The organism is Parasphingorhabdus sp., assembly GCF_036568145.1.
Lineage (GTDB): Bacteria > Pseudomonadota > Alphaproteobacteria > Sphingomonadales > Sphingomonadaceae > Parasphingorhabdus.
In genome coordinates this window covers 1-114,512 of sequence record NZ_DATCTC010000027.1, presented here as the reverse complement: position 1 = coordinate 114,512, position 114,512 = coordinate 1, and the positions used below count along the sequence as shown (strand labels likewise).

111 protein-coding genes, 2 tRNA genes and 1 rRNA gene (1 of these 114 running past the window's edge) are annotated in these 114,512 nt (G+C 52.9%); 67 read left to right on the top strand and 47 right to left on the bottom strand.

Annotation, left to right across the window (positions count from 1 at the left end; genetic code table 11):
- Together VIN76_RS09810 and VIN76_RS09805 are read right to left on the bottom strand one after the other, a co-directional pair.
- Positions 1-1,048 carry the 5' portion of an ATP-dependent DNA helicase gene (locus VIN76_RS09810; RefSeq protein ID WP_332041662.1) on the bottom strand. Its footprint begins 1,742 nt before the window's first position, so 1,048 of the gene's 2,790 nt are visible here — the first part of the coding sequence; the start codon lies at positions 1,046-1,048; its stop codon lies beyond the left edge, outside the window.
- A gap of 24 nt (positions 1,049-1,072) precedes the next feature.
- Positions 1,073-1,642, bottom strand: coding sequence for an NnrU family protein (locus VIN76_RS09805; protein ID WP_332041661.1), 570 nt, complete (start codon positions 1,640-1,642; stop codon positions 1,073-1,075).
- 135 nt (positions 1,643-1,777) lie between these two features.
- On the opposite strand from VIN76_RS09805, the gene VIN76_RS09800 reads away from it, so the two are divergent.
- The 3 genes from VIN76_RS09800 (at position 1,778) to VIN76_RS09790 (ending at position 4,482) form a co-directional block, all read left to right on the top strand.
- Positions 1,778-3,370, top strand: a complete 1,593-nt coding sequence (locus tag VIN76_RS09800) for a lysine--tRNA ligase (RefSeq protein ID WP_414696333.1) — start codon at positions 1,778-1,780, stop codon at positions 3,368-3,370.
- Positions 3,367-3,846 carry an asparaginase domain-containing protein gene (locus tag VIN76_RS09795; protein ID WP_332041660.1) on the top strand — a complete coding sequence of 160 codons (480 nt, stop codon included), beginning with the start codon at positions 3,367-3,369 and terminating at the stop codon, positions 3,844-3,846. Before VIN76_RS09800 ends, VIN76_RS09795 begins: the two co-directional genes overlap by 4 nt.
- A gap of 87 nt (positions 3,847-3,933) precedes the next feature.
- Complete coding sequence (locus VIN76_RS09790) at positions 3,934-4,482, top strand: DUF1003 domain-containing protein (RefSeq protein WP_414696332.1); 549 nt, start codon at positions 3,934-3,936, stop codon at positions 4,480-4,482.
- A gap of 48 nt (positions 4,483-4,530) precedes the next feature.
- Here the strand turns inward: VIN76_RS09790 and VIN76_RS09785 are convergent, their stop codons facing one another.
- Positions 4,531-5,580, bottom strand: coding sequence for a fatty acid desaturase family protein (locus VIN76_RS09785; RefSeq protein WP_332041659.1), 1,050 nt, complete (start codon positions 5,578-5,580; stop codon positions 4,531-4,533).
- 131 nt (positions 5,581-5,711) lie between these two features.
- On the opposite strand from VIN76_RS09785, the gene VIN76_RS09780 reads away from it, so the two are divergent.
- Positions 5,712-5,960: a hypothetical protein gene (locus tag VIN76_RS09780; protein ID WP_332041658.1), complete on the top strand. Its 249-nt coding sequence runs from the start codon at positions 5,712-5,714 to the stop codon at positions 5,958-5,960.
- Here the strand turns inward: VIN76_RS09780 and argE are convergent.
- Complete coding sequence (argE, locus tag VIN76_RS09775) at positions 5,946-7,109, bottom strand: acetylornithine deacetylase (RefSeq protein WP_332041657.1); 1,164 nt, start codon at positions 7,107-7,109, stop codon at positions 5,946-5,948. The genes VIN76_RS09780 and argE overlap by 15 nt on opposite strands.
- Before the next feature lie 196 nt (positions 7,110-7,305).
- Between argE and VIN76_RS09770 the strand changes: the two genes are divergently transcribed.
- Positions 7,306-7,755, top strand: a complete 450-nt coding sequence (locus VIN76_RS09770) for a GAF domain-containing protein (protein ID WP_332041656.1) — start codon at positions 7,306-7,308, stop codon at positions 7,753-7,755.
- Between the two features lie 22 nt (positions 7,756-7,777).
- Here VIN76_RS09770 and VIN76_RS09765 read toward each other — a convergent pair whose 3' ends face one another.
- The 8 genes from VIN76_RS09765 to aroQ all read right to left on the bottom strand — a co-directional run bounded on the left by VIN76_RS09765 (position 7,778) and on the right by aroQ (position 15,976).
- Positions 7,778-8,071: a hypothetical protein gene (locus VIN76_RS09765; RefSeq protein ID WP_332041655.1), complete on the bottom strand. Its 294-nt coding sequence runs from the start codon at positions 8,069-8,071 to the stop codon at positions 7,778-7,780.
- Positions 8,072-8,388: 317 nt separating this feature from the next.
- A complete protein-coding gene (locus tag VIN76_RS09760) occupies positions 8,389-10,239 on the bottom strand; it encodes a DUF885 domain-containing protein (protein WP_332041654.1) in 1,851 nt (616 codons plus the stop codon).
- A gap of 159 nt (positions 10,240-10,398) precedes the next feature.
- Positions 10,399-11,097 carry a 2OG-Fe(II) oxygenase gene (locus VIN76_RS09755; RefSeq protein WP_332041653.1) on the bottom strand — a complete coding sequence of 233 codons (699 nt, stop codon included), beginning with the start codon at positions 11,095-11,097 and terminating at the stop codon, positions 10,399-10,401.
- A gap of 8 nt (positions 11,098-11,105) precedes the next feature.
- Positions 11,106-12,398 (bottom strand): amidohydrolase family protein, encoded by a 1,293-nt coding sequence (locus VIN76_RS09750; protein ID WP_332041652.1) that lies wholly within the window; start codon positions 12,396-12,398, stop codon positions 11,106-11,108.
- A gap of 160 nt (positions 12,399-12,558) precedes the next feature.
- The gene (locus VIN76_RS09745) at positions 12,559-13,479 is read right to left on the bottom strand and encodes an RcnB family protein (RefSeq protein ID WP_332041651.1); all 921 of its coding nucleotides are present in this window, start codon (positions 13,477-13,479) and stop codon (positions 12,559-12,561) included.
- Between the two features lie 169 nt (positions 13,480-13,648).
- Positions 13,649-15,001 carry an acetyl-CoA carboxylase biotin carboxylase subunit gene (gene accC, locus VIN76_RS09740; protein ID WP_332041650.1) on the bottom strand — a complete coding sequence of 451 codons (1,353 nt, stop codon included), beginning with the start codon at positions 14,999-15,001 and terminating at the stop codon, positions 13,649-13,651.
- A 14-nt stretch (positions 15,002-15,015) separates the two neighbouring features.
- Entirely contained in the window at positions 15,016-15,489 is a 474-nt protein-coding gene (accB, locus tag VIN76_RS09735) for an acetyl-CoA carboxylase biotin carboxyl carrier protein (protein ID WP_332041649.1), read from the bottom strand.
- Positions 15,490-15,523: 34 nt separating this feature from the next.
- Complete coding sequence (gene aroQ / locus VIN76_RS09730; protein WP_332041648.1) at positions 15,524-15,976, bottom strand: type II 3-dehydroquinate dehydratase; 453 nt, start codon at positions 15,974-15,976, stop codon at positions 15,524-15,526.
- A 113-nt stretch (positions 15,977-16,089) separates the two neighbouring features.
- On the opposite strand from aroQ, the gene thiS reads away from it, so the two are divergent.
- The 5 genes from thiS (at position 16,090) to hmpA (ending at position 21,246) form a co-directional block, all read left to right on the top strand.
- Positions 16,090-17,106, top strand: coding sequence for a sulfur carrier protein ThiS (gene thiS, locus VIN76_RS09725; RefSeq protein WP_332041647.1), 1,017 nt, complete (start codon positions 16,090-16,092; stop codon positions 17,104-17,106).
- Positions 17,107-17,490: 384 nt separating this feature from the next.
- Complete coding sequence (locus VIN76_RS09720) at positions 17,491-17,847, top strand: UrcA family protein (protein WP_332041646.1); 357 nt, start codon at positions 17,491-17,493, stop codon at positions 17,845-17,847.
- A gap of 330 nt (positions 17,848-18,177) precedes the next feature.
- Complete coding sequence (locus VIN76_RS09715) at positions 18,178-18,642, top strand: hypothetical protein (protein ID WP_332041645.1); 465 nt, start codon at positions 18,178-18,180, stop codon at positions 18,640-18,642.
- Positions 18,642-19,862 carry an NnrS family protein gene (locus tag VIN76_RS09710; protein ID WP_332041644.1) on the top strand — a complete coding sequence of 407 codons (1,221 nt, stop codon included), beginning with the start codon at positions 18,642-18,644 and terminating at the stop codon, positions 19,860-19,862. Before VIN76_RS09715 ends, VIN76_RS09710 begins: the two co-directional genes overlap by 1 nt.
- 151 nt (positions 19,863-20,013) lie before the next feature.
- The gene (gene hmpA, locus VIN76_RS09705; RefSeq protein ID WP_332041643.1) at positions 20,014-21,246 is read left to right on the top strand and encodes an NO-inducible flavohemoprotein; all 1,233 of its coding nucleotides are present in this window, start codon (positions 20,014-20,016) and stop codon (positions 21,244-21,246) included.
- Between the two features lie 92 nt (positions 21,247-21,338).
- Here hmpA and VIN76_RS09700 read toward each other — a convergent pair whose 3' ends face one another.
- Positions 21,339-21,599, bottom strand: coding sequence for a hypothetical protein (locus VIN76_RS09700; protein ID WP_332041642.1), 261 nt, complete (start codon positions 21,597-21,599; stop codon positions 21,339-21,341).
- A 136-nt stretch (positions 21,600-21,735) separates the two neighbouring features.
- Between VIN76_RS09700 and VIN76_RS09695 the strand changes: the two genes are divergently transcribed.
- From VIN76_RS09695 to VIN76_RS09675, 5 genes are all read left to right on the top strand, one after another.
- Positions 21,736-22,158, top strand: a complete 423-nt coding sequence (locus VIN76_RS09695) for a hypothetical protein (protein ID WP_332041641.1) — start codon at positions 21,736-21,738, stop codon at positions 22,156-22,158.
- On the top strand, positions 22,155-23,099 hold the full coding sequence (locus tag VIN76_RS09690) for a cation diffusion facilitator family transporter (protein WP_332041640.1): 945 nt from the start codon (positions 22,155-22,157) through the stop codon (positions 23,097-23,099). Before VIN76_RS09695 ends, VIN76_RS09690 begins: the two co-directional genes overlap by 4 nt.
- Before the next feature lie 147 nt (positions 23,100-23,246).
- A complete protein-coding gene (locus VIN76_RS09685) occupies positions 23,247-23,981 on the top strand; it encodes a TorF family putative porin (RefSeq protein WP_332041639.1) in 735 nt (244 codons plus the stop codon).
- Positions 23,982-24,012: 31 nt separating this feature from the next.
- Positions 24,013-24,834 carry a hypothetical protein gene (locus tag VIN76_RS09680; RefSeq protein ID WP_332041638.1) on the top strand — a complete coding sequence of 274 codons (822 nt, stop codon included), beginning with the start codon at positions 24,013-24,015 and terminating at the stop codon, positions 24,832-24,834.
- 494 nt (positions 24,835-25,328) lie between these two features.
- The gene (locus tag VIN76_RS09675; RefSeq protein WP_332041637.1) at positions 25,329-25,490 is read left to right on the top strand and encodes a DUF1328 domain-containing protein; all 162 of its coding nucleotides are present in this window, start codon (positions 25,329-25,331) and stop codon (positions 25,488-25,490) included.
- 222 nt (positions 25,491-25,712) lie between these two features.
- On the opposite strand, the gene VIN76_RS09670 is transcribed toward VIN76_RS09675, so the two are convergent.
- Positions 25,713-27,371, bottom strand: coding sequence for a PP2C family protein-serine/threonine phosphatase (locus tag VIN76_RS09670; RefSeq protein ID WP_332041636.1), 1,659 nt, complete (start codon positions 27,369-27,371; stop codon positions 25,713-25,715).
- A gap of 166 nt (positions 27,372-27,537) precedes the next feature.
- Here VIN76_RS09670 and VIN76_RS09665 point away from each other — a divergent pair, with 166 nt between their 5' ends.
- The 4 genes from VIN76_RS09665 to VIN76_RS09650 are packed head-to-tail and all read left to right on the top strand — an operon-like array spanning position 27,538 to position 33,002.
- Positions 27,538-30,102 (top strand): MFS transporter, encoded by a 2,565-nt coding sequence (locus VIN76_RS09665; RefSeq protein ID WP_332041635.1) that lies wholly within the window; start codon positions 27,538-27,540, stop codon positions 30,100-30,102.
- Positions 30,103-30,121: 19 nt separating this feature from the next.
- Complete coding sequence (locus VIN76_RS09660) at positions 30,122-31,414, top strand: histidine kinase (protein WP_332041634.1); 1,293 nt, start codon at positions 30,122-30,124, stop codon at positions 31,412-31,414.
- A complete protein-coding gene (locus VIN76_RS09655; RefSeq protein ID WP_332041633.1) occupies positions 31,411-31,818 on the top strand; it encodes a hypothetical protein in 408 nt (135 codons plus the stop codon). Before VIN76_RS09660 ends, VIN76_RS09655 begins: the two co-directional genes overlap by 4 nt.
- Complete coding sequence (locus VIN76_RS09650; protein ID WP_332041632.1) at positions 31,815-33,002, top strand: hypothetical protein; 1,188 nt, start codon at positions 31,815-31,817, stop codon at positions 33,000-33,002. The genes VIN76_RS09655 and VIN76_RS09650 overlap by 4 nt, the downstream gene beginning before the upstream one ends.
- On the opposite strand, the gene VIN76_RS09645 is transcribed toward VIN76_RS09650, so the two are convergent.
- Positions 32,989-33,321, bottom strand: coding sequence for an STAS domain-containing protein (locus VIN76_RS09645; protein WP_332041631.1), 333 nt, complete (start codon positions 33,319-33,321; stop codon positions 32,989-32,991). The two genes, VIN76_RS09650 and VIN76_RS09645, sit on opposite strands and share 14 nt — an antisense overlap.
- Before the next feature lie 141 nt (positions 33,322-33,462).
- Between VIN76_RS09645 and VIN76_RS09640 the strand changes: the two genes are divergently transcribed.
- From VIN76_RS09640 to VIN76_RS09630, 3 genes are read left to right on the top strand one after another with little or no spacing between them, the layout of a single operon-like run.
- On the top strand, positions 33,463-33,882 hold the full coding sequence (locus VIN76_RS09640) for an ATP-binding protein (protein ID WP_332041630.1): 420 nt from the start codon (positions 33,463-33,465) through the stop codon (positions 33,880-33,882).
- A gap of 53 nt (positions 33,883-33,935) precedes the next feature.
- Positions 33,936-34,427, top strand: coding sequence for an SET domain-containing protein-lysine N-methyltransferase (locus VIN76_RS09635; protein WP_332041629.1), 492 nt, complete (start codon positions 33,936-33,938; stop codon positions 34,425-34,427).
- Positions 34,424-35,638: a diaminopimelate decarboxylase gene (locus tag VIN76_RS09630; RefSeq protein WP_332041628.1), complete on the top strand. Its 1,215-nt coding sequence runs from the start codon at positions 34,424-34,426 to the stop codon at positions 35,636-35,638. Before VIN76_RS09635 ends, VIN76_RS09630 begins: the two co-directional genes overlap by 4 nt.
- A gap of 134 nt (positions 35,639-35,772) precedes the next feature.
- On the opposite strand, the gene VIN76_RS09625 is transcribed toward VIN76_RS09630, so the two are convergent.
- Positions 35,773-38,262, bottom strand: coding sequence for a TonB-dependent receptor (locus VIN76_RS09625; RefSeq protein ID WP_332041627.1), 2,490 nt, complete (start codon positions 38,260-38,262; stop codon positions 35,773-35,775).
- A 368-nt stretch (positions 38,263-38,630) separates the two neighbouring features.
- The gene (locus tag VIN76_RS09620; RefSeq protein WP_332041626.1) at positions 38,631-39,635 is read right to left on the bottom strand and encodes a sensor histidine kinase; all 1,005 of its coding nucleotides are present in this window, start codon (positions 39,633-39,635) and stop codon (positions 38,631-38,633) included.
- A 452-nt stretch (positions 39,636-40,087) separates the two neighbouring features.
- Between VIN76_RS09620 and VIN76_RS09615 the strand changes: the two genes are divergently transcribed.
- The 5 genes from VIN76_RS09615 to VIN76_RS09595 all read left to right on the top strand — a co-directional run bounded on the left by VIN76_RS09615 (position 40,088) and on the right by VIN76_RS09595 (position 48,365).
- A complete protein-coding gene (locus VIN76_RS09615; protein WP_332041625.1) occupies positions 40,088-41,317 on the top strand; it encodes a ferredoxin reductase family protein in 1,230 nt (409 codons plus the stop codon).
- 421 nt (positions 41,318-41,738) lie between these two features.
- Positions 41,739-42,776: an N-acetyltransferase DgcN gene (dgcN, locus tag VIN76_RS09610; protein ID WP_332041624.1), complete on the top strand. Its 1,038-nt coding sequence runs from the start codon at positions 41,739-41,741 to the stop codon at positions 42,774-42,776.
- Positions 42,734-43,717 (top strand): N-acetyl-D-Glu racemase DgcA, encoded by a 984-nt coding sequence (gene dgcA / locus VIN76_RS09605; protein WP_332041623.1) that lies wholly within the window; start codon positions 42,734-42,736, stop codon positions 43,715-43,717. The genes dgcN and dgcA overlap by 43 nt, the downstream gene beginning before the upstream one ends.
- 98 nt (positions 43,718-43,815) lie before the next feature.
- The gene (locus VIN76_RS09600; RefSeq protein ID WP_332041622.1) at positions 43,816-45,417 is read left to right on the top strand and encodes an N-acyl-D-amino-acid deacylase family protein; all 1,602 of its coding nucleotides are present in this window, start codon (positions 43,816-43,818) and stop codon (positions 45,415-45,417) included.
- 113 nt (positions 45,418-45,530) lie between these two features.
- Positions 45,531-48,365, top strand: coding sequence for a TonB-dependent receptor domain-containing protein (locus VIN76_RS09595; RefSeq protein ID WP_332041621.1), 2,835 nt, complete (start codon positions 45,531-45,533; stop codon positions 48,363-48,365).
- Between the two features lie 54 nt (positions 48,366-48,419).
- On the opposite strand, the gene VIN76_RS09590 is transcribed toward VIN76_RS09595, so the two are convergent.
- Complete coding sequence (locus VIN76_RS09590; protein WP_332041620.1) at positions 48,420-49,301, bottom strand: LysR family transcriptional regulator; 882 nt, start codon at positions 49,299-49,301, stop codon at positions 48,420-48,422.
- Between the two features lie 217 nt (positions 49,302-49,518).
- Here VIN76_RS09590 and VIN76_RS09585 point away from each other — a divergent pair, with 217 nt between their 5' ends.
- Entirely contained in the window at positions 49,519-50,757 is a 1,239-nt protein-coding gene (locus VIN76_RS09585; RefSeq protein ID WP_332041619.1) for a dicarboxylate/amino acid:cation symporter, read from the top strand.
- Positions 50,758-50,805: 48 nt separating this feature from the next.
- Here VIN76_RS09585 and VIN76_RS09580 read toward each other — a convergent pair whose 3' ends face one another.
- Positions 50,806-51,681: an alpha/beta hydrolase gene (locus tag VIN76_RS09580; RefSeq protein ID WP_332041721.1), complete on the bottom strand. Its 876-nt coding sequence runs from the start codon at positions 51,679-51,681 to the stop codon at positions 50,806-50,808.
- A 73-nt stretch (positions 51,682-51,754) separates the two neighbouring features.
- Between VIN76_RS09580 and VIN76_RS09575 the strand changes: the two genes are divergently transcribed.
- Positions 51,755-51,898, top strand: coding sequence for a hypothetical protein (locus tag VIN76_RS09575; protein WP_332041728.1), 144 nt, complete (start codon positions 51,755-51,757; stop codon positions 51,896-51,898).
- Positions 51,899-52,123: 225 nt separating this feature from the next.
- Here VIN76_RS09575 and VIN76_RS09570 read toward each other — a convergent pair whose 3' ends face one another.
- Together VIN76_RS09570 and VIN76_RS09565 are read right to left on the bottom strand one after the other, a co-directional pair.
- Positions 52,124-53,158 (bottom strand): aldo/keto reductase, encoded by a 1,035-nt coding sequence (locus VIN76_RS09570; protein ID WP_332041618.1) that lies wholly within the window; start codon positions 53,156-53,158, stop codon positions 52,124-52,126.
- Positions 53,159-53,174: 16 nt separating this feature from the next.
- Entirely contained in the window at positions 53,175-54,362 is a 1,188-nt protein-coding gene (locus VIN76_RS09565; protein WP_332041617.1) for an MFS transporter, read from the bottom strand.
- 146 nt (positions 54,363-54,508) lie between these two features.
- Between VIN76_RS09565 and VIN76_RS09560 the strand changes: the two genes are divergently transcribed.
- The 10 genes from VIN76_RS09560 (at position 54,509) to VIN76_RS09515 (ending at position 64,070) form a co-directional block, all read left to right on the top strand.
- Positions 54,509-55,369 carry a LysR family transcriptional regulator gene (locus VIN76_RS09560; protein ID WP_332041616.1) on the top strand — a complete coding sequence of 287 codons (861 nt, stop codon included), beginning with the start codon at positions 54,509-54,511 and terminating at the stop codon, positions 55,367-55,369.
- 339 nt (positions 55,370-55,708) lie between these two features.
- Positions 55,709-56,869: a tyrosine-type recombinase/integrase gene (locus VIN76_RS09555; protein WP_332041615.1), complete on the top strand. Its 1,161-nt coding sequence runs from the start codon at positions 55,709-55,711 to the stop codon at positions 56,867-56,869.
- A gap of 68 nt (positions 56,870-56,937) precedes the next feature.
- A complete protein-coding gene (locus tag VIN76_RS09550) occupies positions 56,938-57,414 on the top strand; it encodes a hypothetical protein (RefSeq protein WP_332041614.1) in 477 nt (158 codons plus the stop codon).
- A 119-nt stretch (positions 57,415-57,533) separates the two neighbouring features.
- Entirely contained in the window at positions 57,534-57,743 is a 210-nt protein-coding gene (locus VIN76_RS09545) for a helix-turn-helix domain-containing protein (RefSeq protein WP_332041613.1), read from the top strand.
- 132 nt (positions 57,744-57,875) lie between these two features.
- On the top strand, positions 57,876-58,004 hold the full coding sequence (locus VIN76_RS09540) for a hypothetical protein (protein WP_332041612.1): 129 nt from the start codon (positions 57,876-57,878) through the stop codon (positions 58,002-58,004).
- Positions 58,001-58,558 carry a hypothetical protein gene (locus VIN76_RS09535; protein ID WP_332041611.1) on the top strand — a complete coding sequence of 186 codons (558 nt, stop codon included), beginning with the start codon at positions 58,001-58,003 and terminating at the stop codon, positions 58,556-58,558. The genes VIN76_RS09540 and VIN76_RS09535 overlap by 4 nt, the downstream gene beginning before the upstream one ends.
- Positions 58,548-59,807, top strand: a complete 1,260-nt coding sequence (locus VIN76_RS09530) for an AAA family ATPase (RefSeq protein ID WP_332041610.1) — start codon at positions 58,548-58,550, stop codon at positions 59,805-59,807. The genes VIN76_RS09535 and VIN76_RS09530 overlap by 11 nt, the downstream gene beginning before the upstream one ends.
- 252 nt (positions 59,808-60,059) lie before the next feature.
- Positions 60,060-61,937, top strand: coding sequence for a ribonuclease H-like domain-containing protein (locus tag VIN76_RS09525; protein ID WP_332041609.1), 1,878 nt, complete (start codon positions 60,060-60,062; stop codon positions 61,935-61,937).
- Positions 61,937-62,995 carry an adenylosuccinate synthetase gene (locus VIN76_RS09520; RefSeq protein WP_332041608.1) on the top strand — a complete coding sequence of 353 codons (1,059 nt, stop codon included), beginning with the start codon at positions 61,937-61,939 and terminating at the stop codon, positions 62,993-62,995. The genes VIN76_RS09525 and VIN76_RS09520 overlap by 1 nt, the downstream gene beginning before the upstream one ends.
- Positions 62,988-64,070 carry a hypothetical protein gene (locus VIN76_RS09515; protein ID WP_332041607.1) on the top strand — a complete coding sequence of 361 codons (1,083 nt, stop codon included), beginning with the start codon at positions 62,988-62,990 and terminating at the stop codon, positions 64,068-64,070. Before VIN76_RS09520 ends, VIN76_RS09515 begins: the two co-directional genes overlap by 8 nt.
- 472 nt (positions 64,071-64,542) lie before the next feature.
- Here VIN76_RS09515 and VIN76_RS09510 read toward each other — a convergent pair whose 3' ends face one another.
- The 5 genes from VIN76_RS09510 to VIN76_RS09490 all read right to left on the bottom strand — a co-directional run bounded on the left by VIN76_RS09510 (position 64,543) and on the right by VIN76_RS09490 (position 72,543).
- Positions 64,543-67,776, bottom strand: coding sequence for a type I restriction endonuclease subunit R (locus VIN76_RS09510; protein ID WP_332041606.1), 3,234 nt, complete (start codon positions 67,774-67,776; stop codon positions 64,543-64,545).
- Positions 67,776-69,062: a restriction endonuclease subunit S gene (locus tag VIN76_RS09505; RefSeq protein WP_332041605.1), complete on the bottom strand. Its 1,287-nt coding sequence runs from the start codon at positions 69,060-69,062 to the stop codon at positions 67,776-67,778. The genes VIN76_RS09510 and VIN76_RS09505 overlap by 1 nt, the downstream gene beginning before the upstream one ends.
- 77 nt (positions 69,063-69,139) lie before the next feature.
- On the bottom strand, positions 69,140-70,228 hold the full coding sequence (locus tag VIN76_RS09500) for a Fic family protein (RefSeq protein ID WP_332041604.1): 1,089 nt from the start codon (positions 70,226-70,228) through the stop codon (positions 69,140-69,142).
- 112 nt (positions 70,229-70,340) lie between these two features.
- A complete protein-coding gene (locus VIN76_RS09495; protein WP_332041603.1) occupies positions 70,341-71,909 on the bottom strand; it encodes a class I SAM-dependent DNA methyltransferase in 1,569 nt (522 codons plus the stop codon).
- A 250-nt stretch (positions 71,910-72,159) separates the two neighbouring features.
- Positions 72,160-72,543 carry a hypothetical protein gene (locus tag VIN76_RS09490; RefSeq protein WP_332041602.1) on the bottom strand — a complete coding sequence of 128 codons (384 nt, stop codon included), beginning with the start codon at positions 72,541-72,543 and terminating at the stop codon, positions 72,160-72,162.
- A 68-nt stretch (positions 72,544-72,611) separates the two neighbouring features.
- Between VIN76_RS09490 and VIN76_RS09485 the strand changes: the two genes are divergently transcribed.
- The 3 genes from VIN76_RS09485 to VIN76_RS09475 are packed head-to-tail and all read left to right on the top strand — an operon-like array spanning position 72,612 to position 75,966.
- Entirely contained in the window at positions 72,612-74,183 is a 1,572-nt protein-coding gene (locus VIN76_RS09485) for a recombinase family protein (RefSeq protein WP_332041601.1), read from the top strand.
- Between the two features lie 2 nt (positions 74,184-74,185).
- Positions 74,186-75,079 carry a plasmid partitioning protein RepB C-terminal domain-containing protein gene (locus tag VIN76_RS09480; protein WP_332041600.1) on the top strand — a complete coding sequence of 298 codons (894 nt, stop codon included), beginning with the start codon at positions 74,186-74,188 and terminating at the stop codon, positions 75,077-75,079.
- Positions 75,076-75,966 carry a plasmid partitioning protein RepB C-terminal domain-containing protein gene (locus tag VIN76_RS09475; RefSeq protein ID WP_332041599.1) on the top strand — a complete coding sequence of 297 codons (891 nt, stop codon included), beginning with the start codon at positions 75,076-75,078 and terminating at the stop codon, positions 75,964-75,966. Before VIN76_RS09480 ends, VIN76_RS09475 begins: the two co-directional genes overlap by 4 nt.
- A 48-nt stretch (positions 75,967-76,014) precedes the next feature.
- Here VIN76_RS09475 and VIN76_RS09470 read toward each other — a convergent pair whose 3' ends face one another.
- Positions 76,015-76,221 (bottom strand): helix-turn-helix transcriptional regulator, encoded by a 207-nt coding sequence (locus VIN76_RS09470; RefSeq protein WP_332041720.1) that lies wholly within the window; start codon positions 76,219-76,221, stop codon positions 76,015-76,017.
- Positions 76,222-76,302: 81 nt separating this feature from the next.
- Here VIN76_RS09470 and VIN76_RS09465 point away from each other — a divergent pair, with 81 nt between their 5' ends.
- On the top strand, positions 76,303-77,091 hold the full coding sequence (locus VIN76_RS09465; protein WP_332041598.1) for a hypothetical protein: 789 nt from the start codon (positions 76,303-76,305) through the stop codon (positions 77,089-77,091).
- Positions 77,092-77,274: 183 nt separating this feature from the next.
- Here the strand turns inward: VIN76_RS09465 and VIN76_RS09460 are convergent, their stop codons facing one another.
- Positions 77,275-77,592, bottom strand: a complete 318-nt coding sequence (locus VIN76_RS09460; protein ID WP_332041597.1) for a hypothetical protein — start codon at positions 77,590-77,592, stop codon at positions 77,275-77,277.
- Between the two features lie 318 nt (positions 77,593-77,910).
- Between VIN76_RS09460 and VIN76_RS09455 the strand changes: the two genes are divergently transcribed.
- Positions 77,911-78,408 (top strand): DUF2280 domain-containing protein, encoded by a 498-nt coding sequence (locus tag VIN76_RS09455; RefSeq protein WP_332041596.1) that lies wholly within the window; start codon positions 77,911-77,913, stop codon positions 78,406-78,408.
- Between the two features lie 7 nt (positions 78,409-78,415).
- Here VIN76_RS09455 and VIN76_RS09450 read toward each other — a convergent pair whose 3' ends face one another.
- Positions 78,416-78,661 (bottom strand): helix-turn-helix transcriptional regulator, encoded by a 246-nt coding sequence (locus VIN76_RS09450; protein ID WP_332041595.1) that lies wholly within the window; start codon positions 78,659-78,661, stop codon positions 78,416-78,418.
- A gap of 98 nt (positions 78,662-78,759) precedes the next feature.
- Between VIN76_RS09450 and VIN76_RS09445 the strand changes: the two genes are divergently transcribed.
- A complete protein-coding gene (locus VIN76_RS09445) occupies positions 78,760-79,650 on the top strand; it encodes a hypothetical protein (RefSeq protein WP_332041594.1) in 891 nt (296 codons plus the stop codon).
- Entirely contained in the window at positions 79,628-80,071 is a 444-nt protein-coding gene (locus VIN76_RS09440) for a hypothetical protein (RefSeq protein WP_332041593.1), read from the top strand. Before VIN76_RS09445 ends, VIN76_RS09440 begins: the two co-directional genes overlap by 23 nt.
- A gap of 1 nt (position 80,072) precedes the next feature.
- Here VIN76_RS09440 and VIN76_RS09435 read toward each other — a convergent pair whose 3' ends face one another.
- From VIN76_RS09435 to dapB, 4 genes are all read right to left on the bottom strand, one after another.
- Positions 80,073-80,504, bottom strand: a complete 432-nt coding sequence (locus tag VIN76_RS09435; protein ID WP_332041592.1) for a DUF1810 domain-containing protein — start codon at positions 80,502-80,504, stop codon at positions 80,073-80,075.
- A 307-nt stretch (positions 80,505-80,811) separates the two neighbouring features.
- Positions 80,812-80,888 (bottom strand) — tRNA-Arg (locus VIN76_RS09430).
- Positions 80,889-81,121: 233 nt separating this feature from the next.
- Positions 81,122-81,760, bottom strand: coding sequence for an endonuclease III (gene nth, locus VIN76_RS09425; RefSeq protein WP_332041591.1), 639 nt, complete (start codon positions 81,758-81,760; stop codon positions 81,122-81,124).
- A gap of 6 nt (positions 81,761-81,766) precedes the next feature.
- Complete coding sequence (dapB, locus tag VIN76_RS09420) at positions 81,767-82,501, bottom strand: 4-hydroxy-tetrahydrodipicolinate reductase (protein WP_332041590.1); 735 nt, start codon at positions 82,499-82,501, stop codon at positions 81,767-81,769.
- 52 nt (positions 82,502-82,553) lie between these two features.
- On the opposite strand from dapB, the gene VIN76_RS09415 reads away from it, so the two are divergent.
- Positions 82,554-83,255 (top strand): NAD-dependent deacylase, encoded by a 702-nt coding sequence (locus tag VIN76_RS09415; RefSeq protein ID WP_332041589.1) that lies wholly within the window; start codon positions 82,554-82,556, stop codon positions 83,253-83,255.
- 21 nt (positions 83,256-83,276) lie between these two features.
- Here the strand turns inward: VIN76_RS09415 and VIN76_RS09410 are convergent, their stop codons facing one another.
- Genes VIN76_RS09410 through VIN76_RS09390 form a run of 5 tightly spaced genes read right to left on the bottom strand, consistent with a single transcriptional unit; the run spans position 83,277 to position 88,103 of the window.
- Positions 83,277-84,059 carry a HesA/MoeB/ThiF family protein gene (locus VIN76_RS09410; RefSeq protein WP_332041588.1) on the bottom strand — a complete coding sequence of 261 codons (783 nt, stop codon included), beginning with the start codon at positions 84,057-84,059 and terminating at the stop codon, positions 83,277-83,279.
- 24 nt (positions 84,060-84,083) lie between these two features.
- Complete coding sequence (dut, locus tag VIN76_RS09405) at positions 84,084-84,530, bottom strand: dUTP diphosphatase (protein WP_332041587.1); 447 nt, start codon at positions 84,528-84,530, stop codon at positions 84,084-84,086.
- 7 nt (positions 84,531-84,537) lie between these two features.
- Positions 84,538-85,779 (bottom strand): bifunctional phosphopantothenoylcysteine decarboxylase/phosphopantothenate--cysteine ligase CoaBC, encoded by a 1,242-nt coding sequence (coaBC, locus tag VIN76_RS09400; protein ID WP_332041586.1) that lies wholly within the window; start codon positions 85,777-85,779, stop codon positions 84,538-84,540.
- A gap of 16 nt (positions 85,780-85,795) precedes the next feature.
- Positions 85,796-87,352 carry a 2-polyprenylphenol 6-hydroxylase gene (ubiB, locus tag VIN76_RS09395; protein ID WP_332041585.1) on the bottom strand — a complete coding sequence of 519 codons (1,557 nt, stop codon included), beginning with the start codon at positions 87,350-87,352 and terminating at the stop codon, positions 85,796-85,798.
- A 13-nt stretch (positions 87,353-87,365) separates the two neighbouring features.
- The gene (locus VIN76_RS09390) at positions 87,366-88,103 is read right to left on the bottom strand and encodes a class I SAM-dependent methyltransferase (RefSeq protein ID WP_332041584.1); all 738 of its coding nucleotides are present in this window, start codon (positions 88,101-88,103) and stop codon (positions 87,366-87,368) included.
- A gap of 160 nt (positions 88,104-88,263) precedes the next feature.
- On the opposite strand from VIN76_RS09390, the gene mutM reads away from it, so the two are divergent.
- A complete protein-coding gene (mutM, locus tag VIN76_RS09385; RefSeq protein WP_332041583.1) occupies positions 88,264-89,076 on the top strand; it encodes a bifunctional DNA-formamidopyrimidine glycosylase/DNA-(apurinic or apyrimidinic site) lyase in 813 nt (270 codons plus the stop codon).
- A 143-nt stretch (positions 89,077-89,219) separates the two neighbouring features.
- Positions 89,220-89,483 (top strand): 30S ribosomal protein S20, encoded by a 264-nt coding sequence (rpsT, locus tag VIN76_RS09380; RefSeq protein WP_332041582.1) that lies wholly within the window; start codon positions 89,220-89,222, stop codon positions 89,481-89,483.
- A 100-nt stretch (positions 89,484-89,583) separates the two neighbouring features.
- Here the strand turns inward: rpsT and VIN76_RS09375 are convergent, their stop codons facing one another.
- On the bottom strand, positions 89,584-90,657 hold the full coding sequence (locus tag VIN76_RS09375) for a hypothetical protein (RefSeq protein WP_332041581.1): 1,074 nt from the start codon (positions 90,655-90,657) through the stop codon (positions 89,584-89,586).
- Between the two features lie 349 nt (positions 90,658-91,006).
- On the opposite strand from VIN76_RS09375, the gene VIN76_RS09370 reads away from it, so the two are divergent.
- Positions 91,007-91,669 carry a DUF4136 domain-containing protein gene (locus tag VIN76_RS09370; protein ID WP_332041580.1) on the top strand — a complete coding sequence of 221 codons (663 nt, stop codon included), beginning with the start codon at positions 91,007-91,009 and terminating at the stop codon, positions 91,667-91,669.
- A gap of 195 nt (positions 91,670-91,864) precedes the next feature.
- Here VIN76_RS09370 and dnaA read toward each other — a convergent pair whose 3' ends face one another.
- On the bottom strand, positions 91,865-93,331 hold the full coding sequence (dnaA, locus tag VIN76_RS09365) for a chromosomal replication initiator protein DnaA (RefSeq protein WP_414696330.1): 1,467 nt from the start codon (positions 93,329-93,331) through the stop codon (positions 91,865-91,867).
- Positions 93,332-93,893: 562 nt separating this feature from the next.
- Between dnaA and VIN76_RS09360 the strand changes: the two genes are divergently transcribed.
- Both VIN76_RS09360 and VIN76_RS09355 read left to right on the top strand, forming a co-directional pair.
- Positions 93,894-93,969: transfer RNA gene (locus VIN76_RS09360), tRNA-Val, on the top strand.
- A 199-nt stretch (positions 93,970-94,168) separates the two neighbouring features.
- A complete protein-coding gene (locus tag VIN76_RS09355) occupies positions 94,169-94,693 on the top strand; it encodes a nuclear transport factor 2 family protein (RefSeq protein WP_332041579.1) in 525 nt (174 codons plus the stop codon).
- Between the two features lie 34 nt (positions 94,694-94,727).
- On the opposite strand, the gene VIN76_RS09350 is transcribed toward VIN76_RS09355, so the two are convergent.
- Together VIN76_RS09350 and VIN76_RS09345 are read right to left on the bottom strand one after the other, a co-directional pair.
- Positions 94,728-96,098 (bottom strand): aromatic ring-hydroxylating dioxygenase subunit alpha, encoded by a 1,371-nt coding sequence (locus VIN76_RS09350; RefSeq protein WP_332041578.1) that lies wholly within the window; start codon positions 96,096-96,098, stop codon positions 94,728-94,730.
- Between the two features lie 9 nt (positions 96,099-96,107).
- Positions 96,108-96,638, bottom strand: a complete 531-nt coding sequence (locus VIN76_RS09345; RefSeq protein WP_332041577.1) for a nuclear transport factor 2 family protein — start codon at positions 96,636-96,638, stop codon at positions 96,108-96,110.
- 393 nt (positions 96,639-97,031) lie between these two features.
- Here VIN76_RS09345 and VIN76_RS09340 point away from each other — a divergent pair, with 393 nt between their 5' ends.
- Both VIN76_RS09340 and VIN76_RS09335 read left to right on the top strand, forming a co-directional pair.
- Positions 97,032-97,562, top strand: coding sequence for a nuclear transport factor 2 family protein (locus VIN76_RS09340; protein ID WP_332041576.1), 531 nt, complete (start codon positions 97,032-97,034; stop codon positions 97,560-97,562).
- Positions 97,563-97,598: 36 nt separating this feature from the next.
- A complete protein-coding gene (locus tag VIN76_RS09335) occupies positions 97,599-98,939 on the top strand; it encodes an aromatic ring-hydroxylating dioxygenase subunit alpha (protein ID WP_332041575.1) in 1,341 nt (446 codons plus the stop codon).
- A 108-nt stretch (positions 98,940-99,047) separates the two neighbouring features.
- On the opposite strand, the gene VIN76_RS09330 is transcribed toward VIN76_RS09335, so the two are convergent.
- Positions 99,048-99,653, bottom strand: a complete 606-nt coding sequence (locus VIN76_RS09330; RefSeq protein ID WP_332041574.1) for a TlpA disulfide reductase family protein — start codon at positions 99,651-99,653, stop codon at positions 99,048-99,050.
- A 28-nt stretch (positions 99,654-99,681) separates the two neighbouring features.
- On the opposite strand from VIN76_RS09330, the gene argH reads away from it, so the two are divergent.
- From argH to VIN76_RS09310, 4 genes are read left to right on the top strand one after another with little or no spacing between them, the layout of a single operon-like run.
- Positions 99,682-101,052, top strand: coding sequence for an argininosuccinate lyase (gene argH, locus VIN76_RS09325; RefSeq protein WP_332041573.1), 1,371 nt, complete (start codon positions 99,682-99,684; stop codon positions 101,050-101,052).
- Complete coding sequence (locus VIN76_RS09320; protein ID WP_332041572.1) at positions 101,049-101,297, top strand: lipoprotein; 249 nt, start codon at positions 101,049-101,051, stop codon at positions 101,295-101,297. Before argH ends, VIN76_RS09320 begins: the two co-directional genes overlap by 4 nt.
- 52 nt (positions 101,298-101,349) lie before the next feature.
- The gene (gene lysA / locus VIN76_RS09315; RefSeq protein WP_332041571.1) at positions 101,350-102,609 is read left to right on the top strand and encodes a diaminopimelate decarboxylase; all 1,260 of its coding nucleotides are present in this window, start codon (positions 101,350-101,352) and stop codon (positions 102,607-102,609) included.
- A gap of 6 nt (positions 102,610-102,615) precedes the next feature.
- A complete protein-coding gene (locus tag VIN76_RS09310; protein WP_332041570.1) occupies positions 102,616-103,386 on the top strand; it encodes a precorrin-2 dehydrogenase/sirohydrochlorin ferrochelatase family protein in 771 nt (256 codons plus the stop codon).
- 368 nt (positions 103,387-103,754) lie between these two features.
- On the opposite strand, the gene VIN76_RS09305 is transcribed toward VIN76_RS09310, so the two are convergent.
- A complete protein-coding gene (locus VIN76_RS09305; protein WP_332041569.1) occupies positions 103,755-104,216 on the bottom strand; it encodes a hypothetical protein in 462 nt (153 codons plus the stop codon).
- Positions 104,217-104,320: 104 nt separating this feature from the next.
- Here VIN76_RS09305 and VIN76_RS09300 point away from each other — a divergent pair, with 104 nt between their 5' ends.
- From VIN76_RS09300 to VIN76_RS09275, 6 genes are all read left to right on the top strand, one after another.
- Positions 104,321-105,103 carry a TlyA family RNA methyltransferase gene (locus VIN76_RS09300; RefSeq protein WP_332041568.1) on the top strand — a complete coding sequence of 261 codons (783 nt, stop codon included), beginning with the start codon at positions 104,321-104,323 and terminating at the stop codon, positions 105,101-105,103.
- 60 nt (positions 105,104-105,163) lie between these two features.
- Positions 105,164-106,315: a mechanosensitive ion channel family protein gene (locus VIN76_RS09295; protein ID WP_332041567.1), complete on the top strand. Its 1,152-nt coding sequence runs from the start codon at positions 105,164-105,166 to the stop codon at positions 106,313-106,315.
- A 139-nt stretch (positions 106,316-106,454) separates the two neighbouring features.
- A complete protein-coding gene (locus VIN76_RS09290) occupies positions 106,455-107,633 on the top strand; it encodes an acetyl-CoA C-acyltransferase (protein WP_332041566.1) in 1,179 nt (392 codons plus the stop codon).
- A gap of 31 nt (positions 107,634-107,664) precedes the next feature.
- A complete protein-coding gene (locus VIN76_RS09285; RefSeq protein WP_332041565.1) occupies positions 107,665-107,955 on the top strand; it encodes a putative quinol monooxygenase in 291 nt (96 codons plus the stop codon).
- 159 nt (positions 107,956-108,114) lie between these two features.
- The gene (locus VIN76_RS09280; protein WP_332041564.1) at positions 108,115-109,494 is read left to right on the top strand and encodes a DUF4139 domain-containing protein; all 1,380 of its coding nucleotides are present in this window, start codon (positions 108,115-108,117) and stop codon (positions 109,492-109,494) included.
- A 3-nt stretch (positions 109,495-109,497) separates the two neighbouring features.
- On the top strand, positions 109,498-111,066 hold the full coding sequence (locus VIN76_RS09275) for a hypothetical protein (protein ID WP_332041563.1): 1,569 nt from the start codon (positions 109,498-109,500) through the stop codon (positions 111,064-111,066).
- 84 nt (positions 111,067-111,150) lie between these two features.
- Here the strand turns inward: VIN76_RS09275 and VIN76_RS09270 are convergent, their stop codons facing one another.
- Together VIN76_RS09270 and VIN76_RS09265 are read right to left on the bottom strand one after the other, a co-directional pair.
- Positions 111,151-111,567: an acyl-CoA thioesterase gene (locus tag VIN76_RS09270; protein ID WP_332041562.1), complete on the bottom strand. Its 417-nt coding sequence runs from the start codon at positions 111,565-111,567 to the stop codon at positions 111,151-111,153.
- Complete coding sequence (locus VIN76_RS09265) at positions 111,560-111,859, bottom strand: hypothetical protein (RefSeq protein ID WP_332041561.1); 300 nt, start codon at positions 111,857-111,859, stop codon at positions 111,560-111,562. Before VIN76_RS09265 ends, VIN76_RS09270 begins: the two co-directional genes overlap by 8 nt.
- 151 nt (positions 111,860-112,010) lie before the next feature.
- Between VIN76_RS09265 and VIN76_RS09260 the strand changes: the two genes are divergently transcribed.
- Positions 112,011-112,439 (top strand): CBS domain-containing protein, encoded by a 429-nt coding sequence (locus VIN76_RS09260; protein WP_332041560.1) that lies wholly within the window; start codon positions 112,011-112,013, stop codon positions 112,437-112,439.
- 3 nt (positions 112,440-112,442) lie between these two features.
- Here the strand turns inward: VIN76_RS09260 and VIN76_RS09255 are convergent, their stop codons facing one another.
- A complete protein-coding gene (locus tag VIN76_RS09255; protein WP_332041559.1) occupies positions 112,443-113,246 on the bottom strand; it encodes a sugar phosphate isomerase/epimerase in 804 nt (267 codons plus the stop codon).
- Positions 113,247-113,513: 267 nt separating this feature from the next.
- On the opposite strand from VIN76_RS09255, the gene VIN76_RS09250 reads away from it, so the two are divergent.
- Together VIN76_RS09250 and VIN76_RS09245 are read left to right on the top strand one after the other, a co-directional pair.
- Positions 113,514-113,693 (top strand): hypothetical protein, encoded by a 180-nt coding sequence (locus VIN76_RS09250; protein WP_332041558.1) that lies wholly within the window; start codon positions 113,514-113,516, stop codon positions 113,691-113,693.
- 425 nt (positions 113,694-114,118) lie between these two features.
- Positions 114,119-114,512, top strand: a 16S ribosomal RNA gene (locus tag VIN76_RS09245); the annotation flags it as partial.

Here is a 114,512-nt window from a genome sequence, read left to right as displayed (position 1 = left end):
CACCATTGCGGCGGAATAGTGTCGGCAGCCAGCCGGGCAGGTCGCCGCCAACCATATCGCCGTCTTTTGAATAGGCCGCCCATCGCGCGACCAGATGCGCGAGAATCGCGGCGCGGCCGGTAAAGCCGCCCTGTAATGCGTCTTCCAGATTGAGCAGGCAGAGATAATTCTCCCGCCCCTTGCGCACCACTACCTTTTTACGGAAAGTCTCTTCGTCGGGGTAAATGCGCCGGGTTTCGCGGTCGAGTTGCCGCTGCAAAGCCTTGGTAAAGGTGGAAATCCAGACCGCGCCGCCCGCTTTTTCAGACCAAAGCGACGCGGGCGCAAGATAGCCCAGCGTCTTGCCAATACCTGTGCCCGCTTCGGCGAGTAGCATATTGGGCGCGCCTTTGACGCGGCGCGGGTTGAATATGTTTGCTACAGCGGCGGCATAGCTTTTCTGTCCGGCGCGTTCCTCGGCCCCGGCGCCGGTCAGTGCGCTTAGCTGGTCCAGGGTTTCGCATTCGTCCATCGTCACCGTGCGGGGGGCGGGGCGCGGTGTTTCCTCTTCCCATTCGGTCAGTTTGGAGAATAGCCAGCGTTCGGTTTCCTCCGGTTTGGCAAGGCGCTTTGATATTTCCCCCGCCCATGGCCAGCGCAGCCGGTAGAGCGCCTGCGCGCTGCTCCACGCGCCTTCGCGCTGCGGCCAGTGCCCGGCTTGCAATCCGGCCAGTAAATGGGCGGCGGCGGTGCGGTAAAAGCACGCGATGTCCGATTCCTGCGTGGCCGGTTCCAGCCCCAATATCTTGGCCAGGCCAGACGGGGTGGGGACAACAAATTGCGCGGGATGGATGAAGGCAAAAAGCTCCAGCAGGTCAAGCCCTGACAGGTCTGGATAGCCCAGCCGCTGCCCCATAAGCGGCGCATTGAGCAGGATATGCGGCGTTTCGGCCACAGTGCCAATCGCCTCACCCTTGCCGATTTCGCGGCTCACTCCATCCGTGCCGCAAAGCCAGATACCGCTATGGCTGACATGCAGCGCGGGATAGGGGAGGAGGGATTGGGTCAAGGGGTTAACTTATACTCAAAAATATTACGCACCCACAAGCGGGATACCTGTATAATATCGGTGCGTCATGAACAGGACGCCATACAGGACCAGCGCGATAACCAAGCCCAATATCTCCCGGCCTACACTCGCGGTTTCGGTCGGCTTTACCCAGCCGCCTTCGTTACGTGATACGGTGAAAATCGAGATCAGCGCCCAAAGGCCAAGCCCGCCGAACAATATCAGGGACCGGCTGTCGCCATTGGCCAGCAAATGACCGATAGCCCAAACCAAAAGGCCGGTCAGCATGGGATGGCGCACCCATTGCCTGATCTGCGATTTGCCGTGCGAAGCCCCGAAGAGCAGGATTACAAAGACCATCAGCAACATATTGAGATGCCGGCCCCAGCTTGGGGGATCATAAACGAACGCAGGTTCCGCCGTGCGCCAGCCATAGATCATCAGTGCCACAGAGACGATGATGAGCAATGCGGCCAAGCCCCTGTGCGGACCCTTGCCCAGCTTGTCCTGAAGTGTTTTTTGAAAATCCGGAGCAACGGATTTATTCAAATGAACAATGCTCCAGAGTAATACTCCTGCAATCAATGCACCCATTTAAAATCTCCCGCTTTTGTGCTGTGTTAGCTTGCTATAGATGCTAATGCTACTATTAGCGCAGGTTCAGGCAATATTATCGCCCTGAAATTACGCAACCATCAAACAATCATCATTTATCAGGACTATCAAATCGTGACCGATTATCGTGAAGCAGCAGAGCAATCCAAAGCATGGCCTTTTGAAGAAGCCCGCAAATTGCTCAAACGCTATCGCGGAGAGCGCGGTGCCGCTGCGCCCAAGACCGGGCCTGATGGTGAAATTCTGCCCATGTTGTTTGAAACCGGCTATGGTCCTTCCGGACTGCCGCATATCGGCACGTTTAACGAAGTGCTGCGCACCACCATGGTCCGCCATGCTTATGAGACGCTGACCGGCTATCCGACCCGTTTGATCGCCTTTTCCGATGATATGGACGGGTTCCGCAAAGTGCCGACCAATGTTCCGCATCAGGATATGTTGGCAGAGCACCTGAACAAGCCGCTGACCCAAGTGCCGGACCCGTTCGGTAAATATGAAAGTTTCGCGGCGCATAACAATGCGATGCTGCGCGAATTTCTGGACCGGTTCGGTTTCGATTATGAATTCATGTCTTCAACCGACCAATATACGTCCGGCAGGTTTGACCCGACATTGAAGCTGGTGCTTCAGTGCTATGACCAGATCATGGACATCATGTTGCCGACATTGGGCAAGGAACGGCAAGCGACCTATTCACCGGTGCTGCCGATCAGCCCGAAAAGCGGGCATGTCCTGCAAGTTCCGGTCGAGGTGATCGACGCGGAAGCTGGCATAGTGCGGTTTGAAGATGACGGCGACATGATCGAGCAAAATATATTGTCCGGCAGAGCCAAGCTGCAATGGAAAGTGGACTGGGCGATGCGCTGGACCGCTTTGGGCGTCGATTATGAAATGTATGGCAAGGATTTGACCGATAGCGGCATTGTCTCCGGGAAAATCGCCAAAACACTGGGCGCACGTAAACCGGAAGGTCTGATTTACGAACTGTTCCTCGACGCCAAGGGAGAGAAAATCTCTAAATCCAAAGGCAATGGCCTGAGCATCGAGGAATGGCTTCGCTATGGCTCGGAAAACAGCCTGGCTTTCTATATTTACCGCGAACCCAAATCCGCGAAACAGCTTCACATGGGCGTGATCCCGAAAGCCGTGGATGAATATTTCCAGTTTCGCGCCAACTGGCATGAGCAGACACCGGACAAGCGGCTCGGCAATGCAGTGCACCATGTCCATAATGGCGATGTGCCCACCGACACGATTCCGGTGACATTCGGATTGCTGCTAAACCTTGTCGGGGTGATGGGCGATGCCGACCGGGATCAGATCTGGGGCTATTTGCGCCAATATGCACCCGATGCAACGCCAGAGAAATACCCTGATCTGGATGAGTTGATCGGCAACGCGATGGCCTATCACAAGGATTTTGTCGCGCCCACACTGCACCGTCGTAAACCCGAAGGAGTGGAAGTTGCGGCGCTGGAACGGCTCGACAGCGAACTCGCCGCTTTGCCGGATGGCGCAGAAGCGGAAGATATCCAGACGATTGTCTATACGATCGGCAAGGAAGGCGGCTTTGACAATCTGCGTGACTGGTTCAAGGCGCTTTACGAGACGTTGCTGGGCAGCCACCAAGGACCGCGCATGGGTAGCTTTATCGCGCTTTACGGCATTGAAAACACCCGCAAGCTGATTGCGGAGGCGCTGGCTTGATTGAAATTTTCACCACGGGCGGCACGATCGACAAGGTCTATTTCGACGCATTGTCGGAATATCAGATCGGGCCGACGGCGCTGCCCGACATACTGGCGGAAAATAATGTCCACGTCCCGCACCGGGTGCGGCAGTTGATGCGTAAGGACAGTCTGGACCTTACCGATGCTGACCGGCAGGTAATCCATGACGCTGTGGCCGGGTGCGATGCAAGCAAGGTGCTGGTAACGCACGGCACGGATACGATGGTGGAGACAGCGCAGAAACTTTGCGATATTCCCGGAAAAACGATCGTGCTGACCGGGTCGATGCAACCGGCGACGCTGCGCAATAGCGATGCCGAATTTAACATCGGCTTTGCCTTGGCAGCGACACAGACCCTGCCGCCCGGCGTATATATTGCGATGAACGGCGAGGTGTTTGATCCGGCAACGGCAAAAAAAGACCGCATGGCCCATCGCTTCATTCACGGATAGGCACATACTCGTTTAACAGCATCCTGCTCTAACATCTTTTCAAGACGGCCATAAACTGCTCAACCGGACATAGGTTATGTGGAGGCCATGATGAAAGAGCGGAGAAATGTTGGCGAGCTTGCGGGAGACCTTTTGGGCAAATCGCTGAATGAACTGAGCGCGGACGAGCTTAATGTATTGGAAAGTATCCACCAGCGAACCATTGTAAGTGAAGATCTTGTAGAGCGGGCGGATAAGGAAGAGAGCTTTGGCGACCGCCTGTCTGACCGTGTTGCGGAAATAGGGGGGTCTTGGGGGTTTATCACCATATTCATTCTGGTGCTGCTGGGCTGGATGGTTTTAAACACCGAAATTCTTGGGAAGTTCAACCAGGTATTTGACCCTTACCCGTTTATTTTTCTTAATCTACTGCTCTCCACGCTGGCGGCAATTCAGGCGCCGATTATAATGATGAGCCAGAACCGGGCATCGGGTAAAGACCGTATGGCCGCCGCTCATGATTACGAAGTGAACCTGCGCGCGGAAATTGACATTATCCGCCTCCATGAAAAAATGGACTTTCTATTGATGGAGAAAGTCACGAGATTGGAAGCTGCTCTGGATGAGATCAAGTCGGGTATGAAGCCGGTGCACTAAAGGGCCCGGCCATTGGATCAGGCGGATAGCCAGGTATCAATCCGCGTATCAGGCGCTAACTGTGGCAGGCAGGCTGGTTACTTGTTTCAGCACGGACCAATATCCGCCCGCTATCGTCATCCGCTGGTCCATTCCCTTTGCAACCAGAAGCGCGTTTGCTTTGGGTAGGTTATAGCACGGAATGCCCATGAACAGGTGATGCTCGCTATGGTAATTGACCCAATAGGGCGCCACCGTGGCGCGTTCCAGCCAGTTTGCATAGGTCGTGCGCGCGTGCGTGAACGGATCTTCGCTGCCCGTGGTGGTGCAGGCATGTTCCGCAATATTGCGGATGCGCAGGAATAGCTGGAATGTCGTCGCCAGTGCGATGAACCAGATCAGGAAGGGCAGGGCGCCAAAACCGCTAAGATAAGAGAGCGCCAGCAAGAGAAGCTGGGCCAGAATGAACTGCGCGGTGACTTTGCCGATGAATAATGTTTGCGCCACGCTCTGTTTTGCCGGATCGACCGTTTCACCCGCCAGCCCCGCTTCCGGTCGGCCAGCCTTGCTGTCATAACCGGAAAGGACTTTGCCGCCGCTCATGATGATAAGTCGCGCAGCCGACAGCATCGTAACCAGTTGCGCGCCGCGCTGTTTCAGAAAGGTCAGACCGGTCAGGTCGCGCAATATTTTGCGTGCCATGCTCGCCTTGCTGGTCGGGAAGGGCTTTGACAGCCTGAGGTCCGGGTCTTCTGGTTGCTGCGTATAGCGGTGATGGATCAGGTGATAGGCGCGATAGGATTGCAAGTCGCTGCCGACAAAAATGCCGCTCGCCCATTGGGCAAGGAAATTGTTCACCTTGCGCCGCGGGTGGAGCAGGCCATGCGCGCCGTCATGCATCAGGATGGCAAGGCCAAGCTGCCTGCTGCCGACCAGAATGATGGCCGCGATCCACGCCAGCGGATGGGCCGTCCATACTGCCACACCGATAGAGGCTATAATAACGATCCACGCATGGGCGATCATCAGCGGACCGCGCCACTTGGAAACAGCGGTCAACCGCGCCCAATTATCGGGCGTAAAAATATCTGTAGGACGGGCGGCTTTAACGGCTGGCATACTTGCTATAATAGCCTAATTCCCGCCAAAAAGCCAGTTTTCTGCACCTCTTCCGGAAGTTCGCTTATTCCGTAACGTAAATGAAGCGGCTTGTCTTCAACCTGTAACGCGAAGCCATCATCTATGGCGGAATGGCACCAGCTCAAAACCGATTCGCTGCACCGAAACGTGCCTTGCTTGCGCCTGATATCAGGAGCAGCCTCCATGTCATGCTTGTCGCCAAGCATGTCTTTTCGGAGGAAGGATTGCATGAGGAAGATGGCAATCACGCCATCTATCATCGGGAAATCCGTTCGATACTGGAGAATATGGGGATCAGGCTGTCGCTGGCGGACAGCTATGAAGCTTTGTTTGAGCATCCCGGCTTAGGGCTGCTTTAATTCCTCGGCCAGTCGCAGCATGAAATCAGCGCCGCGGGAAAATTGGTCCAGGCTGAGATATTCGTCCGGCTGGTGCGCTTGTTCAATCGATCCGGGGCCGCAGATGATGGTGGGGAAACCCGCTTGCCGGAATTGACCCGCTTCGGCCGCGTAGGATACGACCCCGGCTGGCACGTTGTCTCCCGTCAGCTTGCGGACAAACGCCTCCGCCTCGGCGGAACCGGACTGGCCGAGCGGCGGAGCGTTGGAAAGCTGCTCCACGCGGACTCCCGTATCTGGAAAAGCATCTTTAAGCTGCGCGTCAATCGCTGCCGCTTTTTCCTTGAACGGTTTCAGGATGACATCCGGATCCACATCAGGCGGGCAACGCAAATCGAAAATGAACCAGGCGCGCCGCGCCAATATATTCGCCGCCGTGCCGCCTTCCATCTTGCCAATGGTCAGCGTTGCATGGGGCGGTATGAACGGGGAGCCAGGATCGGCCTTGTCCCACAGGTCACGCGCCAGTTCGGCAAGATCATGCATCAGTTCAATCGCAATCATATTGGCGGAAATGCCAAGATGCGTCAGGCTGCTATGCGCTTCGTGGCCCAGCACTTCGACCTCGTGCACACTAATGCCCTTATGCCCATTCACGGGTTTCATCATGGTTGGCTCACCGACAATCGCCAATGCCGGTTTCGGGAGCGTGGCGGCAATTTCCTCGATCATCGCAGGTGCGCCCAGACAGCCAATTTCCTCGTCATAGCTGATCGCCAGATGGACCGGGCGCTTGCCGTCTTTCAGCATGGGGACCGCAGCGAGGGCAAGGGCGATAAAGCCCTTCATATCGCACGTCCCGCGCCCGTGCAGCAGGCCATCACGTTCTGTCACCGTGAACGGATCGCTGGACCAGTTTTGCCCGTCCACAGGCACGACATCGCTATGGCCCGACAGGATGATGCCGCCCGGTATATTCGGGCCGATGGTGGCATAAAGATTGGCCTTGGACCCGTCCGCATTGCTAACGCGCGCGGCGCTGATCCCGTATTGGGACAGATAATCCTCAACCCAGCTAATAAGCTCCAGATTGCTGTTGCGGGAGGTGGTATCAAAAGAGATCAGCGAATCGAGTATCACCAAAGCCGGTTTAAGTAACTGATTGATCATAAATCTAGCATATAGGTTGTACCGGCAGAATGGAATGGGAAGCAAAAATACTTAGATTTCATATAGTTTACGCGAAGATACATTTACTTATTGCGGGACTCAAATAGTTTTCGCTAAAGATGCGTTCATCTATGGTTAATAATTTGTTTAGATTTCAGCCCTAAGCCAATTTGGAAACAAAGGCACTCATCCGCGCATGAACAAAGTTATTTCAGTTGAACAGGATTTGGAACTGCTCGCTCGACTGGCGGCGGGGCTGCTTGCGACTCCCGTGGTTATGATCACCGTGTATAACAGAGACAATGATGATGCAGGTTCCAGTGCCCTTGCCGATCGACATTCGGTTGTCTCATGCGATCCGGAATGGGCCGCAAATCACCCGGATATTGATATAACGCAACTGGGTTGCCCGCGCCGTGCGATGACACAATCGCTTGGACTTTACGCATCAATGCCGCTTCGCAGCGGCGATGGCGCAATCATTGGTACGGTTGCTTGCGCCGCCGATGAAGCCAGGGAATTGGGCGACAGTGAAATGGCTGTGTTGAGACATGTAACCGGATTGGCAGCTGCGGTTGTCGCCGCCGTTACTGACTCCGCTTCGGAAAGCGTTGTTAAACAGAAAGCTGTTAACTTTTCCGCTTAATCTTTGTCACTTGTCCAAACCGTCAGGCGCCGACATCCGCTTCGTTCAGCGCAGCTTTCCCGCGAGCCGTTATCACCATATCCAGAAAACGGGGGCCAGAGGACTGTCCGGTCAGAAATGCCTCATACAGGACCATGCCATTGTCGCTTAATGTTTGAATGACATCAACAAAATGCGCAGGTTCGCCGCCATTACCGTTTGATACGACCGTAGAGGGGGTCATGGTAACAGGTGAGGGCCAAACATCATTGAGCGATCTCAATACAGAGAATTCTATCTCAGACAGAGTTGCTTCGGGGGAATAAGCATATGTCATATTATATTATGAACCAGTCAAATTAAGTTTGCCCCACTCAGTTTGATACCGTTAACCTTTATTAAACTAAAAAGTTAAAAAAGTGTTAACGGCAAGGGAGCGCCCAAGGAAAACACCTGTTTCGCTTTTTGGTTCCATATCCATCCATAAATATGCCTGACAGTCAGCTTTTAATAGCTATTCCGCCCCGAAAAGCGAACGAGTTGAGGTAATTGGCCATCTGACGATATATTCCAGTCACCAACAAGAATTACCCCTGATCCGGGTTACTACCCCAAAACCATGGGTAATTCTCGCAGGATAAAAAACAGGCAGTCTTAAGCCTGTGTGGCGATCCAATCGTCGATTTTCTTTTCCAGCACCGTCATCGGCAACGCGCCAGTGCCGAGTATCTGGTGATGAAATTCGCGCGGATCGAACTTGTCGCCGAGGCTTTTCTGCGCTTTATCCTTTAACCGCTGGATGGTTAAGGCACCTATTTTATAGGCCAGCGCCTGTGAAGGGATGGCGATATAGCGCTCCACCTCGGCGGTGGCATCGGTTTCGCCCATGCTGGAATTGTCGAGCATATACTGGATCGATTGCTCACGGGTCCAACCCTTGCTGTGCAGACCGGTATCCACCACCAGCCGCATGGCGCGGAGCATTTCGTCATCCAGATGACCGAAGCGCTGATAGGGATCGTCGAACAGGCCCATCGGGAAGCCCAGTTTTTCAGCATATAGCGCCCAGCCCTCGACAAAGGCGGTGTTACCGCCAAAACGCATGAAACTGGGCAGGTCTTCATTTTCCTGTGCCAGTGAAATCTGGAAATGGTGGCCCGGTGCGCCTTCGTGCAGATAGAGTGTGGTTATGCCATAGGTGTTGCGTGAGGGCAGGTCATAGGCGTTGAAATAGAACACCCCGGGGCGCGAACCGTCGGGCGTCCCGCTTTCATAGGAACCACCAGCCTGAAACTTTTCGATCGCTTCGGGATAGGGACGGATTTCCAGCGGGGATTTCGGCAGTATCTTGAACTGCGTGGCGATGACCTTGTCGACCTCTTTACCCAGATCATAATAGCTTTGGGTCAGCGCTTCACGCGATTCCGGGTCAAATTGGGGATCGGTGCGTAAATGGGTGAAAAACTCTGACAAGGTGCCCGTGAAGCCCACTTCGTTCTTGATCGCCTCCATCTCGGTCTTGATCCGTGCGACTTCGCTAAGGCCAAGCTCGTGGATATAATCTGCCTCCAAGGGCAGCGTCGTCGTATCCTCGATCAGATGCTTGTACAGCACGTCGCCGCCCTTCATGGAGGACAGGCCGACACCGTCCCGTGTCACAAGCAGATATTCGTTTTTCAGAAAATCGTGGAGCGTCTGATAGGTTGCGAAAATCTTTTTCGTCATGTCCGCATATTCTGCGGTCAGGCGGGTTTTATCGGCATCGCTGAAATCGTCCGGAAACGCCTTTGTCGGTGCCATGAAGGGGCTATTTTCAAGGCCAAGCCCGATTTGCGTGGCAAGCTGTTCAATCACATTGCCGATAGTGAGTTTTGTCTCGACGACACCGCTGTCCATGCCCTGACGGAACCGGCCCACCGAGCGGTCTATGAGCGTGATATACTCGTCGTGGCGCTTTAGATTGTCTTCATAATGCTTGACCGTCTTGAACGGGGCCGCGCCCTTGCCCGATGCAAAGGACGGATAAAATACATGAAAGCCACTGAAATGGTTGAGAGGGCGAACAATGGTCAGGGCCAAAATCTCGTCGGACAGACCCGAGATCGTCTGCGCCTTGTCGCGCATGAACACGTCATAGGCAATCTGGTCGGTCACGCCGAGCTTGCTGCGGTCAATATTCTTTAAGGCTGCAAGCTCACTTTCGGCGGCGATGCGCTCGGCGGCAAAATATTCATCGGTTATGAAGTCGCCCAATTGATCGGCATAACGCTCATCCCCGCGAAATAGCGCGCTGATCGGATTGCGCTTCAGGCTGTCTTCGTCGCTTTGCGCGAACAGTGCCTTTAATCTCTCGCTTTCCGTCATCGCGGGCTTGCTTGCCGCTGTCTGCGTGGCGTCCTGCTGAGTGGCCGCAGAACTGGCTATGGTCAGGCTTTGGGCATTTGCGGCCGAAGCGGCGGCAAGAAGGCTGGTGGCCGCGAGTAAGGTGAAAGTCTTGTTGTTCATGGAGGTTCCCTGTTTTATATTGTCAACAGAGCTAACACGACTTGGTTTCGCCTGCAACGAGCTGAGATGTCGTTGGTCGAATATTTCAACTGGTCTATATGTTCTTAAGGCAAATAGCATAGCGTTAGTGCTGGGCCTGTCGCCGGACAGAAGCACTGATCACTGAACCCGACAGCCCTTCCACCGGTTAAGCCGGAACCATTTGGTAATGATATATTTCGTGCCTTTTACCACCGGCGTTCCGGCGTGCAGCGTGTTCAGGTTAGGGCGCCCGTCCAGCCCCATATTGTTCCAGGTCAGCAACATCCCCTTGCGCGGTTCGACCTGATATTCCAGTTGGGGAAAAGCGGTTGCGCCGCCTTCCTCCGGCTCGTTGAGATAGACCATGGCCGTCCAGCTGCGCTGCCCACCGTTATTCTCCTCACCCTTTGTCCAATATTCTTCGCTTTCGTGGAAAAAGTCATGGTGATCCTTGAACTGCTGCCCCACTTCATAGCGTTGCCCTTGCATGACTTCGCTATGGGAGTTCTCCAGCCCCATCAGGTCGCAGATTGATTGCTCGATGCGCTGGATATCCTTGTCATGCGGATCGACATTGCAGCTGTAGCTGGTCCGATAGCCCTCCCGCTCGGTACCGGTATAAAGGCTGGATGGTACCGCCTTGTCATTAATCATGTTGATAAGCAGGTCGCAATCTTTGGTACCAAGAAAATTCTGGCATACAAAAATCTGCGCGTGCGGACTTTCCAGCCACTGCACATTCGGATGGGCGTTCAGCCTGTCCGTAACGGACCGGCCAATCTCGGCCAGGCGTTTCGGGCTGTTGTTACGGGTAGTTTTCGCAGCACGAACGTTCATTGGCAAACTCAATCAATCACCCGCCCGCGCACCATTACCCAGTCGATCTCTTCCAGCACCGTGACATCCTCAAGCGGATTTCCGTCAAAGGCAATCAGGTCGGCGGAATAGCCATTGGCGATGCGTCCGATTTGCCCTTCCATTCCCAACACTTCAGCAGCAACGGTCGTGGCACTGGCGACCGCTTCCCGCGGGGTCATGCCGTGGCTGACCATCAGTGCAAATTCCTCTGCATTGCGGCCATGGTCAAAGACACCGGCATCAGTACCAAATGCGATCCGCACTCCCATTTTTTTTGCCATGGTGACCGCTTTGCCGACTGTGTCCAAAGTTGCACGGATCTTGTTTTCGACCACGGGTGTATAGACGCCTTTGCCCAGCCCATCGCTAACGCCCTGAAACGCCATCAGGGTAGGGACCAGCGCAGAACCGTTGTCCTTCATCGCTTTCAGCGCCGCCTCATCTGCAAATGTGCCATGGTCAATCGTATCAATACCGGCCCGCGCGGCTGCTTCGATCCCGCGTGCACCGTGGGCATGGGCCATGACTTTCAGGCCAAGGGAATGGGCGGTATCCGCAATCGCGGTCATTTCGGCATCAGTGAAATGCGCTTCGAGACCGCGTCCCTGCTGTGACAATACGCCGCCGGTTGCCGTAATCTTGATAATGTCTGAACCCGCGCGAGACGCCTTTCGCACTTTCGCCGCGCATTCGTTCGCGCCTGTGCAAGTGTACCCGCTGGCGAGGGCCGCATTGATGTCTTCGGTAAAGCCGGTCGTGTCGCCATGGCCGCCAATAATCGCCAGCGCTGGCCCCGCCGCGATAATCCGCGGGCCGGGGACAAGGCCTTCGGCCGTGCCCCTGCGAAGCGAGAATGCCGAATATTGCGAAGAGCCTGCTTCCCGCACGGTCGTAAATCCGGCCTTTGCCGTCAGCAGCGCATTTTTTGCGCCAACGACAACGCCCCATTCGTCAGGCTCGGTGGTCTGTTTCCAGAAATCGCCTCCAGGATCACCGGTCAGGTGGACGTGAAGGTCAATCAGGCCGGGCATCACGGTTTTATCAGACATATCGATAATGGTGACATGATCTTCCGGCGCAGAGGGGACGTTGGTCCCCGTGCTCACGTCGATAATCATGCCATTCTGGACGATTATTGTCGCCGGTCCAGTCGCGCCCTGCGCCGGATCAGCGATAAGATTGCCCACTTTAATCATCGTGATTGGCGGAGGCGTTTCGGCCGCCGCAAGGGCGGGGACTGCAAATCCCAGCGCAATAATTGCCATCAAATGCCGGATCATATCAACTCTTCCCCCATAAACCATTCCTGTCTTGTGACATGTTTGGAACGAGCGGAAAACGGTTTCAAGGGAAATATAGCCGGTAAAATAACTAAAGGCCCGCAATCATCGCTGATTACGGGCCTTCATCGACGAAGCGGGTTTTTGAGGAACGGCTTGTCTAGTAAAAAAAGTCGTAGATCACATCGACCACACGGCCATTATAGGTGTCGATCAACAGCACATCGTCATAATAGCGGATCCAGCGATAGCTGCCGTAAGCGGGCGGCAGGCGGTAACGCCACGGATCGTTTATCCAGTAGCGCGACCCGTAAAAGGCCGATCCCAGAGAAATCCCGATGCTCCAGCGCCGGTAATTATGGCTCCGAACGGGCGCGTAGTAACGGCCTGGACGATAATAGTGCCGGTTCGAGCTGCGATATGACCGCCAGTTATAGCGGTTGTCATTGCGCCATCCCCGGTTCCATTGTCGAGTGTTGCGGTTTCTGTCACGATAATTATCGCGGCGGTCATTGGCCCAGCGGCGGTCGTTGTCTCTGCGGCGGTCGTTACGGACAGTGCGATTGCGGTCTGTCCATGCGTTTTCACGGTCCCAACGGCGGTTATCGCGCCGATCTACCCGGCGGTCCTGGTTACGGTCACGGCGGACGTCGGTGCGGCGTTCCACGCGGCGTTCGTTACGCTGGGCCATATCCCGGCGGGTTTGCCGGTCGGAACGGCTGGCCTCTGCACGGCTGCGGGAAATGTTTCTGTCTGCATAGCGGCGGCTCTGCCTGTCGGCTGAACGGCGCTCTTGCCAAGAGGTGGTGCGGTCGCGGTTCCTCTGCACGGTGGCGCGGCCTCTATTATTGCGGTCTTCGGATCGTGCTGCGCGCCGTGCATCGCGGTTACCGGAACCACGATTGCCGCGATCAGCCCGGCGTTCGGAACGGCCATCGCGTTGCAGCGCGGCATTGCCTGTCAAATCCGCTGCTATCACAGAACCGGTCTGGTTCACATTGGGCGTGACATTAGCGGCCGAAGCTGCGGCCGGGGTCATAATTGTGGCTGCCATCAGGCTGGATATAAAAAATAGTCGCATAGCTTTGCTCCTCACCATAGCGACTCTCTTCGCCGCGTCTAGGGAACAAGTTATAGACCGCTTACTCTGACAGATAGCTGAACCGTGCTGTAATATTCAGGAAAGGTTCCGCTTATATGAACGGGCAGCTATATCCCGGCCCCTCAAAAACCGTCATCCCCACCTGAATCTAGTCTTCGTCAGCCTTCTCCAGCCATTCTTCCAGCCATTTGATCGTATATTCACCCGACTGGAAGCCCTCGTCATAAACCAGCTTTTGATGGAGCGGGATGGTGGTCTCCACGCCTTCGATGACAAATTCATCCAGCGCGCGGGCCAGCCGCATCATGCATCCATCCCTTGTCCGGCCATATACAATGAGCTTCGCGATCATGCTGTCATAATAAGGCGGGATCGTATATCCGGCATAAAGCCCGCTGTCGACGCGGACATGCATACCGCCCGGTGCGTGATAGCTGACAACCTTGCCGGGGGAAGGAGCAAAGGTTTTCGGATTTTCAGCATTGATCCGGCATTCAATCGCGTGGCCCTTGAACTCCAGGTCTTCCTGTTTGACAGAAAGGTCGCGGCCATCGGCAATGCGGATTTGCTCGCGCACCAGATCAAAGCCGGTAATCATTTCGGTTACCGGATGCTCGACCTGAAGGCGTGTGTTCATTTCGATGAAGTAAAATTCGCCATTCTCGTAAAGAAACTCGATCGTGCCCGCCCCGCGATATTGCATGCCTTTCATGGCATCGACGCAGACTTTACCCATTCTGGCGCGTTGTTCTGCGCTGATGACCGGTGACGGCGCTTCTTCCAGCACTTTCTGGTGCCGGCGTTGCAATGAACAATCGCGCTCGCCAAGGTGAATGGCATTGCCGCGTCCGTCGCCAAAAACCTGAAACTCGATATGGCGCGGATCGCCGAGATATTTTTCGATATAGACGGTCGCGTCGCCGAAAGCGGCTTTGGCTTCGGTGCCGGCTTGCTGCATCTGGGTTTCCAGCTCGGCCTCGCTGTTCACGACTTTCATCCCGCGCCCGCCGCCGCCCGATGCGGCCTTGATGATGACCGGATAGCCCACCTCTGCCGCAACCTGTTTGGCAACTTCTATATCGCTGACCGCGCCATCAGAGCCGGGGACAAGCGGAATGCCGAGGTCGCCAGCGGTTTTTTTGGCCGCAACCTTGTCGCCCATGATTTTGATATGTTCGGGCTTGGGACCAATCCATTTAATGCCGTGCGCTTCGACCACTTCGGCAAAATTGGCATTTTCGGACAGGAAGCCATAGCCGGGGTGAATGGCATCCGCCCCGCTGATTTCCGCCGCAGAAATAATCGCCGGTATGCTGAGATAACTGTCAGCAGCGGCAGGCGGGCCGATACAGATGGCCTCATGCGCCAGCCGCACATGCATTGCATCTTCGTCCGCGGTGCTGTGAACGGCAACGGTATCGATACCAAGTTCACGGGCGGCGCGCAGGATACGAAGTGCGATTTCGCCGCGATTGGCGATCAGGATTTTATTGATGGTCATGCGCTAAGCCCCATCTACGCAATCACAACCAGCGGTTGGTCATATTCGACCGGCTGGCCGTTTTCGACCAATATTGCTTTTATTGTGCCACTGCTTTCAGCGGCGATAGGGTTCATCACTTTCATCGCTTCCACGATCAACAAAGTGTCACCCGCAGTAACCTTGTCGCCCACGCTTACAAAATTGGCGGCATCCGGATCGGGGGCAAGGTAAACGGTTCCAACCATTGGTGATTTCTGCGCGCCGGCATGATCGTCAGCGGGGGGAGCTGCGGCTTCGGCAGGTAATGCGGCTGGTGCGGGCGCGGGTGCTGCAACAGCCTGAACCGCTGCATATCCGCCACCAATATTACGAGAGACGCGGATTCTGCGGTCGTCATCCTCGACTTCAATTTCGCTTAAACCGGCGTCATTCAATATCCCGGCAAGCTCCCGAACAATGTCTAGGTCGACATTCATGCTATCATCTTTGTCTTTTTTTGCGGCCATTACTGGTTCCCATTATTGAAATTTAGATATTGTTTTATAATTTTCGGGTGGCGTGAAGCGCCAATTCGTAGCTGAGCGCACCAAAGCCGCAAATCGTGCCTTTTGCAACCGGGGCAATCAAACTTTTGTGCCGAAATTCTTCCCGCGCCGCTGGATTGGATAAATGCACTTCTATAACCGGCACGTCTATGGCCAGTATAGCGTCATAAAGTGCGATGGAACTATGGGTAAACGCCCCGGCATTCAGGATGACCGCTAGCGCCTCCTCGGCAGCCGCTTCATGCAGCCAGTCGACCAGATGGCCTTCATGGTTGCTTTGGCGGATATCAACTTCCAGACCCATTTCCTGCGCCTGATCTTCCAGCCGCCCGGCTATATCATCCAGCGTGTCGGACCCATAGATTTCCGGTTCCCGCATCCCCAGTAAATTGAGGTTCGGGCCATTAAGGACAAAAACGGTCTTTCGTGCGCTCTTTCCCTGTGACAATATAATGTCCCCCATCTCGTGCTTTTGGTTGCGGCACCGCGTACCTGTTTATATGGCCTCTTTAAAGGGCTCGATTCCGAAAAGCGAGATCAAACAGTATGGAAACATTGGTTATGCCGGAAATTTCAATTCAGTTAAATGGTGATCAAAAGCGGATTGCAGGCGGAATGTCTGTTGCCGACCTTGTCCGCTCGCTGGATCTTGACCCGGGGAAAGTGGCCGTAGAGCGGAACCGGGAGATCGTGACGCGCTCGACCCTGGCCGATGTTACGGTGGAAGACGGTGATGAACTGGAAATCGTCCATTTCGTCGGCGGCGGCGATCATGCCGATAATAAGGGCGGTGCAGATGACGGTCCGGCGACTGATGGCTGGAGCGTTGCGGGGCTGAATTTCAAATCGCGTCTGATTGTTGGCACCGGCAAATACAAGAATTTTGAAGAAAATGCCGCAGCCGTGGAAGCTGCGGGTGCAGAGATTGTGACCGTCGCCGTGCGGCGCGTAAATGTCATGGATCGTAACCAGCCCATGCTGACAGACTATATTGATCCAAAGAAAATCACTTATCTCCCCAATACCGCAGGCTGTTTTAATGCCGATGACGCCATTCGCACGTTGCGGCTGGCACGCGAAGCGGGCGGATGGGAACTTGTGAAGCTGGAAGTGCTGGGCGAGGCGAAGACGCTTTACCCCAATATGCGTGAAACTCTGGCCGCGACCGAAGTGCTGGCCAACGAAGGTTTCAAGCCGATGGTCTATTGCGTCGATGATCCGATTGCCGCGAAACAGTTGGAAGATGCCGGTGCCGTCGCGGTCATGCCGCTGGGTGCGCCGATCGGATCGGGGCTGGGGATACAAAACCGGGTAACGATCCGTTTGATTGTAGAGGGCGCCAATGTGCCGGTACTGGTCGATGCCGGTGTCGGAACCGCCAGCGATGCCGCCGTTGCCATGGAGCTGGGCTGCGACGGTGTTCTGATGAACACCGCCATTGCCGAAGCCAAGCAGCCGGTGCGAATGGCCCGTGCGATGAAGCTGGCGGTTGAGGCCGGACGCGAAGCCTATCTGTCGGGCCGTATGGGACGGCGCATGTATGCCGACCCGTCAAGTCCCCTGTCCGGACTGATTTAACGCTTTTTGACATATACTCACTGCGGTTGATCGTGTTTCGCCGTGTTTCATCGTGATTCGGTGTCATTGGTAACATATTGAATAGTAACAAAAGTTACGTTTTGTTACGTTGATCGACGCCCCGTTGTCGTTGGTCGAAGCCTTTCGCTGCCCGTCGATAATAATCGCCGTTTATAGAAGTTCGAATGCTCTCCGCCCCGCCTTGTCGTATCCAAGAATACGAGGCGGGAGCAACAGCATAAGCCACCAGGTCCTTCCCCGATCTGGCTGAAACAAACTGCTCCCGTTCTCATAACCCGGTCCCTCTTTCAGCAGGGATATACGGGCAGGTCAGACCCCGATTTTCTGGCCTGCCTCAAGAATTATAAATGAGGAGTGAAATCAATGAAAAATTCCATATTGAACAAGAGCCTGTTCGCCGCCGCAGCCATCGCCGTATCCGTGACCGGCTTCTCTGTTGGCGCAAGCGCACAGAACCGTATCACCAAGTCCGTTGAAGTAAGCTATGGCGACCTTGATCTGGCCAGTGCCGAAGGACAGCAGATTTTCGATGGCCGTATCAAAGGCGCGGTCCGGAAAGTGTGCGGCAGTTACGGGCGTATGAATCTTCGCGAAATGACCGATCACGGCAACTGCGTCAAAGAAGCCAGCGTGTCCGCCAAGCAGGCAAAAGTCTCTCTGATCGCACAGGCCAAAGCGGGCAAGCTTAAAGAAACCGCTATGGTCGTTAGCTCCAAGTAACAGCAGAGCCGCAAACCCCAATCAAGCGGCCCCTTTTACCAACCTACTGATACCCCGGTGCCCCTTACACCGGGGTTTATTTTTGGGAACTTCCCGGGATATCATGTTCCCCCGTTAATCCTGAGCTTGTCGAAGGATGATTCAGGTCTTGATACTATGCTTTTTTCAGAGGCGTCCTTCGTCAGGCTGAGTGCTAACGGAAATAGGGCGCAATGGAGTGCAATGCTTGCACCCGGAAACTTAAAAGATGTATTTGATATATATCAAATCAACCTTGACTATTCTGGGCTATCCCCCTCTCATGCCGCATCTGGTATAGAAGAGAGCGATATGGATGACTACACGATAGCGCGGGTAATTCACGTCGCCAGCATAGTGCTGTGGATGGGCGGGGTAGCGTTCGTGACTATGGTTGCCATGCCTGCGATCCGGCGGCAATCGGAGGGGGAAGATCGTTTGTCCGTATTTCACGGGCTGGAAAACGGTTTTGCGTGGCAAGCCAAAATATGGGTTTTGCTGGCCGGGGCGAGCGGATTCTGGATGACCTGGCGGGTTGATCTGTGGGACCGCTTTCTGGATATCCGTTACTGGTGGATGCACGCGATGGTTATCCTCTGGCTCATCTTCATGGTCATGCTGTTCATTGCGGAGCCATTGTTCCTGCACCGCCGGATGAAGGAATCGACCAAACCGGGCCGTGATTTTGCCAGGATGGAGATGTTGCACCGGGTTCTGACGCTGTTCGGGATCATAACGATCATGGGCGCTGTGGCGGGCAGTCACGGGCTTATCTGATGCGCGGATTTCTGGCGATCATCTTTGCAGCGGCCCATCGTCTCTTGTTCCTGACCGGCGTGCTGAATTTCGCGTTCCTGATGCTATGGTGGACCGCAGCGCTTATTAATCTTTATATCTTACCTTTTGGCATGGTTTCCGGCGCGGTTCCGGCGACATTTCTTCATGCGCCGGTGATGCTTTATCTGATGTTACCCGCTTTCTTTTTCGGCTTTCTGCTAACCGTATTTCCCCGTTGGAGCGGCTTTGCCGATTTGCAGCGGAGGCAATATGCGCCGATCGGCAGTGCGTTTTTCCTTGCCACCATCATCGCCTGGGGTGCGCTTATCGGCGACAATGCCCTGTGGCTTGTGGCAGCGCTTGCCATTGCCGGGTTGGGCTGGCTGATCGCATTGTGGCATCTGGCTGTCATATTGGCCGCCGAAACGCGCAGCGATAAGGGGCCAACATGGCATGCCTGGTCGGCCTTTACCGCTCTTTGCTTAGGGCTGTCGGGGCTCTGTTTTTCCGCATATTTTCTGCTGACGCTGGACGGTCGCGCCTATTTGCTGGCAAATAGCATCGGCACATTCGGCTTTATGCTGCCGGTATTTCTGACCGTCGTACACAGGATGATCCCGTTTTTTGCCGGTAATGTGGTGGCCGGTTATGTGCGCTGGCGGCCCTATTGGGTGCTGGCACTGGTATGGGTTTTCCTGATCCCGCTGATGCTTGCGCCGATCATTGATAGCGCGCAGTTGCAATTTATCGGGGCGCTCGCCCTGTGCATGCTCACGGCCATCATGCTTTGGCGCTGGTGGCCAAGAGGCGATGCGCCGGGACTTCTCATGGTACTGATATGGGGCTTTGCATGGGCGCCGGTCGGATTTGGGTTGATCGCACTCGGCCATTATGCCGGACTTTCAGGTTTTGATTTCAGTCCTGGCAAGGCGCCTGTTCATGCAATTTATATCGGCATGGCGGGGAGCTTGATAATCGCCATGGTCACGCGCGTGACCCAAGGCCATTCGGGAAGACCGCTCACCATGAACCGGGCGGCGTGGATTGCCTTTTGGGGGATAGAATTATCCGCGCTGGCAAGGATCGTCGCCGGGCTTCGCGGGGAGCATGGCCACTGGCTTGTCCTGGCCGGTATCATCTGGATTCTGCTCGTCACGCCATGGGCTTTGAAACAGGCGCGAATCTATCTCGCCAGGCGCGCGGACGGGAAACCCGGATAGCCGGAACCTGGCCGTTAATAGCACCGATATATGGCGGAAAACTAAGCTAAAACAGGTATCCGAAATTTTCTGCAATTTACGCTTGCCAGAGCTCCCTTATAGCCCTATCAAAAAGAAGTAATTAATATACATCTTTAAAGAGGATAGACATTTGTTAAGCCAGAACACCATTGCCATCGTGAAATCCACCGCCCCCATTTTGCAGGAACATGGCGAAACGCTGACCAGGCATTTTTACCAGCGCATGTTCTCCCACAACCCGGAAGTGGGTCCGTTTTTCAACCCCGCAAACCAGACCAAGGGAACGCAGCAACGCGCTCTTGCCGGTGCGATATGTGCCTATGCGGCCAATATTGATAATCTTGAGGTTCTGGGCGACGCGGTTGAGTTGATCGCCAACAAGCATGTCTCCTTGATGATTAAGCCGGAACATTATCCGATTGTTGGCGAAAACCTGCTCGCTTCGATCAAGGAAGTGCTGGGCGACGGGGCTACCGATGATGTCATTAACGCCTGGGCAGAGGCTTATGGCTTTCTGACCGATATTCTGGTTGGCCGCGAAAAACAGATATACAGCGATAGCGCGACCAAGGACGGCGGCTGGGAAGGTTTCCGCAAGTTCAAGGTGGACAGAAAAGACAAGGAAAGCAGCAATATTGCGTCTTTCTATCTGAAGCCGGAAGATGGCGGTCCCTTGCCGGACTTTATGCCGGGCCAGTATATCACGATCCGGGTGCCAACCCCCGATGGCTCGACCACCATGCGCAATTACAGCCTGTCAAACAAACCGGGCCGCGACTATTTCCGTATCAGCGTGAAGCGCGAGCTTGCCCTCGTCGACGGAGCGCCGGACGGCTTTGTTTCGAACATGCTGCATGATAATATAGAGCAGGGTGACACGCTGGAAATCGGCCCGCCCTGCGGCGAGTTTTTCCTGAACGTCAAGGACCGGCATGAACGTCCGCTTGTCCTCTTGGCTGCGGGAATTGGCATCACCCCGATCATGAGCATATTGAAAACGACGCTGGAGGCGATGCCGGATCGAGAAATAATCCTGATCCACGGCTGTCTGACCGACGAGGTCCAGCCGTTCAAATCCGTGATTGACGAATTTTCGGCCAAGCATCCCAATCTCAAGGTCCATTATCGTTATAGCGATCTCGCGCCGGATGCCGATTTGCCGGACGAAAATTGCTCGACCGGCTTTGTTGATGCGGAGTTGATTGAATCAATGGTTCCGGACCGCCATGCAGATTATTATTTCTGTGGTCCCAAGCCTTTCATGATCAATATTTATCAGGATTTGCTGCTCTGGGGTATTCCCTCATCACAGGTGCATTTCGAATTTTTCGGCCCTCGTGAAGAGCTGGAAAAGGCGGCGTAACAAAGCGCCAAGAATAAAGCGCCACAGATTTTGGCCCGATTATATATGGGGCTGGCCCAGCACCTGACAGGGCGCTGGGCCAGCCCCTTTTGTTAGTGTTCAGCTTTATCCAGCAATGTTTCTAGTGCCTTGCTGACTTGCTGTGCTTCCTCGGCAAGGCTGGATTCGCGCTCGGCGCTCATCGGGTCTTCTGCGCCCATGCCTTCGGATTCTGATTCCAGCATATGATCGACATCGGATTGCCAGCTTTGCAGCAATTCAAGTTTTGTGTCATGGTCAAGACTGTTATCGTTAAGGATTTCGGAAGGATTCCCGTATTTTCCTCTGGGATTAGCGTCATTTGATTGGGTCATATATTTGCTCCATAGATTGAATATAAACGCGGTTACCGTGCAAAAGTTGCATAAAATCAGGTCCGAAAACCGGAGGCACCGAAACCGCATCCTGATGGCCGGGAACCGTTCGCGCAGTTCTGGGTTTATTCCCACCATGCGCGCCGCTTTCCTTTTGATGTTTCCCCTCTTCTTGCCCGGCTGCGATGCTGTGCCCGCTGATCCGGAACAGACGCTGGCCCGCGTGAAGGAGAGCGGGCAGCTGCGTGTCGGCATTGTTGAGGGCACACATCCCGAAGCAATTGAGGGATTTGTGCAAATCATGGAAAGCAAGACAGGTGCCTCTGCCGAACCCGGTCGCGGAGACGCGGAACATTTGTTGAAAAAGCTTAAAAACGGGCAGCTTGACATTGTTATCGGACCCTTTGCCAGAAAAAGCCCCTGGAGGCGGCAGGTCTGGCTAAGCAAAGCTTTGGATGGCGGCGATCCGGCGGATGACGAGCCGGTATTGCGTGCGGCGGCCCGCAATGGTGAAAATCGCTGGATCATGGCGATTGCCGAAACGGTCAAACAGCAATGAGCAGCGACAGCGGAGTTCCCCCAGTCACTCCTCCAGCCATCCCCGAAGCTATTGCCCAAGATATTGCCAAGGCGCGGCGGCTGGAAATCTGGACCTTGCTATGGACTGGCTCAATCGTCCTTGTCATGGGGCTGGTGATGGGATCGAGCCAGGCGATGAAGTCCGCATGGATCGAGGATGTGTTAAGCCTGGTGCCAGCGATCGTCTTCCTGATCGCCCTGCATTTCGAAAAACGGGAACCAAACCAAAAATTCCGCTTCGGCTATCGGCGGGTTAACAGTCTCGCCTTTTTGATTGCAGCAGTGACCCTGACCGGCGTTGGCGGATTCCTTTTGTTTGAAGCTGCAAAAACCCTGTTGATGCAAGAGCATCCGACGATTGGACCGATTACGATATTTGGCCATACAATCTGGCTCGGCTGGCTGATGATCGCGGCGTTACTCTATTCGGTCATTCCGCCGGTCATATTGGGTTATATGAAGCATCCGATAGCAGAGAAAATACAGGACAAGGTTCTGCATACGGATGCCCTGATGCAAAAAGCGGACTGGATGACCGGGCTGGCGGGCATTGTCGGCGTTATGGGCGTCGGTCTGGGATATTGGTGGGCCGACGCGGTCGCAGCGGGCTTTATTTCTTTCGAGATATTGCGCGATGGTATTAAAAACCTCCGCATCGCGACGGCAGAGCTGATTGACGGGATGCCCCGCGAATTGGAAAATGATGATATCGCGGACGATGCGCTTGAACTTGAACAAGCATTGCTGCGGCAATATCCGGATGCCAAAATCCAGATGCGTGAAAGCGGGCGCTATATTCTGGTCCAGATCGGAAATATCTCTGTGGATGAATGGCGCGGAATCGATTCCAATGTACTTCCCGAACGGCAATGGCGCGTGGACCAGATAAGTTTGAAATGCCCTACAGAGGCAGAGCGTTAAGCCGCGCTGTAATTAGACAGAAGGTCAACGGCGCGCGAAAAGTAAGGGCGCGTTTGCCCAAAGCAAAAACCATAAACTGATATTTACGTATATTTATCCCAATGTCATTATGTTAGCGAGATCGTTTATAGAAATGGGGCAATATTAATGACGGCACGAGCGACAGGAAAAATCTGTAAATTGATGATGTGTAGCGGATTGGTTCTTTCCTCGATATGTTGGTCAAATGCTGCCAGTGCACAAGGCTCCGGCTCGGACCTTTCCCCTCCTCCGGCGCTTGACCTGTCGTTTAATGTCGGCGTTGTCAGCGATTACCGTTTCCGCGGGGTCAGCTTCTCTGATCGTGATCCTGCCTTGCAGGGCGGGGTCGATCTTTACCATCAATCCGGCTTTTTTGCAGGCGCGTGGGCGACAACAATCGAGGAATATGCCGGGTCTGATGTAGAGCTTGATCTCTATGGCGGCTATGCGGGCGAAGCAGGCGGGCTGGAATATTCGGCGAGCCTGTATTATTATGCCTATCCCGGCGGCAATGACGTAAATTACCTGGAACTTCAGGGTATTGTGGGAAAAACCATCGGTCCGGCACAGGTCGAGATGGTGATGGCTTTTACCCCCGATCAGGATAATGCGGTCGATAATCTCTATCTTGGCGCGGGGGCCAGTGTCGGCATTCCGAACACGCCCTATACGGTCAATCTGCGCGGCGGCCGTGAAAACGGGGCTTATGACAATAAATGGGATTGGGAAGCCGGCATTTCCTATTCGCGCGACTGGCTGACCATATCGGCGAGCTATGTCGATACCAACTATTCGGGGATCAATGAAGCGGGCCGCAATGGCCGGGCAGGTTTCCTGGCATCGGCAATAGCCAGTTTCTAAGAGTAAGGCAGGGCAGGGGGGATCAGCGAAAATGGCTGGAAAAACAGCAACAGGCCAATCCGCACCGCGGCTGTTTCTTTCGGTCGACATGGTCGGGTCTACGCAGTTCAAGGCACGCTTCACCGGCAAGGACAGCGCCGACTGGCTCGACACATTCCGCACATTTTTTACCAACTTCCCGTTGATGCTGGCGGGTCAGGTCGGCTTTGAATTTCTGGATGATGAAGGTTCGACACCGGCGGTCGATGTCTGGAAAGTCATGGGTGATGAACTGATTTTCGTGGCGCAGCCCTCCAGCCCCGAAGAAATGACGGCCATCCTCTGTGCCTTGCTGCGCACCATGCAGCTATACGAGGATCGCCATTACCAGACTTTGCCCTTGCGCCTGAAAGGCACGGCCTGGCTTGCCGATTTCAATGGCCAGAATATCGAAATAGATATTCCCGAATTGTCGAGCGATGACGGGGGGCAGCATATCGATTTTATCGGTCCGGATATTGACCTTGGTTTCCGCCTGTCAAAATATTCACGGCCATCCTCGCTGGTGCTGTCGATCGAGCTGGTCGATATATTGCTGACCGCGAAAAACAGGGAGATGGCCGCGCTCTATCATGTCGGTAGCGAGGAATTGAAGGGCGTGATGTTCGGACGCCCCTATCCGATATTCTGGATGCACCTTGCCGATGCGGAATTTGTGTTCTTCCCGTGGGAAACCGAAGCCTGTTCCTTGATGGCCAAAGCGAAGACCATGACGCCAACACCGGAATCTGGATTGCAGCAGGTCATCGGCGATATGCGCCATTACCTCAAAAAGATGCAGGGGATCGAACAGCCCCGGATGGTGCTGGGTTAGGGGGTTAAGTGTTGGAGAATCCTAATCATCCCAACACCGTCATTCCCGCGTAGGCGGGAATCCAGCTAGGCCGCGTGGACAAATTCGATAGGTCGTTTCAACGTCTGCTATGACGCGGGTTTCAACGCTGGCACCTGCTTGTCCGGTATCGCCCCGAAGGCGGTCGTTTAGCGCGAAACTTCTATTACCTGAAACCTGCCATTAAATCGGACAGAACATGAAGGCTCGTAATGGGCCGGGAGCGGAATGCCCCGCTGCCCCCGCCGATGCCTACTTTGGCAGAGCCGAAACCATCATCAAACAAAGAGAAAGGATCATCGCCTACCCTAATGGGGCAGGCCAAACGGTATTGCTGTCGAGTCGACCCTGTCGTTTGTTGTCCGACAGACTATCTCTCTTTGTAGTTTAACTGGCAAGGCGATAGATCATACCTGTGCAACCTATATGACCGATCGGAGTTCTATCTACATCGTCAATGGTCATGGAGATTTTTAATGTTACGCTATGCAATCATATTCCTAGTCATCGCTATCATTGCGGCATTACTTGGTTTGGGCGGGGTCGCTGGTTTTGCGATGTATCTGGCGTATGGAGCTGCCGTGATTTTTGTAATTTTGCTGGTTCTGCATTTGCTAGGCGTCAGCACGAAGCTCTAGGCGTTGAGCTATGTTTGAGTGGTCGTATCGAGATAAAAGCTGTCAGTCAGCAAACCACCCACAAACTGTCGCTTTGGAGCCGCAGAAAACATCCTGAACGCCGACGGTAATTTATCTCCGGAATTTGTCCACGCGGCCTAGGACAAAGCCGCAATCTACTGAATTAGAAAGCTGGATTCCCGCCTGCGCGGGGACGAGTGGGGGTTATGGGGTGACGATGCTTTAGGAAATTTCAGGTCCACCCACCTTCGCCGCGCCTTCAAAGCAAATCACCAATATCGCAATATCATCGGATTGCGGCACACCGCCGGCAAAGCTGTGGACGCTGCCGACCAGACCTTCAGCCACGAATCTGGCGGATGGTTTGGACTTTGCCTGGGCCAGCGCGCTATCAATCCTGTCGGTGGTGAAAAGCGCCTGATCGGCGTTCTCGGCCTCTGACACGCCGTCGGTAAACATGACCAGCGCGTCGCCCGGCTGCATCGTGAAGCGGTCCGTCATGTAAGGCACATCGTCAAATACGCCCAGCGCCATGCCGGGCTGTTTCGCCATCCGTTCAACCGATCCGTCCGCATGCACGATAAAGGGCGCTTCATGGCCGCCGTCACTATATTCCACTTCGCCGGTTCTGAGGTCGAGTATGCCGCAAAATGCGGTCACGAACATTTCGGCTGCATTATCGCGGGAAAGCTCTGCATTGACCCGTTCCATAATTTCGCCGGTGCTCTTGGCATTGAGCGCAGTGGCTTTGAACAATGTCGTCGTCATGGCCATGAACAAAGCGGCGGGAACGCCCTTGCCAGACACGTCTCCAACCACGAAAAACAGCCGGTTTTCGTCAATCAAAGTATAATCATATAAATCGCCGCCCACTTCCTTTGCCGATTCCAGCAAGGCATAAACATCAATATCTTTGCGCTCCGGAAAGGGCGGGAATTTGCGGGGCAGCATGCCAATCTGGATATCCCGCGCGGCGGTCAGCTCACCCTCGACCCGCTCGCGCGCCGCTGTTGCTGCCTCCATCTCGACCAGATAGCGTTGCAGTCGCGCGATCATGGTCGCCATGGCGTCGGCAAGGGACCCGACCTCGTCCCGGCGAGATCCGCTAATTGCCTTGATCTCCTCCATCTCCTCCACATCCGGTTGAAAGCTGTTCTGTTCCATGTTGCGGGTAAAGCTGGTCAGTTTTAACAATGGCCCGACAATCCGGCTGATAAGCAACCAGCCAATCGCCATGGACAGCACAAACATCGCCAGCCCGACACGAACCGATTCAATCAGTGCAGCAAATAGCCGGTCATCCAGTATCGCCAGGCTGACATCCGCGCCGATCACATATGTCCGGCCATCCTGCGCTTTAACCGGAAGGTAAATGGAACGAAAACGCCCAAAGGAATCGCTATATTCATCAAAGCGTATCTGGCCATCCCGAAAGCTTTGATACAAAGCCTGCGGCGCGCTTTCATAATAATCGAAAAAGCCGGTTTGCGTCCCCGCCTTGATTTCTGCGGGCGTTGCACTGGTTGAAACGGTGTGGATTTCATCGCCGAACAACATGTAACTATAAACATAATCAAGATCGGAACGCTCCGCAAAACGCGACATACGATCTTGCAACTGGTTAAACTCGCTGCTGGAGATCGAGTTTTCATCATTGATGCGTTGATGATAGCCATCGGGAACAATTTCCCGCACCGCATGGGCCGCCGTGCGCAATCGCCCGTCTATTCCGGAGATAATCTGGTCCCGGTCAACATAATATAACACTGCCGAATAGGCGATTGCGGCAACCAGGTTCAGGACGAACAACAACAGTAAAAGTTGCGCCTTTAATCCAAAACGATGGGTGCGTTGCACCGCCTTTTCACCGTTGTCATTCATCGCTATTATTTGCCCCGTTTAACCATTTGGCTTTTGCCTGATCGTCCGATACGACCGAGATTTAACCATATTGTGTTAAGAAATCCGTGCAATAGCGGATTGCAGATGTAAGTGCGGCGCCGCCGATGCAATGGTATTTCGGAGACATGAGAGACTAGGAGGAAAAGTGCAGATATTCGTTAACCGCCTTTTCCACGTCCAGCCCGGGGAATGGGTAAAACTGTTGCAATTCGGTATGCTTGCGTTGCTACTAAATGCCGGTATCGGCATCGGTTTTAGTGCCAGTGACGCTGCGTTTATCAGTAATGTCGGGCCGGATAAACTTCCCTTAATTTTCATGCTCACGCCTGCGGTGATGCTGGTTTACACGGCGCTGTTTTCATATCTGATGGTGCGGTTTTCCATTGACCATGTTGTCGATATTACTTTGGCAATGCTGTTCGCGGGGGGCGTCATATTATGGGCCTTATTCGAAGCTGGCTTGCCACCGGAATGGCAGACAGTCCTGTATTATGTCCTGAAACTTTATGTCGTTGCGTGGTATATCGCGATCTATTCGCTATTCTGGAACTTCACCGACACTTATTTCGATATTCAGGACGCGAAACGGTTATTCCCTTTATTTTCCGCCTGTTGTGCCTTGGGAATGGCGATAGGTGCATCCATTGTGGGCTTGTTTGCTGCGTCACTTCCCATGCATTATTTCATGTTGATCTGGTCTGGTATCGTGTTGCTGACCGTGCCTGTCGCGCAGCTACTTCGGCGCAGATGGCAGCGCATTGCGGATAGTGATATTGATATTGAAGGGGAGGAAATAGACGTACGCCGGCAAATCGCGCTTGTCATTTCTTCCTTTGGCCGGTCGCCTTACGTGTTGATGCTTACGCTCACGCTTTTTGTTACCTTATTGCTGACCAATCTTATCGAATTCCAATATTCCACGGTCTTTGAGGTCGGGCGCAGTGAGGCGCAGCTCGCCGCCCTGTTCGGACAGCTTTATGCCGCTGCCAATATATTCAATCTTCTGATCTGCCTGTTCCTGTTCAACCGTCTTGTCGGGCGAATGGGCGTGCGTAATGTCGCGCTTATTTTGCCGGTAACCTATTTTGCCGCCTTTGGATTTTTCTTTCTCGTTGGCGGCCCGATGGCGGCATTAGCGGCCTTTTTCGCCTATCATGGTGTATTGACATCAATTGAATATAATAATCAGAACTTGCTCTTTAACGCAGTGCCAATGACCGTAAAGCGGCCCTTGCGAACGGTGATTGAGGGTCTGGCTGAACCTCTGGCCAGTTTTTTGTCAGGCGGGTTCCTTTTGCTGGCAGCATTTAGCAGCGATATGCGGCAATTATCGGGCATTGGTGTCATTACCAGCGGGCTTTTAATATTCATTGTGATGGCATTACGGCATTATTATCCGGCGGCGATGACAATCAATATGCGCCGCGGCTGGATGAGTTTTGCTGCCAATGTAGGACCAGGAAAAACCTCCGCTGATATTCGGGCAAATCCTGCGGTGATCGATCATGACCGGACCAGGGAATTGGAAACACTGCTTGAGAGGCTGGAGACAGCGCCTCCGAAAGCTGTCGGTGAAATTATTGCTGCGATGCAAAACCTTGTCCTGCCGGGGGATATTGGTATTGTCCGCGGGCTGACACGCATATTACCCAAGCTTGAGCGCGCGCACCGCCTTTCGGTTATCGACATGCTCGGAACGATTGATGATGCCCAATCTATTCCGAACATGGTTGAGAGTGCGGCCCAGCTCAGCCCGTTTGAGACGCGCAAATTCGAAGGAATATTGCGTAATTTTGGTGATATTGCGATCCCTAGCCTAACGGATTGCATGTCCAATGCGGATATGTCCTACCGTGCGCGATCACTTTCTGCGCGGGCCTTGGCCATGCTATCCCCCGCGCAGTTCAATTCACAGCTTGACCAGATTGTTGAAAGCGAAGTCGCCCTTGCACATGAAAGTATAGAGAGTGTCCGCAATATTGCGCAAGAGGCGGATCAAACGGTGGCACTTCGCCTTTTGGCTCAGGCTATTGAAGAACGCATTGGGGCATCAGTGGATTTCGTGCTCGAGCTATTGGCGCTTGGCGGCCGGTTGCCGAATTTTGATTTGCTCATCGTTTCGTTGCATTCGGCCAATCAAAAAGTGCGCGGTAATGCCATTGAAACGATAGAAAGCGGGTTGAATCACAGCACATTCAAAATGCTCAAGCCGCTGATCGAGCGCGAAGATAAAGAATCCCAATCGTCGCCGACGAGCAGCCAGACCGGAATATGCGAGCTATTGTCGGATATTCTGCAAACGCCCAGACCGTTTGAAGTTGCTGCGGCCGCCCATGCGCTGTCGCAATATTATGACGTGACCGACTTGGCCCCGATTCTGCGTAACGCACTGAAAAGCCGTCCCACGCAAATGGTGCGTTCGACTATTGCGATATTGCTGAATCTTGACGCAGAGCCGGAACCCACGATCATTGACCAGATAAGCGCCATACAGAAGCGTCCCGAACTGGCTAAGGCGCCGATCATGTCACTACTAGCATTGGCCGAGCAGCTCACCTCGGTCCAGGAAAGTCTCGATGACAGGGCAATCGATCTAAACGGCCAAAGGATGTGGCTAAGGCGCAGACATATTGAGGATGTTGCCTGCCGCTTTCCCGCACTGGCGCTGATTATGCTGCGAATGCAGGACGGGCGTGCTTATGCAGCCTAAAATTGTAAGGCAACAGGGCATGGCTATCCAGACCTTGCTACTGCGTTATTTCCTGCCCGCTATTGCTGTTATCGCGATTGCTCTGGCGATATTTGTCTATAACCGGATTTATGACACGATATTGGAAGGTTTTGACGCCAAGCTGGAAACAACCAGTGCGCTGACGGGAGCATTAATTGACCCGGCCGACCATGACTGGCTGATTGAAAAGGCACGCGAAAAAGGCGGTCTTTCCGAGAGCGAGGCCGCCCAGATTGAGCAATCCGCGCAATATTTGCAAAACGCGGTACCGATGCGGAACATCCTGAAAGAACTGGACCTTACTTATCTCTATACCCAGCTCATTGTTGGTGAGGGGGATATCCTTTATATTCTTGATGCCACACAAGGGGATGACCATTCACCCCTCGGCACCATGGACCAGCTTCCTGCCGAGACAATGGATGGCCTGCGTAAGATTGCAAAAGACAGTTCTATCTATATCTCACCGATTGAATATCAGGAACAATGGGGTCTGTTAAAAACTGCTGCTGCGCCTGTTGGCAGCATGGACAGCAATATTGCCGCCAGTGCAGGGGCGGATGTCAATATTTCGGTTATCCAGATTGCGACCCAAAATATCCTTTTCGCCAGCGCGCTGATCGGTCTTGTTTCCCTGATAGCGTGCGGGCTGGTGACATTGATGCTGGTGCGCCGGATTGCCGTGCCGATCGCGCAGTTAAAGCGCGATGCGTTAAAAATTGCGGCAGGAAAACTTGCACCGCCAGAACAGCATGTGACCCCACGCGAAGCCGCTCTTCTGGGAGACAGCCTTGCCAATATCACCCGTAAGATTTCCAGCAAGAGGGATGATATCCAGGTCCAGACGCACATATCGAAGCGCAAGCAGGATGCGGAGCTTATCGACAACATCCTGTCAGCAGATGGGCAGGGCAGGACTGTCCGGTTAGTCGATAATGATTCAATATTGGCGGTCTGGATAGCCCGAAACCAGCCAGCGCCGCAGATGAACCTTAAAATGCACGCGATGAAAATGCTTTCCGGGCGTATCGCACAGGATGACGGGCTGGCATCAAAATGGCTGTCCTTTATCGATACGGCCCAAGAGAGCGTCATCATATTGGACCGCGCCACAGGTGTCATCCAATTAACCGGCAGCTTGACGATAGAGATATATAAGGGCGACGAAAGGGACACGGCCATTCCGTTTTCACCGGGTGATAAGATCGACCTTGGCGAAGCGGACAAAATCACCTTGCTTCTGGACCAGTCCGAAATAGCAGTAAACCTGCTAAGGGGGCGGCTGCTATGACCCAATATGACATAGCGTCCACCTGTGCAGCTTTGCGCCCTATTCTGCCCTTTGCGGAATTGGCGCAGGACGAGCTTGAAATCATTGCGCGCCATGGAAAGGTGCGGACTTACGAGGCGGGGGCTCTCATTCTTCCCAAGGCAAAAATCGCCAATATACTTGTCGTCCAATTGGCCGGAAGCGCGGTAATAGAACAAGAAGGCGAGGGGCAGGGGAGGCCTGCGCCAGCAATTTTTGATGCAAGCGGACTGCTATTTGGTCTGGAGTCCGTTGGGGATTATGTTGCTGGCCCCGATGGTCTGGACGCTTTGCTGTTCGCCAAGCCGCATGTCTATACCATGGCGCTTGAATGTCCTGCCTTCACTGTCGGGTTGCTACGCATGCAGGAAGGAAATGCGCGGTGAGGGTGAAGGCGATCATCATTGCATTTACTGTGCCGTTATTCATGCTGTTGGCGTGCGTCAACGGGGCACTGTTATATGTGCAGGACAAGGCGGAAATGACCCGTGCGCTTGATGCACAAGCTACGGCGGCGGCGGTGACAACGGCACAGTTTTTATCCGCCAGACCCGATGCGAAAATGCTGTCCCCGGAACAGGCGGATCGGTTGTCTCGTGCGGCTGCGCATATTGACGGTTTGGAACGGATGGTTCTGGTCCGCGATACAGCACCGGACGTGACTCTATTGGGATCGCGCGCTCCTGCGAACAGCAAGTATATCGTTACTGCAACAGCACCTGTGGGATCTGCGGCGGACCCCAGAGGCACCATATCGGCACAGATCGATTCAACGCCAATGTATAAAAGGCTGTCTGCGCTGAGATATAACATCATTTTGCTGGTCATCGGTGCAGGCTTGATTGGCGCAATATTGGGCTGGTTTCTGGGTCACCGGATCAGCCGTGAGCTGAACCATGCCACGGCTTTGATAGACAGTTTCTTTGATGGAGAAGTCGAGCAGGACCAGAAAAAACTGACGATCCGCGAGACAATTGACCTGTCCAATGCGGTGCAATTGATGGGCACCAGCATGCGTGCAGCAATGTCACGGCAAGACCGGCAAATGGCATATGCCGAGGTTAACCGCGACGAATATAGCAGCGTGCAAAGCTATAGAAAAAGCTGTTTCCCGCCGGTTAAAAAAGAAGCTTGCGGGACTGCGATTGCCATCAGGATGCTGGGCGATACAGCGGGGGGATGCTTCTACGCCATCGCGCAAAACGAACAAGAGGCCGCGGTCATTATCGGGGAATGTGGCGGTGATAAACCCACTTTAGCACTGGCCAATGCCCTTGCGGCACAGGAATATTTTGAGCGCAATATTCTGAATGGCTCTGCCGACAGGATAATTGAAGCTGGCGTCCGTGCCTATTCTGTAACCAGCATAAAGTGGATGAAATGGGACAAGGCCTCTCCGGCATCGTCTCAGATAATGGCACTATTCACGGACGAAGATTCCGAACGCGCACATGCTTATCATGCTCTTAATCCGGAATTGGAACCTGATATATTGATAGACGATCTGGCGGTCTTGTTGAAGCCCAGCGGTGTTATCGCCGTCCTTGGTCCTGCATCTAGGACAGTGTAGCGAGCGCGTCTTCCACTGTTGGCGAGATGACAAAGATACTCGTAAAGCCGCTAATATCGAAAACGTCCTGCACAGATTCCGCTAAGCCCGACAAGATCAATTTATTGCCGCTCGCTTTTCCCGCTTTCGCGCCTTTTAACAGGACGCGCAGACCCGCAGAGCTGACATACGGGACATCTAAAAGGTTCAATATCACGACCGGATTTGATTCCACCCGCGCGGGCAAGGCCGCTTCCAATATCGGGGCGGTATTGGTGTCCAACCGGCCCGAAGCGTGAAGTATAAGTGCTCCGTCAAGGGCTTCTTCATTCAGGTCCATCTAAATCTTCTCTTTTACAATCTTTGCCAAGTGAAGCCATTTGCAGCCCACCAGAGAGATATTATTGAAATTGCGTTATATTTTTTCTTCGCTTAAATCACTATGGTATAATCCAGCAAGATTCCGCTAGGGTCAAGTCATATGGAAACGCTTTTTTCCCGGACGCTAGAAAATGGCCGCGATGGCTTTACGACCCTTCTTGATGCGATAGAGGGTTTTCTTGCGGAACAATATGTGCCCGACAAAATCGCACAGCGCGTGATGATTTCCTGTGACGAGGTTATCAGCAACATATTGAATCACGCCCATATTGACGGAGTCCCCGACATTTCGGTCCGGGTAGCGGTGACGTCCGAAAATATTGCGGTTGAAATAATCGATAATGGCCCGGAATTTGACCCCCTGTCGGTCCCCGCTCCCGATACCAGCCTGCCTCTTGAAGACCGCAAGATCGGCGGACTTGGAATATATCTGGTGCGCGAATTGATGGACGATGTCAGGTATTTTTATGAAAATGATGAGAACCATCTACAATTTAATAAGATTGTCCCGTTATTGTGATTCTATATTCGGCAGCGGAAATATTTTCTGCTACCGACGAACGAAGGGCATTAATGGGGCATTTTGAAAATTTCATGTTATTATCAGCATCAGGTCAACCTAAAGCTGTGAAGAGCAGCGACCCGCTCACCCTTTGCTATATTGACGAGAAAAAGGGGCTGGGCGTCCGTATTCTTGTCGATTGCAAAGCGGATGAGGTAATTCACCATTTTACCGGTGAGATTAAAGCCGAGATAGAACAGCATAGCCTTCAGATATGGCAGGACAGCCATATCTGCGGCACGGAATATATCGGTTATCTCTCCCATAGCTGCGCCCCCAATTGTAGGCTTGATATGGATGGCTTCAGGCTGATTACAGTGCGTGATATTCGCGCTAATGACGTGTTGACTATTGATTATGCGGTGACCGAGGACCGTTTGTATCGTCAATTCGCCTGCCATTGCGGTGCACCCCAATGCCGACGCTGGATTACCGGACGCACAGAAGCGGTTCATGAGTCTGGCAAGGCCTATCTTGAAACATTAAATTGCGGGCCACAGTGAAAAGTCGGCATTGGTGGGAGCGCGATGATCTTTGCTACGTCGATGGCCGACTGACCTTTGCGGGCCATGATGTCTGCGCATTGGCGGAGAAAACCGTCGGTCCATTATATCTTTACAGTTCTGACCGAATAGTAGCCAATCTGCAGCGCCTGACCCGCGCGTTGGAGCAAACGGGCGGTGACCATCAAATATATTATGCGATGAAGGCCAACCGGTTTGAACCGCTTTTGACAATGATAGCACGAACGGGACTCTGCGGCGTCGATATCTGTTCCCCCGATGAACTGGACCGCGCTCTCGCATCGGGTTTTGCGCCAGCCCAAATCAGTTTTACGGGAACCGGTGTATCCAATGCTGATCTGGACCGGCTTTTACAGCATCCGGACATTCATATAAATTGCGACACGATCGGCATGATCCGGCGTATTGGAGAACGCAGGCCAAATAGCGCCATAGGCATAAGGGTTAATCCGGCCATGGGAACCGGATATGACGAGAGTGAAAAGCTGACCTATTCCGGAAATGGCACGACCAAGTTCGGGATCTACCGTGAACAATGGAACGAAGCACTGGCAATGGCGCGAGAATACGGGCTGACTGTTGATACGCTGCATTTCCATGTCGGCTGCGGTTATCTTTCCGGACAGCTTGACCAATGGGAAAGGGCGGTTGAAGCCTGCGCGCTATTCCTGAAAGACCTGCCCGATGTTAGGGCTGTCAATATTGGCGGCGGCCTCGGCCTTCCCCACCGCGTCGAAGATGATCTGCTGGATTTGGGGCGATGGGCGGACATATTGGCGCGGCATATCGGTTCCAAAAGCCCTTATGCGGGCCTGACTATCGCGGTTGAGCCGGGCGATTTCATCGTAAAAGATGCGGGCATGCTGATATTGTCGGTCTGCGATGTGGAAATGAAACGAGACACACTGTTCGCCTATGTCAATGGCGGCTTTAACCTGGCCCCCGAACCGGCATTTTATGACCTGCCGTGCGAGCCGGTCGTGTGCATCTTACCAGCGGATAATGATCCGCTTGTTCCCGTGACGATTGCAGGGAATATTAACGAGGCGCTGGATATCTGGGCAAAGGACCATCCGATGCCGAAGCTTGCTGAGGGGGATTACATCGCCTTTATCAATGCCGGTGGCTATGCTTCATCCATGGCATCAAACCACTGCATGCGCGGCCAGGCAACGGAGCGATTGTTGTAGATATCGGTTATTTTGGGAAAATATGCTTTTCTCTGCTGCGGCACTTCAATTGGATGGCAGACGCCAATCTCATGCGGCTTTCGCAGCCTGTGCGTGACGGCTCCACCGAACCATCACGCACAGTCATTTTTTGATTAGTAACGCACGGTTGCTTGCAAGCTCACTGTGCGCGGGAAAGCGCCATATCCCATTGCATCGCTAGGTATGGCCGCGTTGGTTCCCGTTCCTGACCCGGTTAACGGTGCTGAACCACCGCCTGTAAAATAGAACTTGTCGGTAAGGTTTTTACCGATAAGCGCGAGTTCCCAGCTATCATCACTGGCGCCGATGCGGATGCCCGCATCAAGAATAGCATAGGATGATTGCCTTGTTGCCGGATCACCGAAAGCCGATCCAAGGTAGGAACTGCTATAACGCATGTCGACGTTGGTGCCTAGTTTCAGGCCTGCTGACACTTCGGTGTCATAAGAGACGCCAGCAGTGGCCGTCCATTTTGGCGCCGACGCAGTGCTAACGCCGCTAAGGTCTTGAAGGGGCTGTCCGCTTGGAGCGATTGTGCAGCCCGCCGCGATAGACTGGCCTGAATAGCAAGGAGCGATAAAATCCAGATAGCGGGCATCGCTGTAATTCAGGCTACCACGCAATCTGAGTCCAGGAACAGCATATGGCGCATATTCCAATTCCAATTCAACACCTTCGGTGCGTGCTCCGCCTGCATTGTTGGTAATATATGCAAATGTCTGGGCATTAAAATAATCAATCTGAAGGTCTGTATATTTGAAATTATAATATGTCACATTGGCGCGAACTTGATTGTCCAACAGATTGGATTTGACGCCAAATTCAAATCCCTTGCCTTTTTCAGGGTTAAAAATAAGATCCTGAGACGCGTTTAGCGCCAGGGCGGAGTTGATCGCACTGTTGGAGTAACCTCCTGACTTATAGGCTACCCGGTAGGCACCATAGAGCATCAAGTCCTGGGTCGGCTTCCAGCTCAAGGTGAAATCAGGTGACCAATCATTGAATGTCTGATCACCATAGAGAGTCCCGTTCACAGGCGCACTTTGGGGGACAAAAATCCCTGTAAGGGCAGCGTTAACATAGGGCTGGGTGAACCAACTATCCTTGGTCTCATGAATATAACGAACGCCCGCTGTTGCCTCTAGCGTTGGTGTGATTTCCCACATCACCTGACCATATCCCGATAGCGTTTCACCATCAGTTAACGACTGTTTGGAATAGGCAACGTAGCGATTTTGCGGAGAGGCAGACGAATCTTCGATATTCGAGAACATCACAGCCTGATAAAATTTCCTCTTGGTTTTCTGGTACAACGCACCAACCATCAAATTCACAGGTGCATCAAAGTCCGTGAGCACGCGCAATTCCTGGCTGAATGCATCATAGCTGCTATCTTCCGTTGCCCAGACACCGCCGCTGAAAAAGTCGCAATCACAAGTAAACTGGTTATTGTTCCAGTTATAGTTGGTGATGGAACTGATCGTTATATCATCAAGAGCATATTCGATCGTGCCAGTAACTGCCAACGATCTATATCTGTTGTACAATGCGCCATCATCGCGAGCATAAGGGAAATTTTGCGCAATATCGGTTGGAATATTATTCTGATGGATAACGAAGCCACCGTCACAAGGGTAGTTGGGAGCAATGCTGGATTCGCCCGTGGGGCACTTAACAGGCGCATAGTTCCAGCCATTACCAACCGTGCGATTATAGGAACCAGAAGCTTTAAGGTTCACAGTCAACCGGTCATCCGGATCATATTTCAGGGTCACACGACCAATCAACTCGCGCTCCTGAGGCTGATCGGTTGCTGCCGGTGCCGCAGTATGAGGAGTGGTAACGCCGGTGGCCACATCAAATGTCGGATAGGGGTTCGCTTCTTGTATGTTGGTGTAATATCCGCCCCACATGCGTGAGCCACGCACCGCTACCCTTAACCCCAGATCATCGGTCAACGGCTGTGAAAGAATGGCTTCTGCATATGCCTTTTCTCCGGCGAACTCATAGCCGACGCGGCCAATAAATTCCGGGTCCGGTCCGGGGTCCGCAGTAGTCAGAGAAATAACACCAGCGGTAGCGTTTTTACCAAAAAACAGTGATTGAGGACCTTTGAGGACTTCCGCCCGTGCAAGGTCGAAAAACCCTTCATTGATCACACGGCCTTGCCCATAATAGACACCGTCTACGACCACAGCGACCGATTGTTCGATCCCGATTGAAGTGGCAGATGATCCGATCCCGCGCATAGTGAGCTGAGCGCCCGCACCATTTGATGCGCGTGCTATTGTGAAGTTAGGCGTTGATGCAGCGATCTTTTCAAGGCTCGTCAGATCGCGTTGCTGGATTTCCTCGGCAGAGATTGCCTGCACTGCGACCGGGATCGTCTGGACCGACTCTTCGCGGCGGCGGGCCGTCACGACAATCTGGGTAAGTCCGCTGCCCTGTGAAGCCTCCTGTGCATAGTTATCGTCTGATGCTTCGGGGACTTGCTCGGTATCCGTTGCGGTCTGAGCATAAGCCGCTGTCGGGGCTACCATCATGGCGGCCACTAGTGATGTTCCATAGAATAAATTTGTACGCAATGCGGATTTCGCCATCATGAATCCCCTCCTGGTTATATTTGCTGGTTATATTTAAATTTATGCAGTTTCAGGGAAGCTATCCGACCTGATCAGGATTTGCGCCTAACAAATTAAGCTATCAAAATAATGAGCGCGGCGATGCCTTGCCGCAGAATAGCAGTGCAGATTGCGTCACCATTTATCGTTGATTATCGCTGATAGGAATCGAGGCTGGCATGAAAACCGTGTGGCCAATGTGATTTCCTCGCACTAATCGCCGACTGATAGCGATCTTGCTGTAGTGCGAGCATCAGAACAAAGGTAAACTTCTATCGTCTGCGCCTAAACTGCATCCACCAAAGGTTGCGAGTCAGCATCATTTACTTCGGTTTTCTTATGGGTGATTGTTACAATGGTTCCGGGATTACCATCGGCAATAGCTGTATGCGCTTGGAGTTGGCGTGAGATCGCTTCGACAATGCTAGTTCCCAGCCAGCAACTGCAGGCGGACCACTAGTTTTAATCCCTATACCATTATCCGCGACAATCAGGGTCCAGCCTGTTGGGTCATTCTTATATGATACAGTTATTTTTCCGCCAGAATCTTCAGGAAAGGCATGCTTGAGAGAGTTGATGACAAGCTCCGTCACAATTAAGCCGAGGCTGATTGATGTGGCTGACGGGACGATCGTATCGTCGCTATCGACAATGATCGAAAGTTCGTCCGGATAAGCTATCATAGATGCGCCGATGCTTTGGCACAGCTGGGTTAAATAGGGCCGCAGCTCAACGTCGTCAGTGCCCGTGGCGGTAAGGTGCTTCTGGATGGCCGCGACTGAGAGCACACGATTATGTGCCATTTGCAGGTGGCTGCGAGTCTCGTCGTTGGCGACGCGCCGTGCCGATTGCATAAGAACTGAGGCTATTATCTGAAGGCTGTTCGCGACCCTATGCTGCAATTCCTTCATCAGCATTACATTGTCCGCGATAAGTCCGTCTTTAACCTTTTCCGCAGCGCGAGCATCAGTTTGATCGATAACTGACAAGAGCAGTCGCGTACCATCTGCATCATCGTATTGGAGTTTGTGTGCGGATAACTCCAGACGGTGGATGCCGGAACCATCGCCAGCCACAAGGTCCATTTCGTATTTTTCAATATCAGCCCCGCCTGAGCTAGTCGCCGATAAAAGCGATTTCAACCTTGGTAAATTCCATTCACCATCTCCCATCGCCAGAATCGAGCTGCCGGTGACCAATTGAGGATCAAGTGCAAATGCCTGGCAAAAGGAAGCGCTGGCGGCGATTACAGTTAAGTCACTGTCCAGCAAGAGCAGGGGTGTATCGGAGGTCACTACCATAGACTGAGCGAGACTTAGTCCGGGATCGCCATGGGGTGTCGTATCGTTGTTCATTGGGGGCCCTTCCAAACACGAACAGGTAACTCGCTAGTCAATTCCAAGCAGCAGCTCCTAAAGAGCAATTATAACAACTCAGATCGGGGCAGTTTGCTTCGCAAGGTATTTCCTCGCTGTCGCTGATAGTAGCATGTATCGCTTCACAGAGCGCATGAATTATTAGAAATGCTAGACCCTACCTGAATTTAAAATATCAAATGATTACTATCGAACATAACATACTATATCCTCTTTTATGCGAATTATAGCCCACCTGTCTGTACGAAGATAGTATTGGCCGGTAGATCACTGCAGAACGCGGAGACGTGAATCGCCGGAGCGATGTAAATCCGTTGAAAGCTTGACGATACCAGGCATTCGGATGCATGCAGGGCCTACTGCTCGCCTTTCATAGCTGCAACCACGGAGCCAAACCCACTATGAAGTCATGGCAAGCCGTTATTGCGATCGTGGTAGTTAGCTTGATCCTGACTCTGCTGGAGGTCCCTTCGGAAACCTGGCCGAGTCTGGCGACTCTTAGCCTGGCTAGCGGGATTTCAGCTCTGGCGCTTATGGCCTCTGCAGCCATTCTGGCTGCGCGCTGGCAAGTGATCGAAGGAATATTCGGCGGACTGGACCGGGTATATGACGCTCACAAGTGGCTTGGTGTCTGGGCCCTTGTATTGGCCTCGGTGCATCTTCTTTTCAAAGCAGGGGATCCGCTGTGGCAGGTCGAGCCGATTCTCGGATTGCCACCTGTCTGGACGCGGTTTGTTCGGCAGGCCAGCTTTGTTGCGCTGATGGGAATCGTGATCCTCGCACTGAATCGGAACATTCCATATCGTGTGTGGCGCTGGTGGCACCGCTTGTCGGGTCCGCTCTTCCTGGTCGTTATCGCGCACTGGCTCAGCATTAAGTCGCCTGTGGGACTGAGCAGCCCCGCCGGACTGTGGCTGACTGGCTTGTCGGCACTGGCTGTGATCGCCGCCGCCTACAAGCTGCTGCTTTATCCGCTGGTGGCGCGGCATGGCCATTATAAGGTCGTCAACGTCTCGCGCGGATCCGCTGCGGCCGAAATCGAGCTCGAACCCGTAAGCCACCGGGCCCGTTTCCATGCAGGTCATTTCGGATTTCTGCGAATGAGGGTTGATGGACTACGCGAGCCGCATCCTTTCACGATTGCATCGGCACCTTCCGGCGAAGGGAGGATCAGCTTCGTCATTCGGGCTCTTGGCGATTATACCACTGAGCTCGTCTCCAGGGTCGAGCCGGGTATGCACGCCGATGTCTATGCCCCATATGGCCGCTTCGAGCGGAAACCGGAGTGCAAGCGCGAAATCTGGATCGGCGGCGGCGTCGGAATATCGCCATTCATTGCATGGATGAGGGATGAGGAAGCAAGCCGATTCGACCAGGTGACATTGTTCTACTTCTATACGCCAGGACGGGCTTTCCCGGATGTGTCGGTACTCCAGGCCATGGCCCAAAAGCGCGGTATCGAGTTCGTACCGGTTTCGACCGGGCCGGCATCGGAGGCTTTCACCGGGCGTTTCGACGAGATCGTGAACAGCACCGATGTCTCGTCGCTCGATATCGCCGTGTGCGGTCCCAAGGGATTGCTTGGCGCGGTGCGCCGAGCAGCTAATGAACACGGTCTACCCAATCGGCTTATTCGACACGAGCTCTTCGCTTTCCGGTAAACAGAAAGTCAGGGGCTCGGGAGCAAAGGCCGCAGACTTTCGGACTGTGTGTGCTGGGAAACAGAACCTAATTAGCCGCCTGCTTAGACAAAGCATTGAGCGGTTGATTGCACATACGCCGCTCGGCTTCAGTTGCATAGAAGTTAGAGGAACAGAAACCTCCATAGTCTTTTCGATATATTGAGGTTCTATTTCTCAATTGCAGGACCCTGTAAGCCGACGGAAATTAAAGTGTCATTGCTAACACCATGATGGAAAGTCGCCTGATAATTATCGCTGGATATTTTTATAGGCAGAAACTCACCCCAAAAGCTTAGCTCTCTTTCCTATACAGAGGGGTTATACCGTTCGTATTGCATATGATGTCACCACCGGAGGCAAATATCCTAAGAAGGGGCGAACTCTAACAACGGTCGGAACAATGATAGAAACTCCATATTTACTTTACCTTGGGTCCACATCAGATCCGTTATCAATCAAGACTTCCCGTGGAATCGCGATGTTTCGCCCTGACGATTGCGTAGGCGAATTTGTGCATGAGGAAAACTCTCTGACCCTTGGACTGCCTCAAATGGGATTTTCACAGGCCGTTCAAGCTGGTGCAAAAACACTGATCCTTGGGGTCGCCAGTGCGGGGGGCGCGCTTACCGAAGAACTTATAGCTGATGCCGAAGCAGCGCTTAACGCAGGGTTGGACGTCGCATCAGGATTACATAGTCGATTGCGCGATATTCCAAGGCTTGCAGAAGCAGCCACGCGCAATGGACGCCGGTTGATTGACGTACGCGACCCCACAATGAAATTGAAGGTAGGAACCGGGGCATCGCGCCAGGGACTACGTCTTCTCACTGTCGGGACCGATTGTTCGGTAGGAAAAATGGTAACCACGCTCTGCATTGAACAAGCGATGCAGGCTCGCGGTTACCTGGCAGATTTTCGTGCGACCGGCCAGACAGGTATAATGATAGCCGGGTCGGGTGTTCCGGTGGATGCCGTTATTGCTGATTTTATTTCCGGATCAATCGAGCAGCTTGCACCAGAGAGATCCGATGGAGGCTGGGACCTCATCGAAGGGCAGGGGTCTTTGTTTCATCCGTCTTTCGCCGGAGTCTCCACCGGGCTTTTGCATGGCGCCCAACCCAGTGCGATTGTCATTTGCCATGAACCGACGCGCAAACACATGCGTGGACTTCCGCATTTTCCAATGCCTTCCCTTGAGCGCACAATCGCAGCGAACCTTGAGCAGGCACGCCTTACGAGCCCAGACGTAGTCGCGGTGGGAGTTGCGGTTAACACCTCGATGCTAGCTGAAAAGGAAGCGCGGGATATGTGTGATAAAATTGCGGAAACCACTGGTTTGCCTTGCGTTGACCCCTACGTCCATGGTGCCGATTTAATAATTGACAGGATTGAAAAATGCTTCGCCATCTCTCCGCCATTCACGCCCCTTTCCACCTAAAACGACCCTTCCGCATTTCCCGCGGGATTAAGTCGGTAGCCGACACAATTTTCGTGGAAATTCGTGAGGGCAAGAATATCGGTCGCGGTGAAAGCGTGCCTTACTCTCGATATAACGAGACGATTGAGGGCGTGCTTGCTCAGATCGAATCCATTCGTGGGGAGATAGAGGCTGGCGCTGACCGTGCTTATTTAATGGAGATCATGCCTCCGGGAGCAGCCCGAAACGCACTGGATTGTGCGCTTTGGGATTTGGAAGCGAAGCAGACTGGCGTATCAGTTATTGAGCGGATCGGTTGGGATAGTCTTAAGCCCATTTCTACTGCCATAACCGTTTCTCTAGATACACCCGAAAACATGGCAAAGGTTGCACGGCAGTTGAGTGATGTGCCCTTGCTAAAAGTAAAGGTCGATGCTTGCGATCCAATAGCCGCTGTGCGCTCTGTACGTGAAGCCGCGCCGAACCCTCGGATAATAGTCGATCCAAACGAAAGCTGGTCAATCGAACAGCTGGCATTATGGCAGTCCGGGCTTTTAGAGCTGCGTGTCGACCTACTTGAGCAGCCATTGCCCGCTGAAAATGATGCACAGCTGGAAGGTTTCGATGCACTTATTCCACTCGCGGCTGATGAATCTGGTCATGTTGCTGATGACCTTGCTCAACTTGCCCGGCGGTACGACTATGTGAACATTAAACTTGATAAGACCGGCGGCTTGACTACCGCACTTGCGATGCTTGAGGCGGCCGAACGCGAGGGGCTCGGATTAATGGTAGGATGCATGGTCTCAAGTTCGCTTTCAATCGCACCCGCCCTAATACTCGCGCAGCGATGCGCTTTTGTCGATCTGGACGGCCCTACTTGGCTTATGGAGGACTTCAAAAATGGGGTGAAAGAAAGTCGCGGGATTATGACTCCCCCTGAGCCCGGTTTTTGGGGATAGATATACCTTTGGTTTATACCGCACTGCACAAAAATCATTGGCTTCAGCATGACTAAGGGTCAAACTGTAAGTAATTTAATAATCAAACGGGGACTATTATGAAAAGTAAGATTTCAAAAACGGCATGTGCCGTGACAAGTTCGCTGGCATTTGGGTTGCTATTTAACACCCTTGCTGCGGCTCAAGTCCCTGAACCCAACACATCAGCAGACATCCTTATAACAGGCGGAACCATTTATCCTGGCGGAGCTGATCCGTATGTTGGCGATATCGCTATTTCAGATGACCGGATTGTCTTCGTCGGGCCAAGATACTCCGGGACAGCTTTGCGAACTATCGAGGCTAAAGGCATGATTGTTTCGCCAGGTTTCATAGATACTCATACACATGTAGGCGATGCACTAAGTTCTGCTCTGCCCGCCGCACGGTTGGTAATGCCCTTTTTAACCCAAGGCGTAACCACCGCATTTATTGGCGTCGATGGAGGAGGTGAAACAGATATATCTGCCGTTTTCGGTAAAGCCACAGGGCGTGACTACGGTATCAATTTCGCAAGCTATGTTGGACTGGGGGCATTGCGGAAGAATGTGATCGGGAGCGAAGATCGTGCTCCGACCAAAGCTGAATTGACCCAGATGGTGACGATTGTGGACGAGGCCATGTGTCAGGGAGCGCTAGGGCTTTCTACAGGCTTGTTCTACGCGCCTCAGAGCTATGCCAAGGAAGGTGAAGTTGTCACCTTGGCGAAGGTGGCGGCTAAACATGGCGGTGTCTATGATAGCCATATCAGGGATGAATCGAGTTACACGGTAGGACTCGAAAGTGCCGTATCCGAGGCGCTAAGCATCGGAAAAGAGGCCGGGATTCCAGTCCATATTGCGCATATCAAAGCTTTGGGAGTTGATGTCCATGGCAAGGCATCCACTATCATTGGAGCGATAGAGAAGGCTCAATCTGCTGGGCAGGTCGTTCATGCAGATCAATATCCCTGGTCAGCTTCCGGCACAGGGCTTGATGCAGCGCTGCTGCCTCGATGGGCTCAGGATGGTGGTCGCAAATCAACTTTGGAGCGATTTGACGACCCCCCGCAGATGGCAAAAATTAGAACAGAGATGACTGACAACCTGCGGCGGCGTGGTGGTCCAACTTCACTGTTGATTACCAGCGGTCCAGACGACGTCAAAGGCAAGACCCTGGAGGAGATCGCGACAGAAACGGGAGCTGACCCAGTGCAGGCGGCGATTGATTTGTTGCGGCGGTTTGACCTTAGCGTTGCCTCGTTCAATCAAGATGAGGCAGACATTGCCACCTTTATGAATCGGCCTTGGGTTATGACGAGTTCGGATGCGTCAAGGGGCCACCCGCGTTACTACGCCAGCTATGCTCGAAAGTACGACACATATGTGAAGGACCGTAAGGTAATCAATCTCAGGCAGTTCATCGACCAGAGCACTTCAGTACCCGCAAAATCTTTCTCGCTGGAAGGCCGAGGAACGCTTTCAAAAGGCGCATTTGCTGACGTGGTGGTCTTTGACCCGGAAACTTATGCCCCGCGGGCAACATTTGTCGAGCCGACGCTTTTCTCGACGGGTGTGCAAACTGTGTTGGTAAACGGTGTGCTGGCAATCGACGAAGGGATGCCCACGGGTACGGCAGCAGGTCGGCCATTGCCGCGGAAGTCAGGGGTCAGTGGATGCTAAGTATCAATAAAATTATTATACAATAGGAGAGTATATATTATTTTAATAGATGCATTTACTCCAAATAATATGGCGAAATGAATCTTATTAGTTAAGTAAAAGGGAGTTTAATAATGTCGGGTAAGATTATCATTTCACATATAGCACTGGCAGCAAGTCTACTTTCTGCGCCTAACGCCATAGCGCAGATTGAGACAGGAGATTTGCCAGACGATAGTCAGCAAACCCAGGAAGAGGCGACCGCGCCGATTGTAGTAACCGGGACGCGAATCCAGCGAGATGGGTATAGCGCACCCACTCCGCTGACCGTATTAGGTACAGAAGATATTGAAGCAAGCGCACCAGCAAACGTGGCTGATTTTGTAAACGAAATTCCTTCAGTAGTCGGCAGTGCCACTCCAGCTAACTCTAATCTCAACATGAGTTCGGGAACTTCCGGCCTCAATACTATCAATCTTCGCGGGCTGGGCTCCAGCAGGACACTCGTTCTCCTCAATGGGCAGCGATCGGTCGGATCGGCACTCGGGGGACAGGTCGACGTTAATACTTTTCCGCAAGGCCTAATTTCCGGAGTTGAAGTCGTAACTGGAGGCGCGTCTGCTGCCTATGGTTCTGATGCGGTTTCCGGCGTGGTAAACTTCATTCTTGATGAAAAATACACAGGTTTGAAGACTAGTGCTGAGGTTGGTATCTCAACATACGGTGATGCTGCCAATCGCAAATTCGACGCCACTTTCGGAACGCCGTTTGCCGATGGAAGAGGCCATATTCTTCTGAGCGGCGAGATAGCAGTCCGTGACGGCCTGCATGGTGTACCGAGAGACTGGAATAATAAGGGTTGGTATCAGATAACCAATCCTTCCTATGCACCAGGAAATGGCCAGCCAGAGCGGCTAATCACCGATAAGGCTGGTCTCAGCCTTGCGACGCCGGGTGGCCTAATTACCGCTGGGTCTTTGCGCGGCACTTACTTTGGCAATGGCGGGGCGATAGGGCAATTGGATTTCGGTACAGTCAGTGATCCGTGGCTTGTCGGTGGTGACTGGCAACTTACTCAGGTCAACAACACCCAGTCACTGGACCCCGAAGAGAACCGAAAAAATATCTTTGGCCGGATCAGTTATGAGGTTGCACCTTGGCTGAACGTGTTTGCTCAGGCGAGCTATTCCCGATCAGTCAATAGCGGACAGTTGGGCATCCATCGCAATCAAGGTAATGTCACAATTCAGTCCGATAATGCTTTTCTACCAGATAGCATCCGGACCCAGCTTCTTGCCGCAAATGAGACCTCATTTCGGTTTGGGACGACAAATGCAGATCTGGGCATTCGGGCGAACAAGACAAAGCGCGGGGTACAACGTTATGTCGTCGGAGCGGATGGTGAATTCAATCTATTCGGGAATGTTGCTCGCTGGGATGCATATATCCAGAAAGGTATTGCCAAAACGCGGGAATCAGCGATCGGAATCGCGAACAACACGCGACTCACTCAGGCAACCGATGCTGTGTTCGCGCCGGCCGGGAATAGTCTGGGTGTAGCCGCAGGCACGATTGTTTGTCGTTCCTCGCTAACGAACCCTGACAACGGCTGTATCCCCCTAAATCGTTTCGGGACCAACGTTGCCGACTCTGATGCAGTCGATTGGATCTTGGGTGATCCCTACCGTTTGCAGCGGTTCGAGCAAAACGTCTATGCTGCCAATCTATCTTTCGACGCTTTCGAGTTACCGGCTGGGTCAGTTGCTATTGCCGTCGGAGGTGAACACCGAACTGAAGAGGTGTCCGGTTATGTCGAAGAGCGTTATCAGTCAGGCTGGTTTGCAGGCAACTTTTTGCCAAGCTTTGGTGATTATTCTGTCACCGAAGGATATCTGGAGTTGCTTGTACCCGTTTTCGACAGTCTTGACCTAAATGCTGCAATTCGTGCGACCGATTATTCGACGTCGGGTTTTGTCACGACTTGGAAGGTAGGCGCGAGCTTCGAACCAATCGAGGGGCTTCGTTTCCGCGCTACGCGCTCGCGCGATATTCGGGCGCCTAATCTGGCCGAACTGTTTACGGCTGGTTCTACTCGATCAAATACTGTCCTTGATCCGTTCAACGGCAACCAGTCGGTGCCTTTTTCCGGAACCGTGACGGGTAACCCCAATCTGGATCCTGAAAAGGCAGATCAATGGGGTGCGGGCGTAATTTTCCAGCCATATTTCCTGCCGGGCTTTTCTGCCTCGGTAGATTATTACGACATCAAGATAAATGATGCTATCGATTCACTTGATGCTCAAATTATCATTGACCGGTGTTTTGAGGGCGTAACCCAATATTGTAATGCTATAGTGCGGGGACCGAATGATTTCGGTACAAACCTGCAGATTTTTGAAAGCCCCTTTAACTTTGCTTCGCAACGCGCGCGCGGGCTTGATTTTGAGACCTCTTATCGCACCAATATTGGTTCCGGTTCTCTAGTCCTTCGCGGAATAGCGACTCTCTACCTTGAAAACACTGTCGATAATGGGTTGGATCCAGCAGTTGATATCGTTGGAGAAAACAGCAGCGGTGGCAATCCAGAATTTCTGTATAGATTAACTGCATCTTATGCAAACGGGCCGCTACGTCTCAACCTTATTGGACGCGGAATCAGCTCTGGTACATATGACAATAGTTTTGTTGAGTGTACCACTGCTTGTCCGGAATCGACTTCAACTGCACGAACAATAAACACCAACCATATTGATGGTGCGTTCTATCTTGATGCCTCGGTTTATCATGATTTTAATTTCGGATCGTCTGACCTCACCTTGTTCGTTTCGGTGTCGAACCTTCTGGACAAGGATCCTCCGGTAGTCGCTTCAGGGCCTGCGGGAAGTGCCTATGCAACGCCAGCAACGAACCAGTCTCTTTATGATCTACTCGGCCGGTCATTTCGCATCGGTGCAAAGATCGATTTCTAACCTTTAAATTTGATATCATGAACTGGCAGGGACAGCTTTCGCCGCCCTGCCAGTTTATGCTTCGTCAATACACATGCGGAAAATATTGAGAAACTCTTGCGCCACATGAGAAAATGGTCTGCTTTCCAGTGTTATCGCAAACACGTCGAAAGCCAGCGTCGGTTGCAACGGGCTAAATACCAGAGCGTCGTCGACCGTTGCCTGTGCGGTAAAATTATCCAGTACCGCCATACCGATTCCCTTCCGAACGAGGGCGGAACCGATATAAAATGTGCGCGCAGAAACAACTTCGTTCAGCTCGATACCGCTTCTCCCCAATTCGCGTCGAAGCAAATCGCCAATCGGGCCACTTTGTGCGAGGCTTATAAACTTCTGATTACAGACTTGCTTTAAGGAAACTCTTTCAGGTAAATTCGGTAGATCATCTCGGCGATACAGCAGCCCTAGTTCTCCCTCACCAAGCCAGTTGGAAATAACAGGTAATCCCGGCGGCGCTTTATAGGCGATAACGATATCAGCCTCTCGTTCATACAGCGCGCGAGCGATCTCCTCGTGATGCACTGTTTGAAGGTCAAAGTAGACGTCAGAGTGTTTTTCAGAAAATAAACTAACTGCTCTTGGAAGGATCTCGAGTGCAAGTGAGGGTAAAACAGATACGCGCAATGATCCGCTGCCACTACGGAGGTTGCGAGTCACCTGACGGAGAGAGGAGACACGTTCTTGAACATCGGCCACCTCAATAAAGAGCGTATGTGCGTCTTCGGTCGGAACAAGTCTGCCGCCACGTCTGTCAAATAAAGGGAAGCCCAATTGCTGCTCAGCATGCTTCAATGTTTTTGTAACAGCTGGCTGGGATATATTGAGCGCTCGTGCAGCAGCACTGACTGTACCATGTAGATAAACGGCGTGAAATATTTCAATGTGACGCAGACGCATGTTTTTACCTACCGGTTTAAATTGGTGCCCACGGGCTCTCGTTTTTTAACGGAACTGCACACCACTATTTTTTAAGCTAGTCTTTGACCTGGCAATGGCATCATTAAAATTTCTCGTCAAAATATAACTCAGGGTTATGCCCAAACATGGAAAAGACTCTAGTATGAAAATTGACTGTTGCTACGCTGCATTAAAATTACGGGGACCATAATTTAATATGATAAAATACTGGTTTAAAACTCCTTTATGGCGACGGGTTGTATTTGCGTTGGTTTTGGGCGTTGTCGCTGGAGTGTTGATGGGCGATAACGCACAATCGATTAAGTGGATCGGTGACCTTTTCATACGTTCAATCAAGATGCTTGTGGTTCCCCTGATTTTTTTCTCTCTTGTTTCGGGCATCACGGCACTCGGCGATGTTGGAAAGCTAGGTTCAGTAGGGGGCCGCGCTATAGGCCTGTTTCTGCTTACTGCGACAATCTCTGTGTCACTAGGCATGACCCTCGCCTCACTTATAAAACCTGGCGTTGGATTGGCAATTAGCCTGCCTGAAGGGAGCGAAATACCTGCCCCACCTGACCAGTCAGTAATCGAGATGATTGTAAACCTTGTTCCAGAAAACCCGATAATGGCAATGGCGCAGGGTAGTATTCTTCCAGTCATCGTATTTGCAATTCTTTTTGGTATTTCAATCCTTGCGTCCGGCCGTGAAGGCACTCCGCTAGCAAAGGCTATGAATGCTGGTTCTGTTGTTATGCAGAGGATGACTATGATTGTGATGGAGCTGACACCTTTGGGTGTTTTTGCTCTGATCGCCTGGGTTTCAGGTACTTTCGGCTTCGAAGCGCTAATGCCATTGAGTAAATTAGTGCTGCTGAATTATCTTGGCTGCGGCATTATTATAGTGATTGTATATCCGCTAATCATTCATTTCATTGCCCGACTACCAGTGCTTGATTTTTATCGCGGTATTATTGATGCACAGGCCATCGCCTTTTCCACGGCGTCATCAAATGCAGCCTTACCTGTGACCTTGCGTTGCGTTGAACGAAACCTTGGTGTGTCAAACTCAATAGCCAGTTTTACCGTAGCTCTTGGGGCCACGATCAATATGAATGGCACCGCCATGTACTTGGGCGTAATTGCACTGTTCGGTGCTCAAGCCTATGGTATTGAACTGACGTGGATTTCTTACATTCTGATTGCTCTAACTTCCACACTGGGGGCAATCGGCGCAGCGGGAGTGCCAGGATCAGGGCTGGTGATGATGAGCCTTGTACTTTCGTCAATCGGCGTCCCGCTTGAGACAATAGCTTTTGTGGCAGGGATCAATCATCTTCTTGACATGATGCGCACCATGACCAACGTCACAGGCGACGCCACTGTGGCGGTTGCCGTTGGCCGCATGGTCGGAGAAGTCGATGTGGAAGAATACCGATCAGCAGATGATATCTAGCGCGCCCATCTCGGCCGCAGCAACCGCCTTTCCTTTCCCGCATGGGTTTCAATTTTGTGCTTCGGGATCGACTTGTGTGAACAAGAGGACGGCCTCGATAAAATCCTGACGCTTATCTACAAGCAGGTGGACGTAGTGGGATGCATCTGGAAGCTCGACACTCCGGATCGACGATGCTCGCTCCAGATGCGCGGCTAACGCTATCACATCCTGTGGCCGGGACCAGAAATCATTTTGGGAACGCAAGATGAGCACATGAGACGTAATGCTCCCCGCATCGAACAGAGGCCTTCCATTGACGAGCTTCAAGGTGTCGGCCAGTGGTCCCGAGGGAAAACGAAAACAGGCGGGTTCGTGTTCAGTGGCTCGTTCGTCACCTTCCATCGCCAGCTCAACATATCGATCCAGAAAAATTTGGTCGTCCACTTCCTCGGCAAGTCTTCCGATAACCTGTGCCGCAGTCGAGCACCGGAACGCAGGATAGTCTTCCCGATCTAACTTGGACGGATCCTGTCGACTTGCAATTGACTGGAACGTCCAGCCGCCAGGATCGCCACCATAGGCTCCCTGATAATAAATCAGGTGGCTTATCGTCTCGGGATAAAGAGAAGCATAGTGGCCAAGCCACTGGCTACCCGTCGCCCAACCCATAGCCGCAAGTCGCAAGTCGTTCGGGTGGCGCTCTCGGATATCACTGACCACTGCTGTGATATCGCGAACAACCTCGTGAGATTTGACCGCTACCGGTCCGTCTTCGGCTCCATCATCCATCTCGGGTGTAAAGTCTGACCTCCCGAACCCTCTGGCATCCATCAAGTAGACAGTGTGACCTGCCCTTGCGAGGAGTTCCGCTGTTGAGACGGCTGGTTTATCAACATCCCAGGAAGCCAATACACCAGGTCGGCCACCGTTAATGAGTAGCAAGGGACCCCGGTCCGCAGGTGGATTCGCGTAAGTAATCTGTCGAACAAAGATATTGTAGCCGTCGGCAGTTCTAATGAAAAAATCTTCTCGCTCGGCGCTTTCCGATGCAAAAGCCGCGCTGGAGAAGAATGCGCCCAGAAACAGTATCGAGCAGATCAACTGGCTCATACTTCTCGTCACCCGGTCTCTAAAGCTCTGCATTCCAGAAGTGCTCTGACAGTCTCCATTGATTTTTGTCATTTTTACCTCCGACTAGGATAGTTTTCAAGTGTACACATGTCGTCGTTCATTCAGTGCGTCCCGTCCTCAAGCCCGGAACAGAGGCGAAGCTCTTTCACAAGTGAACCTTCGGCAACCCTTGTTTCAATTAGTTTCATTGGCTTCCCGTACACCACAATATGCAGCGGAATCAGGAAGCTAGCATAAAAGCAGCAGAGCTTATTCAAATCATCGGCGGATCGAGACGCGCGAACCCTTCTTGTCGCCGGTAGGGAAAATGCGGGTATGGTGCGTTCGTCGCGCTTGCCGCATCGAGTTGTGCGATCTGATCGCCGGTCAACGCCCAGCCGACGGCGCCCAGATTGTCGCGGAGCTGTGTTTCGTTGCGCGCGCCGATGATGACTGACGAGACCGTGGGCCGTTGCAGCAACCAGTTGAGCGCGACTTGAGGCACCGTCTTGCCGGCTTCCTCCGCGACCTGATCGAGGGCATCGACAACCGTGTAGAGATAGTCGTCGTCGACCGGCGGCCCGAAGTTTGCGGTTTCGTGCAGACGGCTGCCTTCGGGGATCGGACTATCCCGGCGGATAAGTCCAGTAAGGCGCCCCCAACCGAGCGGGCTCCAAATCATGGCGCCAAGGCCTTGGTCCGCTCCAAGCGGCATCAGATCCCATTCGTAATCCCTGCCGACGAGCGAATAATAGACCTGGTTGGCGACATAGCGCGGCCAGCCGTATTTCTCCGCCACGGCGAGCGATTTCATGATCTGCCAGCCGGCGAAATTGGACACGCCAACATAGCGGACCTTTCCGTCGCGTACGAGCTGGTCGAGCGTCGAAAGCACCTCCTCGACAGGGGTGAAGGCGTCAAAGGCGTGTAATTGGAGAATGTCGATATAGTCCGTGCCAAGACGCTTGAGCGCGGATTCCACGCCACCAATCAACCGTGCCCTGGATGAACCAGCCTCATTCGGTCCTTCTCCCACAGGCAGGCTCATCTTGGTCGAGAGTAAAAGTGTGTCACGGCGGCCCTTAATAGCCTCACCAAGCACTTCTTCCGAAGCGCCGTCGGAATAATTGTCGGCGGTGTCGAAAAGATTGATACCGGCCTCCAGGCAAATGTCGACGAGACGACGCGCCTCCGTGACGTCGGATGTGCCCCAATGACTGAAGAGAGGCCCCGATCCGCCGAACGTACCCGCGCCAAAGCTCAATACGGGAACCCTGAGTCCGGATTTTCCAAGATAACGATATTCCATGGCGGCGATTTCCTTTCTAGTGAATTGCTTGTCGGGAGGGGTGGGAGCAAAGATCGCTCCTCCGCTCGAGCGCGAATGCGGTGAGTGCGACCAGAATGGCGAATGCGGGGAACACGGCTGCGACGAGGGGCAGGGCTTCAAGCCCCGGCCCTTGCGCGATCACGATGCCGCCCGCCCAAGCACCCAGTGCATTGCCGAGATTGAAGGCCGCGATGTTGAGGCTAGAGGCTAGACTTTCACCGGCGTCGATTACCTGTGACATAACCCAGGACTGGAGGGGCGGGACCGTCGCAAATCCCGTTGCGCCTAGCAGGCCCGTCAGAACGACAGCAGCAATCCGGTTCTGGAACCCGATCGTCATGATCACCAGCATCATTGCGAGCGCCGCCATGCTGCCAATGAGCGCCATCTTCAACCGAATGTCGGCGAGCTTGCCGCCCAGGAGATTTCCCGAGACCAATCCGCCGCCAAAGACCAGCAAGATCGGCGACACGGCGCTGTCAGCAAACGCGCTGACCTGCGTGAGCATGGGTGCGATATAAGTGAACAGGGCAAAGACACCCGCAAAACCAAGGATCGTGGTCAGAAAGCCGAGCAGGACAGGCGTGCGTGACACGGCCTTAAGGTCTGCCTTCCAGCCTGATTGGGTTAGCGGCGAACGATCTGACGGGACGAGTAGGATAAGAGTGACGAGCGCGGCAACTCCGATCGCCGTAACCGCCCAAAACGTCATGCGCCAACCAAATTGCTGCCCGAGCCATGTGCCCGCAGGCACGCCGAGAATGGTCGCCAGTGTCAGGCCGGTGAACATGATGGCTATGGCGGAAGCCCGTCTGTCCCTGCCGACGAGATCGGCGGCGAAGACCGAGCCGACACCGAAATAGGTGCCGTGCGTCAGCGCCGTCAGCACGCGCGCCGCCATGAGCAGACCATAGGTTGGAGCAAGCGCGCATGCCGCATTGCCGACGATGAAGATCATCATGAGGCCGGTCAGTAAATGCTTTCGGTTCCAGTTCGCGGTGAAGACTGTCAGCACTGGCGCTCCGACCACGACTCCCAACGCATAACCGGAAATGAGCATGCCGGCCGCTGGGACCGAGACTTCCAGATCATAGCTGACCTCCAAAAGAAGGCCCATGATAACAAATTCGGTGACGCCGATGCCAAAGGCACCGGCCGCCAGCGCATAAAGTGCAACGGGCATGACAAGTCGGGTCCATCAAGATTTCGATGGACAGAACCTAAGTCATGATCTTATCATGAATTATACGTCCAGTTAGAATATAATAAGTGAATTGAATTCATATGTTGCGTGTTAGCGTAAATCGTAGCGGTGAGATGGAGGTCTTCGTGAAGGTCGTCGAATCGGGCGGGTTCTCCCATGCGGCGCGGCAACCGGGGATGTCGCAATCGGCGGTCAGCAAGCTAATCTCCCGGCTGGAGACGCGGCTCGGAGCGCGGTTGTTCAATCGCTCGACGCGCAGTCTGGTCCTGACGGCCGAGGGCTGCGCTTTCTACGAACGTGCGGTTACGGTCTTGTCGGACATTGATGAGGCCGAGCGGCAGGTCGGTCGCGGCGAGCAGCCTATCGGACGCATCCGTCTGAACACGAGCGCGTCCTACGCGACGCACATCCTGGAGCCGCTCCTGCCTGCGTTTTGCTCGCAATATCCGGAGATCATGCTCGACATCGTATTGACTGACGCCCTGATCGATCTTCTGGCGGAGCGGACCGATGTTGTCGTCCGGGCCGGGCCGCTCAAGGATTCGAGCCTTATTGCGCGCAAGCTCGGCGAGACGCCGATGCTGATCGTCGCATCTCCTGACTATCTTCAACAAGTCGGAGAGCCCGCGAGCGTTATAGACTTCGACCAGCATAAGAGGATCGGGTTCGGTTATCCGCGCCAGATCGAAGGTTGGCGCTTTATTTCTGATGGCGAACCCGTTCACGCCAACCCAGCCATTGGCGTTCAAGCCAGTGACGGAGAGGCCATCCGCCGACTGACACTCAAAGGCCTTGGTCTTGCGCGCCTCGCAGCGTTCACTGTTCGAGACGACATCGCGGCCGGACGACTGAAGGTCGTGCTGGAAGATCACTATGCCGAGGATAGCGAAGCTTTCCACGCCGTCTATACCGGTCAGGGCGGCCCCTTACCCGCACGCGTAAGAGCTCTGCTGAACTTCCTGGCCGAGCACGGCACGGTGAAATGAGGCGTCTCCAGTTATAGTATTTGCTTGGCCATTTTGAACAACAAAACAGTCTAGATTTGGCGAGTAGACAGCCGCAAAAGCTAATTCCAAAATAGAGCTAGAAAGGTGCCCCGTTTCCATACGCATAGCGTTCGCTGAGTCTAAGCCATTGAAAAACTGGTGCACCCGACAGGATTCGAACCTGTGACCTCTGCCTTCGGAGGGCAGAGATGCACGGTATTGCTGGACAGGAATGGATGTTAAGTAGCTGAATAATAGTATTTACTATCTGTCCTTGTCCATTTATGTCCAGTATTGTATTCCATACGCATTACATACTTTCTATTAGGGTGGTTTGAGATGGCGTTGGATTTAAGCAGGGTGGGCGAACGGGAGCGACTGAAAGCACGTCGCGAACCGTATTGGCAGCGATTACGAGCTGGCTGCTTTCTCGGCTTCCGACCATCTAAGCGTGGCGGCAAGGGCAGCTGGATTGCCCGCATCTATGATGATGACACTGGAAAATATCAGGTAAAATCACTCGGGGACTTTGGAACATTTGCTGGAAATGCGATGTTCGCAGTAGCCAAAAAGAAAGCCGAGACGCTTGCCGATCTTGTGGAAACAGGGGGGGAAATACGTGTAAAGGTGGAAACGGTAGCAGATGCTTGCCGTGAGTATGCAGCAGATAGGCCCGAGGCTGAGAAACGATTTCAGCGTTACGTTTATGGCGAACCAGTCGCGAAGATAAAACTCGAAAAATTACGCCGTCGTCACTTGGTCGAATGGAGGAAGAGGCTTGAAGAAAGACCATCGCTTGTGAGCCGTAGTCGAGACGGTGATGCTCACTTTCGCAAGCGCGCTCCATCAACTGTCAACCGAGATATGGCTGTTTTTCGTGCGGCGCTGGCCAGGATAAAGTCGCCAGGTGCTCCAAACACTGAAGCAGCATGGCAGGAAGCTTTAAAGTCCATCCCGAACGCGAACGGTCAGCGGACGCTATACCTTGATAGGGCGCAGCGTAAACTGATGTTGAAATTTGTCGCAGCGGATGCGGAACCATTTGTGCGAGCCCTGTGTCTTTTGCCACTGCGTCCAGGTGCATTAGCAGGCCTCAAAGTAGCTGACTTTGAAAGATGGACTTCAGAATTGACAATCGGACAAGATAAAAACGGTAAACCACGACGTATTCAATTGCCAGACGAAGCTGCTAAATTGCTTGCGGATCAGACCGAAAACAAACTTCCTACTGCGCCACTATTCATGCGTTCCAATGGCAAACCGTGGAACAAGGATAGCTGGAAACACCCTATCGCCGCTGGCGTCCTAGAGGCTGGCTTGCCAAAAAATGCCACTGCCTACACGTTCCGTCACAGCACAATTACCGACTTAGTTACAGCGGGCCTTCCCTTGCTCACCATCGCGCAAATCTCTGGCACTAGTGTTGAAATGATCGAAAGGCACTACGGCCATCTTGCAAGCGATGCGGCGGTTAAAGCGCTTAGCGAACTTGAGTTGTGAGCGTTGTGCATCAAGCAGTTAGGCAGATAGTCATCTGTTGATCAGAAAATTAAAGAGAGGGTGATATCATGCTAAAAAAAATAGGGTATAAAAATATATCCGATAAGAAAAACCCTCATGCTGCAATGGCCTTATTGGCTATGCAAGATGGGGATTTAGAGTTGATGGGGAATTATCTTAAAAATTGTAACGGAACTGTGCATCCATGGGTTACATCTAGCCTAGCGAAGCTAATTCTTGGCTCCGGATATCCCTCAAATTACCGACTTAAATTAGTAAGAAATCCTTCACTGGCTAAGAGACAGCGAGGATGGGAAGATTTTGTTTCAGAAGAACGACTAAATAGGAATATCGCTTTATTCATGGCTGAGAAAGGGATGGACCAACGAGGCCAACAGGCGAATGTGATACATCAAACCAGCGAGGTTTATAATTATAAAGAACGCAAATTGCGGGCTATCTGGAAAAAGCATGGAAAAATAGCAGTGATCAGACGCGACGCTCATAAACACGCACGTGAGAACAGAAAGGCCGTCACATTGTAATCTGCACCTTTAAGGTGCCTTAGGATGCAGAGAACATCCATTGCACTTTGCGCTAGTCACGAACAATATCCTCCACCAACGTCCAGCAAATTGCTGCCGATGTTCAGTGGAGAATAAAAATGAACCTATCAGCCATTGACCAACCAATGCCTCTTATTTCGGTAGGAATCAGCGATGCTGCTAAGATGACGGGTTTGTCTCGCTCGCGCATCTATGAATTGATGAATGAAGGTAAATTGCGTTCGGTTCATGTTGGTCGTCGTCGGCTTATTCCGGTCTCGAGTCTCCGCGAACTCATCGGCGAGCCAGTTCCAGCAGTTTTCGCGTAGAAGCGGACTACCGCTATGCAAAGAATCTCGGAGATCATCAAAGCTATGTCCCAAGCGGGAGCACCGTTAGGCGGCCGGAGGATCATTTTGGCTGAGAACCTCAACAAACTCATTTCAGGCCAGGAATGAGTCATGGCGAGACCCCCTGATAAACAAATAAAAACCCCTGCAATGGCGGCAACCAATGCAGGGGTGAATATCAAGAGCTTCGCGGCAAATGACGATTTCAAAGCTACCCTAACAGGGGAGCTGATGCAATGAAAACTGCCGACCTGACTCGCGAAATTGAACTTGCTGTGGACGCAGTTCGCGAACCTCACCTGAAGCGGATGATGACTTTAGGTGTATCCCGCTCAACTGTTGCACGTTTGGGAGCCGTGCAACCTCCTTTTGGGGTTATGAATTGTGAAGATATCGGTGGCGGTATTTTCCAGACAGAAGGCGATACGCCCTATATCGCCCAGCCTGTTTATGAAGACGGCATCCTGATCGACATTGTCGCTTGGCGCACAACTGAGCCGCGTAGATGGCTATGTCGGACCGGTTCTGCTTGGGCGATAAATCCTGATATAGTTGTGGAAAATAGCTGGGGGAATGAACCGCTTACTATTGATGCCACACCCCTTGATTGGCTGCGCAATGGAGCAGTTGGGCTTTGCATATTGGACTGGGACGCTCCCGAAATTCGCCAGCTATTGCGCACACCTTCAATCGTTACTGACAAAAATATCGTGAACCAATTGCGTTCCACGCTGCTCAAACCTCCTTATTGCCCCGACATTCGAACAAGGGACGCTCAGAAAAATGCCGCGTGATTTGAATGCTGCTAGTGCAGACGTGGCAGTGGATCTATTCGGTTATTTCGACTGCGAACTATCCCCTCTGAGCGATCATCCCAGCCCGCAAGAGGTCGAACAAAGAACAGGAATCAAGGCAACTCCATACCATTGGCCCGCCCCCCAAACCATTGAGCCCAGGGATTGGATTTTTGGGCGTTGGATATTGCGTGGAGAGCTTACGACAGTTATTTCACCCGGTGGCGTAGGCAAGTCAGGCCTATTGACTGCATCTGCACTGTCGCTGGCTTCTGGCATCAATATTATCGGCATTGCACCATACAGTGGCCCCCAAACCGTTTGGTTGTGGAATCTGGAAGATGACCGGATTGAGCTTAATCGCCAAGTCGCCGCCAACAGCATTGCTCACTCGATCAGTCCTGAAGGCTGTGCAGACCGTCTCTATGTCGATAGTGGGATTGATCAGAGGCTTTGCATGGCAATCGAAGGGCCCGAAGGCTTCATGATCGTCGAGCCGGTTTTCGATGCCCTGCTTGAGGAACTCAAAGCACGCAAAATCGACGTTCTAATTATTGATCCGTTCGTGTCCAGCCATCAAATATCGGAAAACGACAATGGGAAAATCGACGCCATAGCAAAGAGCTGGAAGCGGCTTGCACAGGCAGCTGGATGTGCTGTGGTTCTCGCTCATCACAGCAGAAAGTCCAATGGGCAGGAAACTACTGTTGAAGATAGTCGTGGAGCATCTTCTCTTGGCGATGCCGCCCGCGTTTCTCTTGTGCTGAACCGATTGAATAAGACCGAAGCCCAGGCATTTGGCGTTACCGATGATAGCGAGCGTAGTGTAATATTTCGAGTGAATCACGGTAAATCTAGCCGTTCGCCACCCGAGAATGCTTCATGGTTTCAAATGCAATCCACCAATCTCGGGAACAGTCGACCGGACAAGCCAGCGGATGAAGTTGGAGTTGTTATGCTCTGGAAACCGCCAGATCTACTCGATGGCGTGACAAACGGGCACCTTAAGCAGGTTCAAAGATTGGTCGACAAAGGTGACTATCGTGAGAGTCAGCAATCTCCAGATTGGATTGGGAATGCGGTTGCTGAGGTTTTGGGCTGGGATATGGAAGCCCCTAATCAGAAGGCAAAGATCCGTTCGATACTCAAAATTTGGATAGAAAACAGAAAATTTAAGGTCGAGAAACGCCAAGATAAAACCAGAAAAATGAAGTCATTTATGGTGGTCGATGAATGGTCAGTATCATGATTTGCGCCACTGAATATTAGGTGCCGCAAACTAGCTGGAGCAAGTGCCGCAAATTCACTGCTCCACCACCACCCCCTTTATAGGGGGAATGGTGGTGGTGGAGCTTAAAGCCGGTGGTAGTGTAATGATTGAGTATCTCGACACATCAGACCACGCTCTTCCTAGATAGGGAAATGGTAGCGTTGTTACTTGAGTCTGTGTATTCGCTATCCGTGACTATACATCATACGCTGGTTGTGATTAAAGCCAGCCATGGGATTGAAAACCGCCATAAAAAAGCTAAAGCCCATACCCAAGGATTTGCGGGAAAAACTGGCATTATGTAGTGAAAAGCCAGAGCGTATTCTTTTTTTGGACATCGAGACCACCGGTCTGAGCCATTTTTACGATGAAATTACCGTCATTGGTTGGTCCTATGGCGGACGTTCCGGCACGTTTGTTAAGGGCCAAAATCCTAACGTATTTCTCGAAATCGCTAAAGAAGCTGTAGCAATGGTTACATTCAATGGCATCCGGTTCGATCAACGATTCTTGAAGCAAGAATTTCCCGCTATTAGCCTTCCGGACGTGCACATAGATCTGATGTATCTGTGCAGACGTGTAGGACTTACGGGAGGGCAAAAGGCCATTGAGACTGAGCTGGGTATTAACTTTCGCGATGATCTGAAAGGTGTTGACGGTTTTGCAGCCGTTCTTTTGTGGCACCGCTATCTGAGAGGGGATTTGAAAGCACTTAGAAGGCTGATAGCATATAATCGTGCGGACATTGCAGCAATGGGAAGTCTGTTTGACGTAGCGTTGATGCGTCTCGATTATCAACCGGATCTTATTGGTGGCTCGATAAACTTTGAAAGCTGGTCTGCACCGTCCGACCGGCTTGTGTTACCTAAAGGCTTGAAAAAGGCCTCTCCCGATCTTGTTCGGGCACCAACATTTCGACAACTTTTTGGGGGTTTGAAAGCAGAAAGCGCAAAAATTGTGGGCATTGATCTCACAGGATCCGAAGCTAGGCCGACCGGTTGGTGTTCTCTCGACGGCAATCGGGCTCAAACTTGCACTATTTCAACAGACGATGAAATCATGTCCAAGACAATCTCTGAGAAACCGGACATGGTTTCAATTGATTCCCCGCTTTGCCTGCCTTTTGGCCGACAAACGGTTTTTGACGATGACCCGACCCGAGACGAGTTCGGCATTATGCGGCAGTGCGAACGCGAGCTGAAACGGCGTGGAGTAAATGTTTATCCCAGTCTCCTTCCCAGTATGCAGAGACTGACCGCGAGAGGTATAAAGTTGGCGGGTGCTTTTAGGGAATTAGGGATACCTGTAATCGAAAGTTATCCTGGCGCAGCCCAAGACATCATGCGTATCCCTCGGAAAGGGGCGGGAGAGGAATGGTTAAAGCTTGGCTTGAGTGATTTTGGCGTCACCGGTGCATATCGGAAAACTAAAGTCACACATGATGAACTCGATGCGATCACATCAGCTCTCGTCGGAACCTTTCATTTTGCAGAATTATCAGAAGAACTGGGCACGAAAGAGGAGCCGCCCCTCGTGATTCCTCGATTGCAAGTCACTTCTAGACCACTGGTTATCGGTGTGAGCGGCCCTATCGCGGCTGGGAAAACTACTGTCGCGGATATATTGAACGAGAAAGGCTTCGCTTACACGAGATTTAGCTTGGTTATCGATGACATTCTCAAAGAAAGAGGTCTGCCCCTGGATCGAGTGCATCGGCAGAAAATTGGCAACGAGTTGAATCTACAAGGCAGGCAGAGAGAACTTGCAGAACGAACAATCGCGAGAGTATCAGATTCCAATAAAATCGTAGTGGATGGATTGCGGTTTCCTGAAGATCACGCCTTCTTGGTTGAAAAATTTGGTTATAGTTTTTATCATATTTTTGTCGAAGCAGATGATAAGGATCGAAGCCAAAGATATATTGATCGTTCGAATTTGGCCACAAAAGAAGCTAAATCGGATTTTGAGAAAGCTTCAGCTTCGAATGTGGAGCGCATGATTCCGGCGATGAAGGGGCAGGCACACCAGATTTTCCTTAACAAAATGCCTGAAACGGATATTACGATAAACATATTACGAGTATTAGCTGAGATAGAAGGGGAGAATTGATGCCTGTTTCAATTGTTGTGGGCGGTCAATTTGGTTCAGAGGGCAAAGGGAAAGTTGCGCTGGAGCTGGTGAGGACGGCGAAAAAGACCGAAACTCAGGACGTTGCAGTTGTTCGCGTCGGCGGACCAAATTCTGGGCACACCGGCTATAATCGATCGAAAAAGAAATTCGCGCTTAGACAGCTTCCAGCAGGATGTATCGACAGAAATGTTGATGTAGTGTTCCCGGCGGGCTCATACATTGATGTAGATGTTCTGTTGGCTGAGATTTACCAACTTGATTACCCACGCGAGCGGATTTTTATCAGCCCATATGCCAACGTGATCACACCAGAACAGAAAGAATGGGAAAGAAAATCTAACCTCGGTTCCTCGATCGGTTCTACCGGCAGCGGGGTAGGTGCGGCTGTGATGGCTTCAGTGGCGCGGAATGCCGAAAACTTTGCCCTTCACAAGCACTCTGCAGAGGATTGTGAGCCATTGGCTGAGTTTATCCGTGACACATCACAATTGATGCGGGGGTGGCTTTCCGAAGACTATAGAATAATTATCGAGGGCTCCCAAGGTTTCGGCCTCTCGCTCTTGGATGGCGGATATTGGCCAAAAGCCACTGCTCGCGGAACCACGGCAGCATCGGCTTTGGCTGAAGCGGGTCTGAGCCCCAGAGATGTAGACAATGTTACCTTGGTTTTAAGATCGTTCCCAATTCGCGTGGCAGGAGACTCGGGGCCACTTCCCCATGAGACCACGTGGGATGAAATCGCCGAAGCCGCTAGTTTGGGCCGCAATATTCAAGAATTTACTACGGTGACCAAAAAACTAAGGCGTGTGGCTGCATTTGATGCGGAATTGGTGCGGCGTGCAGTTGCAGTAAACAATCCCTCGCATATTGTTATGAATCATCTTGATTATGTTGGCACCCAATCGGATTTGGACATCGGAAGTAGCAGATTAAGCAGGTTTGTGCGTGAAGTAGAATTACTCATTGACCGCAAAATCGACCATTTCGGGTTTTCGGAGTTCAACATCCAAGAAGTGAATAGGGTTTCAATTGAGTGAAGCGTCAGAAAAATGCTTGCTTGGAAAAGAGCAAGCCAAGGACTTGGCGGAGCCTTATAAGCCGAGCAACAGCCAAAAAGAACAACCTTCAGAAATTGGGGGAATTGCTAATTCTCTTTTGTGCGCAGAAGATATTGTAAAAGTTGTGATGGAAACGGGCTTGATTGCTCCGTTTTTTGTAGGAGGCGGGCGAAACTCACGAATAAAAAGTGCTGCTTACGAGGGGCGCATCGGCGACAAGGCTTATATTTATAATGAACAGAATGAGCTGGAGCGGATCTTTGATCGCGAGGTTAACGACTATTTAAAAGTTCCTCGAAATCAAATCGTATTCGTTGAGTGCGATTTGGAGTTTAGATTGCCCCAATTTATTGCTCTTCGTTTTAACCTCCAGATTCAACACGTGCATCGTGGGCTTCTGCTTGGCACCGGGCCATTGATCGATCCGGGATTTTGGGGAAAACTTTGTATTCCATTGCACAATTTAACCGACGAGGACTATTTTATTCCTAAAGATAATGGTTTGATTTGGTTGGAGTTTACCAAGACGACCAGCTCCCCAGCAGGAATTGAGCACCCAGTTGGGCGTCCGCCTTTGGGAGGCGGGTTCATGGACGACATTGAAGACTTTTTACATAAAGCATCTCGACAATTCGGAGTTAAAGGAGTGCCGATCAGAAGCGCTCTACCTACCATGTTCAATAAGTCTGAGAAAGCGGCCGCTAAGGCCGAAAGATCAGCCACTAGTATGCGAAACATCGGGTTTGTAGCAGGAGGTGCTGCAATAATCGGCCTCATTGGACTAATAATCGGTATCGTCGGACTTTGGTATTCTTACTATTCGGATATGAGTAAGCAATTTGAAATTGTTCGTCCGAAAATTGAAAGCTTGGAAACAGAGATTAAAGATCACGTAACAAGTATCGAAAAATTTGGACAAGAGGACTCGGAAGTTTCTTCACTAATTCCTGATTTAGCAAATAGATTGGAGCAACAATCAAAGCAGAACGAAAGGCTTCAGAATACCGTTGATCGATTGGAGAAAGAAATAAAATTGCTCAAAGAAGAACGATAGCAACGGTGGATATCAATCCATAGAGTTGTTCACTCTCTCGCGATACAAAGTTGTGAAAATCCCATGTTCGAAAAAACCTTCAAAAATATCGACAATGTCCTCTGGAAAGAGGCAGGTTACACCAAACAAATCAGCTGGATGCCGTTCCTCAAATATCCCAACGAGATCGAATAAGACCTCAAGATTGATGCGGAGCTGCTCAACAAGCCCTATATTACCAGAACCAGTCGAGACGATATGCGGACCGGATTGTGCTGTCGTCTGGCGAAGGTGTCATTGCCGAACACAAGCGCCGCTTCACCCGCAACGTCAGCTACTTTGAGCTATGGCATCTGACTGGGGGCTCGGTCATCCGAAACGTGGGTCAAAATTAAGCGCTCATTGACACTGAAACGCTTGGTTAATTCCCCTTACCAGCTCCGAACCCGTGGGTTTGCTTTTCAAGAAAAGACTCAAAAAACCCAATACCCGTTTACCAACTAGACGCCATCAATTCGGCTTGCTCTATAACTGTCTGGACAGCCTCGTCCTGTAAATCTGGTGGATAGCCATATTTGCGAAGGATGCGCTTTACAAGCACCCGCATTCGGGCGCGGGCGGATTCGCGGTGGGCCCAGTCCACGCTGGCATTTGACTTGAGACTATTGACCAATTCCGCGGCAATTACCTTCAAGCTGTCATTGCCCATCACATCGATGGCGCTCTCATTATCCGCTAACGCATCATAAAAGGCCACTTCATCCTCGCTAAGGCCTTCGGCCTCACCGCGCGCTTGCTGTTCGCGTATATCTTTTGCCAGGTCGATCAGGGCTTGCAGAACTTCAACGGTGCTAATCGCGTTGGTGTGATAGCGGGCGATGGCTTCGTTGAGCCGCTCCGAATATTTGCGGCTTTCGACAACATGGCTCTGCGAGCGGGAGCGTATCTTGTCCGCCAGCAGCTTTTTAAGCGCCTCCAACGCCAGATTCGGGCGCTCGGACGTTTTCATTTCAGCTAGAAATTCATCGGACAGGATAGAAATATCCGGCGTCTGCATCCCGGCAGCGGCCAGTATATCAACTATTTCGGTGGACACCACGGACTGGTCGATGATCTGCTGAACCGCAAAATCGCGTTCTTTTGCCGTCTTTCCGGCCCCGCTGCTTTTCACCAGCGCGGCGCGGATCGTCTGAAGGAATGCGACATTGTCCCGGATCGCTTTCGCCTCGTCGCTGGCAGCAGCCAGTGCGAAAGCCTTGCTGAGCGCAAGAACCGCGTCCTGATAGCGGCGGTGCGCGGCCTTTTTTGCTTCGTCCGTTTTTTCTTTCTGCGCGGCCTCATGCTGCATAGCAAGCACCCATTCAAGCGCCTCGGCGAGGCACTTTAAGCGCTGGGCAGGTGTGCCGTCTATACCGGGTTGCATGTCAAAACCATGGAACATAGCCGCAACAATTTCATAGCGTTCAAGCAACACTTTAACTGCCTGCCGCTCATCAATACCGGTCTGCTGCTGGTCGGAGGGAGAATATTGCCCCAGAGCATTTTTCAGCTTTTCCGCGATCCCGATATAATCGACAATCAACCCGGCTTCCTTATCACGGAACACGCGGTTGACGCGGGCGATGGCCTGCATCAGTCCGTGCCCGCGCATCGGTTTGTCGATATACATTGTGTGCATTGATGGCGCGTCAAAGCCGGTCAGCCACATATCCCGCACGATTACGAGCTTGAGTGGATCATCGGCTTTTTTCGCGCGCTTCGCTAACAAGTCACGCCGTGCTTTACCGCCAATATGCGGCTGCCATTCCTGTGGATCGGAGGCGCTGCCGGTCATCACAATTTTAACCGCGCCTTCCTTGTCTTCATCGCTGTGCCAGTCGGGACGGAGCGCGACAATCTCGTCATAGAGCGCCACACAGATGCGGCGGCTCATGCACACTATCATTGCTTTGCCTTCCATGGCCGCAAGCCGGTTTTCGAAATGTTCGACCAGATCGGCAGCAATCATTTGCAAGCGCGCCTTTGAACCGACAAGGCGCTCGACGGCGGCCCAGCGCGCCTTTAGCTTTTCCTGCGCCCCTAGCTCTTCATCTTCGGTCAGCTCGTCGATTTCTTCGTCAACTAGCGCCTGCGCTTCCTCCGGTAATTCGATCCGGGCCAGGCGGCTTTCGTAGAAGATCGGGACAGTCGCGCCATCCTCGACCGCGCGGGAGATGTCATAGACATCGACATAATCCCCGAACACGGCGGGAGTATTGACGTCACCCGTTTCAATCGGCGTTCCGGTAAAGCCGATAAAGGACGCATTGGGCAGTGCATCGCGCAGATATTTGGCGTGACCATAGGCCCGCGCGCCCGTTTTCCGGTCAATCCGCGCCTTGAAGCCATATTGCGATCTATGTGCTTCATCGGCCATAACGATAATGTTCTGCCGCTCGCTAATCGCGGGGAGGTCTTCGCCATCATTGCCGGAAAATTTCTGGATGGTTGTAAAGATCACCCCGCCCGATGCACGGTCGAGCAACGCGCGCAGATCATCGCGGCTCTCGGCCTGAACCGGCGTCTGGCGGATAAGATCGCTGCACATCGCGAACGTGCCGAACAACTGGTCATCCAGATCATTGCGGTCGGTGATGACAAGGATGGTGGGATTCTCCAATTCGGGAAGGCGCACCAGCAGCCCGGCATAAAAGGCCATAAGCAGGCTTTTGCCCGACCCTTGCGTATGCCAGATAACGCCGATGCGCTTGTCGCCCGGTTTGTGATCCTCCGCCGACGGCAGGCCATAGTCGAGCGGATTTTCCCTCAAGCTGCCATCGGCCCCTGCATTATTGGCGGCAATATCAGGTAAAGCCCGCAATGTGGCGGCAATGGCGTGCCGTGCTGCGAAATATTGATGATACCCCGCAACGATTTTTATAATACCGCCGCCGCTATCACCAAACACGGTAAAATCGCGCAGCAAGGTCAGCAGCCGTTGCCGGTCAAACAGCCCCTTTAACAGCACTTCAAGCTGGGGGTCTGTTTTGGGCGCAATGACTTCCCCGTCAACTGAGCGCCACGGCATGAAGCGTTCTTCATCCGCCGTTAGCGAACCGACCCGCGCCTTGATACCGTCAGAGGTAACCAGCAGCGCATTTGCGCGGAACAATGCGGGGATCTGGCTTTTATACGTCTGGAGCTGGCTGTAGGCACCGTCCAGCGTCGCATTCTCGTCGCCGGGATTCTTTAACTCTATCACGGCGAGCGGCAGGCCATTGACGAACAGCACCACATCGGGCCGCCGGTTATGTGTGCCCTCGATCACCGTGAACTGGTTGATCGCCAGCCAGTCATTCCGGTCCCAATCATTCCGGTCAAAGCCGGAGCCATCAAAATCGATCAGCTTCACACGGTCGCCGCGTATCGTGCCATCTTCGGCATGATATTCCACCGGCACGCCTTCTATAATCAGCCGGTGCAATCGCCGGTTTTCCTCAATCAGCGAGGGGGTCTGGCTGGCCAGCACCTGCCGGATCGCATCGTCCCGCACGTCGGACGGGATATGGCCGTTGAGCCGCTCCACCGCTGCCTGAAGCCGGGCAGTCAGGATGACATCGCCATTTGATCCGCGTTCGGGCGCGCTGCCATCTGGCGAGGCGTTAACGCCATAAGCCACCTGCCAGCCAAGTTCAGAGAGCCATTCCAGCGCCGCTTCCTCGACATGGGATTCGGTGAATTTAGCCATCAGAACACAGCCTCTATTTCGCGAGCCGCTTGCGCCACACGGATTTCGCCGGACATAAGTTTGGGCAGCAGCAGGTCGCGGGTTTGGGCGAGGGTGCGGGATTGATATCTGTTAGCCAAAATTTGTGACAGCATCGGTGCAACCAAATTTTCAAATGCTCCGAACAATTGTGGAGCCCCTGAAAGAGCGGCCATCTTGATTAAGGCTCCAGGTAAAATTCGCTGGTGACTCTTCGACGTGCCAGTAACCATACCAGCCAAAGTCTGACGAAACGTGGTTTCATTGAACAGCGAATAGACTAAGGCCGTGCCTACACCTTGCTTCGGCACAAAGGCTAGAAATTCAGTCGAAGCGACTTGGGTGCGCCCTGTCGGACGGTCAGGTATCCATACGCGCGGTGTTTCCGGATTCAGTTTTGAAAGCAAGATTGCGCCTTCAGGCACAAGCGTTTTGTTGCTTTTGATAGTAGCCCCAAAATCTAATGCTGGCTCCTCACGTGTATCATATGCTGGCAAACTATAATGTTCAAAAATCACATCTGGTTCATTCGCCGGATTGACCGAACCTTTTCGATAGTCTGCAAGCTCTTCAACGCGATAATCCGACCACCCTTCCGGCTTGCCATCATCGTCGAGGGTCGAGGGGAAGAGGGACCAGATTTCATCAGAAAGATACGGAGCTTGGATGGCGGCTCCTGCGTCTCCCGTGTCTGCTTGCTTGGTGTTGGCGGTTATCCGGTTGGCCATTTTTGCCTTTACGGGGCCGAAATCGACAAACCAGTCCCGAAACAACGCCCGCGCCTGTGCCTCCAGCGTCTCGTTCATCCGCCGGTTGAGTTCGATCTTGTCATCAAGCGCGGAGAGGACGGAAGCTACGCGATCTTGCAGCGAAAGTTCGGGCAATGGAACGGGGAGTCGTTTCAAAATGCCAGTATTTAGATTCGGCATAGTTGCGCCAACAGCATTCTGATTCAGCCAAGTTTTAGAGGCTACAGTATTGATGCTGTAACCCATGAAGTATGGATTAGCCCTCGTGATATTAGGGCGAGCAAGCAAGCACCCTGTCCCACATAGCCATCCCTCTTCACGGGCCGTAATCACTGCACATTTGTCAACTTCACCGCGCCGCGAGAAGACTATATCGCCGATTCTCACCCGATGCTTCAAAAGACGATTTGCATTTTCCTCGCTAATATAAGCGATACCATCTTGGACAATCCGACCATCACGAATGTTGGTTGGCATAATGACAGGGATACCTGTCGGAATGTAGTCCGCTTTGTGCAATTGGCTTCCGAAAGGGCCTGTTTGAATCTTGCCTCCGCCATCACATGCATAAGCAAGGCTAGATATTGGCCACACCATCAAACCGCCCCTTCCACAAACAACGCTACAAGCCGCTGGTTAATATAATAATTATTCCGCCCGATACGGTGCTTGTTGAGCAGACCACCTTGCGCCAGTTCGTCGAGATATTTGGTCGCGGTGGGGCGCGATACGCCCAGTTCATCCTGCACATAATCAATCCGCGTATAGGGATGGCGGAACAGGTTGTTGAGCAAGTCCTGCGAATAGATTTTGCTGTGGTCGTCCCTGATCCGCTGTTTATATTCCGCCATCAGCACGCGGATTTGCTCGATCAGCATGAGCGTGACCTGTGCGGTTTCGGCTATGCCTTGCAGCATATAGAGCAGCCATGGCTCCCAGTTTCCGGTATCGCGCACCGATTGTAGCAGCCGGTAATAATCGCCTTTTTGCGCGGTGATGAACCGGCTGAGATAGAGTATCGGAATATCAAGTAGGCTAGTGCGCGTAAGATAGAGCACATTGATAATCCGCCCCAAACGGCCATTACCATCGGGGAACGGGTGGATGCTTTCAAATTGATGGTGAATGATCGCCATCTTCACCAGCGGATCAAGCTCGCTGCGCCCGTCTTCGTTGATAAAACTTTCCAGCGCGGCCATATACGCCTTCACATCTTCGCCGTCCTGCGGCGGGATATAGATACGCTCCCCGGTTTGTTCATTGAGCAGCGCGGTGCCGGGGGTGCTGCGAAAACCGCCCTCGGTGCGTTTGAGCGCCTGAAACATCGCAATAATCATATTGTTCGTAAGCAGACCGCCAAGCCGCTGCTGCTCCATAAAGCCGTGACGCAACGCATCACGGTAGCGCGCGACCTCTTTTGCGGCGGGGGATGCGGGATTTTCGGGAAAGGCGTTGGCCTGAAACAACTCGTCCTGCGTGGTGACGATATTCTCGATCTCGCTGCTCGCCTTGGCCTCTTGCAGCGCCAGCGTGTCGATCAATATGCCCTGATTGGGGATGGAAGCGGCGCGGCCCTTCAACTCCGCGAGATGCCGGTGCGCCTTGGCCAAGGCCCGCAGAACAGCAGGCGTTTCTTCCAGACCCGGCGGGGGCAAATCAGGAATGGCATAGGCCGGCTTCAGCATGGAGTCCCCCCTCGTGAAACTTTATGCCGGTTATTTTGCATATCACTTGCTATGTGTAAAGAAAAATGGATTTCCTTTACACATCTTGGCGACACGTAAAAGTTTTGGCATTTCATGATGGCGTGATGACGCTGGCCAGTTTTTCGCGGATGAGTGCGGTTAGACGGTCGCTTTCCGAGAACTGCTCCTCCAGTGTGGCTTGCAGGTCCGCGAAGCGTTCAGGGAACGGCACGCCGTCATCCCCCACCGCTTCCGCGCCAACATAGCGGCCGGGGGTGAGGACGAATCCATGCTGCTCGATCAAATCATGGCTGGCGGAGCAGGCAAAGCCGGGCACATCCTCATATCCCTCTCCCTCACGCCATGCGTGATAGGTTCCGGCGATCTTGCTAATGTCTTCATAGCTAAATTCCCGGCGGGTGCGGTCAACCATGTGGCCCAGCTTGCGCGCATCAATGAACAGGATTTCGCCGCGCCGGTCACGCAGCTTTTTGTCGCGGGCGACACCGTTGGATTTATCCTTGGCGAGGAACCAGAGGCAGACGGGAATCTGGGTCGAATAGAAAAGCTGCCCCGGCATCGCGATCATGCAGTCGATCACATTGCCCTCGATCATCGCACGGCGGATCTCATCCTCTCCATTCTGGGTAGAGGACATCGACCCATTGGCGAGCACAACGCCCGCCGTGCCGGTGGGGGCCAGATGGTGCAGGATATGTTGGAGCCAGCCAAAGTTGGCATTGCCGGATGGCGGCGTGCCAAATTTCCAGCGGACATCCTCGCGCAGCCGGTCACCGCCCCAGTCCGAAATATTGAATGGCGGGTTGGCCAGAACATAATCGGCGCGCAGGTCCGGGAGTTCGTCCTTGTGGAAGCTGCCTTCACTGTTCCATTTAATGTCGGCATCAATACCGCGCACCGCAAGGTTCATCATGCACAAGCGCCATGTGGTGTGATTTGATTCCTGCCCATAGATGGCAATGTCTCCAATGCGTCCACCATGGCTTTCCACGAACTTTTCCGATTGCACAAACATGCCGCCCGATCCGCAGCAAGGATCGTAAACGCGGCCTTTATAAGGGTCCAGCATTTCAACCATAGTGCGCACGACCGAACGCGGGGTGTAAAACTCGCCGCCGCGCTTACCCTCGCTGCCAGCGAACTCGCCAAGGAAATATTCGTAGACACGGCCCAAGATATCGCGGCTTTGGCCATCATCTTCCTTAAAACCGATGCCGGAAATAAGGTCGATCAGTTCCCCCAGCATAACAGCGTTTAGACTGGGCCTTGCATATTCTTTGGGCAGGACGCCTTTGAGCGTGGGATTGACCTTCTCGATCTCAAGCATGGCTTCATCGATGACCTTGCCAATGTTCGGCTGTTTGGCATTCGCCTGAAGATGTGACCAGCGCGCACCCTGCGGAACCCAGAAGACATTGTCTGCGCGGTATTCATCTGCATCTTCCGCGCCCTCGGGATAGTCGGCGAGCAATTCTGCCCGTTTGGCCTCGAACCCTTCGGAAATATGTTTCAGGAATATCAGGCCGAGCGCGACATGTTTATAATCCGAAGGCTCCATATTCCCGCGCAGCTTGTCAGCCGCCTTAAACAGCTCCGCCTCGAAACCGAGATCACCGCCTTTGCTATTACCAGCTTTTGCTTTAGCAGGTTTACGCGCCATAAATCATGTAGCCTTTCGCGTTGATGCAGCGACCGCGCCGATATTCTTGAAGGTTTGCTTAAACATATTGGGTGTGTAACCAGAGAAACGAATATCGCCAAGCGGCAATACCAAGTTATGCAGCAGGGTCGCTCTCGTTTCACTGATCGAGCTATCCGGCCAGCTAAGCGTCAAGTATCATTGAAGAGTCCTATGTGGACTCATTCAACAGGCTTGCAAGGCCGTAAAACCGCAGGCCCTAGTAAACGTTCTAATCGTGCTGGTTCGGCCCTGCCTGGCCATCACCAATAATAGAATTAACCACGTCAATGGTATCAGAAAGTATGTCATGAAGAGCTTGAAGGTTGACATTGAGCGTGCTGACCGGTCGGCCTGACATTAAAACAATCGCCTTAAATACTAAATCAGATTGTCTCGCCAACGCCATTAGGTGCGCTCCTGTTGGGCCATTTATGCCAGCCATCCAGTTCCGGGCGCTGCGATTACTTGCGCCTGTCCATTTCGCAATAGTCTTTTCAGCATGTCGTGACATCCCAAATTCAGCCTGCAATGCCACTGCAATCGCTGTCGAAAATTCTGATTCAGAAATGCGGTCAGTCAAAAATGGAAAATCTTTGCCTGTCTTAGGAAACATCTTTCCGCTCCTTTTCATGTAAGGCCCAGAATTGCAGCCCAAAATAGATAAAGATAAACGACGGCATAATGGTGATAAATTGGAACAAAGAATCTAATGATTCAAAAAATGCTCATCAGCTAACAAAGGCGGCTGAGTATGTCCGCATGTCTACTGAACACCAAAAATATTCTACCGATAATCAATCAGCGGAAATCAGGCGCTATGCGGAGCGTAAGGGTTTTGAGATTGTGCAAACCTATGCGGATGCTGGGAAAAGTGGTTTGCGTCTGGATGGCCGCGCAGCGTTGAAACGGTTGCTCAATGACATTGACAATGAGAAGGCAGATTTCGAAGCGGTCCTAGTTTATGATGTAAGCCGTTGGGGACGCTTTCAGGATCCCGATGAAGCCGCGCATTACGAACTGCATTGCAAACGTGCCGGGATTCATATTCATTATTGTGCTGAACAATTTGAAAATGATGGCTCGGTTGGGTCGTCAATAATAAAGACTGTAAAGCGCGCCATGGCCGGTGAATATAGCCGAGAACTGTCTGTTAAAGTATTCGCCGGTCAATCCCGACTAATCGGGCTAGGATACCGCCAGGGAGGCGCGCCGGGTTTTGGGCTCCGACGAATGCTGATAGATGAGTCTGGCGATCACAAAGGCACGTTGGAAAGGGGACAGCATAAGAGTATCGCCACTGATCGTGTGATATTAGTGCCCGGACCAGAGCAAGAAGTCGAAACGGTGAAAGACATTTATCGATGGTTTCTGAAAGACGAACATTCCGAAGTCCAAATAGCCAAAACACTCAATGACCGTGGTATACGGACCGACCTTGGTCGGGCATGGACGCGCGGCACGATACATCAAATCTTGATTAACGATAAATATGCCGGGAATAACGTGTGGGGGCGCACTTCGTTCAAACTCAAAGGCGAACGTATTCGCAATGATCCGGATGAATGGATCAGGTCGGACGGAGCATTCGACGCGATAATAGATACTGAAACATTTCAAGCCGTCCAGACGGTTATTGATACACGCTCCCAGCGACTCACTGATGAAGAAATGTTGTCAATTTTGGGAAGAATCCTACGAGAGCACGGCCAGCTATCGGGAATTATTATTGATGAAGAATATGAAGCTCCCTCTAGCAGCACCTTTCGATCCCGATTTGGCAGTTTGCTCCGAGCATACTCTTTGGTGGGATACAGGCCTGAGCATGATTATAGATACATAGAGATCAATCGTGCCCTGCGTCGCCTCCATCCAAAGGTTATCCTCGATCTGATTTCCGGCATTCACAACTCCGGCGGCTGGGCCAACCAAAATCCCGATAACGATTTACTGCATGTAAGCGGAGAGATTTGGGTCGCAGTTGTAATTGCGCGTTGCAAGCTGACCAACGCCGGTTCACGGCGATGGAAAATCCGACTCGATAACATCCTGAATCCTGATCTCACTATCTGTATCCGTATGGATGATGAAAACCGGTCGCCACATGATTATTATCTACTACCCCATTTGGATATGCGCCAAGCGGTATATCGTCTGGCGGAGCATAATGGCCTGTCACTCGATGCGTATCGGTTCAATTCGCTCGACAGCTTTTATGAATTAACGGCACGATCCAATCTGCGAGGAGCTGCATAACTATGGCTGAACCGGCGCAAAAAGTGGAAATGATCCCCATTGATAGTATCGATGTAATCAATCCGCGCGTTCGCAATAAAAAGATATTCAAAGCAATCGTTGAAAACATAGCAAACGTGGGATTGAAACGACCAATTACGGTTACGCGCCGAAAAGACACAGATGGTGCAAAATATGAACTGGTATGCGGCCAAGGGCGGCTTGAGGCTTTCAAACTGCTTGAACAGGAAAAAGTGCCTGCTTTGGTTGTAATGGCTGATCGAGAAGATTGCCTTGTGGCCAGTCTCGTGGAAAATTGTGCTCGGCGACATCACCAAGCTGTCGATTTACTCAGTGACATAGTGGGTATGCGTGAACGCGGTAATTCAGATGCGGAGATTGCCGCAAAAACTGGATTGTCCCACTCCTACGTAATAGCCATTTCCCGACTGTTTGAAAAAGGGGAGCGGCGTTTAATTAAAGCTGTAGAGGCTGGCTATTTGCCAATTAGCGTTGCCTTGGAAATATGTGAAGCTGATGATCAGGGCGTGCAGGCCGCACTGCACAAGGCATATGATGAAAAGTTGCTGCGAGGCCGCGACCTCATCGCTGCTCGCCGACTGGTTGAAGTGCGGCAACGGTCTGGGAAAAAAGGCAGCCCGAGACATATATCGAGCAACTCGACCATGTCGCCACAAAAACTCATAAAGGCGTTTCAGGAGGACACCGAACGTAAGCGCATTATGATCAAGCGCACCGAGGCCACGCGCAATCGCATGGTATTTATCACAGAAGCATTAAGACAATTGACCAGTGACGAATCGTTCACGGCACTTTTGGAAGACGAAGGATTGTCAACTCTACCTAGCCGATTGGCTGAAAAGATCAAAAATATCCGGGAGCCAAGTGGAAGATGAGCCGTGGCCCTGAAAGGGAAATACGCCTGGCCTTTGAAAGAGTCAGTCAACGTATTGCGTTCAGTGATATCGATCCGCTTCGATCAGTCCCTTTGGCTATCAAAAAATCCAGAAAATACGGGCAAATAGTTTCCTCGATTGAAGAAGTTGGCATTATTGAGCCACCCGTAGTGGCACGGAAGAAAGGAAATCCAGAACGCTATCTGCTACTTGATGGTCACTTGCGGATCGAAGCATTGAAAGAACGCGGCGAAACCGAAGTGGTGTGTCTGGTGGCTACCGAAGACGAAGCGATCACATATAATAAGAATCTTAGCCGGATCGCTCCTATTCAGGAACACCGTATGATTCTGAATGCTGTGAAAAAAGGCGCGTCGGAGGAACGCTTAGCAAAAGCGCTTAACGTCAACATTGCAAGTATCCGAAATCGGCGGCAATTGCTGAACGGAATTTGTGATGAAGTCGCCACCTTACTTCAAGACTATATGATACCGTTTAACACGTTCAAGGAATTGAAGCGATTGCGTCCCCTACGACAAATCGCTGCGGCAGAAAACATGATCGCAATGAACCGGTTTTCTAAACCATATGCTCAAACGCTTGTAGCATCCTCATCGCAATCAGAACTGATAAGTAGTGAGCAAAAGAAAGTAAGCAATCTAAGCGCCAAACAAATGGAACATATGGAGCGTGAAGCCGCGAACATCGACCGGGAATTTAAATTGATTGAGCAAGGATATGGGGCCGATCATCTCGATTTAGTTCTGGCGACCGGTTATCTTTGTCGTTTGGTAGAAAATGTGCGTGTTGTCCGATATTTGGCTTCGCATCATCCTGAACTATTAGCTGAATTTCAGAAGATTATCGAACTCCGGGAAGCAAACTAATAGACGCATATCCATACCATCCGTCGGTTAAGCGAGACCAGGCAGACACTAATTTACCAGCAATTCGGCTGGATCGATGTTCAGTTCATTTGCCAGCCTCTCCAAAACATCGATTGTGACACCATATTTGCAATGCTCGATTGAGCTAATATAGGTTCGATCAAGATCAGCGCGATGTGCCAATTCCTCTTGCGACATGCCGAGTTCCTTGCGTCGCTGTCTTAGATTCCGCGCAAAGATTTCCCGAATGGCCATGTTGAGTATAAGCAACACTTGCACATCATTTCACCACCGAGTATTCTCTACAAATGAAGTGTAATAGATTGATTTTCTGTTGTGAGTGATGGTGATGCAAGCCGCTTTCCGATCACCGCTCATGATTTGGAGCATGTGCTTGTATTGCTATGGGCTGAAATTAACTCCGAAGATTCCGATAATCGCGAAGCTCTAAAAGTTATAGTCAATGATTTAGAAAGCTTACCCAGCAAAGAACCCCGAAGCTTTACGTTAACTTTCATACATCAGTTTTTCGCTGAATCAGTATGGGCATCGCTCGATTCCTACGAAGGCTACCTAGTCTTTGAAGCCGGAACACATATTTACGAGCCCGGTGTCGGCGGAGATACCTATACAGACAAATTGTTCGAATGCTCATCTGTCGGCGAAGCAAAAGGTAATTTGAGTGATTGGTTGCTTGCTTTAGAACAGATGGAGCAGTCGGAACTCAAAATTCAATTGGAATGCGAAGAATTGGATTTTGACGAAGAGGTAGTAGCGATGCAAAATGATGAAAACTTTGAGGAAAGAGCTAACCGCGTTCAAAATGATCACTACGCCCAAAAGGCACTCATGATTGCGGTAGCCTTATATGGCTGGCAACTGCACGGTTGGGCGGTCGGCTTAGCTGTGTATATAGGATTATTCGTAATTATTCTCATTTCTAATACCGTTGTGATGCAGCGCTCACCCGCAGAGCATATTGGGCGCAATCTGCGTATAAGTCGCTGGGGGTGGGTCATCGCGGGGGGAACAGTGCTGGCTATTTCAGGAGCATCCTTCGAAGAAGCAAACCAGAACGGCGCGCAGAATGCCACGGATTCATTCAAAGAAGCACTAGCCGATTAGTCTGTTTATCCTGTTGGATTCGGTAGGACGGCCTGGGACGAACGGCGACCAATATTATTTTCAGGCGCAGGTGACAGGCTTTAGGATTAATGTGAGCTCGCTCGACCAGATCAGCACCGCTAGCATCACGCAGGAGCGGACCACCTACTCTACCGGTCTCGGCGTGGTGACAGTGCCCGGGCCCTAACGCCAGAACTGCCCGCTTGAATATATCGGACGGTGATAGAATGGTTCGTCTTGGAGACGTGGCTCGGGTTTCGCAATGAAGCTCTGAACCTCCGGATCATCGTCAAAAATCGCAAAACCATTGCGCCTGAGCGCGCGTTCTGCATCACCTGCATCTGAGAATTCCATGCGGTCGAAGATATCGCTAGTGTCCCCAAAGAAGACGATTTGGACGCCTTCATCATGAGATAAGATCACCGCCCAGTTGTGCTGGACCATTTCAACGACTTTAAACCAAAAGCTGCTGCTTTCAACATTCAAGAATTTGCCTGTCATGCACTCCCCCATTTCACCGAACTATCGTGCCCTTTGCGATTATCAATTTGTGATCAGAGCCCCAGCGTCTTTGTCGCGCACATGAACGTGTGAAGCAAGGGACAGTGTAGCATAAGAATGAAGTATCATTGAAGAGTCTTACTAGGACTCATCCAACAGTCTTATAAGACTCCACAAAGAGTGTTGATATGCCTCTTCGAACATAGCGCACACCGCCCTTGCGGTGTTATCCAGCCGTCATTTTGCTTACAATGGGAGGTCAATGGTGTTAGCCTTAGGCCACGAAGGCAAGCTCAAAGTGAGATAAACGAGCACATTATGGCTAACTTGCCGGAAGAACTTAAACATGAAATCATTCTGAAACTGGCCCGTTATGAGGGTTACAGCAATATCGCGCGGTCTATTAGCACTGAATATGATGTGGCAGTGACCCGCTTTCAGGTGCGCAGCTATGATCCGACCAAGCCTACATTCGCTGCTGGCGATAAATGGCGTGCTATATTCACTCGCGAAAGGCATAAATATATCACCGATACCAGCGATATCCCGATCTCTCATCAGGCTTATCGCTTGAACCTACTACAACGGATGCTGGATAAAGCGATGGAGGCAAGAAATTTCGTTCTGGCTTGCAAGATTGTGGAGCAAGCCGCGAAGGAAGTCGGTGGAGCTCTGACCAAAGATCGGACAGAAACTTTGCATGATGAGCGCGTAGCAAGCTATCTTTCCATGACGCCTGAGGAGCGGCGTGAGCAAGTTACCAATATATTCCGAACAGCACTAAATGCTGATAATGAGAAGAAGACTGAGCATTAGCCGAGCGTTAAAGTCCGGCATCTTGCATGAGTTTCGAAGGGCTGGTTCCCAAAGCATTGGCGATACGCACAATATTCAAAAACGAGACATTGCGTTCGCCACGCTCGATTTTTCCCATATGGGATCGTTCTATACCCGCTGCATCGGCAAACGCTTCCTGTGACAAACCAATAACGGTTCTCTTCGCGCGGACTTCAGCGCCCAGCCGAACCAAAAGGTCATCCTTGTCTGTTTTTTTGGAAACCCGCACCATGGTTATTGTGGTCGGGTTTTTGTTGCAATCACTCCACGGTATTTACGACCCATACTTATAATGATATGCGTTAAGGAGACATAGAGGGGCGGGGGCCAATGATCAGAAAAATATATGCGCTAGCTATTAGCGTATTAGCATTAGGAATGAGTCCTGCGCCAGCGCATGCAGATGCACTTTCGGCTGGAATTAAGGCTGTGGCAAAAGGCGACATTGTTAAGGCTGTCAAAAAGTTCAATAAATCCAAGAAGCCCGAAGCCATATTCCAACTGGCTCTATTAGCTGAAGCAGGAATGCTGAAGGATTGTGATCGGGTTTATTGTGCTGCGCAGTGGTTCAATCGCGCGGGCAATGCCGGTTATATTCCAGGTTTTACCCATCTAGCGATCCTGAATTTGAATAACGGCTTTAAGGAAATTGGCATTACGCAATTCCAGTGGGCCGCGCGGTGGAACGAACCTCTGGCGCGTGATTTGTTAGGCCAGATGAAAGAAAATGTGCCAGAACCGGATCTTTACGAACAGGCCATTAGGCAGCAGCGCCAACAGCAACTTGCTATTCAGGAACGTCAATTACAGGCCCAAGGCCAAATGGCCCATATGCTGGGTTATTTGATAGGCTGTGGATTCGACAGTGCGTGCATCGCTCAACAACAAGCTGCAGCGACTTCAACCTATCCACACCCAGCGCAACGTCCTGTGCAAAACTATTCCGATAATGGACAGAACTCCTATTCAGGCTCCGATGTGCAGATGTGCCCTGATGGCTCCTACGTAGCGGGTGGATGTCGAATGGCCCCGGATGGCAGTTATGTTGGTGGTCAGCCTCAAATGGCACCAAATGGTTCATATGTAACCGGAAACCCGCAAATGGCACCAGATGGTTCATATGTCGGCGGCAACGGACCGGTGATCATGTGTCCGGATGGTAGTTATGTTTCTGGAACCAGGTGTCATCTGACACCAAATGGCACCTATGTCGGTAAATAGGGCGTTCAGGCTCCGACTGTTTTGTGGTCTTTTGTTGGCTGTCGGCCTGATAATTGCGGTTGCTAACAAGCAGCAGGCATCGGCTTCAGAAATGATCGGTTGGAAAGTGATCTATGTCCAGAGTGATTCCGATAGTGTGGTTTGTTACGATCCAGAGATTGATAACGATGCTCAGGAGATTATCTGCTACGGTATGGCTGCGAAACCAGACCCGTTTGATCTGGCGATAACCATTGTTGGTAGTTTGACGTTGGTATTTAGCACGCTCATAATCTGGGTGTTCAGTGTAAATAAGCTGAAAAAGCAGTCAGGTGTGATATTCAATCAAAATGAAGCTAGCTACCTGTTGTTGGGATTGTCGGTCCTCAGTTACGGCATGGTTGCCGCCGCGTTTATTGACAGTTGGTGGGCGAGAATCTGATTTATGCTTCAAGCAAACTTAAAGTCTTAGTATCACGCTCACCATTGAAGAATGCCGACAGAACTTCGGCAAAAATAAATGACTGATCCTGTATCGCATCAAATAGCGTCATACATGATTGGAGTTTTATCGTATCCAGACGGCCCAGAATTTCACAGGCCGGTTTAGTTGAGTGCGCCAATATTGTTGTTGTGCAGGAGATTAAGCGGGGACCAAGGGTCTGATGTTCCAGATATGCAGTGGCCTCCTCGCTTCCCGATATCGCATAATAACGTGACCTTGCGCTGTTACCAAGTCCCATAACTTGGGGAAAGATAAACCACATCCAGTGTGTTCGTTTGCGTCCAGAGCGCAATTCGTGCAGCGCCTGTTCGTAAATGCTGGTCTGTGCGGTCACGAACCGCACCAGATTTAATTTATCAACTAAGGTCATATACGGCAGGCTGTCGCATATCCCTGTTATTTTACCAAGGGAGACGATTGGTAATCTCTAGTAACCATGCTTCCCCTCCTCGGTCTATCGTTCTGGGTTGCGATATGAGCTCATAGGAGATTCGGATCGTGACAACCGTTGGCGGTAATGTATCCAAAATGAGCACTATTGGAAAGGAGGTGGAGATAGCGATGACACGATTGTGAGAGGCAATCACATCAGATTAATCGTCTAACAAAACTCACACCTAGTTTTCCATACTCATTCCATACGCAATGAGTGAATTAATGATAAGTCATTGAAAACATGGTGCACCCGACAGGATTCGAACCTGTGACCTCTGCCTTCGGAGGGCAGCGCTCTATCCAGCTGAGCTACGGGTGCCGGTGCATGTTTGCTGTAAAAGCGCTTAGCAGCGGGGGTGGCGGTTTGCCAATCACTAATTTGGGGCTACCATTATTTTGCCAGATAGGAATTTAGAGGCTGGACGCTGGAATTAGCTATCGGGCTTTTCAACCTTGGTCTTTTTAATCTTTTGAAACTAGCCAAGTCCGCACGCCGTGCCGGGTTGGATGCTACCGCCTGTGTTACTCAGGATCCAGATAAAAGGGCACGGATCAAGGAGCAGGCGTTTTCTTTTTATATCGGCATAGGTCCGCCACCGGGCATCGCCAGCATTCGGGTTTCCTCGCCTTGCAGATATAGCGCCCGTGCAGGATCAGCCAGTGATGGGCATGAACACGGAACGGAGCGGGTGTTTGCTTCTCCAGCTTTTTTTCAACCTCCAGAACCGTCTTTCCGGGGGCCAGACCAGTGCGGTTGCCGACGCGGAATATATGGGTATCGACCGCGAAAGTCTCCGCTCCAAAAGCGCAGTTCATCACGACATTGGCTGTTTTCCGGCCCACTCCGGGAAGTTTGGTCAGTTCGTCACGGTCGGCGGGGACTTCTCCTTCATAGTCGGCAATCAACTTTTCGGATAAAGCGATGACGTTTTTTGCCTTGGTGTTGAACAGGCCGATGGTCTTGATATGCTCTTTCAAGCCATCAACACCCAGTTCCACCATCTGCTGCGGTGTTTTTACGATTTCAAACAGCGACTTTGTGGCCTTGTTGACACCAATGTCCGTGGACTGCGCGGATAGAGCGACGGCAACGACAAGTTGATAGACATTGCCATAGTTCAGCTCGGTTTCCGGTGAGGGATTGTCCTCGGCAAGCCGGGAATAAAACTCGAAAATATCGTCTTTTTTCATGTAGTTTTATTTCAGGCCAAGCATATCGGCCATATCATAGCGTCCCGGTTTCTGCTTCATCAACCATAAGGCGGCCTTGATCGCTCCGCGTGCAAAAATCATCCGGTTTTCAGCGCGGTGGCCCAATTCTATGCGCTCTTCATCGGTAGCCAAGATGACCTGATGATCCCCGGCAACCGATCCTCCGCGCAAGGAAGCAAAGCCGATTGCGCCCCTGGCACGGGCACCGGTCTGGCCATCACGGCCACGTTCGCTATGCTCGTCCAGATTGATCCCGCGCCCCTCGGCGGCGGCTTCACCCAACAGTATGGCCGTGCCGGATGGGGCGTCCACCTTGTGCCGGTGGTGCATTTCGACAATCTCGATATCCCAGTCATCGCCCAGCCGGGATGCGGCCTCTTTCACCAGCGCCGCCAGCATGTTGACGCCAAGGGAAGTATTGCCGGTTTGCAGGACCGCTATGGTTGATGCTGCGTCATCAATGGATAAATGATGCGCGGGTTCAAGGCCGGTTGTCCCGATTAGAATGGGTTTTCCGGCCTTGGCACAAAGCTCCATGCGTTTCCCCAAGCCCGCTGGCGAAGAAAAATCGACCAGCACATCGCTGTGGGAGAGCAGTTCTTCCAGATCATCATCCTGATCTACACCGCCTGCATGGTCCAGTTCGTCCCGCTCGCCAATCGCGTTGACAAGGGCATGACCCATGCGGCCCTTGCTGCCAATAATCCCGATTGATGTCATAATATGATTCCCATAGACTTGCATTTTTTATTGGAAGCTGCTGGCATAGCGTATGCGTGAAATAAACAATATAGTGATCTTGACCGGCGCGGGAATAAGCGCGGAAAGCGGTCTCGCCACTTTTCGCGGGCCGGACGGTCTGTGGGAAGGCCACAGGGTCGAGGATGTCGCGACTCCGGAAGCGTTTCAGCGCGATCCGGAACTGGTGCTGAAATTCTATGACGAGCGGCGCGCCAAATTACAGACGGTCGAGCCCAATGCCGCGCACAAGGCGCTGGCACAGCTGGACGCGGCATGGGGCGGCGATTTGCTGCTGGTGACGCAAAATGTCGATGATCTGCACGACCGCGCAGGGTCGTCGCGGCTTGTCCATATGCATGGCGATCTTTTGAACGGTCTATGTCTTTCCTGTGGCCAGCGATCAGTGATTACGGATGATTTTTCCAACCGTCCGGCCTGTTCCCACTGCGGAGAGCGCACGCTCCGGCCGGATATCGTATGGTTCGGGGAAATGCCATATCATATGGACCAGATCGAGCTGGCACTGGCGCGGTGCGACCTGTTCGTGTCCATCGGCACATCGGGTGCAGTCTATCCGGCAGCGGGCTTTGTGCAAACGGCGCGGCATTACGGAGCACGGGCGCTGGAGATGAATCTCGATCCTTCGGACGGTAGTCTTTTATTCCATGAAAGCCGGATGGGTAAGGCGGGGGATCTGGTCCCGTCGTGGGTCGAGACTCTATTGTCCTATTGAACAGACGCGGTGGGGAAAGACTCAGCCGCCCGCCAGCGGGCCGCAGCTTTTACATTCAGGATCTTTGGGCAGGTTGATACTACGCATAGAGGGGCGCAGGCCATCGAACAGTTGCAACTTTCCGGCTGGATCATCGCCAAAGCCGGTGATGACGCGAATGGCTTCCATCGCGGCAAAGCTTCCCATCAGGCCGACCATCGCGCCCAGCACGCCGACTTCTGAACAATTGTCGCAATCATCGGGGTCCAGCGCGTCGCCGACAAAGCATCGGTAGCAGGGCTTGTCATCCTCCCACCCGCGAAAAATGCCAAGCTGTCCCTGAAACTGGCCGATGGCCGCGGATACCAGCGGGACGCGGTGGGCGAGGGAAAAATCCGATACCAATAGCCGGGTCTGATAATTGTCGGAGCCATCCAATATGGCATCAAATTGCCCGAAAAATGTTGCTGCATCATCAGAGAATTGCTGCGCGTTAAGTCGCTGATTAACTGTATTTATAATGACATCCGGGTTAATCGCCTGTGCCGCTTTTTTTGCGACCTCTACCTTGGGCTTGCCGATGTCATTCACGGTGAATAGAATCTGGCGCTGAAGGTTGGACAAGGACACAACGTCATCATCAATGATGGTGAGCGCACCGATTCCGGCTGCCGCAAGATACTGGATAGCCGGACAGCCTATGCCGCCTGCTCCGATAATAAGGATATGGGCATCCAGAATCTTTTTCTGGCCAATACCGCCAATGTCTCTCAGCACGATCTGGCGGGCATATCGGTCAAGCTGCTCGTCGGTTAATATGCTCATGTTTTGGCCAGACCAGTCCTGTGCTTATATGCCTGTGGAGCCGAAGCCGCCGGAACCGCGGGCGGTTTCGTTCAGGTCCGCGACTTCGACCAGCTTCCCGCGCTGCACCGGAGATACCACGATCTGGGCAATCCGGTCGCCGCGTTCGATGACAAAATCCTCATCCCCCAGATTGGCGAGGATCACTTTAATCTCTCCGCGATAGTCGCTGTCGATGGTGCCGGGCGTATTGAGTACGGATATTCCCTGTTTCAGGGCCAGCCCAGAGCGGGGGCGCACTTGCACTTCATAACCTTCGGGAATGGCAAAGGCAAAGCCGGTGCCGACAAGGCCGCGTTTGCCAGCCGCAATATTGGCGGCTTCGGCTGCGCGAACGTCCATGCCCGCCGATCCCGGTGTTTCATAGGAAGGTAGGGGCAGGTCACCCGCTGTTTCCAGCCGTTTTACGGCTATCTCAATCGGTTCAAACATTCGTCCCTCAAATTTCTTCGATAATTTTTGCGACCAGCCGCCGGGCGACTTCCGGTTTGGGAAGGCGCTTCCATATCTCGGTGCTGTCTGCGGTGACAATCTGCACGCTATTTTCCGCGCCGCCCATGACATCGCCGGATACGTCATTCGCAACGATCCAGTCACAGCCTTTCTTGGCGAGTTTTGCGCGGGCGTGCTCTTCAACCTTTTCCGTCTCGGCAGCAAAGCCGATCAGCAGGCCGGGGCGCTGTTCATGGGTGCCAAGACTTGCCAATATATCGGGATTCTCGACCATTTTTAACGGGGCTGGCGCGCCGCCTTTTTCTTTCTTTATCTTTTGCTCCGCGCGTATGTCTGCGCGCCAATCGGCGACCGCCGCGACCATGACTGCAACGTCAGCGGGCAGGGCGTCATATACTGCGGCCTCCATTTCCAGTGCTGTCTCGACATCCACGCGCACCACGCCGGAGGGTGTCGGCAGGTTTACCGGCCCGGCGACCAAGGTGACCCGAGCCCCTGCTTCGGCTGCGGCGGCCGCAATGGCAAAGCCCTGCTGGCCAGAGGAGCGGTTGGCGATATAGCGCACCGGATCAATCGGCTCGCGTGTTGGGCCAGCGGTGACAAGGACATGTTTGCCATGCAGCGGCCGATGCTGGTCGCCAGCAAAAGCGGGTTGCCCGTCAAGCAGATTTGCTCCCGCACTGCTTTTGCAAATCTGGTCCATTATCTCTGCCATTATTGCAGGTGGCTCCGGCAAACGGCCGGGACCATATTCGCCGCAAGCCATGTCGCCTTCATCCGGCTCCATGACGATGATGCCGTCTCGGCGGAGCTGTTCAACATTTCGCCGGGTCGCCGGATGATCCCACATGCGGACATTCATCGCTGGCGCGGCGAGCACCCTTGTATCGGTTGCCAACAATAATGTCGTCGCCAGATCATCGGCGATGCCGCCCGCCATTTTGGCAATCAGATTTGCCGTCGTTGGACAGACCACGACCAAGTCCGCTTCACGAGAGAGCTGGATATGCCCCATCTCCGTCTCGTCTTTCAGCGACCAAAGGGTCGTGTGGACCTCATTTTCCGACAAAGCGGCTAGAGTCATCGGCGTGACAAATTGCGCCCCCGAATCGGTCAGCACACAGCGCACCGTCATCCCCGCCTTTATAATCAGGCGGATCAGTTCGGACGCTTTATATGCGGCAATGCCGCCACCGATGATTAACAGGATATGTTTGGGCTTGGTCATATCAGTTTGGCTCATTTCAGCTAACTACCATCCAGACCGCCCCTGCGCCAGCCGCCGCCGCGACCAGTGCGGTCCCGGCATAGCGCCAAAAGCCGCCGCCCTTGGCGCGCCCGCGTCTTTCCCATAACAGCTCGATATCGGCTATGGGGGGCGGGGGCGGCGCGCCGCCCTTGCGCGGTAATTGCTGGTCGAGCCGCCGGATAATATCGGGCAGCATCAGCAAGGTGTCGAGATCGGTGTTGATCCGGTCGGCAATCGCGGCCTCTGGCCCCAGCTCGTCACGGATCCAGTTTTTGACATAGGGACCGCTAGTGTCCCACATGTTGATTTCGGGGTTAAGGTCGGTGGCAATGCCTTCGACCATCACCATGGTTTTTTGCAGTAGCAACAAATGCGGCTGGGTTTCCATGTCGAAATCGCGGGTAATGGCGAACAGGCCGTCGAGCATGTCCCCGACGGAAAGCTCGCTTACCGGCTTGCCGCGCATGGGTTCCCCGACTGCACGCAGGGCAGTGGCGAAATCTTCCAGGCTGTGATGCTCTGGCACATATTGCGCTTCAAAATGGATTTCAGCGACCCTGCGGTAATTGCCCGTGGTCAGGCCATATAGAATTTCCGCTAACCAGAAGCGTGCCTTTTTGTTGATCCGCCCCATGATGCCAAAGTCGATCGCGACGATCGTGCCGTCCGGCTTCACAAACAGATTGCCCTGGTGCATGTCGGCGTGGAAGTAGCCAGCCTCGATAGCCTGTTTCAAAAAGCTGTGGACCAGTCGGTTGGCAATATCGTTCAGGTCATGGCCCGCAGCGATCAGCTCATCGCGGCGCGAAATCTTGATCCCGTCGACCCAGTCGAGCGTCAGGACCCGGCCCGATGTCCGGTCCCAGTCAATGTCTGGCACTTCGAAGAGTTCCACATTGGCAACATGCTCTGCGAGTTCGGAGGCGGAGGCAGCTTCGCGGCGCAGGTCAAGCTCGCGCATTGTCCATCGGCGGAAATTGGCGATGACCAGTTGGGGCCTTAGCCGCTTTGCCTCTCCGCCCATCGCTTCAAGATGGGCCGCCGCCCATTCATAGGTTTCAATATCGGCGGCGAATTTCTTGATAATGCCGGGGCGTAGCACTTTGACGGCTACGTCGCGCCCTTCAATGGTGGTGGCGCGGTGGACCTGCGCAATGGAAGCCGCGCCCACAGGGTCGGGGTCAATATAGCTGTAAAGTGTGTCCAGCGGCTTGCCGAGGCTGGCCTCTATTTCGTTCCTGATGCTCTCGAATGATACAGGAGGCAGGTTGTCCTGCAAATGCAAAAGGTCTTTTGCCGCTTCCTCGCCAATAATATCGGGCCGGGTTGCCAGTGTCTGGCCCAGTTTGATGGCGGCAGGGCCAATGGCCTGTAGCGCGGCGGAATAATTCGGTTTCTTGGGCTGGAACGTGCCAAGGCGCGCAATCCGGAACAGGCGGCGGACAGGCGCAGGCGTTGCCTTATGCTTTTCCATGTCCCGCAACGCACCATGTTTGGCAAGCGTGCGGCCCCATTTGAGCAGACGAAAAATATGGGTGAAAGATGATGTCATACCGGCTGTATACTCAGACTTTCCAGCCGCTATGTATAGCGACCAGCCCGCCCATCATCGGCTCGACCTTCGTCTGGGAAAAACCGGCATTCTCGATCATCGCGCGAAATGTTTCCATCGGCGGAAAACGGTCGATGGATTCGGCAAGATAGCGATAGCTGTCCTCGTCACCGGCAACGGCTTTGCCGATTTTGGGGAGCAGGCGGTGCGAATAGAAATTATATGCCTTGTCAAAGCCGGGCCACAGGGTTTTGGAAAATTCCATGCAATAAAACCGCCCGCCATAGCGCAATACGCGGTAAGCCTCGGCCAGTGCTTTTTCGATATGGGTGACATTGCGGATGCCAAACACAATCGTATAGGCATCGAAATGGGCGTCGGGGAAGTTCAGTTCTTCGGCGTTTTGCTCGCTCCAGACCAGCCGCCCTTCGCCCATTTTAATGGCGCGGTCCAGCCCTGCCGACAGCATGTCGGGGTTGATATCGGCCACCGTGATATTGGCTCCGCTATCGACCATGCGAAAGGCGATATCGCCGGTGCCGCCGGCCATGTCGAGGATTTCCTCCCCTTCGCGCGGCTTGACCCGGCGGACGAAGCGATTCTTCCACAATCGGTGCGTGCCCGCGCTCATCGCATCGTTCATCACATCATATTTGCTGGCGACGCTTGAAAAAACCTGGCCGACCCGGCCAACTTTTTCATCTTCATCCACTTCCTCATATCCGAAGGAGACTGTTTTGGTTCCGGTCATATATTGGTTGCTCACGCCCTTGGAATTATCCGCTCCTATCTATATGGAGCGGGTTTTCAGCGACAAGCATTAGACGACGCTTGGCGGCACTGCAATCACCCTATGGCGGCTGCACGGGATAAAGCGGCATTGGGTGATCTTGCGCAACATTGGGAGCATCATGCCAGAATTACCGGAAGTTGAAACAACAGTGGCGGGTTTACGACCGGTGCTGGAGGGCAAAAGGCTGACACTGGTCGAGCCGCGCCGCGCCGATTTGCGCCGCCCGATTCCGGTTGACCTGCGCCAGCGCATGACCGGCGCGCGGGTCACACAGGTCACCCGGCGCGCGAAATACGGGCTGATTGAGACGGACCGGGGCGATGTGATGATTTTCCATCTTGGCATGTCGGGCCGCTGGCGGATTGATCCGGGCGAGCTGGAAAAGCACGATCATCTGCTATTGGAAACAGAGGAAAACCGCCGGCTGGTCCTGAACGATCCGCGCCGCTTTGGCTCGCTCGACCTGGTCCGGCTGGATGATCTGGACAGCTTTCCCGCCTTTGCAGCAATGGGTCCGGAGCCTTTGGGGGATGCATTTAACGGAGCTTATCTGAAAAACGCGACAAAGGGCCGAAGGGCACCGGTCAAGCAATTGCTGCTGGATCAGCATGTGGTGGCGGGACTCGGTAATATCTATGTCTGTGAGGCGCTCTATATGGCCGGGATCGATCCGCGCCGGATGGGCGGCGGGATTTCAAGGCCGCGCTATGACAGGCTGGTATCCGCGATCAAAAAGGTTCTGGAATCGGCCATTGCTGCCGGGGGATCGTCTTTGCGCGATTTTGTGAAGCCTGATGGCGAGCTTGGTTATTTCTCAAAGCAATGGCTGGTCTATGGGCGTGAGGGAGAAAAATGTGCCTGCGGTGCGCCGATAATGCGTAAAGTGGATAGCGGCAGATCCACATTTTACTGCGAAAAATGCCAGAGCTGACGAAGCGGGCTATCAATAAAGCGCGGGGCAGGTGGAATCCAAGGTTGACGGGAATCACCAACAGAGCTAATGACCGCCGACTTAAGCCGGTGTTACTTCTGTGATATACGGCTATTCAGCATTTCAGTTTTTGAGGAAAATTCATGGCTAATACGCCGCAAGCAAAGAAACGTATCCGTCGTAACGCAAGCCGCACGGCCATTAACAAGAACCGTGTCAGCCGGATTCGCACGAAGATCAAATCGGTTGAAGCGGCTCTGGAAGCGGGCGATAAAGCGGCTGCAACCACGGCTCTTGCTGATGTTCAGCCGGAACTGGCGCGCGGTGTTGCTCGCGGTGTGTTCCACAAAAACACGGCCTCACGGAAATTCAGCCGCCTGACAAAACGGCTCGCTGCCCTCGGTTAAGCGATAAGCTGTATGATTCTGGCCAGTGCCGGGATCAGATAAAAGAATCACCCGCCCGGTTTCTGGCGGGTTTTCTTTTGCCCGAATCAGACAGATAGAATCAAACCATCATTAATCCGCTGCGGCGAATCATGGCGAAATAGCCGACCATTGCTGCAGTTGCATCGTCGCTCAATTCAATGAAGATGCGGCGACCGTCCCGTTCATCGGCCCTGCGGATGAATATCCGTTCCTCTGTCATGGTTTTTATCCAGCGCAGCGCGGTTGTCGGCGGCACGCTGGCTGCGATGCACAGACTGGATACGGCGACCTCTATGCCCTCCAGCCGCGCCGCCATGAGGTCGAGGAGCATATCCCATGCCGGATCGGCAAACAGTTCGGCATCAAAATATTGATCGCGCAGCCGCCGCGCCTTGATAAGCCCGCGCACCTCGTCAGCAGTTACCGGGCGGGACGGACTATCGCTTTGCGGGGTAATGTCGATAGGCTTCCCGATCCGCATATTATCCAGCGACGGCATTGCTATGTAGCCGGCAGAAGGATCATGGAGCTGCGAGCCGCTATCAGGCTCCTGAAACGGATTGGCGATAAGTGGCCTGTCCATGCCCGCATGCTCTGGCCCCGATAGCTTCACCAGCGCCCTTGCTATACGTTCCACATCAGCGGATATTTTCTTGAGGTCGGTCAGGTCGATTTCATCGCGGTCCGCGAACATGGTGCCCGCATACTGCCGGGTTCTATGTTCCAAAGCGACGTATAGTTCGGCGATATTGTCGCTGAGCAGATGTTCGACATGCTCATAGGTGACTGCGCCCAAAACAGCGTCGAGCAGATCCAGATCGGTCCGGATCAACAAGGGCAGGCCAGACGTTTCGCAATATTGTTCGGCCGTTCTGAGCGCCGCTTGCCGGTCCTCATTCCATTCGCTCACCTGAACGATAACGGCTGCGACATTCATCCGCTGCGACAGGTCATCGCTTTTGAAATTCATGTTCAGCAAGGCGCAGCGACCGCCCAGCAATTCAATGGCATGGCTATAAAGCGCGCGCAGGTGGCTATCGTCTGAAACCAGTAATATCTGGCCGCCCCACATGTCGCCCGCCGCCAATTCATTCATATCGGTAACACTTTCTTCCAAAATCTCAGCTTCAAACATATCGGGGGCTTCCAGCATTTTGAACATTCTTTCCAAATAATATCAAACACTAACGGTGAGTTCGGCCAATGGTTAGTTTGCAAAGTGGATGGAAGTCGAACAGATCATGGTCCTTTCCGGAGGCAATATGGCGCGCAGCCATTCCTGCCGGAAAAGACCGTAAGGGATAAGGTTTTGTTTTAAGGGCTTTATGGTGTATTATTGGTAAAATGGCGCCAGATAGACCGTCAAAAAATGAACATCCGAAACGGATGAACCAAGACGAACTGCCTTGATTTGTCGTTCAATGGTGGTTCAGCATGAATATATTATTATATTTATAGATGCCGGATAGTTAGTCCGGTGTGCATATGGTGAAGGAATGAACATGACAATGCCCCAGCTTAAAGCTCCAAAGAACATAAAATTGACGCTATTGGCGCCGCTTGCTGTTCTTGCGCTTGGTGCATGTGCGACGCCTTTCCGGGCTGATGTGCAGCGCTTTCAGGCTCTGCCAGTCCCGCAGGGGCAAAGCTTTGCAGTGGTTTCATCCGATCCTGAGCTGGCTGGCGGGATAGAATTCGGCCAATATGCCGATCTGGTTGAGCAGCAGATGGTTGATCTGGGCTATGCGCTTAGCGAAGATCCTGCTGGCGCAGAATTGATTGTCAGCATGGAGTATGACATCGATAATGGCCGGGAAAAGGTCGTTACCGATTATGATCCTTTCTATAGGCCGGGCTTTTACGGGCAGGGCTATTATAGTCGCTACCGTTATCTTAATGGCTATTACGATCCGTTCCTGTTCGGTGGTTATGGCTTCAATGGCTATGGCGGAGTACGCAGCTTTACGGTTTACACCGCGCAACTGGACATGAAGATTGAGCGGGCCGCCGATGGCGAGCGCCTTTTCGAAGGGACGGCAGAAGCCAAGTCGCGGTCGAAGAACCTGACCTACCTGGTGCCAAACCTGGTGGAAGCGATGTTTACCAATTTCCCCGGAAACAGCGGCGAGCGGGTCAGAATCTCGGTTGCTCCCGAGAAGAAATGAGGACTGGGGCACAACGGACATCTGGCCCCGTCCTAACCAATCACCGTCATTCCCGCCTGCGCGGGAATGACGATTTTTGAACTTGGCGATGAGCCTTGTTAGGCAAATATCCCGATCAGTTAACTAAGTGACCGTTAGTGGTGAGCCTGTCGAACCCACGTTTCTAATCAGCGGTCTGAGCTGAAAACTGTGGGATCAACTCTCAAGCTGGCGCAGCAGCATCCGGACGTCATTGTCCATTTCCGTATCCTCGCCGCGTAATTGCTCGACCAGCTTCACGGCATGGATGACGGTGCTGTGATCCCGGCCACCGAATTTCCGGCCAATTTCGGGATAGCTTCGCGGGGTCATCACCTTGGCCAGATACATTGCCACCTGACGGGGACGGGCAACCGCGCGGGCGCGGCGTTTTGACGACATCTCGTTACGGTCAAGCCGGTAATATTCGCACACGGTGCGCTGGATTTCGTCAATCGTGATCCGGCGACGACAGGCGCTTAATATATCGGACAATTGTTCTTCGGCCAGCTCCTTGGTGATCGGGCGTCCGGTAAGCTGCGAATAGGCGAGCAGCTTGTTGAGGCCGCCCTCCAGTTCGCGCAGGTTGCGGCTGATGGTGCGGGCCAGAAATTCGACCACATCTTCTGGCACGTCCTGATGCGGCATGCTTGCAAGGCGGTGCTGCAATATATCGCGGCGCAGTTCCAGCCCGGCCGATTGAATATCGGCAACCAGCCCCATCGACAGCCGTGACAAAAGCCGCTGGTCAACCCCGTCCAAAGCCTGCGGCGGACGGTCTGCGGCAACGACTACGCGCTTTCCGCGGCTGATAAGCGAATCAACTGTATGGAGAAATTCTTCCTGCGTGGAGTTTTTGCCGACGATGAATTGAATATCATCAATCATCAAAAGGTCCGCATCGCGCAGGGATGCTTTGAACTCCATGGCCTCGTTACGGCGCATGGCCGATACAAATTCGATCATGAAGCGTTCCGCCGACATATAGATGACCCGTGCGTCCGGAAATTCGGCGCGGTAAGCATGGCCAATGGCGTGCATCAAATGGGTCTTGCCCTGACCGGTGGAGGATTGCAGATATAGCGGGCTGAACAGCGGCTTTTCCGGAGAGGCCATGCGCTGCGACGCGTTGAGCGCCAGCACATTGCTATGCCCGGCAATAAATTCGTCAAAGGTCATGCGCGGATCAAGATCCAGCCGGAACTTCCCGCAAGGCGCGTCCGAGGTTTCGTGCAGAGGGACGGCGTTGTTCTTCTTCACCTGTGCGATTCGGGCGCTACCGGCCTTTGCTGTGAAGGTTATTTTTTTAACGGCGTCATAATGGGCCTTCCACGCGAGCAGCAGGCGCTCGGCATAGCGGTCGCGCACCCAGTTGGCGGCAAATTCCGATGGCAGAACGACTTGCAGTTCGCCGCTGGCCGAATCGAATCGGGACAATTTGATCGGTTTGATCCACTGGCCAAAAATCTGGGCACCCAGATCGCGGCGCAGTCCGGCACATATTACATGCCATGTATCCGCCAGACGGGTTTCAACCTCATCCTGGTTTTCAGGCTTTTGGGTCGCCAGATTGGCGGCCACGTTAATTGCTGCTTCTATGGCGTGTTTCTCGCCAACCTCATCTGAACCTTGAGCCACTAACATCCCCCGAATTACCTCATATCAGCGGCAATGCAAAAGCGCATTCCCGAACCATAGTTTCCCGCATTCCCGTCTGATCCCCAGCCAAAGGGATCAATGGGCATAGAAATCCAAAGCCGGAAACCAGTTCCCAACGATGCTATTTCCAATGTCACAGAGGCCAGGAAATTGCATCCGTGGCCACCAACCGTTGCCTGTAGATAAGCCCCCCCGAGTGAGTCGAGCAAGGCTGCGGATGTAAAAAAAATGAAATAATTAGATTGACACGGCAACATGCGAGAAATGCGCACTAACCTATTACTATATTGAAAAATAAAGAAAAAATCCTGTGGATAAACAGGTATAGGCATCGAATCGCGGAGCTTCCGTTATTTCAAGGCCAGAGCAAAACATGTCACAAAAACGTAGTCAAAGACGGGAAGAGGAGAGAGCAAAAACTGTTCCGGCGTAGCGACTCCGTGCTGGTCCGATTCACAGATTTTGCAAACTCCGTGCGGAAAGTTGCTTGCCAAAGCCGTCATGATTTGGCAATGGCCCCGAACGCTTCATGGCACGACCCATAGAAGGGCGATTAGCTCAGTTGGTAGAGCGCTTCGTTTACACCGAAGATGTCGGCGGTTCGAGCCCGTCATCGCCCACCATTTTTTGGGATCAAAGCCGTCCGGGGGACGAGCGACCCAAATTCCGCCAGAGTGCAATGTCCCAGAATAGTGGGGCACCGAATTCACACTAAGAAATCACTATCATTTTAGAGAAAAGCTAAGTCATTCGCATGGCCTCTATGCTTGGCCATTATCGGAACAGAAACGAACAAGGTTCCGGGACAAGCAGGAGAGTTTCATGGAAAAAGCGCTACAGGATTGTATCGACAAACAGGCTATTTATGACGTTCTGGTCCGTTATTCCCACGGCGTTGACCGCTGTGATCTGGAAATGCTCAAATCCGCATATTGGCCGGACGGGACCGATGACCATGGCACGTTTTCCGGCAATGCCATGGAGTTTTGCGAGACGTTGATACCGGCCCTTAAAGCGATGCATTCCACCATGCACAATATCGGAAGCCACCTGATCGAATTGCGCGGTGATGAAGCAAAGGTGCAAAGCTATTGCGTGGCCTATCACCAGCTCCCGGCCCCGGACGGGAATGGCGACATAGAAATGGTGGTCGGCGGCCGCTATCTTGACCGCATGACCAGGCGCGGCGACGAATGGCGCATCATGGAACGGGTCTATGTGATGGACTGGAACCGCAATGGCCCATCCACAGCGCGCTGGGACGGCGACCTATATGGCAGGCTAAAGACCCGGGGCAGCCGTTTTCCCGAAGATCCCTATTACGGGTTCTTTCCGGCCGGGAAATAATCCCCGGCCGTTCGGCCTGTTTAACCCGGCCTGTTCAGGCAGACAGATATTTGTCCAGCGTCTGGCGAACCTGACGGATGCGGACTTCCTGATAATTGCCCAGCGTTTGCCCCTTTTTGCGGCTGGCCTTGATACCTTTGGTCAGGCGGGCAAGGTTGCTTGTGTCCTGATCGTAAATATGACCAAGCCGCGGGCTCATCCCTTCAACCTCTGTATAGGATGTTTCGATGCCGATCTTTACCGGCTCGGGCGCTTTGGGCGGGGTGGTGCCTTCGGGCGTCAGTGACAGGAACATAAGGTCGAATATGGATTGATCGACATTGTCCCCGTCCGGCCGGAAACGATATACCATCGGCAGGCTGATGCCGGGGAAAATCATGAAATTGGGGAAACAATGATATTCGATCGAATCGATCATTTCGCTGGTCGAAACTCCGGACAGATCAACGCCCATTTCTTTTCCCAGGGTGGAGCGCAAATGCTCTGAAAACACGCGCCGCGCCGTATCGCCTTCCTCAAGCGTGAGGCCCAGATCATCGCCGCCAAGGGCTTTTAGAATCTCTGCTTCTGATCCTTCCCCTTTCAAATGCGGGCTGCGCGTTCCGATGGTATGGACAAAGCGGCTGATATGATCGCCCCAGATATCATATTGGGCATTGGCATCCCCCGCGCTCGCCAGTCCCTGTGGATGGGTGGCCAGCACATGATAGGCTTCCAGAAAGGCCTCCTGCGCCATTTTCCAGTTCGCGGGCAGTGTTTTCTGGATATGCAAGACCAGATGGCGATTCTGCATCGGCCAGTCGGCAAATTGCCGGGGCAGAACATCCAGATAATCCATCAGCGGCGGCGCACTGGAAGAAAAATTGACGAAGACAAAGCCGCCCCAGCTATCCACCGCGATTTCATCAAGCGCATATTCCGCATTATCGACATGCGGGAAATCCCACGCGCACGGGATGCTCATCAACTTGCCGTCCGTTCCCCAGGTCCAGCCATGGAACGGGCAGCGTATGACTTTCAGGGAATCGCTTGTGCCGTTTTCCTGCAACTGCATTCCGCGATGTTTGCAGCTATTGATAAACGCTTTGATCGACCCGTCATTTTGCCGGATGATCAGGGCCGAATAATCGCCTACGTCAAAGACATGGCTGTCTTTCGGATTTGGGATATGTTCCTCGCGGCACGCAAACAGCCATGTTTCGGGCCACATTTTATCCATTTCAAGCCTATGGACTTCCTCGCTATAATAAGCCGCATAATCCACATCCTCGTCGCCCAGGTAGCGATAGCTTTCCTCGGTAATGACACCGGGGGCCTTGTGATCGTCTTTCAGGATGATGTCGCGGGTTGAAGGTCCTTCGCAGCGCGCTGTGCCGGGGGCGCTTTTTGTCTGGATAGTGGCCATATCAAACTCCTATAATGTTCTCAGAACGTCTCTTTTGGATGACAGGTCGTCAGCTGCGCGTGCGCCGCGCAAGGCATTGGGTGTGGATTGGAACCAGTCGTCGCTCGCCGGATGCGACCAGCAGGCATCGTTGAGCTCGCTGCGATGCGCTATTTTCCAGCAGCCATCGCGCTTTTCATAGCGGTCGACATAGCGGCCGATGACAACGAAATCCATTTCCGCGCCATCTTCAATGGTCCGGTGATAGGCCTGAAAATAGATTTCCCCGAAAGCGACATCGCCTTCGACATCGATACTGGCCTGACCCAGCATGTGATGATTGGCTTTATGACCGGCGAGCGCCTGCATCGCAAATTGGACAAACGCGTCCGGACCACCCTGAAAAAATCCGCGATCATCCGTGGCATCATCATGATAGACACTGCGAACCAGATCAGCATCCAGCCGGTCAAGCCCGCGCATATAAGTGGAGGACAGCGCAAAGATCTCCTCTTTGTCGAGCAACTCCTGAAGCTTCTCTTGCACAGAACGGATCGCCATACGCTTCTCTCCACATCATTATATTTTTTCAAGAGGATGGCGCATAAAGCCGGTGACGTTAATCACCGAAAGTGACAGTGGGGCATGAAGCGGATATTTCTGAACGGCGAATGGATCGATGCGGGTAGCCGGATATTATTATGGCGGGCCTGAAGTCACCTTCACTCCTCACCGTCATCCTAAATCGTCACCCTGAACTTGTTTCAGGGTCCATCGTGACCCAAATACTGCCGTTCTAAAAGGCACGATGGATGCTGAAACAAGTTCAGCATGACGGTGCTTTAGGAATTAACTTCATCTCCAGCATATCATTAGCTCCAAGCCTATTAGTTCTAGGAGTGTCCCTGCCAGCCCAAATGGGGTTCATTTTGTTCAGGTAGAGGATGAATGCCAATGAGCACTCTTAATGTTGAAACTATGACCAGCCTTGCAACCTTGGCTGACAAGCAGGCCTGTATGGAGCTGGTTGCCCGAACGGCGAGGGCCATTGACCGATGTGATGAAAAGCTCCTGAAAGAGCAGTTTCACGCAGATGCCCATGACGACCACGGTTCCTTTCGCGGTTCGATTGACGAATTTGTCACATGGGTCATGCCGGTGCTTCACAGCATGGAGCGCACCCAGCATTTTATCGGGCAGATATTGATCGAGGTGGACGGCGATTCGGCCAGCGGGGAGAGCTATTTCATTGCCTCCCACGCCCTCACGCACAATGGCGAGCAGCAGCAGATGATAGCCGCAGGGCGTTATCTCGACAAGTTCGAGCGACGGGACTGTGTCTGGAAAATCAGCAGCCGCCATGCGGTTTACGACTGGAACAGCAATGTTCCGTGCACCGATGCGTGGGACCGCGCCAGCCCCGGTGACATGGTCTTTGGCAAGCGCGGCGATGCGGACGCATCTTATGACCATTTTGGCGGCTGAAAAAAGCAGGATAAAATAAAATAGAGGATAGGCATTATGGCGAGCATAGTAGAACAGCGTGATCTGAAACGTCCGGTAGCGGATATTTCCAAGCAGCCAGAGCCTGTATTCAAAAACACGCCGATCACCACGGACCGTTATTATTCGCGGGAGTTTATGGACCGGGAATGGGAAAAGGTCTGGACGAAAACGTGGCAGATTGCGTGCCTGTCCAAGGAATTACAAAAACCCGGCGACTATGTAACGACCGAACTGGGCCGCGAATCCATCATTTGCACGATGAGCAAGGATGGAAAAGTCAGGGCCTTTTACAATGTGTGCCAGCACCGCGGAATGGAACTGGTGCCCGACAGATGCGGCAATGCGAAAAGGCTGACCTGTCCTTATCACGGCTGGGCCTATGACATGGACGGGACATTACGGTTCGTCCCCGATGAAGCGGATTTTCCGCAGGGAAGCCCTTGCGGTAAATTGAATCTGGTCGAAATACCAAGCGAAAGCTGGGCCGGGTTTGTCTGGTATAATATGGACGAGAATTGTGCGCCGCTGAAAGAATATCTCGGCCCGATTGCGGACCAGATCGACAGCTATCCCATGGAAGAAATGACCCGCACGCTCTGGGTAACGATCGAAGGGGATTTTAACTGGAAGCTGGTTCAGGATAATTTCAGCGAATCGTACCATGTTCCGTTCGTTCATCCCGAAACCAAGTTCGTGATGGAATATTCTTACCGGAACAGCCAGTTTGACCATTATGACGAGGGGCATTGCCGGATGTTGATGCCCGGCGCGATTCCGGCGGCCAGTATAAAGGGCGGGGAAAAGGAAACGCTGGCTTCGATGAAGGAAGAGCTGGAGTTCTGGGAAATGGACCCCGAACAATATCGCTATGGCAAGACATCGAATATCCGGCTGGATCTGCAAAAGCAAAAACGGCTTCTGGGTGAGAAAAAGGGTTTTGATTTTTCCAATTATCACGACGCGCAGCTAACCGATCACTGGCATTATACGATTTTTCCGAATCTGTCGTTCAGCCTGAAACCCGACGGCAATATCTGGCTCCGCGCGCGGCCGCATGAATCGGACCCCGAAAAATGCTATTTCGACATGTGGTATATGACCCTGTTCCCCAAAGGGGTGACGGAATATTATTCGCAGTCGATAAAAGCGATGACATCGATAGATGAACCCGTCGCTCACAAACAGGGCAAAGCGGGCGAGGTGTCGGCAGGACCGGCGATCGACCAGGACGTTGCGATTTGGAGCCAGCAGCAAAAGGGACTGCATTCCAGAGGATATAAGCGCGACTATCTGGCAGGGCAGGAAAGCCGGATGCGCTATTTCCACGAGACTCTGGAAAAATGGATGGCCTATTGAAAGCGGTCTAGCTCAAACGCCACCGTCATTCCCGCGAAGGCGGGAATCCGGCTTACTTCTTTAGCAAGGTCTAGATAGCTGGATTCCCGCCCTAGCGGGGAATAATCACTACTTACTGGAAAGCGTTTCTTCCATCAGTGTCGCTGCGCGTGGGCCGTCCCAGTCCATCGCACCGATCACCCGCCAGACTTCCTTGCCGCTGGCATCATAGAGCACGGTTGTCGGCATCAGGCCGGAACCGAATCCGAAGCTCAGGCCGTTTTCGGGGTCGGTATAGGGTTCAAGCTCGGCAAAATCAGCCTTGGCAAAAAAAGGCTCCACTTTTTTGGGGCCTTCCAGATCCTGCGAAACGACCAGCACTTGCAGCCGGCTTTTTTCCCGCGCTGCCAACTTGTCCAACATCGGCATCTCCACCACGCAAGGCGCGCACCATGTCGCCCAGATGTTTACCAGAAGGGGCTTTCCAGCGAAGTCCGAGAGGCGCACAGTCGCGCCATCCGGGGCCGTGAAGGGGGTTTCCAACATTGGTGAGCCGCGCTGCGATATGTCGAGCTTGCCGGACAAACCGCTTTCTCCCTCGACAGACTCCATCTGTTCCATATCATCATTGACTTGCCCCGCTCCGTCAGATTGCTTATCGCCGGATTGGCTATCACAAGCGGCAAGAATCGCAGGCAAACACAGAAACAGGAATAATCGTATCACTAATCGCACATCAGATTCCAATCAGAGTTCCAACCAGATGTGGGGCGGCCGTTTTGCCGATGGCCCGTCATCCGTCATGCGCGAGATAAACGCCTCCATCCCGTTCGACAAGCGATTATGGCGGCAGGATATTCGCGCATCACTCGCTCATGTCTCCATGTTGTCCACCCAGGGCATTGTCGAAGAGAAAGACGCGGACCAAATTATAGACGGCCTCAATCAGATCGCCCAGGAATATGAAGCAGATGGTGTTCCCGAGAATCTCGATCTGGAAGACATCCACATGACAATCGAAGCGCGGCTGACTGAAATAATCGGTCCGGTCGCCGGTCGTCTGCATACCGCGCGATCACGAAATGATCAGGTGGCGACCTCTTTCCGCTTGTGGGTGCGCGATGCGATGGATGACGTTTCAGCTGGCCTGAACAATTTGCGCGACGCATTGATCGCCCGCGCCAAGGAGCAGGCGGATACGATCATGCCCGGCTTCACCCATTTGCAGGTCGCACAGCCTATCACCATGGGCCATCATCTTCTTGCCTATCATGAGATGTTCGCGCGTGACAGCAGCCGCTTTTCAGCAGCGAGAGAGCGTTTGAACCAATGTCCGCTTGGCGCGGCGGCTCTTGCGGGAACCGGCTTTCCCAATGACCGGCAACTCACGGCGGCGGCTTTGGATTTTGACGGTGCGACTACAAACTCGATGGACAGCGTATCGGATCGGGATTTCGCGCTCGACTATCTCATGGCTGCATCCCAAACGGCGCTGCATCTGTCACGTCTGGCCGAAGAAATCATCATCTGGGCATCACAGCCCTTCGGGTTTGTTAAACTGTCCGACGAATGGTCAACGGGCAGCTCTATCATGCCGCAAAAACGTAATCCCGACGCTGCCGAACTGGTTCGCGGACATTCGGGCCGGATTGTCGGATGCCTGAACGCATTGATGATGACGATGAAAGGCCTGCCGCTCGCCTATTCAAAGGATATGCAGGACGATAAACCGCCAGTGTTTGAAGCGCATGACCTGCTCGGTCTTTCGCTTGCAGCGATGACCGGCATTGTCGAAAGCGTGACCTTTGTACCGGAGCGTATGCGCGCGGCTGCCGATAGCGGCTTCTCCACCGCGACCGATCTTGCAGACTGGTTGGTGCGAGAGATCAATATTCCGTTCCGTGAGGCCCATCATATCACTGGCGCGGCTGTGAAGCTGTGCGAAGAGCGCGGATGCGATCTGGCCGACCTTGGTGCTGCGGATCTTGCTGCGATAGATGCCCGGGTTAAGGGCTACGACATGCCGGATTTGAGCGTCGAGGGTTCCGTTGCCAGCCGCACCAGCTATGGCGGAACTGCACCGGAGCAGGTAAGACAGCAAATCAAGATGCTGGAGCAAACGGATCGCGTATGACAAAATACCGGAAAATTGTGGCTTTTGCTGCGCTTATGATTCTCTCTGCCTGTGGCAACCGCGGTGATCTTGTGCCTGCAAAAGGGGAATCGCTGCCGCCACCTGCTTATGGTGAGGCCGAAAAACCAACTGCCCAGGAGTTGATGACGCCATCCAGTCAGGCTCAGCCTGAGCGAAGCGATGAACTGCTCCGCCGGTCGGAGACAAGGCAAGATGACAAATTCGACTTGCCGCCGACCGGCTAACGTCGTTTTCAACCAATTTCTGCTTAATTTACATATCTGAAAGCCCCATTTAATGGATCATTTTCAACTGAAAGACGGCGTGTTGTATGCCGAAGATGTCGCACTTCCGGATATTGCGGCACAAGTTGGCACGCCGGTTTATGTCTATTCCCGCGCAACATTGGAGCGCCATGCCCGCGTATTCCGGGAAGGATTGAAGGCCGCTGGAAAAGTTCACCTGGCCTTTGCCGTTAAAGCCAATCCCAATCTGGCGGTGCTAAAAATTCTGGCGAATCAGGGATATGGAGCGGATGTCGTCTCTGGAGGAGAGTTGGAACGCGCGTTGGCGGCGGGGATGAAGGCAGAAGATATTGTTTTTTCCGGCGTTGGCAAAAGTCGCGCAGAACTGGAATTGGGCTTAGAAAAAGGCATTGGTCAGTTTAACCTTGAGTCCGAAGAAGAGGGGCAGATGCTGGCGGAAATCGCTGCTGCTAGGGGGCAACGTGCACCGACGACGCTTCGGGTTAATCCTGATGTCGATGCTGGGACACATGCGAAAATATCTACTGGCAAGGCGGAGAATAAGTTCGGTGTAGCGATTGATGTGGCGCCGGATATTTTTGCGCGCCTGTCAAAGCTGGAAGGATTGGACCTGCGCGGTATCGCGGTTCATATTGGCAGCCAGTTACAAAATCTCGATCCGCTTGAGAAGTGCTATACCCGCATTGGCCAACTGCTCGGTGATTTACGAGAGGCGGGTCATGAAATAACCCATGTTGATTTAGGCGGCGGCCTTGGTGTTCCCTATAGGCCAGAGGAAGATCCGCCTAGCCCGGCTGAATATGGCGCGATGGTTGCGCGGGTTACGAAGGGTTGGGATGTTACTTTGATGTTCGAACCGGGGCGTGTGATTGCAGGCAATAGCGGTATCATGATGACGAAGGTGATCAGGATCAAACCCGGAGTGAACAGCGATTTCGTTATTGTCGATGCGGCGATGAACGATTTGATGCGCCCCGCTATTTACGATGCGTGGCACCATTTTGAAGCAGTTAAACCAACGGGTGAAACCATGTCGGCTTCTGTTGTTGGTCCGATTTGCGAGAGTAGTGATATCTTCGCGAAAGAACGAGTGGTGGACAAAGTGGAGACGGACGACCTATGTATATTTCGGACCGCCGGCGCCTATGGCGCGACGATGGCCAATACCTATAACAGCCGCCCATTAGTGCCAGAGGTGCTGGTTGATGGTGACAGATTTGCAGTGGTGGCAGAGCGGATTGAACCGGCGGCGATCATGGCCGCCGAACATGTGCCTGACTGGCTGGACTAGGCGGTTATGAACCAGTTTCCGATCTTTGTGAATTTGCGTGGGCGCAAGGTCATATTGATCGGTTCGGGGGAAATGGCCGATGCGAAAAGGCGGCTTTACGAGCGGGCCGGAGCGATCATCACCGATGACGAGCAGGCGGAGGCCGCGCTGGCGGTAGTTGCGCTAGAGCATGATGATGAAGCCGAGATGGCAGCCAAGCATTTGAAAAAACGTGATATTCTGGTAAATGTCGTTGACCGCCCGGATTTATGTGACTTTACAACGCCTGCCATAATTGACCGTCATCCGGTTTTGATTGCCATTGGCACTGGCGGGGCATCGGCGGGGCTGGCCAAGGCGCTGCGGCAGCGGCTGGAGCGCTTGTTGCCCGATAGCCTGGGCTCGCTGGCGGAGAATCTTTTGGCGGCGCGCGGCAGGATTAGACGGCAATGGCCCGATAGTGCCCACCGCCGCCGCGCGATTGATGCGGCGCTGGACCCCGGCGCGATGCTTGATCCCTTTGCCGATAGGCGTGATGATGCGGTGGATGATTGGTTAGCGAATAAGCCTTCAGGCACGGCGGATCAGGTAATTGAAATTGATCTTGCAAGCACCGACCCCGACGAGATGACCATCCGTCAGGCCAGGCTTTTGGGTCAGTCTGACAGGATATTTGCCGATAGCGATGTGCCAGAGGCCATCCTGAAGCGTGCCCGCGCCGATGCGCAGCGTATCGATTTGGATGCATATCAACCGGATAAGCAGGATGGCCTGACCCTTTTGATCCGGATGAAATGAGCGCAAGAAAATTCAAAGCGCCAGAGTGAATAGAGCAAAAATGAAAAGAGACTGTCGGTCGCGTTGACCGACAGCCCCTAAACATGGGTCAGCGGTTGGAAGTGCCGCTGCCGGAAAACATGATCTTTAGATCAGGCAGGTTTCCCGAACGGATTTTTCCGACCCCTGTGCTGAACCATGAGACATCGGACCACCTCCTTTCGCTTGTTGATAAGATACGAACTGCTGCATTGAAAATCTCCGCTTGTTCGACATCTGGAATGTGAATCAATCGGGGGATGGGAACAAGACTTGAATTATTTTAATTTGCTGTCAGAATCAGAGCTTCCGCTCAAAGCCATTCGCGCTTTGACCTTGGGCTCTTCCCTTTAGCGGCAATCTTCCACAACGCGGGTAAATTCAGGCCAAATCGGGATGGCGAGGTGGGGCAATCCTGTTGTTTCCACAGCAAAGCGGCCACGGCTAAAGGCTATCCGGTCCATCATATAATCCGTCGCAGGTAGCGATATGGCCGCATAATTCCCGCTATTGCGTGCGGGATAGGATTGCGCTGCCGAAGTGGTCCTCAGCGTCATTTGCGCTCCGCTATTCGCTGTGGTTCCTGCACGTGAGAGGACCAGTTGATTGCGGTCCCGCTCGCAGCGGATGGTGAAACTTGCCTGCATATTTTGCGGACCGAATGAAGCGATGGAACCACGGCTTTCCGCGCGATAGGTCCAGTCCCCTTGCGCCAAAGGCCATTCAGTCCAGTCGCTTTGCGCGGGCTGGGCCGGTGGCGGCGCTGCTGGAGCAGGCGTCGGGGCCGGTTCTTGCGGAGGTTCTGGCACCACAGTCGAGCAAGCCGAAGCCAATAAAAGGGCGGACAGGGGAAATATGATTCTCATAAGTCATGAATATGGTCAAAAGCATTGCGCTAGGCTAGTGCCAATTTCCTATGCCCGATGACAAGAACAAAGCTGTTAAGCCTGCCAAAATACGGATTGACCAGATGCTGGTTGACCGCGGGCTGGCGGAAACCCGTGCCAAAGCGCAGGCCTATATCATGGCGGGGCTTGTCACGGTTGCCGGTCAGAAAATCGACAAACCGGGGCAAAAATTGGCCAGCGACGCGGTAATTGACCTGAAAGGCAAGGACCACCCATGGGTTTCACGCGGGGGGATGAAGCTGGATCATGCGCTGGACCATTTCGCGATTGCTGTGGCCGGGCTGACCGCCATCGACGTGGGCAGCAGCACCGGCGGCTTTACCGATGTCCTTCTCAGCCGGGGCGCTGCAAAGGTCTATGCGGTTGACAGCGGCACCAACCAGCTTGCCTGGAAATTGCGTCAGGATGACCGGGTGGTCGTGCATGAACAAACCAGCGCGCGGATCCTGACTGACCGGCATATTCCCGAACTGGTAGACCTGATCGTCTGCGATGCCAGCTTCATTTCTCTGACCAAGGTACTTGAACGGCCGATGGACTTTGCAAAGCCGGACGCGGTGCTGGTCGCGCTTATCAAGCCGCAATTTGAAGCGGAACGCGCCGATGTAGGCAAAGGGGGCGTAGTGCGTGATCCGGCAGTACATGATCAGGTGTGCGAAAAGGTCACGGACTGGCTGATCGCGCAGGGCTGGACAGTGCAGGGCATCGCGCAAAGCCCGATTACCGGACCAAAGGGCAATGTCGAGTTTCTAATCGCTGCCCGGCGGCAGGAAACGCAGCTACAGGCATGATGATTTCCGCTGTTCAACCGGCTTGTGTTTCCCGCCCATCCCGATTAGCAGTTTGTTTCTATGGCCCAATCCAGTGATCTAGGATTTATAACCGATATCGCGACTACCTTCCAGAGGTTGGGCAGTGATGTCAGCGGGTGGCTTTCACAACATTATGTCGAGTTGATCGTTGCGACCATAGTTGGCGTGGTAATTTTTGCGATACTTGGCGGTATCAAGCGAGTGGCGGCCCGCAGTGTCAAAAAAAACGACGATCTCTTCGGGTTTCGCGCCATAATTTTGCGTACGATTGCCCGGACGGGCAGGATTTTCATGATTATCGTGTCGGCCCAGTTGGTCGTGGCTTATACCGATCCCCCGGCGGCGATTACCAAAACAGTCGGATTTCTGTTCATAATTTCGGCGGTGATCCAGAGCGCAATCTGGGTACGGGAACTGATCCTTGGTTTCTATCAGCACAAACTGGCCACTGATCTGGAGCATTATGAAACGTTGCAAAGTGCCACGACGCTGATTCGTTTGTTGATCACCTTTGTGATCTTCGCGATTGCAGTGATTGTGATTCTGTCCAATCTGGGGGTAAACGTCACTGGCCTGATCGCCGGTCTGGGCGTGGGCGGCATTGCTATTGGCCTGGCGGCGCAGGGTATATTTTCGGATCTGTTTGCTGCGCTTTCGATCATTTTCGACAAGCCTTTCAAACAGGGAGAGACGATTTCTTATGATACCAGCACGGGAACGATCGAGAGGATCGGCCTGAAAAGCACTCGGCTTCGCGCGATTAATGGTGAGGAGATTATCATTTCCAACACCAATTTGCTGAACAAGGAAATTACCAATCTGTCCCGGCTGAAAAGACGACGGACGCGCTTTGCCATAGGCGTTATCTATCAGACAAAGCCCGACGATGCGCGGCGTATTCCGGAGCTGTTAAAGACGATCGTGAAGGATCATAACGCGGTATTCATCCGCTCCGGCTTTGTGGGATTTGGCGACAGTTCAATCAATTTCGAGCTCGATTTCGATATCATGGGCAGCGACTTTGAAACGGTATATAATGGCCGCCATGACATTGGCTTGGCAATCCTGCAAAAGTTTAACGAGGAAGGGCTGGAGTTTGCCTATCCAACGCAAACGAGCTTTACTGCAGCTCCCGATGGCGAGATGATATTGCCCTATCCCGAAGGCGGTTTCCTTCCTGCGAAGCAATGACATGCTGGAGACATGATTGGGGTTGCGGGAATTCCGTAGCGTCAGAACCAGTGGCAAAGAAAAACCTTGTCTTACGGCCTTTTAACGCAGAATATGCGCGGCAAATATGACTGTTATCTAACAAGAGAGGATCTTCATCATGCGTGACGCAGTAATCGTTTCGACCGCCAGAACCCCGATTGGCCGTGCCTATAAGGGTGCTTTCAATACCACGCTTGGCCCAACGCTTGGCAGCTATGCAGCGAAGGCCGCTGCCGAACGCGCTGGCATTGATCCGGCGCGTATCGACGATGTCGTCTGGGGTAGCGCGCTGCAACAAGGGTCGCAAAGCACAAATCTTGCGCGGCAGGTCGCGCTGCGCGCCGGTTTCCCGGTTGAAGTGCCGGGCATGACGCTCGACCGGCAATGTTCCTCTGGCCTGATGGCGATTGCAACGGCCCACAAACAGGTGGTGATCGACCGTATGGATATAGTGATCGGCGGCGGACAGGATTCTATTTCGACGGTGCAGACACCGGAAATGCGGGTGCAGCCCGACCGCGAGCTGATGGCTATGCATGAAGATATCTATATGCCGATGCTGCAAACCGCCGAAGTCGTAGGCGCCCGTTACGGCATCAGCCGGGAAGCATGTGACGAATATGCGCTAAAATCGCAGCAGCGCACAGCCGCAGCCCAGGCCGCCGGTAAATTTGATGACGAACTGATCTCCGTAACAACCACGATGGGTGTGCAGGACAAGGAAACAAAAGAGATTTCCCATCGTGAAGTGACGATCAGCAAGGATGAGGGCAACCGTCCCGAAACCACGCTGGAAGGTTTGCAGAGCCTGAAACCCGTGCTTGGACCCGACAAGATTGTCACCGCCGGTAATGCTTCACAGCTTTCCGATGGTTCTTCTGCCAGTGTGCTGATGGAAGCTGGCGTGGCTGAAAAGGCCGGCCTCAACCCGCTTGGCCGCTATGTCGGTATGGCTGTGGCTGGCACCAAGCCCGATGAAATGGGCATTGGTCCGGTTTTCGCGATCCCCAAATTGCTTGAACGTTTCAACCTGAAAATGGATGATATCGGACTGTGGGAACTGAACGAAGCCTTTGCTGTTCAGGTTCTGTATTGCCAGAAAAAGCTGGGAATTCCGGACGAGCTTCTGAATGTGAATGGCGGCGCTATCTCGATCGGGCATCCTTATGGCATGACCGGCGCGCGCTGCACCGGCCACGCGCTGATCGAAGGCAAAAGACGCGGCGCGAAATATGCCGTTGTCACCATGTGCATTGGCGGCGGTCAGGGCGCGGCCGGGCTGTTCGAAATACTTTAAGTCAAAGCATGAATAATCAGGAGAGTAGAATATGGCAGTAGGTGTAGTAGCGACTTTGACGGTGGCAGAAGGCAAGAATGCTGATTTTGAGGCCGTTTTCAGCGAGCTTATGACCGCCGTGCGGGAAAATGAGCCCGACAACGAGTTTTATTCCGTCTTCCGCTGCAAGGATAATCCCCAGCAATATCGCGTGCTGGAACGCTATGTCGATCAGGCGGCGCTAGAGGCCCATGGAAAGTCCGATCATTTTCGCGCCAGCGGTGCAAAGCTCGCGCCCTGCATGGCGGCTGCGCCGGTAATCGAATATCTGGACGCGATCTGACAGGGGCAGCCGGGCCAGCAACCTGATTGATGGTCCGGCGCTCTTGCGGAAAATACATTGAAATATAAGCGCTATTCGGGAATAGTCGGGGCGATATTGTTAGAACTACGTTCATTTTCGCGCCCTTAAACGGTGCGATACGAACGATGGAGAGATAATATGCGGTTTCTCGCTTTTACCGGTCTGGCGCTGGTAACTTTTGCAACCCCGGCGATCAGTCAATCTGATGGTCAGAGTGATGTAGCGGTCACGATCTATAATGGTAATCTTGCGCTGGTGCAGGATACGCGCCGCCTGAATATTCCTTCGGGCCGCTCGGTGCAGGAATTTCCGGGCGTGTCGGGCCAGATCAGGGCAGAGACAGTCGGATTCAATGCCGATGACACCGCGATCATAGAGCAGAATTTCGACTATGACCTGCTTTCCCCGGAAAAGCTGATGGAAAAGGCGGTGGGGGAGACGATTACGATCGTACGTATGAATCCCGCGACCGGACAGGAAACGCGGGAGCGTGCCAAGGTACTGGCAGCCAATGGCGGTGTAGTGCTGCAAATCGGAAACCGGATCGAAGTGCTGCGCGATGACCGGCTGCCAACGCGGGTGATTTTCGACAAGGTACCGGAAAACCTGCGCGCCCGGCCAACGCTTTCGGTCACGCTGGACAGCACGCGCGGTGGCACACGGCCCGCGCAGCTCAGCTATTTGACCAGCGGTATGGACTGGAAGGCCGATTATGTTGCCTTGTTCGATGAAAAGGCGGGCAAGATGGATGTGCAGGGCTGGGTCACTCTGACCAACAATACCGGCACGACCTTTGATAATGCCAAAACCCTGTTGGTGGCAGGGACGCCTAATATGGATGGCCAGCGAAATTATAGTCCCCGAACCAATATCAGGCAGGCCGGAACGGAGTCGGCGGACCGGGAGGCTTTGGGCGATTTCTACCTTTACCCGCTCGCCGCGCGCACAACTATTGCCAATGCTCAGACGAAGCAGGTCAGCTTTCTGGACGTGACGGGGGCATCCGCGCAAAAGGCATATGAATTTACCAACCGCTGGCTCGGCACCCAAAGCGAACCGCAGAGCGCAGCGACGGTGCTGCAATTCAGCTCGTCGGCCAAGGGCGGTCTGGGCGATGCGCTCCCCGCCGGGACGGTGCGTGTATATATGAAAGACGCAGCGGGTCAGGCGCAGTTTATCGGTGAAAATAATATCGGCCACACGCCTATGGGGTCCGAACTGGGCCTGAAAACCGGGGAAGCCTTTGACGTGAAGGTGAAGCCCACCGTGACCGAAAGGCGGCGGCTATCACAGACAAAGTGGCGCACTTCCATGACTTATGAATTGACCAATGCCCGCTCCGAACCCGTCACCGTTTCGCTCATCCAGGACGGTCTGGACTTTTACTGGAGCGATACAAGGGTGGTTGACGAGAGCCTGAAAAGCAAACGGCGTTCATCGCGTAGCATCGTCTGGAGCGTGCCGGTCCCAGCTAACGGGAAGACAACGGTTACCGCGGCCTTAGAGACGCAGTTCTAAACCATGACAGTACGAGCGCTTTTCGCGTTCCTCTTGCTGGCGGCCGCTGTTCCTGCCTCCGCGCAGAGTGATTATTTCCCCCAGACTGTAACTTCGCAGGCGCCTTCCTCGGTCTCGGTGACGGTCTATCGCAATCCGGGTCGCAGCGGCGATGAAGGCATGAACCTGAATTATCTCGGTGGCTATGCGCTGATTACCGAACAGAGGACCGTCACATTGCCAGCCGGTGAAGTTGACCTTCGCTTTGAAGGCGTGGCTGGCGGGATCATTCCGCAATCCGCGATTGTCACCGGACTGCCGGACGGCATTATCGAAAAAAACCGCGATGCGGCACTTTTGTCCCCTTCGGCCTTGCTCAACGGCTATCTTGGGCGCGGCGTCACGATACGCCGGACCAGTGCAGCGACGGGAAAGGTACAGGAGTTTGACGCCCAAATCCGCACTGATGCCAGCGGCGGTATGGTGTTGCAAACCGCGGAAGGCTTTGAAGCCCTGCATTGCACCGGCCTGAATGAAACAATCGTCTATCCTGCGATTCCCCAGGGGCTTTCGGCCAAGCCGACCCTGTCGGTAAAAAGCCGGGTGGCGACACCGACCCGCGCTACTGTAACCCTGTCCTATCTTGCCACCGGCTTTGACTGGCAGGCCAATTATGTTGCGGACATCAGCGCGGATGGCAAGGCGATGAACCTGTTTTCATGGGTGACGCTGGCCAATGGTGATGAGATATCTTTTGTAAATGCCCAGACCCAAACAGTGGCCGGACAGCCCAATAAAGGCCGTGATAATATTCAGCGCCCTAGTGGTGGATTGATCGCGCTGCGCTGTTGGCCACAGGGGACGACCAGTGATGTCTCAGTGAAAAACTTTGAACGGGAACGCGCACAAGCCCGCTATTCCGGTGCCCCCATGCCCGCCCCGATGGTTGCTATGGAGGCCGCAGCAGACAGGATAACGGTAACGGCCAAGAGGGTAGAAGCGAAGCAGGAAGATCTGGGCGACCTGAAACTCTATCGCATACCGGTACCCGTCACCGTGGCGGCGCAGAGCCAGAAACAGGTTGCGATGTTTGAAAAAACCGCAATCCCGTTCGTGCAAATCCATGAAGGGCAAATATGGGCGGGTAGCACGCCGGGCGATCATCAGGACTCGCTTTCCCTCAACACCATATTGCGGTTTCGTAATGAAAAGCGGAACGGTTTGGGGCTGCCGCTTCCGGCTGGTAAAATGGTGGTGTTCAAGGCGGTGGGCGGTGAACGCATCATGCTTGGCGAAGGCGGACTGGATGACAAGGCAATTGGTGAAGAGGTCGAAGTCACGATCGGCCAAAGCCCGCTGGTCCGCTATCAACTGAAAGCGACAGGGGATGGCAATAGTAGAGATTTTGTCCTGACCATTACCAACGCATCGCAAAGCGCGGCGCAGGTTGAAATCAAACTCGACCATCAGGACAGGCAGAAACTGCGGAAAGCCAGCGGGAAGCTGAGCCGCAAGGATGGCAAATATCTGTGGAAAGTAACTGTGCCCGCCCATGGCGAGCGTGTATTGACCTATCGTATAGAGAAAGAGTGAATGGCTAAGCGGAGGCGGGCATCAAGCAACGCCCTAGCTCAAGCCTGCAGCTGCTTGCTCTAAACCTTGGAAATAATCCGAGACTCAACCGAGATATTTTGTTTTCGAACTTTCGGGGATGGACCGGGGACGGTGTGCCTCGTCCAACGCGACAAAAGTGAAAAGTCCGCTGGTCACCCGCACATGCTCTTCACCGCGATTGCGTTCCGCGACGACATCGATCCGCAAGCTGACCGACGTACTGCCAATCCGTTCGACTTGCGCATAAACGGAAACAATATCGCGGGTGAGGATAGGGGCCAGGAAAGACATGGCCTCAATTGCTACCGTAGCAGTGGAGCCTTGCGCGACCCTTGCGGCCATGATCCCGCCCGCAATATCCATCTGCGACAGAACCCAGCCGCCGAATATATGGCCGTTATTATTCAGGTCACGGGGTTGCGGTGCAACGCGAAGAACCGGCTGAGTCTTGATCAGCTCGCTAACTTTATCGTCACTCATCGCGATAGGGGAATTCGCCGAAAGAGTTTTTGACGCTATCGTCATGGCCGGAGGAACTGGACATAAAAACCAGACCCATTAGCGAGGATGTCAGCAATAATGCAAAGCCCACAGCAGCGGCCGTGGCGATATATAAATGGATGGAAACCATGCCATGCGTTATATATAAATAGCCCAGTGCAATCGCAACGCAGACTATTGTAAGGGCAATCATCCAGCGCATCAGGCGCCAGTAGCGTGACCAGGCAACAGCGGCATGGAGGGGATCGTCTAACTTTGAATGACCAGTCAAAATGGTTCGCTCCTTTTGAATAACCCCCCTTTGAACCTTATTATATAAGCCTTCAAGCCCCCACTTCTATTGAAAATATGCTATATTGTAATTCTGTGATACGAGAATCAGGTAAGTTTTGCCAAAGAGTAAAGCCAGAGAGAGGATGCGAATGACAATACAGGCAATTATGCAGGGAAGAGATGGCCCGATTTATAGCTGCACAGCAAATGATACAGTTGCTGATGCAGTTTCTTTGCTTTCCGGAAAAAGAATCGGAGCATTGCCTGTTCTGGATGGAAGTCATGTCGTCGGCATTTTTTCCGAGCGTGACTTGTTATATTGTATCGAGAAACTGGGTCCGGCGGCGTTGGACAAGCGCGTTTCGGAAGTGATGACCGCTGATGTCATAACTATTGATCTGGGGCTTAGCGCGATTGAGGCTCTGTCATTGATGACGCGGCGGCGCATACGCCACTTGCCGGTTGTCGAGGATAATAAGCTGACCGGCTTTGTTTCTATTGGCGATCTGGTGAAATATCGCATCGACAAGGTAGAAAGCGAAGCAGCGGCGATGCGGAACTATATCCAAAGCGCATGAACGCTACCGAATCGATATTCCGATATTACTAAAGTAAGAGAGGCTTTGTTGCCGCACCGCTGCGGCGCGTTGGGTCGCATCATTATAGCGATCCCGATAGGATTTGGACCTGACTTCCAAACTGAGCGGGATCGCAGCCGGCAAGGCTTCCAATATATCGGGTAATGGCAATTCGCCCTCTCCCGGTGCGCTGCGTAGATCCACGGCATCTAATAGATAAGCATCAAAATTGTCTGCGCAGTGTATATGCCCGTCGCATATCTGGCTATAGGGCATCAGGTTTCTATCGACAGCTTTCAAATCCGCAGGCGCATGACCGGCGCGCTGAAAATGCAAGCTGTCGATTAATACTGCCGCAGCAGGATGGTCGCACCGCTTTATAATATCCAAAGCCGAATCAAGCGAGCGAACTTCCGTAATCATCAGAAATTCCAATGCGACGCGCATATCGGCTGGTTGTGCCCACTCGCATAGCTGGTGCAAGGCCGCTGCCGTGCGATCCGGGTCAGGCTCTGAACTGACGACCAATATATTGGCTGCACCCAGTTCGGCCCCGGCATCTATTATAAGCCGGTGGTCGTCCGTCAGTCCGCCCCCTTCGGGAATCCAGACCACCTCTGTATCAAGGACGGACAAACCATATTCATCAAGGGCGTCCTTTGTCGCCTTGGCCAGTTGGGGAGTCCATTGCGACGGCTCTATAGTGAAGCCGACATGACTGAAGCCGGATCGACCGGCTGCGCGAGCGACCTGATCGGGAAGAAATTCAGGGAGCGTTCCAGCCGCCAGGGATAATATATGTGTCATAGGATAGGTCTATCCGGTGGCCCGCCCATTACAATGCGCGCTTTTATGAGGGCATGCTTACGGAGCTGTCATAAGATTCGCCGATTTCGAAAACTGTTTCGGGGCATTAAAAGGGAATCGCTCAATGATTTCCCGTCGAATCTAGATAGAATCGGTCTCTCCGATACAAAGAATCGCGATGGCGGACCTTTGTCGAGGCGTGTGGCATCGGAAAAATGGGAAAGTTCAAAAAAATCGGAATAAATTTGCGTGAGGGCAGAGGAAAAAGTGGAATCACTATCCAAATCAAAGATTCATGCGTTAAAACGGCTGAAAACTGCGGATGTTGTAGAGTTGAAAGCTGGATTATGGCGTTTCAATGGGTCCCTGGATGCTGAAAACCGCTCCAAAAAGACCCGCCAAAACGCTCAAAAAGGCGCCCTGAATGTAAAATGTCAGATTTTTTGAAACAAAAGTGAAAAAGTGTGTTGACGGAATCGGGCGACCAGCCTAGAGACCTTTTCACCGGCACGACGCGGCTCACACGGGCCCCACAGTTGCTGGTCGTCACAATTTGGAAGAACGGTTCTCCCCGGTAGCAATAGCGGGAAAAATCGTTGTCTGCTTTTTGATGGGCTCTTTGACATTGTAATAATAGATGAAGGGACATGTGGGCGGCGGCCCCAGACCCGGGAACTTCAAGGTTCCGGTGCTCTGGTAAGTTAAGTCGTTCCATAGGTTTCATATTAAGGCTCACGCTTTAATATGTATACCGAACATGTCCTGAATATGTATCCATATACGTAATTAAGATTTGTGCAGGAACGGCTCCTTGAAATGAAGCTGTTTCGGTGGATGGCAAACTTCGGTTTGTGCCACCATTACAGGACATCAAACTTGAGAGTTTGATCCTGGCTCAGAACGAACGCTGGCGGCATGCTTAACACATGCAAGTCGAACGAGATCTTCGGATCTAGTGGCGCACGGGTGCGTAACGCGTGGGGATCTACCATAGGGTACGGAATAACTCAGAGAAATTTGTGCTAATACCGTATAATGTCGCAAGACCAAAGATTTATCGCCCTTTGATGAACCCGCGTAAGATTAGCTAGTTGGTGTGGTAAAGGCTCACCAAGGCGACGATCTTTAGCTGGTCTGAGAGGATGATCAGCCACACTGGGACTGAGACACGGCCCAGACTCCTACGGGAGGCAGCAGTGGGGAATATTGGACAATGGGCGAAAGCCTGATCCAGCAATGCCGCGTGAGTGATGAAGGCCCTAGGGT

What these genes read in the sequence shown, in the direction of transcription:
- VIN76_RS09805 (WP_332041661.1), bottom strand. Translation starts at nt 1,642, where the DNA reads ATGGGTGCATTGATTGCAGGAGTATTACTCTGGAGCATTGTTCATTTG.
- VIN76_RS09790 (WP_414696332.1), top strand. Translation starts at nt 3,934, where the DNA reads ATGATGAAAGAGCGGAGAAATGTTGGCGAGCTTGCGGGAGACCTTTTG.
- VIN76_RS09785 (WP_332041659.1), bottom strand. Translation starts at nt 5,580, where the DNA reads ATGCCAGCCGTTAAAGCCGCCCGTCCTACAGATATTTTTACGCCCGAT.
- VIN76_RS09780 (WP_332041658.1), top strand. Translation starts at nt 5,712, where the DNA reads ATGGCACCAGCTCAAAACCGATTCGCTGCACCGAAACGTGCCTTGCTT.
- argE (WP_332041657.1), bottom strand. Translation starts at nt 7,109, where the DNA reads ATGATCAATCAGTTACTTAAACCGGCTTTGGTGATACTCGATTCGCTG.
- VIN76_RS09770 (WP_332041656.1), top strand. Translation starts at nt 7,306, where the DNA reads ATGAACAAAGTTATTTCAGTTGAACAGGATTTGGAACTGCTCGCTCGA.
- VIN76_RS09765 (WP_332041655.1), bottom strand. Translation starts at nt 8,071, where the DNA reads ATGACATATGCTTATTCCCCCGAAGCAACTCTGTCTGAGATAGAATTC.
- VIN76_RS09760 (WP_332041654.1), bottom strand. Translation starts at nt 10,239, where the DNA reads ATGAACAACAAGACTTTCACCTTACTCGCGGCCACCAGCCTTCTTGCC.
- VIN76_RS09755 (WP_332041653.1), bottom strand. Translation starts at nt 11,097, where the DNA reads ATGAACGTTCGTGCTGCGAAAACTACCCGTAACAACAGCCCGAAACGC.
- VIN76_RS09750 (WP_332041652.1), bottom strand. Translation starts at nt 12,398, where the DNA reads ATGATCCGGCATTTGATGGCAATTATTGCGCTGGGATTTGCAGTCCCC.
- VIN76_RS09745 (WP_332041651.1), bottom strand. Translation starts at nt 13,479, where the DNA reads ATGCGACTATTTTTTATATCCAGCCTGATGGCAGCCACAATTATGACC.
- accC (WP_332041650.1), bottom strand. Translation starts at nt 15,001, where the DNA reads ATGACCATCAATAAAATCCTGATCGCCAATCGCGGCGAAATCGCACTT.
- accB (WP_332041649.1), bottom strand. Translation starts at nt 15,489, where the DNA reads ATGGCCGCAAAAAAAGACAAAGATGATAGCATGAATGTCGACCTAGAC.
- thiS (WP_332041647.1), top strand. Translation starts at nt 16,090, where the DNA reads ATGCCGGAAATTTCAATTCAGTTAAATGGTGATCAAAAGCGGATTGCA.
- VIN76_RS09720 (WP_332041646.1), top strand. Translation starts at nt 17,491, where the DNA reads ATGAAAAATTCCATATTGAACAAGAGCCTGTTCGCCGCCGCAGCCATC.
- VIN76_RS09715 (WP_332041645.1), top strand. Translation starts at nt 18,178, where the DNA reads ATGGATGACTACACGATAGCGCGGGTAATTCACGTCGCCAGCATAGTG.
- VIN76_RS09710 (WP_332041644.1), top strand. Translation starts at nt 18,642, where the DNA reads ATGCGCGGATTTCTGGCGATCATCTTTGCAGCGGCCCATCGTCTCTTG.
- VIN76_RS09700 (WP_332041642.1), bottom strand. Translation starts at nt 21,599, where the DNA reads ATGACCCAATCAAATGACGCTAATCCCAGAGGAAAATACGGGAATCCT.
- VIN76_RS09695 (WP_332041641.1), top strand. Translation starts at nt 21,736, where the DNA reads ATGCGCGCCGCTTTCCTTTTGATGTTTCCCCTCTTCTTGCCCGGCTGC.
- VIN76_RS09690 (WP_332041640.1), top strand. Translation starts at nt 22,155, where the DNA reads ATGAGCAGCGACAGCGGAGTTCCCCCAGTCACTCCTCCAGCCATCCCC.
- VIN76_RS09685 (WP_332041639.1), top strand. Translation starts at nt 23,247, where the DNA reads ATGACGGCACGAGCGACAGGAAAAATCTGTAAATTGATGATGTGTAGC.
- VIN76_RS09680 (WP_332041638.1), top strand. Translation starts at nt 24,013, where the DNA reads ATGGCTGGAAAAACAGCAACAGGCCAATCCGCACCGCGGCTGTTTCTT.
- VIN76_RS09675 (WP_332041637.1), top strand. Translation starts at nt 25,329, where the DNA reads ATGTTACGCTATGCAATCATATTCCTAGTCATCGCTATCATTGCGGCA.
- VIN76_RS09670 (WP_332041636.1), bottom strand. Translation starts at nt 27,371, where the DNA reads ATGAATGACAACGGTGAAAAGGCGGTGCAACGCACCCATCGTTTTGGA.
- VIN76_RS09660 (WP_332041634.1), top strand. Translation starts at nt 30,122, where the DNA reads ATGGCTATCCAGACCTTGCTACTGCGTTATTTCCTGCCCGCTATTGCT.
- VIN76_RS09655 (WP_332041633.1), top strand. Translation starts at nt 31,411, where the DNA reads ATGACCCAATATGACATAGCGTCCACCTGTGCAGCTTTGCGCCCTATT.
- VIN76_RS09645 (WP_332041631.1), bottom strand. Translation starts at nt 33,321, where the DNA reads ATGGACCTGAATGAAGAAGCCCTTGACGGAGCACTTATACTTCACGCT.
- VIN76_RS09640 (WP_332041630.1), top strand. Translation starts at nt 33,463, where the DNA reads ATGGAAACGCTTTTTTCCCGGACGCTAGAAAATGGCCGCGATGGCTTT.
- VIN76_RS09635 (WP_332041629.1), top strand. Translation starts at nt 33,936, where the DNA reads ATGGGGCATTTTGAAAATTTCATGTTATTATCAGCATCAGGTCAACCT.
- VIN76_RS09625 (WP_332041627.1), bottom strand. Translation starts at nt 38,262, where the DNA reads ATGATGGCGAAATCCGCATTGCGTACAAATTTATTCTATGGAACATCA.
- VIN76_RS09620 (WP_332041626.1), bottom strand. Translation starts at nt 39,635, where the DNA reads ATGAACAACGATACGACACCCCATGGCGATCCCGGACTAAGTCTCGCT.
- dgcN (WP_332041624.1), top strand. Translation starts at nt 41,739, where the DNA reads ATGATAGAAACTCCATATTTACTTTACCTTGGGTCCACATCAGATCCG.
- dgcA (WP_332041623.1), top strand. Translation starts at nt 42,734, where the DNA reads ATGCTTCGCCATCTCTCCGCCATTCACGCCCCTTTCCACCTAAAACGA.
- VIN76_RS09600 (WP_332041622.1), top strand. Translation starts at nt 43,816, where the DNA reads ATGAAAAGTAAGATTTCAAAAACGGCATGTGCCGTGACAAGTTCGCTG.
- VIN76_RS09595 (WP_332041621.1), top strand. Translation starts at nt 45,531, where the DNA reads ATGTCGGGTAAGATTATCATTTCACATATAGCACTGGCAGCAAGTCTA.
- VIN76_RS09590 (WP_332041620.1), bottom strand. Translation starts at nt 49,301, where the DNA reads ATGCGTCTGCGTCACATTGAAATATTTCACGCCGTTTATCTACATGGT.
- VIN76_RS09585 (WP_332041619.1), top strand. Translation starts at nt 49,519, where the DNA reads ATGATAAAATACTGGTTTAAAACTCCTTTATGGCGACGGGTTGTATTT.
- VIN76_RS09575 (WP_332041728.1), top strand. Translation starts at nt 51,755, where the DNA reads ATGAAAAAATCTTCTCGCTCGGCGCTTTCCGATGCAAAAGCCGCGCTG.
- VIN76_RS09570 (WP_332041618.1), bottom strand. Translation starts at nt 53,158, where the DNA reads ATGGAATATCGTTATCTTGGAAAATCCGGACTCAGGGTTCCCGTATTG.
- VIN76_RS09565 (WP_332041617.1), bottom strand. Translation starts at nt 54,362, where the DNA reads ATGCCCGTTGCACTTTATGCGCTGGCGGCCGGTGCCTTTGGCATCGGC.
- VIN76_RS09555 (WP_332041615.1), top strand. Translation starts at nt 55,709, where the DNA reads ATGGCGTTGGATTTAAGCAGGGTGGGCGAACGGGAGCGACTGAAAGCA.
- VIN76_RS09550 (WP_332041614.1), top strand. Translation starts at nt 56,938, where the DNA reads ATGCTAAAAAAAATAGGGTATAAAAATATATCCGATAAGAAAAACCCT.
- VIN76_RS09545 (WP_332041613.1), top strand. Translation starts at nt 57,534, where the DNA reads ATGAACCTATCAGCCATTGACCAACCAATGCCTCTTATTTCGGTAGGA.
- VIN76_RS09540 (WP_332041612.1), top strand. Translation starts at nt 57,876, where the DNA reads ATGGCGAGACCCCCTGATAAACAAATAAAAACCCCTGCAATGGCGGCA.
- VIN76_RS09535 (WP_332041611.1), top strand. Translation starts at nt 58,001, where the DNA reads ATGAAAACTGCCGACCTGACTCGCGAAATTGAACTTGCTGTGGACGCA.
- VIN76_RS09530 (WP_332041610.1), top strand. Translation starts at nt 58,548, where the DNA reads ATGCCGCGTGATTTGAATGCTGCTAGTGCAGACGTGGCAGTGGATCTA.
- VIN76_RS09525 (WP_332041609.1), top strand. Translation starts at nt 60,060, where the DNA reads ATGGGATTGAAAACCGCCATAAAAAAGCTAAAGCCCATACCCAAGGAT.
- VIN76_RS09520 (WP_332041608.1), top strand. Translation starts at nt 61,937, where the DNA reads ATGCCTGTTTCAATTGTTGTGGGCGGTCAATTTGGTTCAGAGGGCAAA.
- VIN76_RS09510 (WP_332041606.1), bottom strand. Translation starts at nt 67,776, where the DNA reads ATGGCTAAATTCACCGAATCCCATGTCGAGGAAGCGGCGCTGGAATGG.
- VIN76_RS09500 (WP_332041604.1), bottom strand. Translation starts at nt 70,228, where the DNA reads ATGCTGAAGCCGGCCTATGCCATTCCTGATTTGCCCCCGCCGGGTCTG.
- VIN76_RS09495 (WP_332041603.1), bottom strand. Translation starts at nt 71,909, where the DNA reads ATGGCGCGTAAACCTGCTAAAGCAAAAGCTGGTAATAGCAAAGGCGGT.
- VIN76_RS09490 (WP_332041602.1), bottom strand. Translation starts at nt 72,543, where the DNA reads ATGTTTCCTAAGACAGGCAAAGATTTTCCATTTTTGACTGACCGCATT.
- VIN76_RS09485 (WP_332041601.1), top strand. Translation starts at nt 72,612, where the DNA reads ATGGTGATAAATTGGAACAAAGAATCTAATGATTCAAAAAATGCTCAT.
- VIN76_RS09480 (WP_332041600.1), top strand. Translation starts at nt 74,186, where the DNA reads ATGGCTGAACCGGCGCAAAAAGTGGAAATGATCCCCATTGATAGTATC.
- VIN76_RS09475 (WP_332041599.1), top strand. Translation starts at nt 75,076, where the DNA reads ATGAGCCGTGGCCCTGAAAGGGAAATACGCCTGGCCTTTGAAAGAGTC.
- VIN76_RS09470 (WP_332041720.1), bottom strand. Translation starts at nt 76,221, where the DNA reads ATGGCCATTCGGGAAATCTTTGCGCGGAATCTAAGACAGCGACGCAAG.
- VIN76_RS09460 (WP_332041597.1), bottom strand. Translation starts at nt 77,592, where the DNA reads ATGACAGGCAAATTCTTGAATGTTGAAAGCAGCAGCTTTTGGTTTAAA.
- VIN76_RS09455 (WP_332041596.1), top strand. Translation starts at nt 77,911, where the DNA reads ATGGCTAACTTGCCGGAAGAACTTAAACATGAAATCATTCTGAAACTG.
- VIN76_RS09450 (WP_332041595.1), bottom strand. Translation starts at nt 78,661, where the DNA reads ATGGTGCGGGTTTCCAAAAAAACAGACAAGGATGACCTTTTGGTTCGG.
- VIN76_RS09445 (WP_332041594.1), top strand. Translation starts at nt 78,760, where the DNA reads ATGATCAGAAAAATATATGCGCTAGCTATTAGCGTATTAGCATTAGGA.
- VIN76_RS09440 (WP_332041593.1), top strand. Translation starts at nt 79,628, where the DNA reads ATGGCACCTATGTCGGTAAATAGGGCGTTCAGGCTCCGACTGTTTTGT.
- VIN76_RS09435 (WP_332041592.1), bottom strand. Translation starts at nt 80,504, where the DNA reads ATGACCTTAGTTGATAAATTAAATCTGGTGCGGTTCGTGACCGCACAG.
- nth (WP_332041591.1), bottom strand. Translation starts at nt 81,760, where the DNA reads ATGAAAAAAGACGATATTTTCGAGTTTTATTCCCGGCTTGCCGAGGAC.
- dapB (WP_332041590.1), bottom strand. Translation starts at nt 82,501, where the DNA reads ATGACATCAATCGGGATTATTGGCAGCAAGGGCCGCATGGGTCATGCC.
- VIN76_RS09415 (WP_332041589.1), top strand. Translation starts at nt 82,554, where the DNA reads ATGCGTGAAATAAACAATATAGTGATCTTGACCGGCGCGGGAATAAGC.
- VIN76_RS09410 (WP_332041588.1), bottom strand. Translation starts at nt 84,059, where the DNA reads ATGAGCATATTAACCGACGAGCAGCTTGACCGATATGCCCGCCAGATC.
- dut (WP_332041587.1), bottom strand. Translation starts at nt 84,530, where the DNA reads ATGTTTGAACCGATTGAGATAGCCGTAAAACGGCTGGAAACAGCGGGT.
- coaBC (WP_332041586.1), bottom strand. Translation starts at nt 85,779, where the DNA reads ATGACCAAGCCCAAACATATCCTGTTAATCATCGGTGGCGGCATTGCC.
- ubiB (WP_332041585.1), bottom strand. Translation starts at nt 87,352, where the DNA reads ATGACATCATCTTTCACCCATATTTTTCGTCTGCTCAAATGGGGCCGC.
- VIN76_RS09390 (WP_332041584.1), bottom strand. Translation starts at nt 88,103, where the DNA reads ATGACCGGAACCAAAACAGTCTCCTTCGGATATGAGGAAGTGGATGAA.
- mutM (WP_332041583.1), top strand. Translation starts at nt 88,264, where the DNA reads ATGCCAGAATTACCGGAAGTTGAAACAACAGTGGCGGGTTTACGACCG.
- rpsT (WP_332041582.1), top strand. Translation starts at nt 89,220, where the DNA reads ATGGCTAATACGCCGCAAGCAAAGAAACGTATCCGTCGTAACGCAAGC.
- VIN76_RS09375 (WP_332041581.1), bottom strand. Translation starts at nt 90,657, where the DNA reads ATGCTGGAAGCCCCCGATATGTTTGAAGCTGAGATTTTGGAAGAAAGT.
- VIN76_RS09370 (WP_332041580.1), top strand. Translation starts at nt 91,007, where the DNA reads ATGACAATGCCCCAGCTTAAAGCTCCAAAGAACATAAAATTGACGCTA.
- dnaA (WP_414696330.1), bottom strand. Translation starts at nt 93,331, where the DNA reads ATGTTAGTGGCTCAAGGTTCAGATGAGGTTGGCGAGAAACACGCCATA.
- VIN76_RS09355 (WP_332041579.1), top strand. Translation starts at nt 94,169, where the DNA reads ATGGAAAAAGCGCTACAGGATTGTATCGACAAACAGGCTATTTATGAC.
- VIN76_RS09350 (WP_332041578.1), bottom strand. Translation starts at nt 96,098, where the DNA reads ATGGCCACTATCCAGACAAAAAGCGCCCCCGGCACAGCGCGCTGCGAA.
- VIN76_RS09345 (WP_332041577.1), bottom strand. Translation starts at nt 96,638, where the DNA reads ATGGCGATCCGTTCTGTGCAAGAGAAGCTTCAGGAGTTGCTCGACAAA.
- VIN76_RS09340 (WP_332041576.1), top strand. Translation starts at nt 97,032, where the DNA reads ATGAGCACTCTTAATGTTGAAACTATGACCAGCCTTGCAACCTTGGCT.
- VIN76_RS09335 (WP_332041575.1), top strand. Translation starts at nt 97,599, where the DNA reads ATGGCGAGCATAGTAGAACAGCGTGATCTGAAACGTCCGGTAGCGGAT.
- argH (WP_332041573.1), top strand. Translation starts at nt 99,682, where the DNA reads ATGTGGGGCGGCCGTTTTGCCGATGGCCCGTCATCCGTCATGCGCGAG.
- VIN76_RS09320 (WP_332041572.1), top strand. Translation starts at nt 101,049, where the DNA reads ATGACAAAATACCGGAAAATTGTGGCTTTTGCTGCGCTTATGATTCTC.
- lysA (WP_332041571.1), top strand. Translation starts at nt 101,350, where the DNA reads ATGGATCATTTTCAACTGAAAGACGGCGTGTTGTATGCCGAAGATGTC.
- VIN76_RS09310 (WP_332041570.1), top strand. Translation starts at nt 102,616, where the DNA reads ATGAACCAGTTTCCGATCTTTGTGAATTTGCGTGGGCGCAAGGTCATA.
- VIN76_RS09300 (WP_332041568.1), top strand. Translation starts at nt 104,321, where the DNA reads ATGCCCGATGACAAGAACAAAGCTGTTAAGCCTGCCAAAATACGGATT.
- VIN76_RS09295 (WP_332041567.1), top strand. Translation starts at nt 105,164, where the DNA reads ATGGCCCAATCCAGTGATCTAGGATTTATAACCGATATCGCGACTACC.
- VIN76_RS09290 (WP_332041566.1), top strand. Translation starts at nt 106,455, where the DNA reads ATGCGTGACGCAGTAATCGTTTCGACCGCCAGAACCCCGATTGGCCGT.
- VIN76_RS09285 (WP_332041565.1), top strand. Translation starts at nt 107,665, where the DNA reads ATGGCAGTAGGTGTAGTAGCGACTTTGACGGTGGCAGAAGGCAAGAAT.
- VIN76_RS09280 (WP_332041564.1), top strand. Translation starts at nt 108,115, where the DNA reads ATGCGGTTTCTCGCTTTTACCGGTCTGGCGCTGGTAACTTTTGCAACC.
- VIN76_RS09275 (WP_332041563.1), top strand. Translation starts at nt 109,498, where the DNA reads ATGACAGTACGAGCGCTTTTCGCGTTCCTCTTGCTGGCGGCCGCTGTT.
- VIN76_RS09270 (WP_332041562.1), bottom strand. Translation starts at nt 111,567, where the DNA reads ATGAGTGACGATAAAGTTAGCGAGCTGATCAAGACTCAGCCGGTTCTT.
- VIN76_RS09260 (WP_332041560.1), top strand. Translation starts at nt 112,011, where the DNA reads ATGACAATACAGGCAATTATGCAGGGAAGAGATGGCCCGATTTATAGC.
- VIN76_RS09255 (WP_332041559.1), bottom strand. Translation starts at nt 113,246, where the DNA reads ATGACACATATATTATCCCTGGCGGCTGGAACGCTCCCTGAATTTCTT.